Origin of the sequence: Pseudomonas sp. MPDS, from assembly GCF_013283895.1 — a bacterium.
Classification (GTDB): Bacteria; Pseudomonadota; Gammaproteobacteria; order Pseudomonadales; family Pseudomonadaceae; genus Aquipseudomonas; species Aquipseudomonas rhizophila.
In genome coordinates, this window is sequence record NZ_CP054128.1 from 4,904,828 (window position 1) to 5,020,170 (window position 115,343).

A 115,343-nucleotide genomic window follows, 5' to 3' on the forward strand; every position below is an offset into this window, starting at 1 on the left:
AGTGAAGGAGCTGAAGAACTTCCGCAAGGTGATGCTCAAGGCTGGCGAGAAGAAAGTCATTCACTTCACCATCACCGAAGACGACTTGAAGTTCTACAACGCCCAGCTCAAATACGCCGCTGAACCGGGCAAGTTCAACGTCCAGATCGGCCTGGATTCCCAGGATGTGAAACAACAGAGTTTCGAGTTGCTCTGATTCATCAACAGCGCAAATAACCGTGGGAGCGAGCCTGCTCGCGATGAGGGCCTACCAGTCACCGCATCATTGACTGTCAGGCCGCCATCGCGAGCAGGCTCGCTCCCACATTGTTTTTGCTGAACCTTAACCCCGCCGCCCCAGCACATTCACCACCAACCGATCCACCAACCCCCACACCCGTTGCTTGACCCGTTTCCACAGTGGCCGGCGCTTCCAGGCGTCGAGACTGACCTCCAGGCTCTGGGCGAAGTCACGCTCGAAACTCGCCGCCACTGCCGTGCTGAGTGCGGAGTCGAGGGCTTCGAGGTTGGCTTCCAGATTGAAGCGCAGGTTCCAGTGATCGAAATTACAGGAGCCGATGCTGACCCAGTCGTCCACCAGCACCATCTTCAGGTGCAGGAAACACGGCTGGTATTCGAAGATTTTCACCCCAGCCTTGAGCAGACGCGGGTAATACCGGTGCCCGGCGTAGCGCACGGACGGGTGATCGGTGCGCGGGCCGGTGAGCAGCAGGCGCACATCGATGCCCCGGGCGGCAGCCTTGCGCAAGGAGCGACGCACGTTCCAGGTCGGCAAAAAATACGGGGTCGCCATCCAGATCCGCTTCTGGCCGCTGTTGAGGGCCCGGGACAACGATTGCAGGATGTCGCGATTCTGGCGGGCATCGGCATAAGCCACCCGCCCCATGCCCTCACCCATCGGCGGAACCCGGGGCAAGCGCGGCAAGCCGAAGTTGGAAGCCGGTTTCCAGGCACGGCGATGGCGGTTGGCGAGCCATTGGCGGTCAAACAGCAACTGCCAGTCGAGCACCAAGGGGCCGACGATTTCCACCATGACCTCGTGCCACTCGCAGCGGTCATCCAGCGGGCTCCAGAACTCATCAGTGACCCCGGTGCCGCCAACCACCGCCAGGCGCTGGTCCACCAACAGCAGCTTGCGGTGGTCCCGATATAAATTCCGTACCCAGCGGCGCCAACTCAGCCGATTGTAAAAACGCAGCTCCACGCCCGCCTCGATCAGGCGGTGGCGCAGGTCCTGGGTAAACGCCAGGCTGCCGTAGTCATCGAACAGGCAACGCACGCGAACACCGCGCTCGGCAGCCTGGACGAGTGCCTGGACCATCGCCTCGGCGCAAGTTCCCGCCTCCACCAGGTACAGCTCCAGCTCGACCTGTTCCTGGGCGCGGGCAATTTCCACCAGCATGCGCGGGAAAAACTGCGGGCCATCGATCAACAGCTCGAAGCGATTGCCCTCGCGCCACGGAAATACCGGGCCTCCCATGTCAGCGCGCCGTGAAAATCAGCACCGCATTCACCGGCACTGCGAGGCTGATGGCCGACAGCCCGGCCTGTTTGCGCAACTTCTCCAATCCCGGCGCCAAGTCGAAATCCGCGGCATTGAGCACCACCGGCTCCAGGGTCACGACCTGGAACCGCCGTTCATCCAGGCGCGTTGCCAGCAGTTCGGCCTGATACACATGTTGCTTGCCGTGCAGGTCCACGGTCAGCGGCAAGCGCAGTTCCAGTTGAGCACCGTTGGCCAGGTCCTGGATCGGTAACAGGTCGAGCTGCGCGGTAATGGCGGCGTCGGCAAATTGCTTGATCTCGAACAACTCGGCGCGCATGCGCTCGTCACGCAGGGGAATGCCACTGTTGACCGACTCCAGCTCCACTTCCAGCCGGACCATCCCCTTGGGCTGGACCTGACCATGAAGCACCAGGAAACGCTGGACCTCGGAAACGTTGCCATTTTTGCTGCTGATAAACGACAGCCGCGACGATTCGCCGTCCAGATACCAATTGGCTTGGACCGGCAGCGCGGCGCAGGCCAGCAGCAAGGTCGCGACAGCGTGAGAAAAAGACCGCTTGAACATACACACTCGGAGGGCAGATAAACCTGTGGCGAACCTTAACCGGGCCGAGGGCACTTGCAAACCTTCTGTTTCAATCCTCTGCGGGAATACACAGGTCCGGTCACGGCTCCAACCGACAGCCCTGCCGCTCCCCCAGCCATCGTGCGCTATTGCTTCGCCCCAGCCCGGCGACGGTGATGCGTTTCGCTTCAGGCGTTTCGAGAAAATCGCTGATGGGCACCGACTGCTTTACATAGCCACGGCAATAGTCAGCCGGTTGCTCCATCACGTAGCGACACGAGCAATATTCCTTGGCGGTGTAGGCGCTGATGATGTCGGGGAAGGCCCGCAGCGCCACCCGCTCGAGCCAGATCCAGCCGAGCAGGGCCACAACAAGTAACGACATCAGCGTGAGCAGCGGTCTGCGTCTCATGGCTGCACCGTCCCGGCGAACGCCGCCATGGCTCGCTTGAGCAGTTCGTTGTGGCGGTAGCTGCCGTCGCGGTCATCAGCGTAGCGCACGATCACCAACCGGGCGCTGGGGATCACGTACAGCGCCTGCCCCCAATGGCCCAGCGCGGCAAACGTATCCGGCGGTGCATCGGGCCACGGGTGGATGGCCGGGTCGGCCGCGCGGTTGAGCCACCAATGCCCACCGGGCACCGCTTCATCCTGGCCGGCCCGGAAGCGGGCGAAGGGTTCGCGATTGAACGCCACCCAGGCTTGCGGGATCAGTTGCCGCTCGCCCCAGCGTCCCTCGCGTTGCATCAACAGCCCCACACGCGCCAGGTCCCGCGCCGTAAGGTAGGCGTAGGAGGACCCGACAAACGTGCCGGCGGCGTCGGTTTCCCAGGTGGCGTGGCGGATACCCAGCGGCTCGAACAGGGCCGTCCAGGGATAATCGGCATACCGCGCCGGGCCAACGATATTTTTCAATGCCGCGGCCAGCAGGTTGCTGTCACCGCTGGAGTAACGAAACACCTGCCCCGGCGGACTGTCGCGTTCATGCTGCGCAGTGAACGCCGCCATGTCATGACGCCCACGGGTATAAAGCATCGCCACCACCGAGGACTTGAGCGGTGCGTATTCGTAATCTTCCTGCCAATCCAACCCCGAGGCCCAATGGAACAGATCGGCCAAGGTCATGTCCGGATGCTTGCTCAACGCTGGGTAATACCTGGCGCCAGGATCCTGCAGACTGAACAGCTTTTGCCCATAGGCCACGCCAAACACCGTCGCCATCAGGCTTTTGCTGATCGACCAGGTCAGGTGCGCAGTGTCGGCACGGGTGGACCCGGCATAACGCTCGTAAACCAGCCGCCCGTCCAGGATCACCAGCAGCGCATCGGTACGGATGCCCTGGCGAGAGGCATCGTCGCGGGGTGGGAAGGCGTATTGCTCCAGGGCTTCGATGGCCAGCCCGGTGGGGGTCGGGCCACTTGGCCATTGCTCACCGGGCCAGTCTTCAGCCTGGGCGTACAGGTTGAGCAATAGCAACGGGATCAGGAACCAGCCTTTGGACATGCTCGGGGCTCGCAGGATTGAACCTTCGGAGCCTATTCAGACTTGATGACAATTTGGGTATGAGTGGCATTTCCCTGTGGGAGCGAGCCTGCTCGCGATAGCGCTGGCTCAGCAGCATTGATGTCAACTGACACTCCGCTATCGCGAGCAGGCTCGCTCCCACAAAGGGTTATCCCAACGCCTTGGCCAACCGCTTGGCCCGCGCACCCGCCGCCATATCCATCACGGCTTTATCTCGCGTCCACATCTCGCGCCACACCGCCGGGCCGGCGGCCAGGGCGTCGTTCAGTTCTTCATCGAGCCCGTTGAACTGGGCGAACAACCCACCCAGCAGCACATGCCCGCCCGCGCTGGACGGGTTGTGACGACTCACTTCAGCGCAACCGGCCAGCAATCCCAGCAGACGCAGCTGCAGGGCTTGGGGCCAAGCGCACTCCTGCCCCACGCCATACAGCCAAGCGGCCATGGCACTGAGCACATAAAGGTCTTCCAAGGTGCGGAACGGTTTGACGTAGGCGTCCCAACCGTCCCCGGCCAACAACTCGCACAGCGCGCCATCCAACAGCACACGGCCATGGCTGATGTCTGGCATCAGGGCGATGGCCGGGAGTTTTTCCAGGGTCACCCCCGGCTCTCCGGGATAAACCACCGCAAGATTCAACCGCGGCGGCTCGCCGGCTGCTTCGCTGCGGGCGGCAATCAGCAGCCACTCGGCCGCATCGCCCGCAGTAACGAAATCCTTGCGCCCGTTCAATCGCAGGTCGGTGATGCGAGTCTGCATGTCCGCCGGGCGCAGGCTGCGCTGCTCCGTGGCGCACAAGGCGCCCAGGCTCTGGGGCGCGCTCGGCCAAAGCACCCGCAGCGCCGCCTGATACCCCACCAGAAAAGCCAACCCCGGCGTTGCCATCAATCGCGCCCCCATGACGGCCAGTTCGAACGGCGTAACCGGCCCCAGGCGTTGCAGCAAGGCCGCATAACCCTCAGCCAGGTCCGGATGGGCGGGCAACCGTTCGCCGCGTTCGATCAGGTTTTTCCAGGGCATGGGAGGCTCCTCAATGGGCTGTCATATAAGCATCACCAAAGCTTCATGGCGATGACACCGGGGCTACATAGCCTGACTTTGCACAACATGGCTGCATAAAGAAAGTCGATCGGCTGCAACTGAACAGCCCGCACGGAGATTCGCTATGACTCAGATCGCCCGCATCAGCGACACTGGCAATGAACGCCGCCTGCAAGCCGAACGCCTGATTGGCGCCAAGGCTTTGCAAGAAGCCCAGGCCCTGCGCTTCAACGTCTTCAGCGGCGAATTCAACGCCAAGCTCAAAGGCGCGGAAATGGGTCTGGACATGGATGACTATGATGTTCACTGCGCCCACATCGGCGTACGCGACCTGAATACCGGCCGACTCGTGGCGACGACACGCCTGCTCGATCACCACGCTGCCAGCAGCCTGGGCCGGTTCTACAGTGAAGAAGAGTTCAACCTTCACGGCCTGGTCCATCTCAAGGGCCCGATCCTGGAAATCGGCCGCACCTGCGTCGACCCGGCCTACCGCAACGGTGGCACCATCGCTGTATTGTGGGGCGAACTGGCCGAGGTGCTGAACGAGGGCGGCTACAGCTACCTGATGGGATGCGCGAGCATTCCAATGCAGGACGGCGGCGTCCAGGCCCAAGCGATCATGCAGCGTCTGCGCGAACGTTATCTGTGCACCGAACACCTGCGGGCGGTGCCGAAAAAACCGTTGCCGGCCCTGGACGTACCGTCCAACGTCATCGCCGAAATGCCGCCTCTGCTCAAGGCTTACATGCGCCTGGGCGCGAAGATTTGCGGTGAGCCGTGCTGGGATGAGGATTTCCAGGTGGCCGACGTGTTCATCCTGCTCAAGCGTGACGAACTCTGCCCACGCTACGCCCGCCACTTCAAGGCAGCGGTGTGATGAGTCGGTTGCGGGTGTACGCGCGAATCGCGCGAGTGTTGCTGGTGGTGACGCTGGGCCTGAGCATGGCCAGCGTATTCGGGCTGTTCGAACGGTTGGGTGTGGCCAACTCCATGGTGCGCCGCCAGCGCTGGTCGCGTTTTTTCATGGCGCGCCTGAGCAATGCCCTACCCTTCTGCGTGACGGTGCACGGGCAAATGCCGCAACAGCCCATGCTGTGGGTCAGCAACCATGTGTCCTGGACCGATATCCCGCTGCTGGGCATGCTCACGCCAATGTCGTTCCTGTCCAAGGCCGAAGTACGCACCTGGCCAGTGGCCGGATGGTTGGCGGCCAAGGCTGGCAGCCTGTTTATCCGGCGCGGCTCGGGCGACAGCCAGTTGATCCGCAAGCAAATGAGCCGACACCTGGAACAGGCCCATCCGCTGCTGATGTTTCCCGAAGGCACCACCACCGATGGCCGCTCCCTGCGCACTTTCCACGGTCGTTTATTGTCGGCGGCCATCGATGCGGACGTGGCGCTGCAACCGGTGGCGATCCGTTACCTGCGCAACGGTGAACCGGACTCGCTGGCGCCGTTCGTTGGCGATGATGATTTGCTGTCGCACCTGATGCGCCTGTTCGCCAATGACCGGGGCGAGGTGCACATCCATCTGCTGGAACCGATTGCCTGCCACGGCCAGGAGCGAGCTGCCCTGGCCTTTCAGGCGCAACAGGCGGTGCACAAGGCATTGTTTGGCGAAATCCCACAGAAGCAGCAAGTGCCGATGCGGCCTGCGATCGCGGCCTGATCCGGCGGCCCTATGCAGAGCCCTTGTGGGAGCGAGCCTGCTCGCGATAGCGGTCAGTCAGTTGGTTCTTGACTGCCAGGCCTTCATCGCGAGCAGGCTCGCTCACACATTTGAACTTCAGTGACGGCAAGAACCGGCTCCAACATCACCCCTGCCGTGTTGTCTGGCTCAACGCAAAATCCTGCAACTGCGGGTAGAACAGCTGAAAGTCTTCGCTCAACGGTTCATAGAGCCTGATCAATTCTTCCATGGCCCCGGCCAGTTCCTCCGGCCGGGACAGGCGTCGGGAAATCCCCCGCAATACTTGCCCAAGCACATCGAATTCTCGATAAGACCCCAGCCAGTCATCCGCCGCCATGTAAGGCGCGATTTGCGCCAGACGCCCAGGCAACTGCGGCTCGGCGGCGAGCACTCGGTAGACCTGGGAGGTGAAATCCATCAACGGCCCTTCGCCATACAGCGCCCAGTCCCGGGCCAGGCAATGATCAAAAAACACGTCGAGCACAATTCCGGCATAGCGCCGCCGTACGGTGGAAAAGCGCGACAAAGCGATATCCACCACGGGGTGGCGATCGGTGTACATGTCGATGCGTCGATGCAGGGCAATCGCCGCTTCGATCTGCGGATCGTACAGCCCTTGCAACGGCCCTTTGACGAAGTCGCCGTAGAGGCTGCCGAGCAGTCGTTCCCGGCCGGGGCCGCCGAGGTGCAGGTGTGCGAGATAGTTCATGGCGCGAAGCTTAGCACCGCCGCGCCAATATCGTTATAACCCGATATAGCGATTTATTCGGTTTTCAGATCAAATCCATATTGGTGTATCGCGAAATAACGATTTAAAGTTCGCCCCATCGCGATATAGCGTTTTACTCATTCCGAGCAGCCAACCATGCCCCTCGACCTCGACGAAATAATAAAAGCCCTGGCACACCCAGTACGGCGAGACATCCTCAACTGGCTCAAAGACCCCAAGGTCCAGTTCCCCGAACAGTTGCACAACCACGAATTCGGCATTTGCGCCGGGCAGATCGACCAGCGTTGCGGCCTGTCGCAGTCCACGGTGTCCGCCCATCTGGCGGTGTTGCAACGGGCGGGGCTGATCACCAGCCAGAAGGTCGGTCAATGGCATTTCTTCAAACGCAACGAGGACGTGATCCAGCAGTTCCTCAAGCAAATGAGCCAAGAGCTCTGACCCGACAAGGATCCACCATGCCCCTCTCACTTCTCATCCTGGCCCTGAGCGCCTTCGCCATCGGCACCACCGAGTTCGTCATCATGGGCCTGTTGCCTGAGGTGGCGGCCGACCTGGGTGTATCGATTCCCGGCGCCGGCTGGCTGGTGACCGGCTACGCCCTGGGCGTGGCCATCGGGGCACCGTTCATGGCCCTGGCCACCGCACGGTTGCCGCGCAAGGCCGCCCTGGTCGCGCTGATGGGGATCTTCATCGTCGGCAACCTGCTCTGCGCCATCGCCAGTGATTACAACGTGCTGATGTTCGCCAGGGTCGTCACCGCCCTGTGCCATGGCGCGTTCTTCGGCATCGGTTCGGTGGTGGCCGCCGGCCTGGTGGCACCCAACAAGCGCGCCTCGGCCGTAGCCCTGATGTTCACCGGCCTGACCCTGGCCAACGTACTCGGCGTACCGCTGGGCACCGCGCTGGGTCAGGAAGCCGGCTGGCGCTCGACCTTCTGGGCCGTGACCGTCATCGGCGTGATTGCACTGATCGGCCTGATCCGCTTTCTGCCGGCCAAGCGCGATGAAGAAAAACTCGACATGCGCTCGGAACTCGTCGCCCTCAAGGGCGCAGGCCTGTGGCTGTCCCTGAGCATGACCGCGCTGTTCTCCGCCTCGGTGTTCACCCTGTTCACTTACGTCGCCCCGCTGCTGGGAGAAGTCACTGGCGTATCGCCCCGCGGCGTGACCTGGACCCTGGTGCTGATCGGCCTGGGCCTGACTCTGGGCAATATCATCGGCGGCAAGCTGGCGGACAAGAGCCTGGCGAACACGTTGATGGGGGTTTTCACCACCATGGCTGTGGTGTCCACCGTATTGAGCTGGACCAGCGTCGCGCTGATCCCCACTGAAATCACCCTGTTCCTCTGGGCCACCGCCTGCTTCGCCGCCGTGCCGGCCCTGCAAGTCAACGTGGTGACCTTCGGCAAAGACGCGCCAAACCTGGTTTCCACCCTGAACATCGGCGCCTTCAACATCGGCAACGCCTTGGGCGCCTGGGTCGGCGGCAGTGTCATCGACCACGGCCTGGGCCTGACCAGCGTGCCCCTGGCCGCCGGTGCGCTGGCCGTGCTGGCGCTGCTGGTCACCCTGATCACTTTCCGCCAGGGCGGCAATGCCGACCTGGCCCCTGCCACTCACTGACTTTTAACCCTTAACTTTCGAGGCTGTAATTGATGACGACTATTTTCGATCCAATCAAACTCGGCGACATCGAGCTGAAGAACCGCATCATCATGGCGCCGCTCACCCGCTGCCGTGCCGACGCCGGCCGTGTGCCCAACGCGCTGATGGCCGAGTACTACGTGCAGCGTGCCTCCGCTGGCCTGATCCTCAGCGAAGCCACCTCTGTCACGCCCATGGGCGTGGGCTACCCCGATACCCCCGGCATCTGGTCCAACGACCAGGTGCGCGGCTGGAGCAACGTGACCAAGGCTATCCACGGCGCCGGCGGCAAGATTTTCCTGCAACTGTGGCACGTGGGCCGGATCTCCCATCCGTCTTACCTGAACGGCGAATTGCCGGTGGCGCCCAGCGCCATCCAGCCCAAGGGCCATGTAAGTCTGGTGCGTCCGCTGGCCGACTACCCGACGCCACGCGCGCTGGAAACCGAGGAAATCGCCGATATCATTGAGGCTTACCGCGTAGGCGCCGAGAACGCCAAGGCCGCCGGTTTCGACGGCGTGGAAATCCATGGCGCCAACGGCTACCTGCTCGACCAGTTCCTGCAAAGCAGCACCAACCAGCGCACCGACAACTATGGCGGCTCCCTGGAAAACCGTGCCCGCCTGCTGCTGGAAGTGACCGACGCTGCCATTGAAGTCTGGGGCGCCGGCCGGGTTGGCGTGCACCTGGCACCACGCGCCGACTCCCATGACATGGGCGACGAGAACCGCCTGGAAACCTTCAGCTATGTGGCCCGCGAGTTGGGCAAGCGTGGCATCGCCTTTATCTGCTCCCGTGAAAAGGAAGGCGAAGACAGCATCGGCCCGCAGCTCAAGCAAGCTTTCGGTGGCCCGTACATTGCCAACGAACGTTTCACCAAGGACAGCGCCAACGCCTGGCTGGCCGAGGGCAAAGCGGATGCCGTTGCCTTTGGTGTGCCGTTCATTGCCAACCCGGACCTACCGGCGCGCTTGAAAGCTGACGCACCGCTGAACGAGCCGCATCCGGAAACGTTCTATGGGAAAGGCCCGGTGGGTTACATCGATTACCCCGTGATGTAAATAAAAAACCGGCCTTACCAAAAGCCCCGACTCGCAAGAGCCGGGGCTTTTTTACATCTGTTGACGGCTGACGCAATCAAACTCCGCAGAAATCGAAACATCAAATAACAACACCACACTTACTCACTATGGATTAACACACCGGACAGCGTTAATAATAAGCCCGAACAACAACCCACTCAACCAATGGATTTAACCGACATCTATCAAACTTAATAAGCAACTTAAATTCTTGTAAAAAATAACACTAAACCGAGTAACTTCAATTACGCGCCATTATCTTACGCAGGCTTTAGCGCGCCTCGTAATACATGAGAGACACATTACAATGAACATGATGAAAAACTTAATCCTCGCTCTGCTACTGGGACCGGCAGCCGTCGCCACCAGCCTGGCCAACACCGGCATCACCGTGGAGCTGGTAAACAAAACTTCTCACGCCTTGGAAATGACCAACATTTTAAGTGAGCAACCCACGCCCCCGGACATGTCCTTGAGCGCTTATGATGTCCCCGCCAAAACAACCCGCGAATTCTATTTCGCCCATAACAGGAAATTCACTTATCCCGCTGCTGGCTGGCAACCGACGCTGAGAAAAATCAAACCGATTGAATTAGTTCTCTCCTATCAAATGAGCACCTTCAACTTCGGCTGCCAAATGCAAACCCGCTTTGAAGCCCCCATCGGTTTTGGCGTCCTGGAATCCAGTTACAGGCCAAACAGGAAAAGCAAAACTGCGTATACCGGCAATGGTGAATACACCTGCCGCTCGGAAATCTTCCAGAAGATGCTCGAACCCCCTTTCAACTATTCCGTGCGCCTCATTGTTGAATAAACCAGAGGGTCGGTAACAGGCCGGCACGACAAGTACAGGCGCCTCAATGGCGCCGGTACATCAACACGCCATAATCCTCCTGCACAATAGCGACTCGCGAGCGATCAACGTGTCTGCAGTTCGTCTATAAATGACTCTGCCGGGATCAAGGCCCGGCGGGGTCCTCGCCGTTCAGCTATTGACACAAACCGATGAAATTGAGCATTTTGTTTTATTTGCGCAGGTTGGGGCTCAGGTGCAGCATATCCAGCCCGATTTCCACCCAGCGCTCGGCCTCACCCGCCAGTGCGAAGCTGTCGGGAGCCAGTAGCCACTGGTACAAAATGCCGTCGATGTAGGCATGAATGGCGACTGCTGCCCTTTCGGGATCCAGATCGTCCGGCAACTGGCCACGCTTCATCGCATTGCGCAACGACAACGCGATACGCACGTTGCAATCGAGACTGACCTGGCGCCGCTGCTGGCGCAAATCGCACATTTCATCGGTGAATTCGCACTTATGAAACAAAATCTCATTAATGCGTCGGGTTTTCGGGTCCAGGGCCACCTGTTGGAACAACCGCACCAGCAGCTTGCGAACACAACCCAGGGGGTCAAGCTCCTCTTCACTTTCACTGGCGCGGGCCAGATCGTCGAGCGGCTCGTGCAACGTATCGAGCATGGCCTGGAGCAGGTCCGCCTTATTGCTGAAATGCCAGTAGATGGCACCGCGCGTTACACCGGCCAGCGTCGCGATGTCAGCCAGTGTCGTGCGGGCCACACCGCGCTCGAAAAAGGCTTTTTCGGCCGCTTCGAGTATCTGGCTGCGAGTCTCCAGAGCTTCCTCTTTGGTACGACGGACCATGGCAGTAAACACCTCAATCAGGATGCGTAAGCAATGCGTAAGGATCAACTGAACAAAATGTGAGGCGGCGTTCTTCACAACGCTTCTGCGACCTGCGCAGGCCTTTTGTCAGGCTTTTGTAAATACCGATGGTACGCAATTTGGGTGTTTACAAACAACCGTGTACGTAAGTATATTTCTTAGCATCCTACTAATTGTTTATCTCGCTCTTTTTCACCTTCCACTTTCTTGTGCGCCTCTTACGCGCCTGGACCCGAGGATTTCCATGCAATTCAAGCCAGCTGTTACCGCTCTGGTTACCGCCATCGCCCTGGCATCGCTGCTCAGCGGATGTAAAAAGGAAGAGGCGGCACCTGCCGCACCGGCTCCTCAGGTCGGCGTCGTAACCCTCAAGACCCAGCCGTTCACCCTGACGTCGGAGCTTCCCGGTCGCACCAGCGCGTTCCGCATCGCGGAAGTTCGTCCGCAAGTCAACGGCATCATCCTCAAGCGTCTGTTCAAGGAAGGTGCCGACGTCAAGGCTGGCCAGCAGCTGTATCAGATTGACCCGGCCATGTACGAAGCGACCCTCAAAAGCGCCGAAGCAAACCTGCGCTCAACCAAGTCCATTTCCGATCGCTATAAACAATTGGTGGACGAACAGGCCGTCAGCCGCCAGGAATACGACACCGCCTTGGCCAACCGCCTGGAGTCGGAAGCCAATCTGCAGACCGCCCAGATCAATGTGCGCTACACCAAGGTCTACGCACCGATTTCCGGTCGCATCGGTCGCTCCTCGGTGACAGAGGGTGCGCTGGTCAGCAACGGCCAGGCCGATGCCCTGGCAACCATTCAGCAACTGGACCCGATTTACGTCGACGTGACGCAGAGTTCCGTGGAACTGCTGCAACTGCGCCGTGAACTGGAAAGCGGCCGCCTGCAGAAGGCTGGCGACAACGCCGCCATGGTCAAACTGACCCTGGAAGACGGCAGCCAATATGCCCATGAGGGCAAGCTGGAGTTCTCCGAAGTGTCGGTCGACCAGACCACCGGTTCGGTAACCCTGCGCGCGGTGTTCCCTAACCCTGACCACACCCTGCTGCCGGGCATGTTCGTCCACGCGCAATTGCAGGCCGGGGTCAACAGCGCGGCGATTCTCGCGCCGCAGCAAGGCGTGACCCGCGACCTCAAAGGCATGCCGACCGCCCTGGTGGTGGGCCCGGACAACAAGGTCGAGCTGCGCCAGCTCAAGGCCAGCCGTACCGTCGGTAGCCAATGGCTGATCGAAGACGGGCTCAAGACTGGCGATCGTTTGATCACCGAAGGGTTGCAGTACGTACGGCCAGGGGTGGAAGTCAAAGCCACTGAGGCCACCAACGTTGGCGCAAAGAACCCGGCCCCCGCACAGGCAGCTGACAAAGCCGCCGGCGGCAAAGGGGAGTAAACCATGTCGAAATTTTTTATCGACCGTCCGATTTTCGCCTGGGTTATCGCCCTGGTGATCATGTTGGTCGGGGCCCTGTCGATCCTCAAATTGCCGATCAACCAATACCCCAGCATCGCGCCGCCGGCCATTGCGATCCAGGTCACCTACCCGGGCGCATCCGCGCAGACCGTGCAGGACACCGTGGTGCAGGTCATCGAGCAACAGCTCAACGGCATCGATAACCTGCGTTATGTCTCCTCGGAAAGTAACTCCGACGGCAGCATGACCATCACGGCGACCTTCGAACAAGGCACCAACTCCGATACCGCCCAGGTCCAGGTCCAGAACAAGTTGAACCTGGCCACTCCGCTGCTGCCGCAAGAAGTGCAGCAACAGGGCATCCGCGTGACCAAGTCAGTGAGAAACTTCCTGATGGTGATCGGCGTGGTGTCGCGCGACGGCAGCATGACCCGGGAAGACCTGTCCAACTACATCGTGTCCAACATGCAGGACCCGATCTCGCGCACAGCCGGTGTCGGTGACTTCCAGGTCTTCGGTGCCCAGTACGCAATGCGAATCTGGCTCGACCCGGCCAAGCTGAATAACTACAGCCTGACCCCGGTAGATGTGACCAACGCCATTTCCGCGCAGAACGTCCAGATCGCGTCCGGCCAACTCGGCGGCCTGCCTGCCCTGCCCGGTCAGCAACTGAACGCCACCATTATTGGCAAGACCCGCCTGCAGACCGCCGAACAGTTCAAGGCCATCTTGCTCAAGGTCAATCCGGATGGCTCGCAAGTGCGCGTCGGCGACGTGGCAGATGTCGCCCTGGGCGGCGAGAGCTACAGCATCAATGCCCAGTTCAACGGTGCCCCGGCCTCCGGTCTGGCAGTGAGACTGGCCACCGGTGCCAACGCCCTCGACACGGCCAAGGCCCTGCGCCAGACCGTCGAAGATCTCAAGCCGTTCTTCCCGCAAGGCCTGGAAGTGGTGTTCCCCTACGACACCACACCGGTGGTGAGCGAGTCGATCAAGGGTGTGGTTGAAACCCTGATCGAAGCGGTTGCCCTGGTGTTCCTGGTGATGTTCCTGTTCCTGCAGAACTTCCGCGCCACCATCATCACCACAATGACGGTGCCGGTGGTATTGCTCGGCACTTTCGGGATCCTCGCGGCATTCGGCTTCAGCATCAACACCCTGACCATGTTCGGCATGGTGCTGGCCATCGGTTTGCTGGTGGACGATGCCATCGTCGTGGTGGAGAACGTCGAACGGGTCATGAGTGAAGAGGGCCTGTCACCCAAGGAAGCCACCAAGAAATCCATGGGCCAGATCCAGGGCGCCCTGGTGGGTATCGCTCTGGTGCTCTCGGCGGTGCTGCTGCCGATGGCGTTTTTTGGCGGCTCCACCGGCGTGATCTACAAGCAGTTTTCCATCACCATCGTCTCGGCCATGGCCCTGTCGGTACTGGTGGCCCTGATCTTTACCCCGGCCCTGTGCGCCACCATGCTCAAGCCGATTCCCAAGGGTGAGCACGGCACGCCGAAACGCGGCTTCTTCGGCTGGTTCAACCGCACCTTCGACCGCGGCGTCCGAAGCTACGAGCGCGGCGTGGGCAACATGCTCAAGCACAAGGCGCCGTACCTGCTGGCCTATGTAATCATCGTGGTTGGCATGGTCTGGCTGTTCACCCGCATCCCGACGGCGTTCCTGCCGGAAGAAGACCAGGGCGTGCTGTTTGCCCAGGTGCAGACCCCGGCCGGTTCCAGCGCCGAACGGACCCAGGTGGTGGTGGACAACATGCGCGAGTTCCTGCTGCGTCCAAGCAAGGATGGCGGTGAAGGCGATGGCGTGGCCTCGGTGTTCACCGTGACCGGCTTCAACTTCGCTGGTCGTGGCCAGAGCTCCGGCCTGGCGTTCATCATGCTCAAGCCGTGGGAAGAGCGTGACGCTGAGAACACCGTGTTCAAAATCGCTGGCCGCGCCCAGCAACACTTCTTCACCTTCCGCGACGCAATGGTGTTTGCCTTCGCTCCGCCGGCGGTGATGGAACTGGGTAACGCCACCGGTTTCGACGTGTTCCTGCAGGACCGCGCCGGCATCGGCCATGAGAAGCTGATGGAAGCCCGTAACCAGTTCCTGGGCATGGCTTCCCAGAGCAAGATTCTCTCCCAGGTGCGTCCGAACGGCCTGAATGACGAGCCGCAGTACCAGTTGGAAATCGATGACGAGAAGGCCAGCGCCTTGGGCATCACCCTCTCGGACATCAACAACACCCTGTCGGTTGCCCTGGGCAGTAGCTACGTGAACGACTTCATCGACCGTGGTCGGGTGAAGCGGGTGTACGTCCAAGGTCAGCCGAATGCACGCATGAGCCCCGAAGACCTGCAGAAGTGGTATGTGCGCAACAGCGCCGGGACTATGGTGCCGTTCAGCGCATTCGCCAAGGGCGAGTGGGTCTACGGCTCGCCGAAACTGGCCCGTTACAACGGCGTGGAAGCGATGGAAATTCTGGGGTCGCCGGCCCCGGGTTACTCCACCGGTGAAGCCATGGCCGAAGTCGAGGCCATCGCCCAGAAACTGCCGGCCGGCGTCGGTATTTCCTGGACGGGTCTGTCCTACGAGGAACGTCTTTCCGGCTCCCAGGCGCCTGCGTTGTACGCCTTGTCGCTGCTGATGGTATTCCTCTGCCTGGCTGCGCTGTATGAAAGCTGGTCGATTCCGATCGCGGTCATGCTCGTGGTACCACTGGGGATCATCGGTGCCTTGATGGCGACCAGCCTGCGCGGCCTGTCCAACGACGTGTACTTCCAGGTGGGCTTGTTGACGACCATCGGTCTGGCGGCGAAAAACGCTATTCTGATCGTGGAATTCGCCAAGGAACTCCACGAACAGGGCCGCACGCTGGTGGAAGCCGCCATTGAAGCCTGTAGGATGCGTCTAAGGCCGATCATCATGACGTCCCTGGCGTTCGTTCTCGGCGTGGTGCCGTTGGCGATTTCCACCGGCGCAGGTTCAGGCAGCCAGCACGCCATCGGCACCGGTGTGATCGGCGGTATGTTGACCGCCACCATCCTGGCGATTTTCTGGGTGCCATTGTTCTTCGTGACTGTGTCGTCGATAGGCCGTCGCAAAAATATCGACCAGGACGACACTCCTGAAACTTCTAAAGAGGCTGGCCAATGAGCAAGTCGCTCCTCTCTCTGACCATCGCCGCCGTCGTGCTCAGCGGCTGCTCGCTGATCCCCGATTATCAGCGGCCCGAAGCACCGGTCGCCACGCAGTACCCGCAAGGTCCGGCCTACGAGCCGGCCAAGGCGGCCAGCCAGGCCGCCGCCGAACAGGGCTGGAAACAGTTTTTCCATGACCCGGCCTTGCAACAGCTGATCCAGGTTGCCCTGGAAAACAACCGCGACCTGCGCGTCGCGGCGCTGAATATCGATGCTTACGCCGCGCAATACCGCATCCAGCGGGCGGACCTGTTCCCGGCGGTCTCGGCCACCGGTTCCGGCAGCCGTCAGCGAGTACCGGCACGGGCGTCGCAAACCGGTGAGGCAGCCATCAGCAGCTCCTACTCCGCGACCCTGGGCATCAGTGCTTATGAACTGGACTTGTTCGGCCGGGTGCGCAGCCTGAGCGAGCAAGCGCTGCAAAGCTACTTCGCCACCGAAGAGGCCCGTCGCAGTACCCAGATCAGCCTGGTGGCCAGCGTTGCCAACGCCTACCTGACCTGGCAGGCCGACAAGGAACTGCTCAAGCTGACCCAGGAAACCCTGGGCACCTACGAGCAAAGCCTCAAGCTGACCTCCCGCAGCGCCGAAGTCGGCGTGGCCTCGGCCCTGGACCTGAGTCAGGCACGCACGGCGGTGGAAAACGCCCGCGTACAACTGGCGCGCTATACCCGCCAGGTGGCTCAGGATGAAAACAGCCTGACCCTGCTGCTGGGCACCGGACTGCCGTCCAACCTGAGCACCCAACCGCTGAGCGATGACCTGCTCAGCGAAGTGCCGGCGGGGTTGCCGTCAGACCTGTTGCAACGTCGCCCGGACATCCTCCAGGCCGAACGCAACCTGCTGGCCGCCAACGCCAACATCGGCGCCGCACGGGCCGCGTTCTTCCCCAGCATCAGTCTGACGGCCAACGCCGGCACCCTGAGCCCGGACCTGTCCGGCCTGTTCAAGGGCGGTTCGGGCACCTGGACCTTCGCCCCGCAAATCAACCTGCCGATCTTCAACGCCGGCAGCCTGCGGGCAAGCCTGGATTACGCCAAAATCCAGAAAGACATCAACGTCGCCAATTACGAGAAGTCGATTCAGACCGCGTTTCAGGAAGTCTCCGACGGCCTGGCCGCACGCCGGACCTACAATGAACAGTTGCAGGCCCAGACCGCCTTCGTCGCCGCCAACCAGGACTACTACAGCCTGGCCGAGCGTCGCTATCGCATCGGTGTCGACAGCAACCTGACCTTCCTCGACGCCCAACGTCAGTTGTTCAGCGCCCAACAATCGCTGATCACCGACCGCCTGGCGCAACTGACCAGCGAGGTCAATCTGTACAAGGCGTTGGGCGGTGGTTGGAATGCCGAACCCGGCAAGAACGAACCGGTGGCGGAGAAAGCGCCGCCGTTGAAACTGTTCTGACTTGATGCCTGAACGCTGAAACACGAAGCCCACCGGAAGGTGGGCTTTTTGTTTGTGCACGCTGTGTGGGAGCAAGGCTTGCCCGCGATGGCGGCCTGACAGTCGGCCAGGGTTTTGTTGATTGCGTACATATCCGTTTCTGCGGTAACGGCCACTTAGGGTTCCGCCCTTACGGCGGCTCACTTTTGAGGAGCCCGGAAGCCGGCCCAGTCAAAAGTAAGCAAAACGCTTCTGCCCCACCACTCGGTGCCTCGCCTAGGCTCGGCATGCCCGCACTCCGGCATTGCTCCGTGGGCCCGCCGCGAAGGGCCATCCATGGCCCAGCGCGGCTACCTCGGCATCCATGCCGAGGTGCCCACTGCGCAATGCCTGCGTGCGGCCAGCGTGGTTAACGGGGCGCCCGAGATCAACGTCCACCGCGAGGCGGCCTGATAGCCGACCTGATTTTTGGTGATCGCGTTCCTCCTGTGGGAGCGAGCTTGCTCGCGAAGAGGCCAGCACATCCAACATCGCCGCAAACTGACCCTACGCTATCGCGAGCAGGCTCGCTCCCACATAGGTTTGCGGGTGTTCACAACATTCGCACACGATACAAAAACCTGTGGGAGCGAGCTTGTTCGCGATGACGCCAGCACATCCAACACCACCGCAAACTGTCCCTCCGCCATCGCGAGCAAGCTCGCTCCCACAGTTGGATCGGGGTATGGCCGGAGAGACAGGTCGGCTGTCAGACCGCCTTCGCGAGCGGGCTCGCTCTCACAATGGGATCGGCGTACGACCGGGAGAGCCAGGTCGGCTACTAGGCCGCCTCGCGGTGGACGTTGATCTCGGGCGCCCCGTTAACCACGCTGGCCGAACGCAGGCATTGCGCAGTGGGCATCCCGGCATGGATGCCGGGATAGCCGCGCTGGGCCATGGATGGCCCTTCGCGGCGGGCCCACGGAGCAATGCCGGAGTGAGGGCACACCGAGCCTAAGCGAGGTGCCGAGTGGTGGGGCAAGAGCGCTTTGGTTACTTTCGCCTGGGCCGGCTTCCGGATTTTCGAAAGTGACCCGCCGTAAGGGCGGAACCCTAAGTCGCCGTTACCGCGAAATGGATATGTACTCAGTCAAAAACATCCTGGCCGACTGTAGGCCGCCATCGCGATCAGGCTCACTCCCACAAAGATCCAATCAATTTTTGCCGTTCGATAATCGCCCAAAACCCGCAAACGACAATTGAACCGATCCCAGCCGGCCCTTCACCATCCCTAGCACAAAACCAATAACAACAGGTTCGATGCCATGCCCATAGACCCCGCCTCATCCGGCTGATCCTTCGATCGCCTTACCGTCCAGCTCCACAGTGCCGACTGCAACCCAAGGTTGCGGCAGCGACCCGCTTTGCCCACAAAAACTAGAGACATGCCCATGAAACCTACACAGCATTTATTCCCCAGTCTTATCGCTATCGCCCTGTCTGGCGCCACCCTGCCCGTCCTGGCCGCAGAGTCGGGTTTTGTCGAGGACGCCAAGGTCAATCTCAACCTGCGCAACTTCTACATCAACCGCAACTTCACCAACCCGGCTAACGCCCAAGGCAAAGCCGAGGAATGGACCCAGAGTTTCATTCTCGACGCCAAGTCCGGCTTCACCCAGGGCACAGTCGGTTTCGGTGTAGACGTGCTGGGCATGTACTCGCTCAAGCTCGACGGTGGTCGCGGCACTGCCAATACCGCCTTGTTGCCGGTGCATGACGATGGCCGTCCGGCCGATGACTTTGGTCGCCTGGGTGTCGCACTCAAGGCCAAGGTGTCGAAAACTGAGCTGAAAGTGGGCGAATGGATGCCGGTGCTGCCGATCCTGCGCTCTGACGATGGCCGGTCCCTGCCGCAGACTTTCCGCGGCGGTCAGGTCACCTCCACCGAGATCAACGGCCTGAGCCTGTACGGCGGCCAGTTCCGCGCCAACAGCCCGCGTAACGACGCGAGCATGGAAGACATGTCGATGAACGGCCGCAGCGCGTTCACGTCCGACCGCTTCAATTTCGGCGGCGGCGAATACGCCTTCAACGACAAGCGCACTCAGGTCGGCGTCTGGTACGCGGAACTGTCGGACATCTACCAGCAAAAATATTTCAACCTGACCCACAGCCAGCCCATCGGTGACTGGACCCTGGGCGCCAACCTGGGCTACTTCATCGGCAAGGAAGAAGGCAGTGCCCTGGCGGGCGACCTGGACAACAAGACCGCGTTCGCCATGCTCTCGGCCAAATACGGTGGCAACACCTTCTACGTCGGCCTGCAAAAACTCAGCGGCGACGATGGCTGGATGCGCGTCAACGGCACCAGCGGCGGCACCCTGGCCAACGACAGCTACAACTCCAGCTACGACAACGCCCAGGAAAAATCCTGGCAAGTGCGCCACGACTTCAACTTCGCCGCCGTCGGCGTACCGGGCCTGACCCTGATGAACCGCTACATCAGCGGTGACAACGTACACACAGGCACCATCACCGACGGTAAGGAATGGGGTCGCGAAAGCGAACTGGCCTACACCGTACAGAGCGGTGCGTTGAAGAGCCTCAATGTGAAATGGCGTAATTCGACGATGCGTCGGGATTACAGCACCAATGAGTTCGATGAGAACCGGCTGATCGTCAGCTATCCGATCAGCTTGTTGTAAAAGCCAAACATAAGTGGAGGCTGTACCGGCGTCATCGCGAGCAGGCTCGCTCCCACAGGGGGATCAGCGTTGAGCATAAAATTTGTGCTCACTGAAGATCCAGTGTGGGAGCGAGCCTGCTCGCGATGGCGTCATCACATTCAACATCGATGCAAGCTGACCCACCGCTTTCGCGAGCAAGCCCGCTCCCACAGGGGATCAGTGCCGAGCATAAAATTTGTGCTCACTGAAGATCCAGTATGGGAGCGAGCCTGCTCGCGATGGCGTCATCACATTCAACATCGATGCAAGCTGACCCACCGCTTTCGCGAGCAAGCCCGCTCCCACAGGGGGATCAGTGTCGAGCATAAAATTTGTGCTCACTGAAGATCCAGTGTGGGAGCGAGCCTGCTCGCGATGGCGTCATCACATTCAACATCGATGCAAGCTGACCCACCACTTTCGCGAGCAAGCCCGCTCCCACAGGGGATCAGCGTCGAGCATAAAATTTGTACTCACTGAAGATCCAGTGTGGGAGCGAGCCTGCTCGCGATGGCGTCATCACATTCAAAATCGTCACAAGCTGACACACCGCTTTCGCGAGCAAGCCCGCTCCCACAGGGGATCAGCGTCGAGCATAAAATTTGTACTCACTGAAGATCCAGTGTGGGAGCGAGCCTGCTCGCGATGGCGTCATCACATTCAACATCATCGCCAACTGACCCACCGCTTTCGCGAGCAAGCTTTGCTCCCCCAGTCTTGACTTCCACAGGGATTGGCGGTGGATCTCAAGCCCGTGATTCGACGCCCAGTTCATCCCACACCGACTCGGCCAGGTGGAAGGTGGCGTTGGCCGCAGGGATGCCGCAATAGATAGCACTCTGCATGATCACTTCCTTGATCTCGCTGCGGCTCACACCATTATTGGCAGCAGCGCGCAAGTGCAGTTTGAGTTCTTCGCTGCGGTTCATGCCGATCAGCATGGCGATGGTGATCAGGCTGCGGGTGTGGCGCGGCAGGCCCGGGCGGGTCCAGATGTCGCCCCAGGCATGACGGGTGATCATCTCCTGGAATTCGCTGTTGAACTCAGTCAAGGCATTCAGGCTGCGGTCGACGTGGGCATCGCCCAGCACCGCGCGGCGTACTTGCATGCCTTCGTCGTAACGTTGCTTCTCGTCCACAAAATACTCCCTCAAGAACGACTGGAATCCAGCAGGAAAGCCAGCACCCGTTCGCTGAACGCAGCGCCGGCCTGGACGTTGGACAGATGCGCGGCATGGAATTCGGCGTATTCGGCGCCGTTGACCCGCTCCTGGATAAAGTGCCCGCCCGACGGTGGGGTCACGGCATCTTCGGTGCCGGCGACCACCAAGAGCGGCACGCGAATCGACGACAACTGCTCGCGGAAATCGGCATCGCGCACCGCCGCGCAGTTAGCCGCGTAGCCCTGGGGCGAAGTGGCAGCAAGCATGTCGGTGATTTTCCTGACCCTCTCTGGATGAGCCTGGGCAAAGTCCGATGTGAACCAACGGGCAATCGAGGCATCCCGTAGCGCGACCATCGCCGCCTTGCCATCACGCAGTACGGTTTCGATCCGCGGGTCCCATACGGATGGGTCGCCGATCTTGGCGGCGGTGTTGCACACCACCAGTTTGTGCAGCCGCTCACCGGCATTGATCCCCAGCCATTGGCCGATCAATCCGCCCATGGACAACCCACAGAAATGCACCTTGTCGATGTTCAGCTGATCGAGCATCGCCAGCACGTCGCGGCCCAGTTGGTCGATGCTGTACGGCCCTTCAGTCACCAAGGATTGACCGTGCCCGCGCGTGTCAAAACGCAACACGCGAAAGTGTTCACTGAAGGCGGCGATCTGCTCGTCCCACATGTGCAGGTCGGTGCCCAGGGAGTTGGAGAGCACCAGCACCGGGCCATCCTGCGGTCCATCGAAACAATAGTTCAGTTCGCCTTCGGCGAGTTTGACGAATCCCACAACAGTCTCCTTTCAGGCGTTCAAGGCAAGGTGTTCAGCCACCGCGCGCGCGACCCAGGTCTGGGCCTGGCCGAGGTAGTGGGCGGGGTCGAGCAAATGATCCAGCTCAGCGGCGGACAACTGCGCAGTGACTTGGGGCTCGTCCCCCAACACGTCCCGCAAATGACGTTGTTCAGCCACGGCGCGTTTGCAACATTGCTCCAACAGATGATGCGCGGTGTCGCGCCCGACCCGCTGGGCCAGGACGATGCTCACCGCCTCGGCCAGCACCAGCCCTTGGGTCAGTTCCAGATTGCGAGCCATGCGCGCCGCGTCCACTTCCAGACCTTCGGCCAGCAGCCGCGCCTGTTGCAGGGCGCCGGACACCAGGCAGCAGATCTCCGGCAAGGTTTCCCATTCGGCGTGCCACAGGCCCAGGCTGCGTTCGTGCTCCTGGGGCATGGCGCTGAACAGCGTCGACAACAGGCCAGGGACTCGGGTCGCCGCACCGATCAGCACCGCCGCGCCCACCGGGTTACGTTTGTGCGGCATGGTGGACGAACCGCCCTTGCCCGGCGCCGAGGGTTCGAACGCTTCACCGGCCTCGGTCTGCATCAACAAGCTGATGTCGCGGCCCAGTTTGCCCAGGCTGCCGGCGATCAACCCCAGTACCGAACCGAACTCAACCAGGCGATCGCGTTGGGTGTGCCACGGCTGCTCCGGCAAGCTAAGTTGCAGCTCGGCGGCCAGGGCTTCGGCGATGGGCAAGGCCTGCTCACCCAGTGCGGCAAGCGTTCCGGAGGCACCACCGAACTGCAACACCAGCAAGCGCGGCTTGAGCTCATTCAGGCGCTGGCGGCTACGGGTAATGGCTCCCAGCCAACCGGCGATTTTCATGCCCAGGGTCACCGGTGTTGCCTGTTGCAACCAAGTGCGCCCGGCCAATGGCGTGGCGGCGTAGCGTTCGGCTTGGCGGGCGAGAATCGTGGCCAGTTGCGCCAGTTCGCCTTCAATCAAACCCAATGCCTGACGCAGTTGCAGCACCAACCCACTGTCCATCACGTCCTGACTGGTAGCCCCCAGGTGCACGTAGCGCTCAGCCTCGGCGTCTTGCGCGGCAATGCGCTTGCCGAGGGCCTTGACCAGTGGAATCGCCGAATTACCCGCCGTGGCAATCGCCTCGCTCAACGCCGAAAAATCGTACAACTGCGCGTCACAGGCCTTCTCGATCGGAGCCACTGCGCTGACAGGGATCAAGCCCACCTTCGCTTCCGCCCGGGCCAGCGCCGCCTCGACATTGAGCATGGCCTGCACCCGGCCCGCATCACAAAACACCTCGCGCATGTGGCGGGTGGTGAAGTAGGCATCAAAGAGCTGATTACCCGGTCGTTCGCTCATAAAAAGTCCTTGGGAGTGCAGGTCTGCCGGCCTGACGCGGTTGGGTCAAAAGCTGCAACGTAAATACGTGGGTTGTCGCACATCCTATTCATCACCCGCGCAGGCCAACCCTACGCCTTCGGGTGGAACAGGGTCATCAGTATTTTGTACAACCCACGCCCCACCGTTGTTGCGGGGCTGGGCCAAGAGCCTTCGCCACACGGGTTTCAATCAGTAGTCGAAGAACACCGTCTCGGCATCCGTCCCCTGCAAAACCACGTTCCACTGATACACGCCCGAAGCATCGGGCTTGCTCACGATAGTGGCGCGACGTTCCTCGGGCACGCAGGCCAGCAGCGGGTCGGTTTCGTTGGCCTGCTCACCATCGAAGTAGATTCGCGTCAGCAAATGCTTGACCAGACCGCGGGCGAACACCAGCACGACAAGATGCGGCGCCTGGGTCGTGCCGCCAAGGCCCGGCACGGAGCCCGGCTTGATGGTGGTGAAACGAAAACGCCCTTCGGCATCCACCGGCACCCGGCCAAAGCCTTCGAAATTCGGGTCCAGGGGCTTGTCCTGGTCGTCTTCCGGGTGTGCGTATTTGCCGGCGGCGTTGGCCTGCCAGACTTCCAGCATCGCGTCATTGACGAATTCGCCGTTGCCGTCGATCACCTGCCCGGTGATCGCCACGCGCTGGCCGAGGGTTTGGGCGACGGTCAGGTCTTCGCGGTTCAGCCAGGTCAGGCCGATGTGGTAGTAAGGACCAACGGTGTGGGAGGTGGTGGCAGTGAGCGTCATCTTATTTCTCCATCGGCGTGGCATCGCGGCCGCGCAATACGATGTCCCAGCGATAACCGAGGGCGTAGTGAGGAATGGTTTTTTCCAGGTCGAAACGGGCGATCAGACGTTCCTTGGCGCTGGTGTCCGGCACGCAGTTGTAGATCGGATCGTAGGCCAGGAGTGGGTCGCCGGGGAAATACATCTGCGTCACCAGGCGCGTCAGGATGCTCGGGCCGAACAGTGAGAAATGGATGTGCGCCGGGCGCCAGGCATTGTGATGGTTGCCCCACGGGTAGGCGCCGGGCTTGATGGTCTGGAACTGGTACCAGCCATCGGCGTCGGTGACGGTGCGACCGGTGCCGGTGAAGTTCGGGTCCAGCGGTGCGTCGTGCAGGTCACGGTCATGGTTGTAACGACCGGCGGCGTTGGCCTGCCAGATCTCCACCAGGATGCCAGGCACGGGTTGGCCATGCTCATCCAGCACGCGCCCGTGAATGATGATTCGCTCCCCCAGTGGCTCGCCGGCATGCTGGGCAGTCAGGTCGTTGTCCTTCTCCTGCAGGCGATCGGCACCTACGGTCGGACCGGTAATTTCCGACAGCGAATGAGGCAGGTACACCAACGGCTTTGAAGGCGAGCGCAGGTTGGTGGACTGGTACGGCGGGTGCAGGTACTCCGGTTGGGTGCCCGCTTGGGGGCGACGATAACCAGGCTTGTCAGTCATGAAGCATTCCTCGGTTTCTTATTAGTGGAACGACGTGTCAGACGCGTTCGATTGCCAACGCCAGACCCTGGCCGACGCCGACACACATGGTCGCCAGGCCTTTCTTGCCGCCGGTCTTTTCCAGATGATGCAGCGCCGTCAGCACCAGCCGTGCTCCGCTCATACCCAGCGGGTGGCCGAGGGCGATGGCGCCGCCATTGGGGTTCACCTGCGGCGCGTCGTCCGCCAGACCCAGATCGCGCAGCACCGCCAGGCCCTGGCTGGCGAAGGCTTCGTTGAGTTCGATCACATCAAAGTCTGCGACCGCCAGGCCCAGGCGCTCAGTGAGTTTGCGCACCGCGGGCACCGGGCCGATGCCCATCACCCGTGGAGCCACGCCGGCACTGGCCATGCCCAACACTTTACCCCGAGGCGTCAGCCCGTGTTTCTTCACCGCTTCGGCCGAAGCCAGGATCATAGCCGCCGCGCCATCATTCACGCCCGAGGCGTTGCCGGCCGTGACGGTTTTGTCTGGACCGTTGACCGGCTTGAGTTTGCTCAAGGTCTCCAGCGTGGTGTCGGCGCGAGGATGCTCGTCCTGCTCGACCACGGTTTCGCCTTTCTTGTGGGCTACGCGCACCGGGACGATTTCCTCGGCGAAATACCCTGCGGCCTGGGCTGCCGCCGTGCGCTGCTGACTGCGCAAGGCGAAAGCATCCTGGTCAGCGCGGGACACTGCGTAATCATCGGCCACGTTATCGGCGGTCTGGGGCATCGCGTCCACACCGTACTGGTTTTTCATCAACGGGTTGATGAAGCGCCAGCCGATGGTGGTGTCTTCCAGTTTCATGTTGCGGGAGAACGCGGCATCGGCCTTGCCCATCACGAACGGTGCGCGGGACATCGACTCCACGCCGCCGGCGATGGCCAATTCCATTTCGCCGCTGGCGATGGCGCGGAACGCCGTGCCAACGGCGTCCATGCCCGAGGCGCAGAGGCGGTTGAGGGTTACGCCGGGAATGCTCTGCGGCAGGCCAGCCAGCAGCAGCGCCATGCGCGCCACGTTGCGGTTGTCTTCCCCGGCCTGGTTGGCGCAACCGAGAAACACTTCGTCCACGGCATTCCAGTCCACCGATGGGTTGCGCTCCATCAGCGCCTTGATCGGCACAGCGGCCAGGTCATCGGCGCGCACCGCGGCCAAACCGCCACCGAAGCGACCGATGGGGGTTCGAATCGCATCACAGATATAAACGTCGCGCATCACGCTTCTCCCGGTGCCTGGCCGTGGGCCGCGGCAGTGCGAGCTTCCAGGTCGCGCAGTGCGCGCAGCTCTGTTTCGGTCGGCTCGGCGGTGGTTTGCACCTGGTCGGCAAAACGAATCGCCCAACCGGTGGCGGCAACGACTTGCTCGCGGGTCACGCCGGGGTGCAGCGCAGTGACCACGAACTCATGGCTGCCGGCTTCCGGCTCCATGATGCACAAGTCGGTGATGATACCGACCGGACCTGCGCCCGGCAGGCCCAGGCGTTTACGCGAATCCCCGCCCTCACCGTGACCGACCGAGGTGATGAAATCCAGCTTGTCGACGAACGAGCGCGCCGACTGCTTGAGGATGATCAGCACGCTCTTGGCCGAACCGGCGATTTCCGGTGCACCACCGGCGCCCGGCAAGCGGACTTTCGGTTGATGGTAGTCGCCCACCACCGTGGTGTTGATGTTGCCGAACCGGTCGACCTGAGCTGCACCGAGAAAGCCGACGTCGATGCGTCCACCCTGCAACCAGTAGCGAAAAATCTCACCGGTGGGTACGACAGTGTCCGCGGTTTCAGCCAGCTCACCATCACCGATGGACAGTGGCAATACGCTGGGTTTGGCCCCGATCGGACCGGACTCGTAGATCAGAACGACATCCGGCGACGAGGTCAGCCGCGCCAGGTTGGCTGCCTTCGATGGCAGGCCGATGCCCACGAAGCACACAGCGTTGTTCTGCAATCGACGGGCTGCGGCGACGGTCATCATTTCATTGGTGGAGTACGTCATTATTTCACCTGCGAAGTGGCAGCCAGTCGGGCCTGGAATTCACTGAAATCTTTCGTTGCGTGGATGTATTCATTGATCCATGCGGTAAAGGTCTCACGGTCCCGGGCGATCGGATCCCAAGCCTGGTAGAAGCGGTTGTCACGTTCGGTGTAGCCATGCGCGTAGGACGGATGAGCGCCGCCCGGTACGTGGCACACCGCGCTCAGCGCCCAGGTCGGCAGCACGCAGGCGTTCATCGGTGCGTTGAGGTCATCGACGATTTCTTCCACGGTGACGATGCAGCGCTTGGCGGCCAGGGCGGCTTCTTTCTGCACGCCGAGAATGCCCCACAACAGGACGTTGCCCTTGCGGTCGGCTTTTTGAGCGTGGATCACTGTAATGTCCGGACGCACGGATGGCACGGCGGCCAGCACTTCCCCGGTGAAGGGGCAGGTCACGGTTTTGATCAACGGATTGACCTTTGGCAGGTCGGAGCCGGCGTAGGCCCGCAGCACCGCGAATGGCAGGCCCGAGGCCCCGGCGACGTAGGCATTGGCCAGGTCGGCGTGGCTGTGCTCTTCGATTTCCAGCGGCTGCGGCCATTGTTTTTCCACGGCATCGCGCAGCCGGTGCAGGGAGCCCACCCCAGGATTGCCGCCCCAGGAGAAAATCAGCTTGCGAGCACAACCGGCGCCGATCAACTGGTCGTAGATCAGGTCGGGCGTCATCCGCACCAGGGTCAGGTCTTTCTTGCCCTGGCGAATGATTTCATGACCCGCCGCCGTCGGAATCAGGTGAGTGAAGCCTTCGAGCGCGACGGTATCGCCGTCATTGACGAATTGCTTCACTGCGTCGTGCAGCGAAAGGATTTCAGCCATGGGGCAGGCTCCCGTTTTTCAGTAGACCAAGATGAAGAAAAAGGCGCGAGGTTAAGCGCCGGAGTGACTGAAGATTAAGCTCGGGGTGACAGCCAAACAATCCGATAATCGACTGAGTGTTCGTTTATCGAACAGATTGTTGTTTGGCTATCGATTTCCCAGACACCCTGATCCTGTGGGAGCGAGCTCTGCTCGCGATTGAGGTGGGTCAGTCAACACTTATGCAAGTTGACCCACCGCTATCGCGAGCAGGCTCGCTCCCACCGGTCTGCCGCAAGGTTCAGATCATTGCCTCACGTCGCATCCGCATGACTGACCATGCCCTTGATCACCACCGCCGCAGTCGCCAGGGCCGCTGGAATGACCAGGGCGGTCAGGACCTGTTCGAAGTTCCAGCCCAGGCCCAACAATGTCGCGCCCATCCAGGCGCCGAGGATCGCGCCGAACCGGCCGATACCCAGCATCCACGAGACACCGGTGGCCCGGCCTTGGGTCGGATAGAACCGCGCCGCCAGCGACGGCATCGCCGATTGCGCGCCGTTGACGCACATGCCGGCCACCAGCACCAACGTGGCAAGCAAGGTAATGTTGCCCAGACTCTGCCCTACCGCGTAGGCGAATATCCCGGCCATCAAGTAGAAAATGCCGATGACTTTGTGCGGATTGAACCGATCCATCGCCCAACCCACCCCAACCGCGCTCAATACGCCGCCGAACTGGAACAACGCCCCGATAAACGCCGCCTGCTCCATGCTCGCGCCGCTGTCGCGCATCAGCGTCGGCAACCAACTGGTCAGCAGGTAAACAATTACCAGCCCCATGAAATAGGTCAGCCACAACAAGAGCGTCCCGGCGCTGTAGGTGCCGGAGAAAATCACCGCCAGCACGTTGCGGGCTTTAACGATTTTTTGTTCCGGCACACTGAAACTCGCCGCCTGGGCGACGGTGTGCGGATCGATCGGGGCCAGGGTCTTGCGCACCTTGTCCGTGCCGCGATTGCGCACCACCAGATAACGTGCCGACTCCGGCAACCAGAACACCAGCACCACCGCCAGGATCAACGGCAGGATCCCGCCGATCAGCAGCAGACTGTGCCAACCGAACGCCGGTATCAACTTGGCCGAGATAAACCCGCCACCGGCCATTCCCAGGTTGAAGCCGCAGAACATGCTGGTCACCAGCAACGACTTTTTACGCTCCGGGGTGTATTCCGACAGCAAGGTAGTGGCGTTCGGCATACCGGCGCCCAACCCCAGGCCGGTCAGAAAGCGCAGCACCAGCAATTGATCGATGTTGGTGCTGTAAGCCGATGCCAGGCTGAACGCGCCGAACAGCACGACCGCGCCTACCAGCACAACTTTTCGGCCGAAACGGTCTGCCAACGGACCGGAGCCGAGAGCACCGAAGACCATGCCGATCAGCGCCGCACTCATGACCGGACCGAGGCTGGCCCGATCAATGCCCCAGTCCTGGGAGAGCGCCGGAGCGATGAAGCCCATGGCCGCAGTGTCGAGCCCGTCGAGAAAAACAATCAGAAAGCACAGAATCACTACCCGCCATTGATAGCGCGAGATGGGTTGAGCGTTGATGAAGGACTGCACGTCGAGGCAATTGCCTACGGAGGTCTGGGGTTGGTTCATCTTGTTTTTATTCCACGCAAGAAAACGCAGGCGAACAGAGGCCCGGCAAATAAACCGCAAGGCTGCAAAAAAGGTGTTGGTTAGCGGGCGATCCGGGACAGACAGGTCGGTCGATCGTCAAGGTGAAGGCCGAGGAAGGTATACATGGCAGGTGTGCCTCTCATTATTATTGGGCCGCCATCCATCGGTCGAGCCAGGCTCGATCACGTCGGATGACGCTGCCGCGACATTAATGATCCGAGGCAAATACCGTCAATTCGTCAGAGGCGACTCTGTGCGTTTATCGAACAGCTTAAGTGAACAGTTGCGCGCTCAAGTCACGGCTGGCTCCCAACAGCCCCGGCAGGAAGCGCTGTTCCAGTTCATTGCGGCTGACCCGCCCGGCATGGGTACTGACATTCAGCGCCGCCACCACCTGGCCGGAGGCGTCGTAGACTGGCACGGCAATCGAGCGCAGCCCCTGCTCCAGTTCCTGATCGACGATGCACCATCCCTGCCGCCGCACCTCTTGCAAACACTCCAGCAAAGCCTGGGGAGTGTGCAGGGTCCGGCTGGTCTTGGCCTGCAGGTCGGCATGGTCGAGGTAATCACGCAGGGAAGCGTCGTCCAGTGCCGCCAGAAGAATCCTGCCCATCGAGGTGCAATAGGCCGGCAGACGTCCACCGACGGACAGGTCCACGGATATCAGCCGCTGGGTGGTGGCCGAACGGGCGATATAAAGAATGTCGTCGCCTTCAAGCGTCGCCATATTACAGGCCTCATGCAGCTGTTCGCTCATGCGATCCAGATACGGCTGCGCGGACACGGCCAGAGGCGTCGATGACAGATAGGCATGGCCCAGGGTCAATACTTTGGGCAGCAGCGAATAGGTTCGTCCGTCGGTGGTGGCGTAGCCGAGTTTGATCAAGGTATGCAGGCAACGTCTGACGGCGGCGCGGGGAATTTCCGTGCGGTGGCTGATCTGAGCGATGGTCAGGTGCCGTTTGCGCTCCTGAAACGCCTGGACCACGGCCAACCCTCGGGCCAGGGACGTCATGAAGTCCGGGTCACCGGTCAGGGCCTGGATGCGCTTGGCCGGCGAAGCAACGATGGGTGGCGCTACAGAAGCAAAGGCGTTGCGCAATTGGTCGTTCATATCTGGTCCTTCCCGGGGAATGGCGGCTATTACAAGCGGCTGCCCGCTGAGCAGACAAGGGCTGGCTGTCAGCACCGTTCGATTATCGAACCATCAACCGATAATCGCAATCAAGGCACCCTACCCCCCTCTTGCTTCTGTGTGAAGGGTTGATAAATAAGTAAGACGACACGAGTATTGAACGTAGTTCGCGCCAGCAGAGTGGATAGCGACATTGTCTGGCATTGCCTGAAACCTAATTGCCACAAGTTGCACATACAAATATTGATTCACACAACAACAGATTCTTTTAACTTTTCCCGATAGTGTTCTTCGGGCAGCCCGCTATAATGCACCACAGTGACGGTGCGGCAATCGACCGCTCCCGTCCGCAGGCATTGCAGGTTTCTATCCTGCGTGGTGCCGGCAGCCGGTGCCCGAAGCACCCGGATGGCGCTTCCCCGTATCGGCGGTATACGAAACTCCTGATGCTACGTCAGCTGTCAGCTCTGGTGCCGTGGCCGTCTGCATGTCTACATGCAGTGCGTATCACCAGATCCAATTCAATCCATTAGGTAATACTGTGACGAAAGACGAACTGCGCGCGGAACTTGAGCGCCAGGAACAACGTTACAAGGAAGTTTACGGCGGGGAAATCACCACCTACGCCGCGCAACCTGAACCGGAACGCAAACCCTGGCGTAAACGCGCCACCGTTCAGGACCAGGCCTTTACCCAGGAACTTCAGAAAATGGAACAGGAACTCAAAGCGGAAGAGCGGTAATGCTCAGCGCTTGATGTTCTTGTGAAGCGGTATCCGGCCGACACCCTGGCCGGCCCCGTACCGGACGCCCGCCATGAGCGGGCCGCCATTTCCCCGACAACGGTCGAGGAATGGCCTTGGCTTACCTTCTTTTCGGATTTTTCGCACAACCGCTTGAGGCTCTTGCAACGACGAGCGGCCCCCTGCCTGGCGCGCTTTCCGCTCCCGAATCAATGGGTTGCGCAACCCGCTAAACGCCAGGGTTCGAAGGGGTGCCTGCAAATTATTTCGTTGAAGAATGTTACCGATGAGCAGGCAATGCATCGATTACCGAGGTTTTCTGGCATAATCGCGCCCCCTTACGACCGGGTCAGAAAACCTTCATGATCGATTTATTTAGCGGACTGGATGCTTGGGTGCTTGTGAGCCTCTTGCTCGCCCTGGCCTTTGTCCTCGCCTTCGAGTTCATCAACGGCTTTCATGACACCGCAAACGCGGTGGCCACTGTTATCTACACCAAAGCCATGCCGCCTCATCTGGCGGTGTTCTTTTCCGGTGTGTTCAACTTCCTCGGCGTGCTGCTGGGCGGTGTGGGCGTGGCGTATGCCATCGTTCACCTGCTGCCGGTAGAGCTGCTGATCAATGTGAACACCGGACACGGGCTGGCCATGGTGTTTTCGCTGCTCGCAGCGGCCATCACCTGGAACCTGGGCACCTGGTATTTCGGTATCCCAGCCTCCAGCTCCCACACGCTGATTGGTTCGATCCTCGGCGTGGGCCTGGCCAACGCGCTGATCAACGATATCCCGTTGGCCGACGGAGTGAACTGGCAAAAGGCAATCGATATCGGTGCCTCCCTGGTGTTCTCGCCCATGGCGGGCTTCCTGATTGCCGCACTGGTATTGATCAGTCTGAAGTGGTGGCGTCCGCTGTCGAAGATGCACAAGACGCCGGAACAGCGCCGCAAGATCGATGACAAGAAACACCCCCCGTTCTGGAATCGCCTGGTGCTGGTCATTTCAGCCATGGCCGTCAGCTTCGTCCACGGCTCCAACGATGGCCAGAAAGGCATCGGCCTGATCATGCTGGTGCTGATCGGTATCGTACCGGCGCAGTTCGTGCTTGACCTGAACAGCACCACCTACCAGATCGAGCGCACCCGCGACGCGACGTTGCACCTGAGCCAGTTCTACCAGCGCAACAGCGAATCGCTGGGTGAATACCTGGCGCTGGGCAAAAGCGTGAAGGGCGATCTGCCAGAGAAATTCCGCTGCAACCCACAGCAGACCGAGCCCACCATTGCGGCGCTGCTCGACACCCTCAAAGGCGTGGCGGATTACCAATCGCTGCCGTCGGAAAGCCGCATCGAGGTTCGCCGCTACCTGCTCTGCCTGGATGACACGGCGAAGAAGGTTGGCAAGCTGCCAGGCCTGGCAGCTCGGGAAAAAGACGACCTGAACAAGCTGCGCAAAGACCTGACCGCCACCACCGAATACGCCCCGTTCTGGGTGATTCTGGCAGTCGCCCTGGCCCTGGGCCTGGGCACCATGGTCGGCTGGAAGCGTGTGGTGCTGACCATTGGTGAGAAGATCGGCAAGCAAGGCATGACCTACGCTCAAGGTATGTCGGCGCAAATCACCACGGCGTGCATGATCGGTGCGGCGAACATCTTCAGCCTGCCGGTTTCCACCACCCACGTACTGTCGTCCGGCGTGGCGGGCACCATGGTCGCCAACAAGAGCGGTCTGCAAGGTGGCACGGTACGGACCATCCTGCTGGCCTGGGTACTGACCCTGCCGGCGACAGTGGCCCTCTCGGCCGCGCTGTTCTGGCTGGCGTCCAAGGCCATCGGCAGCTGATATCAGCGGCTAATAAAAAAGGTGCGGTCCTGGCGGATCGCACCTTTTTTTATGCCCGGACACCTGACTACTGTGGGAGCGAGCTTGCTCGCGATGGCGCCGGGTCAGTCAACACATGTATCTACAGACATACCGCTATCGCGAGCAAGCTCGCTCCCACAATGGGCTTGTGTGGAACAGGGGAAATCCGCTCAAAAAAAAGGGCGACCGAAGTCGCCCAAAATGCCTTGCGTGCTCGTTGTAGCTGGAAAGACCTACGGCTTTTTGCGCTTGTGTGCATCTTTCCAGATGAATAATCCGAAGCCGGCGAAAAACACGAACATGAGGCCGACGGTCAACACTCCGGCAAACACCACATTATCGAAAAACATGACTGGCCTCCTGGTCTTGCCCCTGTTGCGATGGGTGCAAGTTAACCAATCAGGCCTGGATGAAAATTGACCGGGGTCAATAACGCTCGCGACGCGGCGAAAAGGAAGGGAAATAACTGATCTGTATCAATGGATAGAGGGGGGAGTCAGCGCTTTTTGGGTTTTTTCTTCGGTTTTTTCTGGGCTTTGCCCAATGGCATGGCTTGCTCAAAAGCCTGGCGGACTTCGTTAAGGCGTTTTTCGTTGAGGTCGTGAACGCGCTTGGCGCGCTCAGCACTGAGGTCGATCAGTTTGTCGTCTTGGCTCATGGCGTGTCGGCATCGTACGGTGAACTGCGGATGCTCTCATGATGAAGGCTGTCGAGCGGGTTGACCAGCCTGCATGCGTCGACAAAAGCCTGGATCAGACCTGGATATCGACCCACAAGCCCTGACGCTCTTCCCCTTCCACCAACGGCACCACAGGCACGGTGTTATCGGCGTTCAGTTCAGTGCCCGGTACGGCCAGGTGCGCTTCGGGATCTTCGTCGGCTTCGCGGCGGCGCTTGTTGCGTTCCTGCTGGCGCTGTTGCTCCTCGCGCAGCAACACAGCAGCCTCCTCAGGGTCGCGATTTTTCAGGTCGATGGTGCTTTCGTTGGAGCTTTGCTGCACCGGGACCACGGGCGGTATGTCCGGCCGCTGGCGGACCGGATCCTGTTGAGCGGTGATGGGTACGGCGCTCAAAGGGAGCATGGGTGGCAACATAAAGGTCTCCTGTCTTCAGGTTGTCGGCTGAGCGAGGGGCAGCTTGAACCGCTGGTCTGAAACTTGTGACCCGGTTGGCATTATCACAATAGGCCGGGCCGAGCTTGTTTGATCACTCAGCACACTTAAGTTCCGCACCGCCGGTAAGTAATCAATGCCCATGGCGACCCGATGTCTACGTAAATCCTTTGGTCTGAGGGATCATTCCGTTAAGATAACCGGCTTTTTCAAGGCGGGAGTCAGGCAGCATGGCGCAGCAGTATCAACCGGGGCAACGCTGGATCAGTGACAGCGAAGCCGAGCTGGGTTTAGGCACCGTTCTGGCACAGGACGGCCGCTTGTTGACCGTGCTCTATCCGGCCACTGGCGACACTCGCCAGTACGCGCTACGGAATGCGCCCCTCACCCGCGTGCGGTTTTCGCCGGGCGATGTGATCACTCACTTCGAAGGCTGGAAAATGACCGTGCGCGAAGTCGACGATGTCGATGGGCTGCTGGTCTACCACGGCCTCAATGGGCAGAACGAGGTTGTCACTCTGCCGGAAACCCAGCTGTCGAACTTTATCCAGTTCCGCCTGGCCAGTGACCGTCTGTTCGCCGGCCAGATCGACCCGCTGGCGTGGTTTTCCCTGCGCTACCACACCCTGGAACACACCAGCCGCCAGTTGCAGTCGCCGCTCTGGGGCCTGGGTGGCGTCCGTGCCCAGCCCATCGCCCACCAATTGCACATCGCCCGTGAAGTGGCCGACCGCATCGCGCCACGGGTATTGCTGGCAGACGAAGTGGGCCTGGGCAAGACCATCGAAGCCGGCCTGATCATCCACCGCCAACTGCTCTCCGGCCGCGCCAGCCGCGTGCTGATCCTGGTACCGGAAAACCTTCAGCACCAGTGGCTGGTGGAAATGCGCCGGCGTTTCAACCTGCAGGTCGCCTTGTTCGACGAAGAACGCTTCATCGAAAGCGATGCCAGCAACCCGTTCGAAGACACCCAACTGGCCCTGGTGGCGCTGGAGTGGCTGGTGGACGATGAGAAGGCCCAGGACGCGCTGTTTGCCGCCGGCTGGGACCTGATGGTGGTCGACGAAGCCCATCACCTGGTCTGGCACGAAGATCAGGTCAGCCCGCATTACGCTCTGGTCGAACAGCTTGCCGAAACGATTCCCGGCGTACTGCTGCTGACCGCGACCCCGGAACAGCTGGGCCAGGACAGCCACTTCGCCCGCCTGCGCCTGCTGGACCCGAACCGCTTCCATGACCTCAAGGCCTTCCGCGCCGAGAGCGAGAATTATCGCCCGGTGGCCGAGGCCGTGCAGGAGCTGCTGGACAAGGGCCGTCTCTCACCCGAGGCGCACAAAACCATTCACGGCTTCCTGGGTAACGAGGGCGAAGCGCTGCTGACCGCCGTCAATGATGGCGATGTCGAAGCCAGCGCCCGCCTGGTCCGCGAACTGCTGGACCGCCACGGCACCGGCCGCGTGCTGTTTCGCAATACACGCGCCGCCGTACAGGGTTTCCCGGAGCGCAAGCTGCACGCCTACCCGCTGCCGTGCCCGGACGAATACCTCGAGCTGCCTTTGGGTGATCACGCCGAGCTGTACCCGGAAGTCAGCTTCCAGGCTCAGCCGGACGCCAACGAAGAACAGCGCTGGTGGCGTTTCGACCCACGGGTCGAGTGGCTGATCGACACCCTGAAGATGCTCAAGCGCACCAAAGTGCTGGTGATCTGCGCCCACGCCGAGACCGCCATGGACCTGGAAGATGCCCTGCGCGTGCGTTCCGGCATCCCGGCCACGGTGTTCCATGAAGGCATGAACATCCTGGAGCGCGACCGTGCGGCGGCTTACTTCGCCGACGAAGAGTTCGGTGCCCAGGTGCTGATCTGCTCGGAAATCGGCAGCGAAGGCCGCAACTTCCAGTTCGCCCACCATTTGGTGCTGTTCGACCTGCCCTCGCACCCGGACCTGCTGGAACAGCGTATTGGCCGTCTGGACCGGATCGGCCAGAAACACACCATCGAGCTGCATGCGCCGTACCTGGAAACCAGCCCGCAAGCGCGGCTGTTCCAGTGGTATCACGAGGCCCTGAACGCGTTCCTCAATACCTGCCCGACCGGCAACGCCTTGCAGCATCAGTTCGGCCCGCGCCTGCTGCCATTGCTGGAAGAAGCCGATGACGGCCAGTGGCAAGCCTTGATCGACGAAGCCCGCACCGAACGCGAACGCTTGGAGGCCGAGCTGCACACCGGTCGCGACCGTCTGCTGGAGCTCAACTCCGGCGGCGCGGGTGAAGGCGATGCCTTGGTAGAGGCCATTCTCGAACAAGACGACCAGTTCGCCCTGCCGATCTACATGGAAACCCTGTTCGATGCGTTCGGCATCGACAGCGAGGACCATTCGGACAACGCGCTGATCCTCAAGCCGAGCGAAAAAATGCTCGACGCCAGCTTCCCGCTGGGCGACGACGAAGGCGTGACCATCACCTACGACCGCAACCAGGCGCTGTCTCGCGAAGACATGCAGTTCATTACCTGGGAGCACCCGATGGTGCAAGGCGGCATGGACCTGGTGCTGTCCGGCTCCATGGGCAATACCGCCGTAGCGCTGATCAAGAACAAGGCCCTCAAGCCCGGCACCGTGTTGCTGGAACTGCTCTATGTCAGTGAAGTGGTTGCCCCGCGCTCCCTCCAACTGGGCCGTTACCTGCCGCCGGCCGCCCTGCGCTGCCTGCTGGACGCCAACGGCAACGACCTCGCCGCCCGAGTCTCGTTCGAGACTTTGAACGATCAGTTGGAAAGCGTGCCTCGGGCCAGCGCCAACAAGTTCATCCAGGCCCAGCGTGACCAGCTCTCGCCACGGATCAACGCCGGTGAAGAGAAGATCGCCCCGCGTCACGCCGAACGCGTGGCCGAAGCCCAGCGTCGCATGGCAGCCGATACCGACGAAGAACTGGCGCGCCTGACTGCCCTGCAAGCGGTCAACCCGACGGTACGCGACAGCGAACTGGTGGCTCTGCGCCAACAGCGTGAGCAAGGTTTGGCGATGCTTGAGAAAGCGGCGCTGCGCCTGGAAGCCATTCGGGTGTTGGTGGCGGGCTGATTGCCGCCGCTACTCAACAAAAGGCCCGCAGCGATGCGGGCCTTTTTTTGTGCATTTGTCTGGTCCTACTTGCCGATCAGCGCAAGGATCGGCAAGCCCACCGGTTTGCAGCGGCTGAACACTTTGCAGGCGCACGACTCACAATGTGGGAGCGAGCCTGCTCGCGATGGCGGTGGCACATCAGCCATTGATGCAAACTGACTGACCCACCGCTCGCGACTACAGCCTCGTCACTGAGCCCGGCTGCCAAGTTGCTGCTGCAGGTTGCGGATCTGCGATTGCAGCGTGTTGATATTGCGGGTGACCTGGCCGCGGAAGGCGTCGAACTCGGCGGTGTTGCTGCCCCCGTTGTCCTGTTGGCTCTTGAGCACGATCACGTCCTGCTCCAGACGCTCGATGGCAGAGTTGGAAGTGGCGCGTTTCAGGGCGGTGATGTCGGCACCGATGCTCTTGAGCCGGGCATCGAGAGCACCATCCTCGCCCTGGTTTTTCAGGGCGGAAACTTCAGCCGCCAGCGCCTTGACCTGGTCCTGGAGTTCCTTGTTGGAAGCTTGCAACTGAGTGCTGGCGTTCTGCTGCTCAGTGGTCTGGGCAATGATCTGGGCCAGCTCCTTGTCCAGGTCGGCGGACGGACCGAACGCGACCATCTGTTGTTTGTACTGCTCCTGCAGCTTGCTTTCGAATTGCTTGCCCTGCTCCTGAAGCTTGCCTTCCAGCTGTTTGATCTGCAACTTCAAGGCTTCACTGTCGCTCATGACATTGGACTGACCGGCTACCACCTTGCCGGAAATGTCCTGCAAGCGTCCCGCCGCATCTTCACTGATACGGGCGAAACTTTCCTGGGTGGCCACCAGTTGCTGTTCCATCAAGGAAATCTGCTGGAAGCTCCACCACGCCAGGAAGGCAAGCGCACACAACAGCGCACCGACCAGTGCCCACAGTGGCCCGGTACTGGCCCCCTTGACCTTGGCCGCCGCAACGGGTGCCGGGCGCGCTTGCACGTGGGGCGGGCGTTCGCGCTCAGGCAGAAAGTCATCGTCATCGGGAATGTCGGCCCGCATCCGCAAGCTCGGTATATCATCGAAGTCGTCGTTGGAATCGTTACGCATGGGCATTGGGTTCAACCTTTGAGAAACCGGTGTTGGCTTGATGCAGCGAGTATAACCCCCTCGCCCGCCGCACCGATTGACCCCGAACCTGGCACTCGGTTCATGACGGGGCGATCAGCGGGCATCCTGGGCTTTCCACCAGGCGCAGAACTCATCAAGAGCGGTCCACAGGCTGACCTGTGGATCGTAATCCAGATAATGCCGGGCACGGCTGATGTCCAGGGTGAAATTCTTGTTCATGACCTGCATGCCCAGGCGCGACAACGTCGGTTCGGGACGGCCCGGCCATAACGTGCAAAAACCTTCATTCAGGGCGGCAACGCTGTAGGCCAGCCCGTAGGAACGATAACGCCGGACCTGTGGGACTTCCATCTGTCGCATCACATAATTGACCACATCCCACAACGGCACCGGTGTGCCGTTACTGATGTTGTAAGCCTTGCCAAGGGCCGATTCGCCGGCCAAAAGACTGCTGAGCAGCGCTTCGTTGAGATTCTGCACGCTGGTGAAATCCACCTTGTTCAACCCGTTGCCGACAATGGCCAAGCGGCCCTTGCGTTGCATGTTCAACAGCCGGGGGAAAATGCTCATGTCGCCGGCGCCGGTGACAAAGCGCGGGCGCAGAGCCAGTACTTCGAGACCGAACTCCTGGGCCCCGAAGACTTTCTGTTCAGCCAGGTATTTGGTGGCAGCGTAGGGATGTTTGAAGCGTTTGGGCACTTGTTCTTCGGTCAGGTCCAGATGGTCCCGGCCGTCGAAGTAAATAGACGGCGATGACAGATGAACCAGACGCCGGACCTTCTGCTTGAGGCAGGCCTCGACAATGTTTTCCGTGACCTGGACGTTGCCCTGGTGAAAATCCTGATAGCGACCCCAAAGCCCCACGGAACCGGCGCAATGCACGACGCTGTCAACATCAAGGCACAGGTCGCGAGCCAGCAACGGGTCACTCAGATCCCCCTGGATGAACTGCGCCCCGCGACGCACCAGGTGCTCAACGCTCTCGGCCCGGCGACCGTTGACCCGTACATCCAGGCCCTGCTCCAGAGCGAAACGCGCAAAGCGCCCGCCAATGAAGCCACTTGCGCCGGTAACCAGAATTTTCATGAAGACTCCTAAAATCAGATTCGAGCTTCAAGCTACAAGCTTCAAGCCAATCGCTTTTCAACTTACCGCTTGGAGCTTGCTGCTTGCCGCCTTGATCAATCGTTCAGTCAACAAACCCAGTAACTGCCCACCATTGCGCCAATGATGCCAGTACAACGGCACATCAATCGGTTTATCTGCCAGCAATTCCACCAACTCGCCCCGCTCCAGTTGCTCACGCATTTGCAACTCCGGCACCAGTCCCCAGCCAAGCCCCGCTTCGGCGAGCCGAATGAAACCTTCGGACGACGGACAGAGATGATGTTCGAAACCGCCTTCGACCCCCAGGGAAGCAAGGTAGCGATGCTGCAGGAAATCATCCGGGCCGAACACCAGCGCCGGCGTGCGCGCCAGTTGATCGGCGCGCACCCCATCGGGGAAATGCCTGGCGATGAACGCCGGGCTGGCCAACGCCCGGTAGCGCATGGCCCCCAACAACACACTACGGGCACCAGCCACCGGACGTTCACTGGCGCAGACGCACGCCGCCACCTCACCGGCACGCATGCGTTTGAGGCCGACGGTCTGGTCTTCCACCACCAAGTCGAGCAACAGATGATGTTCGGCGCAGAAATCCCCAACGGCTACCGCCCACCAAGTGGCCAGGCTGTCGGCATTCAAGGCGATCCGCAGGCGCTCAGGCAGCCCCTCCTCATCCAGCGCTGGCACCAGGCTTTGCAGGTCGCGCTCCAACAGCCGCACCTGCTGCACATGGTTGAGCAAGCGGCGACCGATTTCGGTCGGTGCCGGCGGCGTGACGCGCACCAGCACCGGCTGGCCGACCCGCGCCTCCAGCAGTTTGATCCGCTGGGAAATCGCCGACTGCGACAAACCCAGCACTTGGGCGGCACGCTCGAATCCGGCCTGTTCGACAACCGCCGCCAGAGCGGAAAGCAATTTGTAATCGAACATCAGTTTTCCTAATGAGCAATCAGCAATATTGGTTTTTCTTATACCGCTTTGCACCAGAGAATGACACCCGCATTCATACCTACTCGGGGAGTAATTTATGTGGCAAAGCTACATGAACGGACTATTGGTGGCCCTCGGGCTGATCATGGCCATCGGCGCTCAGAACGCCTTCGTGCTGGCGCAAAGCCTGCGCCGCGAACATCACTTGCCGGTCGCCGCCCTGTGTGTAACTTGCGATGCGTTGCTGGTGGCCGCCGGGGTATTCGGGCTGGCGACACTGCTGGCCCAAAGCCCGTTGCTGCTTTCAATAGCCCGCTGGGGCGGCGCCGGGTTCCTGCTCTGGTATGGCAGCCTGGCGTTGCGTCGGGCCTGTTCGAAACAAAGCCTGCAACAAGATGAGAAACAGGTAGTGCGCTCGTTACGGGCGGTGCTGCTCAGTGCGTTGGCAGTGACCCTGCTCAACCCCCACGTCTATCTCGACACCGTGTTGCTGATCGGTTCCCTCGGGGCCCAGCAAAGCGTGCCTGGCGCCTATGTCGTGGGAGCGGCCAGTGCCTCGTTGCTGTGGTTCTTCACACTGGCAATCGGTGCGGCATGGCTGGCACCGTGGCTGGCCCGGCCGAGTACCTGGCGGATACTGGACGTGCTGGTGGCAACGATGATGTTCAGCGTGGCCATACAGTTGATCGTCTCTGGCTGATTATTCCAAACCGCTCTGGAACCTCTATCCCACACAGTTGTTGCGTGGTTATGCCGTTCCCCCGGTGCTATGATCCGACTCCTGCGCCGCAATGAGTACAAACTCCCCGGCGCTAGTCTGGCCGCCCGTGATCGGCCTTGCGCTCACCGCAACTGACCTGATTAGGAGAATCACCATGGCTTTCGAATTGCCGCCGCTGCCTTATCCACACGATGCACTGCAGCCGCACATCTCCAAAGAGACTCTGGAATTCCACCACGACAAGCACCACAACACCTACGTCGTGAACCTGAACAACCTGGTACCTGGCACCGAGTTCGAAGGCAAGACCCTGGAAGAAATCGTCAAGACTTCCTCGGGCGGTATCTTCAACAACGCCGCTCAGGTCTGGAACCACACCTTCTACTGGAACTGCCTGGCGCCAAACGCCGGTGGTCAACCTACCGGCGCGCTGGCCGACGCCATCAACAGTGCGTTCGGCTCGTTCGACAAGTTCAAGGAAGAATTCACCAAGACTTCCGTCGGCACCTTCGGTTCCGGTTGGGGCTGGCTGGTGAAAAAGGCTGACGGTTCCCTGGCCCTGGCCAGCACCATCGGCGCCGGCAACCCGCTGACCAGCGGCGACACCCCGCTGCTGACCTGCGACGTTTGGGAACACGCCTACTACATCGACTACCGCAACCTTCGTCCGAAATACGTCGAAGCGTTCTGGAACCTGGTCAACTGGAAGTTCGTGGCCGAGCAGTTCGAAGGCAAGACCTTCACCGCTTGATCCGTAATGCCAGACAAAAGAACCCGGCGCTTTGCCGGGTTTTTTTTAGCTGGCACAAAGCCCCGGGATCTTGTCCGGCCCCCTACCTCGTGTCTGAAATCCAACAAAAATCAAACCCAGGCCTCAAGTTGGGGGCCCTTCCATCCGACACAATGGTCGTAGAGCAATAACTCTGGAAACACCGTATAACGGCCAGGTTTCAGGCGAAGACCCTTGTGTTTGATTGTCCCTTTGACTGACATCACAGGATTGCCAATACTCATGGCAACTTGACGCTACTCGCACGGAACAAGGAACCCCCTCTTTGAAGCTGGAACTCAAGAACAGCTTGTCTGTGAAGTTGCTCCGGGTCGTGCTCCTTTCGGCATTGATCGTCGGCGTGGTATTGAGCTGCGCCCAGATCGTTTTCGATGCCTACAAAACCGACCATGCCGTCGCCAGCGATGCCCAACGAATTCTTGATATGTTCCGCGACCCTTCGACCCAGGCCGTCTATAGCCTTGACCGGGAGATGGGCATGCAAGTGATCGAGGGGCTGTTTCAGGACCAAGCTGTGCGCATGGCTTCTATCGGTCACCCTCACGAGACCATGCTCGCCGAAAAAACCCGGCCTTTGCAGCACTCTGGAAGTCGCTGGCTGACCGACCTGATCCTTGGCAAGGAACGCACATTCACCACGCAACTGGTGGGTCGCGGGCCTTATAGTGAATATTACGGTGACCTGAGCATTACTCTCGACACCGCCACCTACGGCCAGAGTTTCATCGTCAACTCTGTGATCATTTTCATATCGGGCATGTTGCGAGCCCTGGCGATGGGCCTGGTGTTGTACCTGGTCTATCACTGGCTGCTGACCAAACCGCTGTCGCGGATCATCGAACACCTGACCGAAATCAACCCCGACCGGCCGAGTGAACACAAGATCCCGCAGCTACGCGGCCACGAACAAAACGAGCTGGGGCTCTGGATCAACACCGCCAACCAATTGCTCGCCTCCATCGAGCGCAATACACACCTGCGCCACGAGGCGGAAAACAGCCTGCTGCGCATGGCCCAGTATGACTTCCTCACCGGCCTGCCCAATCGTCAGCAGCTTCAACAGCAACTGGACAAGATCCTGGTGGATGCCGGGCGCTTGCAACGTCGGGTGGCCGTACTGTGTGTGGGGCTGGATGACTTCAAGGGCATCAACGAACAGTTCAGCTATCAAACCGGCGACCAGTTGCTGCTGGCCCTGGCAGATAGGCTGCGAGCCCACAGCGGCCGCCTTGGCGCGCTGGCGCGACTGGGGGGCGACCAGTTCGCCCTGGTCCAGGCCGATATCGAACAACCTTACGAAGCCGCCGAGTTGGCCCAAAGCATCCTCGATGACCTGGAAGCGCCGTTCGTCCTCGACGATCGGCAAATCCGCCTGCGGGCGACCATCGGCATCACCCTCTTTCCCGAGGACGGGGACAGCACCGAGAAGTTGTTGCAGAAAGCCGAGCAGACCATGACCCTGGCCAAGGCCCGCTCGCGCAATCGCTACCAGTTCTACATCGCCAGCGTCGACAGTGAAATGCGCCGCCGTCGCGAGCTGGAAAAAGACCTGCGCGAGGCTCTGCTCCTCGAGCAGTTCAGCCTGGTGTACCAGCCGCAGGTCAGCTATCGCGACCTGCGAGTGGTCGGTACCGAGGCGCTGATTCGCTGGCATCACCCCGAACACGGCCTCGTGCCGCCGGACCTGTTCATTCCCTTGGCCGAACAGAACGGCACCATTATCGCCATCGGTGAATGGGTCCTGGATCAGGCTTGCAAACAGTTGCGCGAATGGCATGACCAGGGCTTCGTTGACCTGCGCATGGCGGTCAACCTGTCCACCGTACAATTGCACCATGCCGAACTGCCGCGGGTGGTGAACAACTTGCTGCAGATGTACCGCCTGCCGCCGCGCAGCCTGGAGCTGGAGGTCACGGAAACCGGCCTGATGGAAGACATCACGACAGCCGCCCAGCACTTGCTCAGCCTGCGCCGCTCCGGCGCGCTGATTGCCATTGATGACTTCGGGACCGGTTATTCGTCCCTGAGTTATCTCAAGAGCCTGCCGCTGGACAAGATCAAGATCGACAAGAGCTTCGTCCAGGACCTGCTCGATGACGAGGATGACGCGACCATCGTCCGGGCCATCATCCAGTTGGGCAAGAGCCTGGGGATGCAGGTAATCGCCGAGGGGGTTGAGACGGTCGAGCAGGAAGCCTACATCATCTCCGAGGGCTGCCATGAAGGTCAGGGGTATTACTACAGCAAACCGCTACCGGCACGGGAGTTGGGCATCTATCTCAAGCAGGCGCAGCGCAGCAAAGTCTCCATCATCTGATTCTTTCTCCTCGGATAGTCATGCCTCTGCCGGAGTTGGCGAAGCCTGCACTCTTTGGTTTGTTCGCTTGAGACTCAAGCGTCTGGGCAGAGATCGCCGCCTCGCTTAGCTCGGCGGCGCCTACGGAAGGCTGCCCGCGCCGCATCACAAATAAGAAATATTTACAGCTACAACCCTTTACACATAATGCAAATCTTTCGCATTATGTCGCAGCTTTGCGCACCTCGCGCCTGTCCCATCCATCACCGAAGCAGGATGTTCGCCATGATTCGTATGCCTCTGGCTACCGCCAGTTTGCTGGCCATCGCTATTTCCCTCGCCGGTTGCGGCGAAGGCAAAGACAAGGCCGCCGCGCCGCAAGCGCCCACGCCTGCAGCCAGCACCGCCGCCCCAGCCGCAGCCGGCAAAATCGACGAGGCCGCTGCCAAGGCCGTTGTCGCGCACTACGCCGACATCGTCCATGCGGTCTACAGCGATGCCGAATCCACCGCGAAAACCCTGCAAACCGCGATCGATGCGTTCCTGGCCAAACCGAACGACGAGACCCTCAACGCCGCCAAGGCCGCCTGGGTCGCTGCGCGCGTCCCTTACCTGCAAAGCGAAGTGTTCCGCTTCGGCAACACCATCATCGACGACTGGGAAGGCCAATTGAACGCCTGGCCGCTGGATGAAGGCCTGATCGACTACGTCGACACCTCCTACGCGCACGCATTGGGTAACCCGGGCGCCACCGCCAATATCATCGCCAATACCGAAGTCCAGGTAGGCGAAGACAAGGTCGACGTGAAAGACATCACCCCGGAGAAACTCGCCAGCCTGAACGAGCTGGGCGGTTCCGAGGCCAACGTCGCCACCGGCTACCACGCCATCGAATTTTTGCTGTGGGGCCAGGACCTCAACGGCACCGGCCCTGGTGCCGGCAAGCGTCCGGCTTCCGATTACCTGGAAGGTGCCGGGGCTACTGGCGGTCACAACGACCGTCGTCGCGCCTACCTCAAGGCCGTGACCCAACTGCTGGTCAGCGATCTGGAAGAAATGGTCGGCAACTGGAAGCCAAACGTGGCTGACAACTACCGCGCCACCCTGGAAGCCGAGCCTGCCGAAACCGGCCTGCGCAAGATGCTGTTCGGCATGGGCAGCCTGTCACTGGGCGAACTGGCGGGCGAACGCATGAAGGTGTCCCTGGAAGCCAACTCGCCAGAAGACGAGCAGGACTGCTTCAGCGACAACACCCACAACTCGCACTTCTACGATGCCAAAGGCGTACGCAACGTTTACCTGGGCGAATACACCCGCGTCGACGGCACCAAGATGACCGGCGCCAGCCTGTCGTCCCTGGTGGCCAAGGCTGACCCGGCCGCTGACAGCGCCCTCAAGGCCGACCTGGCCGACACCGAAGCCAAGATCCAGGTCATGGTCGATCACGCCAACAAGGGTGAGCACTACGACCAACTGATCGCTGCGGGCAACACCGCTGGCAACCAGGTCGTGCGCGACGCCATTGCCGCACTGGTCAAGCAGACCGGCGCGATCGAACAGGCCGCGGGCAAACTGGGCATCAGCGACCTGAACCCGGACAGCGCTGATCACGAGTTCTGATCAAGGCTGGTTGACTGACGGGTTATGCCCGTCAGCCAAGCCGTAAAACCCTGTGGGAGCGAGCCTGCTCGCGATAGCGATGTATCAGCCAACAGCAATGTGACTGACATAACGCTATCGCGAGCAGGCTCGCTCCCACAGTGGTTTCAGCTGTTCATAAATACGATGCACACCACAACGCCCGCTCCCACAGGAAATTTCATCGCTTGTGGTCATCACTGCAACCCCGCAAGCCGCCCCTCGATAAACCGCCTTTCCGGCAATTGCTGAGTCAATTCAAGCGCGCGTCGATATGCCGCTCTCGCCTCCTCCACGCGTCCCAACTGCCGACAGAGTTCTGCCCGCGCCGAGTGGGCCAGGTGATAATCGAGCAACTCGCCCCGGTCCAGAATCGCGTCGATCCGCTGCAAGCCCGCTTGCGGTCCATCGCGTTTGGCCAGGGCCGCGGCGCGGTTGAGTTCGATCACCGGCGAAGGCACCGCACGCAGCAACACATCATAGAGGCCGACGATCTGCGGCCAGTCGGTCTCCTGCGCCGTGGGGGCTTCGGCATGCACTGCCGCAATCGCAGCTTGCAGGCAATAAGGCCCGAACCTTCGGGTATTGAGCGCGGCTTCCACCAGGGCGCAGCCTTCGGCGATCATGTCGGCGTCCCACAAGGACCGGTCCTGCTCATCCAGCAGGATCAGTTCACCGCCGGGAGAGGTTCGTGCTCGCCGCCGCGACTCGTGCAGCAGCATCAATGCCAGCAAACCCATGACTTCGGCTTCAGGCAACAGCTCCATCAACAGGCGGGCCAGGCGGATGGCTTCGCGGGTCAAATCTTCACGCGTCACCTCAGCCCCCATCGAGGCCGAATAGCCTTCGTTGAATACCAGGTAGATCACTCGCAACACACTGTCCAGCCGCTCGGGCAGTTCCGAGCGGGACGGCACCTGATAGGGGATCTTCGCATCGCGAATTTTTGCCTTGGCCCGCACGATGCGCTGGGCGATGGCCGCCGGGGCGGCGAGAAAAGCCCGGGCGATCTCTTCGGTGGTCAGGTCGCACACTTCCCGCAACGTCAGCGGCACCTGGGCATCAGCGGCCAGGGCCGGGTGGCAACAGGTGAAGATCAGCCGCAGGCGATCGTCTTCCACGTCCTCATCACTCCAGTCGCTCTGCTCCAGTTCTTCGAGCTGGGCAATCAGCATCGGCCGGCTCGCCGCGAAGCGAGCGCGCCTGCGCAAACTGTCGATGGCCTTGAAGCGCCCGGCCGACACCAGCCAGGCCCGAGGATTGTCCGGCACACCGTCGCGCTGCCAGCGCTCGACCGCGATGAAGAAGGCCTCGTGCAAGGCCTCTTCAGCAAGGTCGAAATCCCCCAGCAGGCGAATCAGCGTCGCCAGGATGCGCCGCGAGTCTTGCCGATAAACCTGCTCGACCCGTGCACTGACTTCTTCGGCCGACATCAGTCGGGCATGCCCTGGGTCACCAGCGCTTCGAGCCGGTCAAGGCTCTGGCCCCAGTCGTCATGAAAGCCCATGGCTTCGTGGGCCTGGCGGTCTTCTTCGTTCCAGTGCAGGGCGCGGGCGGTGTAACGGGTTTTATCGCCCACTTCCTCAAGCAACACTTCGCCGGTCATGAAGGCTTTGCCGGAGGGGATCCAGCCGGGCACAAACGCATCGGTGAAGACCAGCCGCTGCGGGGCAACGATTTCCAGGAACACGCCCATGGTCGGATATTCACTGCCGTCCGGGGCACGCATCAGGGTGCGAAACTGACCACCGACCCACAGCTCCATTTCGCACTCCGGCGTAGTCATGCCGTGGGGTCCCCACCATTGGACAAGCAGCGCCGGCTCGGTCCAGGCGCGGAAAATCTTCTGGCGCGAGGCGTCGATCACTCGGCTGATGGATAACTCGAACGCGGCAGGTTTGAGGTTCATGAATAAAATCCTGTTTGTGATTGTTGTTCAGGGACTCAGTTGGCGTACCGGTCGGACCTCGACGCAGCCGACCCGGGCCGCCGGAATGTTGCCGGCGACCTGGAGGGCTTCGTTCAGGTCTTTGGCGTCGATCAGGTAGAAGCCCGCCAGTTGCTCCTTGGTTTCGGCAAACGGACCGTCCGTGATCGACAACTTGCCGCCGCGCATGCGCACCGTGGTAGCGGTCTGCACCGACTCCAGGGCCTCGGCGGCAATCATACGACCGCTCCCCTGGACCGACTCGGCGTAGGCCATGCATTCAGCGTCCTGCGGGCTGTCGGGTGAGTTGTGCAGCGCATGCTCGTTGCTATAGACCAGGCATAAGTACTTCATGGAAAGCTCCGTGATCGAACTGATCAACTATGAACCGCAGAAAAGCGCTCAGCGAAAAAACCGACGATCAGGGCTGCAGGTCGAACATCACCGTACCGGCCATCGGATCAAACGGCGCGGACCAGTGTTCGTGGACAATCTTCCATTGCCCGGCCACCCGTTGATAGCAGGCGGTCGTGCGCATCCAGCAAGCCTGCTCTTCACCTTTGTCGTTGGTGCCGCCGCAATAGGCCAGCCAGTGAGCGAAGGCGATCGTGTCAGCTGCGGTAATCTCGATCTGATGGAAGTCGAACTTGTGCGGTCCAGGGCACATCTCCATGCACGCCTGCCAATGGGCCCGGTAAGCGACTTTGCCCTTGAATTGCAGGGCCTGGATGGCATCGAACGAAACGATATTGTCGTCATAGAGCGCCATGACTTTTTCAACATTTTTTTCCATGACAGCCTGGCGATAAGTCTCGATCAAGGCCTTGATTTCGGTTTCGGTGGCTTGGGTATTCATGGTGATTCTCCGCAGGTTTTTGTTGAAGACACCCTTTGTCGTTTAGAGAAACTGCGAATCGACAACCCAAACAAAAATAATTCAAAGAAAAAAATTCGCTAGAATCCCAGGCCCATTCTGTCGGCAAACAACGGATGCTTTTGTGACCGCTCAGCTCGTACCCTACGAAGACCTCACCGAGCTGCAGCGCACGCAGGTCGAAGCCATCGAAATCCACCCCGAACAGATCAAGTTCGCCGGCGATATCCACGGCGCACTGCACACGCTGTTGTCCAGGCCCGGCCCTGGCGTCAAAGGGTTTGCGTTGCTGGCAGGCGAAGTGCCAGTGGCGTTCCTGTTACTCAAGCGCCCGCCAGTACTGCCCGCCTGGGCCAACGAACACAGCGCCACCCTGCACGCCCTGCAAGTCGATTATCGGGCCCAGGGCAAGGGTTACGGCAAGGCCTGCCTACTAGCGCTTCCTGCCGTGGCTCGGGCGGCATGGCCGCAAATCAGAGGACTGGAGCTTTCGGTCGACGCCGATAATGTCTCGGCCATCGGCCTGTATACCCGGCTGGGCTGGGTCGACAGTGGCGAAGCGTACAAGGGCCGCATCGGTTATGAGCGGCGGATGGGGCTGGTGTTTGACCAGGAGATAACCTGTCTGTGAGCGCGAGCCTGCTCGCGATTGTGGTGGGCCAGCTTGCATGAATGTTGGATGTGGCACCGCTATCGCGAGCAGGCTCGCTCCCACCGGTTTGCATTGCCGAGAGGATGGCAATCAGCTCGGTTTGAGAGGAATCCAGATTTCCAGAGAGCCTTCGCCGGTCCTGGGGTTGAAGTCTTCGCTGTAGCGTTCGAACTCCGGGGCCTCGGCAGCTGTGTGGCCGGATCGCGGCAGCCACTCTTTCCAGATGTAGTGGAACGTCTGCGGCAGGGCTTTCAACGGACCTTTGTGTTCGAACACTGCGTAGTGCGCAGGCTGTATTTCGATCCAGCGCAACTGTTCAGGCAAGTCATCGAGCCGGCTGACTTCCACGCCGGCAATGTATTCAAACCCACCCTTCCCGTCCGGGTTGCAACACACGCCATAGGTGACCTCATCTTTCTGCCCTGGCACTTTACCGAGCCAGGGCAAAAACTTTTCCCAGAGCAGCGGGATATCCTCGGCGGTGTCCGGGGTAAAACAGCCACCAAAACCGGCGATTATCTGAAAACGTCCGTGTTCGAAGCGTGGTTCGGCTGCGTTATCGGGTTCGTGCTTTTCCATGCGTCAACACTCCAGAAACGTGAGGTCGGGTGTTGCAGTATAGAAGCCTGATGAAGATTGCCAGGCCCGTTTCGCTTATCCGAGTCCAGGCACAACGGCCGGCGCCACTTTCCCGATAAACTCGTTGTAGCCAGAAACAATCACGTACACCGCGAAATAGCAGAAGATGGCGGCCGATGCCCAATAGCAATAGCGCAACAGTTTATCCCCCAGCAGCCTGCCGCCCTGGGTTGCTGCCAGGCACAGGCCTGCACACCAGAGAAGTCCGGCACAGAGAAATCCACTCAGGAACAGCGCCGAGCTGAGGATCCTTCCGCCGCCCGAGCGAGCGATCAATGTGCCGCCCACCGCCGCGAACCAGAGAATGGCACTGGGCGACGACATCGCCAGGAAAATCCCGCGAAAAAACTCCTGCCCGGATGAATGACTCCGCACCTCGCCAGCCTCGGCCAACGCCGCATGGTGATAGATCGCCGAATGAATCATCTTCGCTGCGAAATACAGCAGCACCACCGAGCCGCCGATCCACAGCACCCAGCGCACCGTTTCGTATTGCAGCAGCACCGTCATGCCGGCCAAGGCCAGGACCGCGTAGACCAGGTCCCCCACACATGTGCCCAGGCCCAGGGCGAAACCTTGGAAATAGCCACGTTGCATGGCCAGGGTAATCATCGCGATATTGGCCACGCCAATGTCCAGGCACAAAGAAAGGCTCAGCAGGAAACCGCTGGAAAATTCCATCATTCAGTCCATTCGTTTTTTGAACAGGGCGAGTCGTGCAGTGCGCAGGTGTTACTGAAAGTCCCCTGAGCGGATCGACAGTGTCGTCGAAAATAGTTGCGCGCCGCTACTGGACAATTGGCCATCAGCCCCTTTATCTTGCGCCGCAGGCCACCGCAGTGGCCAACGTCGCTCGGACGGTTCCGGGCGCTCACGTATCTCGAGGCAATAATGGCCAACCAAGGTTCGCCGCGCCGCTTTGCGCGCATCGATCGACTCCCCCCGTATGTATTCAATATCACTGCCGAGCTGAAGATGGCTGCGCGTCGGCGCGGCGAAGACATCATTGACTTGAGCATGGGTAACCCCGACGGCGCCACACCTCCACACATCGTGGAAAAGCTGGTCACCGTCGCCCAGCGTGAAGACACCCACGGTTACTCCACCTCCAAAGGCATACCGCGCCTACGCCGCGCCATTTCGCGCTGGTACAAGGACCGTTACGAGGTGGACATCGACCCGGAAACCGAAGCCATCGTCACCATCGGATCCAAAGAAGGCCTGGCGCATCTGATGCTGGCGACCCTGGACCAGGGCGACACCGTGCTGGTGCCCAATCCCAGCTATCCGATCCACATCTACGGCGCAGTGATCGCCGGCGCCCAGGTGCGTTCGGTGCCACTGGTGCCGGGGGTGGATTTCTTCGACGAGCTGGAGCGCGCCATTCGCGGCTCGATTCCCAAGCCGAAAATGATGATCCTGGGCTTTCCGTCCAACCCTACCGCGCAATGCGTGGAGCTGGATTTCTTCGAACGGGTCATCGCCTTGGCCAAACAGTACGACGTGCTGGTGATCCACGACCTGGCCTACGCCGATATCGTCTACGACGGCTGGAAAGCCCCGTCGATCATGCAGGTGCCGGGTGCAAAAGACATCGCCGTGGAATTCTTCACCCTGTCCAAAAGCTACAACATGGCTGGCTGGCGTATCGGCTTCATGGTGGGCAACCCGGAACTGGTCAACGCCCTGGCGCGGATCAAGAGCTACCACGACTACGGCACCTTCACACCGCTGCAAGTGGCGGCCATCGCCGCGCTTGAAGGCGACCAGCAGTGCGTGCGTGATATCGCCGAACAGTACCGCCAGCGCCGCAATGTGCTGGTCAAGGGTCTGCATGAACTGGGCTGGATGGTGGAAAACCCCAAGGCGTCGATGTACGTCTGGGCCAAGATCCCCGAGGCTTATGCACACCTGGGTTCGCTAGAGTTTGCCAAGAAGCTGTTGGCCGAAGCCAAGGTCTGCGTCTCGCCGGGGGTGGGGTTCGGTGAATATGGCGATGATCACGTGCGCTTTGCACTGATCGAAAACCAGGACCGGATTCGCCAGGCCGTTCGCGGCATTCGCGGGATGTTCCGGGCGGATGGGTTGGTAAGCAAACCGAACGCCTGATACCAAAATCAATGTGGGAGTTTGCTCCCACTCTGGATCTTCAGATCACCAGAAGCCAATGTGGGAGCGAGCCTGCTCGCGATAGCGGCATGACAGTCGACTTCGTTGCTGACGGTCAGTGCGCTATCGCGAGCAGGCTCGCTCCCACAATGGGTGATGCGTCGTCGCTTAGATCACCAGCGACAGCAACAGGATGAAGATCAGCGCTACCACGGACAGGATGGTTTCCATCGCGGTCCAGGTCTTGAAGGTTTCGGCCACGGTCATGTTGAAGTACTGCTTGACCAGCCAGAAGCCGGCATCGTTGACGTGAGACAGGATCAGCGAACCGGCACCGGTCGCCAGGACCAGCAGCTCACGGTTCACACCCGGAATCATCCCGACCACCGGTACCACGATCCCGGCACCCGTAATGGTTGCCACGGTCGCCGAGCCTGTGGCGATGCGAATCACCGCCGCCACCAGCCAGGCCAACAGGATCGGTGAAATCTGCGCACTCACCGCCATGTGACCGATCACATCACCCACACCGCTGGTGACCAGCATCTGCTTGAAGCCACCGCCTGCACCGATGATCAGAATGATCGCCGCAGTCGGTGCCAGACTCGCGTCCAGCCACTTGAGTATCTGGCTCGAACCGATGCCCTGCTTGTAGCCGAAGGTGTACAGCGACAGCAGTAATGCCAACAGAAGTGCAGAAATCGGATGCCCGATCAGGTCCATGAACGTGCGGAAGAAATTGCCCTCAGGCAACACCACATCGGCAAAGGTCTTGAGCAGCATCAGGAACACCGGCGAGAGCACGGTGATCAGCGTGATGTTGAAGCTCGGCAGATCGGCAGAATCGGTCTCACGTGCCAGTTGGTCCACCAGCTCCTGATTCGGATGGCCGGGGATATGCTTGGCAATGAATGTACCGAAAATCGGCCCGGCAATAATGGCCGTCGGCAGCGCCACGATCAGGCCATAGAGAATGGTTTTACCGATGTCGGCACCGAATACGCCAATCGCCAGTAGCGGGCCCGGGTGCGGTGGCACCAGGCCGTGGACCGCGGAAAGACCGGCCAGCAGCGGGATACCGATCTTGATGATCGAGACACCGGTGCGACGCGCCACGATGAACACCAGCGGGATCAGCAGCACGAAACCGATTTCGAAGAACAGCGGAATGCCCACCAGGAAGGCGGCGAACATCATGGCCCACTGCACTTTATCCTTGCCGAAGGCGCGGATCAGGGTTTGGGCGATCTGATCGGCCCCGCCCGATTCGGCCATCATTTTACCGAGCATCGTACCCAACGCCAGAATGATGCCGACAAAGCCCAGCACGCCACCGAAGCCGTCCTGGAACGCCTTGATGATGGTGCCGATCGGCATGCCCGAGGTCAGGCCCAGAAAAGCGGCCGCGATGGTCAGTGCAATGAACGGGTGGAGTTTGAACTTGGTGATGAGGACGATAAGTCCGATCACCGTAACCACTGCATCAAGCAGCAGAAACGTCTCGTGGGACATGCCGAACATGGGAGGTGTCTCCTGATTTGTTGTTGTTATTGAAGCGGTTATTTGTAAGCCGTCGGGACAGCGCTATCTTTCTGACGCAAAATTTTTGCAACTCAACTGGCCAGCTTCAAACCGTGATCCACCCACCAGACATAAGCCTGATGAGCCAGTTCATCGACGCTGTGGCTGGATGCATCCAGAGCCAGGGTCAGGGGCTCGCCAACAGGGGATTGAAGGGTGGCAAACTGGCTGTCGATCAGGGTCGACGGCATGAAATGCCCCGGACGATGGGACACGCGGTCGGCGGCCACTTCAGGGGTCAACTCAAGAAATACGAAGCCCAGGCCCGGCAAGGCACTGCGCAGACGCTCGCGATAACTGTGCTTGAGGGCCGAACAGGTCAGCACCGGACGCTCGCCCATCGCATCGACACGGCGCAACTCATCACACAGGCTGTCAAGCCAGCCGGCACGGTCGTCGTCGTTCAAGGGGATACCGGCGCTCATCTTCTGGATGTTGGCCGCAGGGTGGAAAGTGTCGCCTTCAATGGCGGTGGCGCCGCTCAACTGGCACAGGGCCTGGCTGACGCAAGTCTTGCCGCAACCGGCAACGCCCATGATGACCAGGGCGGTGATGGGATTATTCATGTAACACCTCAGCGCGCAGACAGCGCTACCTTTGCAAGTTGTGACACCAGAGCAAAAGCAGAAGTTGCCGACGCCTTCTTGTCATTTTTGTGGTTGCAGCATGTTCGTTCACAACGCTAACGGTCAGGGCTCAGGCAAACCCCGCTCACGCATTTGCAGCCGCGTCGAGACAGCGCTACCTTAGTGCCTTGATTTTTGTTTGGCAAGCCGCCCTGATGACCGTCACTAAACACGATAAGAATACCCGCACCACCGGTCGCCCCACGCTCAACGAAGTCGCACGCCTGGCCGGTGTCAGTCCTATCACCGCCTCCCGTGCCCTGCGCGGCGTCAGCACCGTTGCCGAAAGCCTGGTGGAAAAAGTCCGCCAGGCCGCCCGCGACCTGAACTACGTGGTCAACCCCGCCGCCCGCGCCCTGGCTTCGGCCCAGAGCCATTCGGTGGTGGTGCTGGTGCCGTCGTTGTCCAACCTGTTGTTCATCGACACCCTGGAAGCCATTCATCGTGTGCTCAGGCCCAAGGGCTTCGAAGTGGTCATCGGCAACTATCACTATTCCCGGGACGAAGAAGAAGACCTGCTGCGCAACTACATGGCCTATCAGCCACGCGGTCTGTTGCTGACCGGCTTCGACCGTACCGAGAGCGCCCGGCGCATGATCGAGGCCAGCAACATTCCCTGCGTGTACATGATGGAACTGGACCCCGGTGCGGGCCTTAACTGCGTCGGCTTTTCGCAACTCAAGGCCGGCGAGACGGCGGCCGAGCACTTGATCTCCCGGGGTCGCAAGCGCCTGGCCTATGTCGGCGCGCAACTGGACCAGCGCACGTTGCTGCGTGGCGAAGGTTTTCGCCGTGCTCTGCAGAAAGCCGGCCTGTACGACCCGGATCTGGAACTGTTGACCCCACGGCCATCCTCGGTGGGTCTGGGCGGCGAACTGTTCCTGCAGTTACTCGCCAGCCATCCGGACGTCGATGCAATCTTCTTCGGCAACGACGACCTGGCCCACGGCGCGCTGTTCGAAGCCCTGCGCTGTGGCATCAAGATTCCCGAACAGGTTGCGGTCCTGGGCTTCAACGATTTGCCCGCCTCGGCCCACATGGTGCCGCGCCTGAGCAGCATCAGCACGCCACGGGAAGCCATCGGCCAACGCGCCGCCGAACAGATGCTCACGTTGATGGCCGGCAACCGCATCGCTCAGCCGGTGGTGGACATGGGATTTGAACTCAAGGTTCGCGAAAGCACCTGAGTCCGACGGTCACGTGCGGTCGATCCATGCCGTCCGACGGCAAGGATTGGCCGCCATGATCGCCGGCAGATGCTACACAGGCCTTTGGATCCAGGGCTCGCGACGGCGGCATGGGATTTGCTCCTGCACATGGCTCAGCCATAACCGCAGGTATCCATCATGTTGGTCAGTGCACAACAGCAAGCGATGATTTTGCTGCCCAAGCGTCCGGGCGAGGATCCCACCGCAGAAGCCGCCAGCGGCCTGCAAAGCGCCGCGCTGCAGGCATTGCGCGATAACGTCCAGGCTCAGGCCAGCCAGGGCAGCACGCAGGTGCAGGCTTCGATCGCCCGACAAGCCACACAGCAGGTCAATGCCGCCACCGCCATCAGCGACAAGGTTGATGAAGCGTTTGCCAAGACCCGGGTTCAGTTGCAGACCGTTGCTTCATCAGCCTCCGATGAGGCCAAGGCACAGGGCAGCTCTGCTCTGGACGCATTCAAGGACTACATGAGCAAGACGCCTGAAGAGCGTCTGCGCGACAGCATTCTTGAAGAGATGGGCATCACCCAGGAAGAGTTCGAGGCGATGCCGCCCGAGAAGCAATTGGCGGTCAGTCAGGAGATTGCCCAGCGCATGCAGGACAAGACGGCGATGGCGCAGGTCGAGAAGGACCAGGAAAGTCGCAACTCCGGCAAAGACCCGGCTACGGACATGTTCCTCGCCTCGCTTTGATAGGCTGCTGGGGTCAGCGGGCCGATGGCCGGGATGCATCCCTGGCCCATCGCCCGCTGGCGTCGATTCAATGACCGAACAGATTCACCTTCTTGGCCTTTTTGTCGGCGCGCTTTTCATCGGCGGTCTTCGCCGGTTTTTTCTTTGCCGCTTTTTTTGAATCCATGCCTTTGGCCATGATACGTACTCCACTCATACGGGATGTGAAGTCAGGTATACACCTATCGCCGCCGACATGTTCTTTTATAATCACCCTCCCCTTCACCGCCCCTGACTTTGCCATGTCCCAGATCCACTACACGCGGCTCGATGAACCCTTGTGGCCGCTGATGAACAAGTTTTATCGCGCCCACCAATCTTCAATGAAAGCGGTGCGTGAAGCGCAGTTGTGGGTGGCGCGGCAGGATGAAATCATCGCGGCCCTGTGCTTGCGAGCGGTGTCGGGTGGGCATTGGCTGACGGGGTTGTTTGTCGACCCGGCGTATCGCATGCAGGGGATCGCAGCGCGCTTGATCGACGAAGCGGTGAAAGGCGTGGAAGGACCGGTCTGGTTGTTCTGCCATCCTGATTTGCGCGGCTTTTATGAGCGGCAGGGGTTCAGCTTCGACCCCGTGCTGCCTTATGCGATGGCCGAGCGCCTGAGTCGTTATGCACGCAGCAAGCCGATGATTGCGATGGGGATGGAACCTAAAACACTCTCCTGAAGCGCATCACAATCCAATGTGGGAGCGAGCCTGCTCGCAATAGCGGCGTGTCAGTCAACAGCTTCATAGCTGACTCACCGCTATCGCGAGCAGGCTCGCTCCCACAGAGGGTTTGCGTAGGCTAGTCGTCCACCGCAGGGTCCAGGTCCGGAAACATGACCTCGGTAAAGCCGAACTTACTGAAGTCAGTGATGCGCGAGGGGTACAGCCGCCCGATCAGGTGGTCGCACTCATGCTGCACCACCCGCGCATGAAAGCCCGAGGCCGTGCGCACAATGGCTTCGCCTTTGGGGTCAAAGCCTTCGTAGCGAATGTGCTGATAGCGATCGACCGCACCGCGCAGGCCCGGCACCGACAAGCAGCCCTCGAACCCCTCCTCCATCAGTGGGCCCAACGGCGTAATCAGCGGGTTGATCAGGATCGTCTGGGGCACCGCCTCGGCGTCCGGGTAACGCTCGCTGTGCTCGAAGCCAAAGATCACCAGTTGCAGGTCGACACCGATCTGCGGCGCGGCCAGGCCGACGCCGCCCACACTTTCCATGGTCTGGAACATGTCGTCGATCAACTGCCACAACTCTGGGCTGTCGAACATTTCCGGCGGCACCGGCGGGGCAATACGCAGTAGGCGTTCGTCGCCCATTTTCAGGATTTCACGAATCATGGTCAGGTTTCGTCAGTGTGGGGGTGAGGAATGGAATGGTCACGGCCCAGGCCCGACACATGCTGTTTTTCGTGCTCGCCCGGGCTCTTTTCACCACGGTCCTTGCCCTCGGCGGACATGTGCTCGATCACCGCGTTCATCTCGGCACCGAGCAACAGCACCGCCGAAGAAATGTAGAAGTACAGCAACAGCACAATAATCGCGCCGATACTGCCATACATGGCGTTGTAGTTGGCGAAGGTCTTGACGTAAAACGCAAAGCCCAGGGACGCGATGATCCACACCACCACCGCCAGCACCGACCCCGGCGTAATAAAGCGAAACTCCTGTTTGACGTCGGGCATCACGTAATAGATCAACGCCACGGCCACCATCAGCAAAAACACGATCACCGGCCAGCGCACGATGGTCCAGAGTGTGACGATGAACTCCTCCAGCCCGACCTGGGCCGCGATCCAGCCCATCACCTGCGGCCCGAGCACCATCAGCGCCGCGGCGGCCAACAACATGCCGGCGATGCCGATGGTGTAGAAAATCGACAGCGGAAAGCGCTTCCAGATCGGACGGCCCTCTACCACATCGTAGGCGGCGTTCATCGCGCTCATCATCAATCGGACACCGGCCGAGGCAGTCCACAACGCAATGACGATACCCACTGACAACAACCCCCCCTTGGATTGCTGAAGCTGGTCGATCACCGGGTTGACCTGCTCCAGGGCCTGGGGCGGCAACACCAGTTCCGATTGCAGGCGCAGCCAGGAGAAGAAGTCCGGCAAATGCAGGAAACCGATCAGTGCGATCAGGAACAGAATGAAGGGGAACAGCGAAAACAGCATCTGGTAGGCCAATGCCGAGGCGTAGGTCGACATCTCGTCGTCGAGAAACTCGGTCACGGTACGCATCATCACACGATGCAAGGGTAAGCCTTTCAAGGCCGGGAACATCATGTGCGTCTCCTTTCGCCGCAAAAAAGGAAGGTCGCCTGGCGACTCTCGGGGTTGCTATCCAAGACAAAAGTAACCTGTTTGGCGACTTTGGAACAATTTCCCCGGTGCAAGTTCGAGCAGACATGACAACGGCCACCCGCGGATGGCCGTTCCAATCGGTTATTCAACAGGCCGGTTATGCCTCGTCAACGCCTTTCTTGACTGCGTCCTTGGCCTTGCCCACGTTTTGCTGAACCTCACCTTTTTTCTCCTGGACCACGCCCTCAGCGCGCATGCGGTCATTGTCGGTGGCCTTGCCGACGCCTTGCTTGATGTTGCCGACGGCTTCGTTGGCAACGCCCTTCACTTTATCGCTCGTGCTACCCATGATGTCTCTCCTGTGAACAACTGTACGAAAAGTCATTACATAAGGGTTGACCGAGGCCGTTTGCGGGGAGTTTCATTTTTTCAGCAGCGCATTTCATCGTCAGATGCAGGTTGCGCTTTATGTTTGCCGATCCACCCCCGAGAATGCCCCACGTATTCAGGCTGCGACCTGAAGCTCCAATCTCGTAGGAACGTTATGAAACTCGATAAAAAGCAGGCCATCGCCCGCAGAAACCAGGAACTGGGCGGCGCCGTACTGGGCGTCAATAACTGCCACTTCAGCGAATTGAACCGCAACCGCAACATCTTCTGGTTCGATATCCCGGTGGCACGCCTGGCCATCGGTCAGTACGAATGGATCCACCTGCTGCTGCACACGCCGGCCACCGATGAGCTGCTGCACCTGAAGGTACCGACCGTGTTCCTGCGCGAAAAAATGGAAGGCCTGGAAGTACGCAACCAGGGCAAGCGCAAGGCGGCCCTGAGCCTGGAGCTGAGCGCCGACAAGGATTCGTACCTGCAGGACATGCGCCCGGGTGGCACCAACCTGGATTTTGCGCAGTTTCGGTTGTAACGCTCTACACAGGTGGGTGGCGCAGAGGCGCTATTGTGGCGAGGGAGCTTGCTCCCGCTGGACGCGTAGCGGCCCCTTGCAGTGGATCAGTTGGATCGGAGGGGCTGCTGCGCAGCCCAGCGGGAGCAAGCTCCCTCGCCACAACAGCTGCCACGCCCCAGAATTGCCGCGTAATAAAAAGCCCCGCACTGGCGGGGCTTTTTATTGGCAGCGGTTTTACTTCTTCAGACCCAACTTCTTCAGTTCTTCATCACGCAACTCGCGTCGCAGGATCTTGCCCACGTTGGTGGTCGGCAGCGCGTCGCGGAATTCCACCGCCTTGGGCACTTTGTAGCCCGTGACGTTGGCGCGCATGTGTTCCATCACCTGCTCTTTGGTCAGCGTGACACCCGGGCGGGGCACAATGAAAATCTTGATTGCCTCGCCGGATTTTTCGTCCGGTACACCGATGGCCGCGCACTGCAGGACGCCCGGCAGGGTCGCCAGCACGTCTTCCAGCTCGTTGGGGTATACGTTGAAACCGGAGATCAGGATCATGTCTTTCTTGCGATCGACGATGCGCATGTAGCCGTCCGGCTGGATCAGCGCGATATCGCCGGTCTTGAGCCAGCCTTCGCTGTCGAGGATCTCGTCGGTGGCGTCCTGGCGCTGCCAGTAGCCCTTCATGACCTGTGGACCTTTCACACACAGTTCACCGATTTCGCCCAATGGCAGTTCTTCGCCGGCGTCATTGATAATCTTGCACAGCGTCGACGGCACCGGAATGCCGATGGTGCCAATCTGGATTTTCTGGATCGGATTGACCGTGGCGACCGGGCTGGTTTCGGTCATGCCATAACCTTCGCAGATCGGGCAGCCGGTAACCGCTTTCCAGCGCTCGGCCGCCGCCAGTTGCAGGGCCATGCCACCGGACAACGTCACCTTCATTGCCGAGAAATCCAAGTTGCGGAAGGCTTCGTTGTTGCACAGGGCCACGAACAACGTGTTGAGGCCGACAAAACCGCTGAACTTCCACTTCGACAGTTCCTTGACCATCGCCGGGAGGTCGCGCGGGTTGCTGATCAGGATATTGTGGTTGCCGATCAGCATCATCGCCATGCAATGGAAGGTGAAAGCGTAGATGTGATACAGCGGCAGCGGCGTGATCAGGACCTCGCAACCTTCGTTGAGGTTGGACCCCATCAGTGCCTTGCACTGCAACATGTTCGCCACCAGGTTGCGATGGGTCAGCATCGCGCCCTTGGCCACGCCAGTGGTGCCGCCGGTGTACTGCAACACGGCCACGTCGTCACTGGTGGGGTTGGCTTCGGTCACTGGCTGGCCGTGGCCCTTGCTCAGCACATCGTTGAACTTGATGGCCTTGGGCAAGTGATAAGCGGGGACCATCTTCTTGACGTACTTGATCACGCTGTTGATCAGCAGACGCTTGAGTGGCGGCAGCAAATCGGCAACTTCGGTGACGATCACATGCTTGACGCCCGTCTTGGGCACCACAGCCTCGGCCAGGTGCGCCATGTTCGCCAGGCACACCAGCGCCTTGGCACCGGAGTCATTGAACTGGTGTTCCATTTCCCGCGCGGTGTACAGCGGGTTGGTGTTGACCACGATCAGGCCGGCGCGAATCGCACCGAACACGGCAACCGGGTACTGGAGAACGTTGGGCAGTTGCACGGCGATTCGATCGCCAGGCTGCAAGTCGGTATGCTGTTGCAGATACGCAGCAAAGGCACCGGACAATTCATACAGTTCCCCGTAGGTAATTGTCTTGCCCAGGTTGCTGAATGCCGGCTTGTCGGCGAAGCGTTGGCAGGACTGCTTCAACACCGCCTGAATATTCGGATACTCGTCTGGATTGATGTCGGCAGCAATCCCAGCTGGGTACTTATCCTTCCAAAAGTCTTCGATCATGGAAGCCCACTCCTCAGCAACGCGAATTCTCACCGCATTTGATGCGATTATTATTGGTGTGTGTTTATTGGTGAATCTGGCCTAATTCAACGCCGAGAAGTCACAAAAGCGCGCCGAGAGTAGCAGCTTTGCCAAGGGTCGCCTAGAGCCAAAAGTGGCCCCTACAGTCATAAATATGACTCAAGAATATGCAGTGGTCATTTTTAGAGTAAAAATACTAAGCACTGGTTAATCACTGCGAATACATAAAAACCGTGGGAGCGAGCCTGCTCGCGATGGCGGCGCCTCAGTCGACATCTCTGTCACTGATACACCGCCATCGCGAGCAGGCTCGCTCCCACAGGGTTTATTCCAAAGGATGGCCGGCCTCAGGCGATATCCCGCAACTCCCGCCGCAATATCTTGCCCACTGGCGTCATCGGCAACGACTCTCGCAGCACGATGTGCTTGGGTATCTTGTAGCCGGTGAAGTTCTCCTTGCAGTAAGCCTTGAGCTCTTCAAGGCTGACGCCCGTCTCGCGTGGCACCACGAACAGTTTCACCGCCTCCCCCGAACGTTCGTCTGGCACACCGATCACCGCGCAGTTGGCAACTTTCGGATGGGCCATCACCACGTCTTCGATTTCGTTTGGGTATACGTTGAAACCCGAGACGATGATCATGTCTTTCTTGCGATCGACGATGCGCACGAAACCGTCCGGGTCGATCACCGCGATGTCACCGGATTTGAACCAGCCTTCGCTGTCCAGCACCTCGGCGGTGGCTTCGGGTTTGTTCCAGTAGCCTTTCATGATTTGCGGGCCCTTGATGCACAACTCACCGCGCTCGCCCAATGGCTGTTCGGCGCCGTCGTCGCTGACCACTTTCATGAGCGTGCCCGGCACCGGCAGCCCCACCGTGCCCAGCCGGGACTTGGTGCCGTAGGGGTTGGTGCAGGCCACCGGCGAGGTTTCGGTCAGGCCATAGCCTTCGGTGATCCGGCAGCCGGTGAGCTGTTCCCAACGCTCGGCGGTGGCCTTGACCAGCGCAGTGCCACCGGAGTTGGTGAGCTTGAGGCTGGAGAAATCCAGGGTCTTGAAATCCGGATGGTCCATCAGCGCCACGAACAGCGTGTTGAGCCCCAGCAGCGCCGAAAAACGCCAGTTCTTCAGCTCCTTGATAAAGCCACCGATGTCCCGCGGGTTGGTGATCAGCACGTTGTGGTTGCCGGTGACCATCATGCACATGCAATTCGCCGTGAAGGCATAGATGTGGTACAGCGGCAGCGGCGCGATCATCACCTCCTGGCCTTCGCGCAGCAACGGTTGGCCGTCGTCGCCGAACTGGCCGAGGCATGCCCGGGCCTGCTGCATGTTCGCTACCAGGTTGCCATGGGTCAGCATCGCCCCCTTGGCAAGGCCGGTGGTGCCGCCGGTGTATTGCAGCACCGCGATGTCCTCGAGGCTGACTTTCAGCGGTTTGATGCCATGGCCCCGCCCCAGGCGCAACGTGCTCTTGAAGGAAACGGCCTGGGGCAGCGAATAGTCAGGGACCATCTTCTTGACCTTGCTCACCAGCGTATTGACCAGCCAGCCCTTGGCAGTTGGCATCAGGTCGCCCATCTTCGCCTCAATGAGATACTGCAGATCGGTGTCGGGCAGCACCTCCTGGACTTTCTGTCCGAACAGGTTCATGTACACCAGTGCCCGGGCGCCGGAGTCCTTGAACTGGTGGCGCATTTCCCGCGGGGTATACAACGGGTTGGTGTTGACCACGATCAGCCCGGCGCGCAAGGCACCGAACACAGCGATGGGGTATTGCAGGACATTGGGCATCTGCACCGCGATACGATCGCCAGGCGCCAGGTCGGTATGGGCTTGCAGGTAGCCGGCGAAGGCAGCGCTGTAGCGCTCGAGTTCGGCATAGGTCAGGGTAACCCCCATGTTGCTGAACGCCGGACGGTCGGCGAATTTCTTGCAGGAACGCTCGAACACCTCGATCACCGATTTGTAGGCCCCCACGTCAATGTCCAGGGGCACGCCGGCCGGGCGTTTGTCATTCCAGAAATCAGGCTGCATTGTTTTTATCCTCTTTACCTGAACGTGTCCGGGCCGCTTCTGTGGCTCTTGCACAGGCGGTGCTCTTGGGACACTAGCAGCTATGGCCAATCAGGCAAATATGGCAACCTGCTTCATAGATTGTGTGAATCTACCTGCCACGACGTAACGTAACGTGACTTGATCAGGCGAGACGCAACGGATGCGCTATACAATGCAGCGACGCTGTGTTTGTCCTTGTGTATGCCCGTGAGTAAAGGAATGACCATGATCCACCAAACGTTCATGCTCACCGCCACCGACCACACCCGCCTGTTCGTCAATCAGTGGCTGCCTGAAACCGCCCCTGAAGCGGTGATCATGCTGGCCCACGGCATGGCCGAACACAGCGGCCGCTACGCGCGTCTGGCCCGGGCGCTGTGCGATGCAGGCTACGGTGTCTACGCGCCGGACCTGCGCGGCCATGGCAAAACCGGCGAAGCAGCGACGCTCGGCCATTTTGCCGACGAGGATGGCTGGGCCAAGGTGGTCGGCGACCTGGCCAGCCTCAATCAACACATCGGCCAGCAGCACCCCGATGTTCCCATCGTGTTGCTGGGTCACAGCATGGGCAGCTACATCGCCCAGGGTTACCTGTTGCATCACAGTGCCAGTCTGCACGGGGCGATTCTCAGCGGTTCGAATTTCCAGCCCGTGGCGCTCTATCGTGCCGCGCGCCTGATCGCCTGTTTCGAGCGCAAGCGCCAGGGTCCCAAGGGCCGCAGCGCCCTGATCGAGTGGCTGTCCTTCGGCAGTTTCAATAAGAAATTCAAACCCACGCGTACCCCCTTCGACTGGCTCAGCCGCGACCCGGCCGAGGTCGACAAGTACCGCCTCGACCCGCTGTGCGGCTTTCGTTGCACCAATCAGTTGTGGGTCGACCTGCTCGGCGGGTTGCAGCAGATCAGCAAAGCGTCCAATCTCGCCCAGATCGATCCGGGCCTGCCCCTGCTGGTGATCGGCGGTGAATGTGATCCGGTGAGTGAAGGCAAACGTCTCAAGGATCTGGCCGACGCCCTGCGCGGCGCCGGCAGCCAGCACTTGCAATTGACGATTTACCCGCAAGCCCGGCACGAACTGTTCAATGAAACCAACCGCGATGAAGTGACGGCCGACGTGCTGGCCTGGATTGCCCAGGCCCTGAGTCACAAGCGACCGCCACGCAGCGAATAGGTTTGCAGCGTTTTCCTTTACTCGTCACAGGATTTGATAGATGACCCAGGTTACCAACATCCCCTACGAAGCCCTCGAAGTCGGTCAGACCGCCAGCTACAGCAAGACCGTCGAAGAGCGCGACATTCAGCTGTTCGCCGCCATGTCGGGCGATCACAACCCGGTGCACCTGGATGCCGAATTCGCTGCGGCGAGCATGTTCAAGGAGCGCATCGCCCATGGCATGTTCAGCGGTGCGCTGATCAGCGCGGCGGTGGCCTGCGAGCTGCCTGGGCCGGGCACCATCTATATCGGCCAGCAGATGAGCTTCCAGAAGCCGGTGAAGATTGGTGACACCCTGACCGTGCGCTTGGAGATCCTTGAGAAACTGCCGAAATTTCGCGTACGCATTGCCACTCGCGTGTTCAATCAGCGCGACGAGCTGGTGGTGGACGGCGAAGCGGAAATCCTCGCGCCACGCAAGCAGCAGACCGTGACCTTGCCGACGCTGCCGGCGATTACTGTCGGCTGATTACCACTATCTAAAGTGAATGACCTGTGGCGAGGGGATTTATCCCCGCTGGGCTGCGAAGCAGCCCCCTGCGCTCGGGCAGACACACCTCAGAGGTCTTGAGATATTGGGGCCGCTTCGCGCCCCAGCGGGGCGGTGCGACGTTTCGATAAATCCCCTCGCCACAAAGGGTTATTGCGGGTCTTCACGCACCTGCACGCTCGCCGTCATTCCCGCGCTCAGGTTTACCCCTTCTGGCACCTTGTCCAGCTTGATCCGCACCGGAATCCGCTGGGCCAGGCGCACCCAATTGAAGGTCGGCTCGACCTCCGCCAGCAACTGCGCATCGGGATTGGTATTGCGGTCGGTGATGCCGCGGCTGATGCTTTCGACGTGGCCTTGCAGGGCATGACCGGCGCTCATCAACCAGACCTTGACCGGATCGCCAACGCGGATCCTGGGCAGTTTGGTTTCTTCGAAATAGGCCTGCACATAAAACGTTGAATCGTCGATCAGCGCCATGACCGGTTGTCCGGCATTCACGTAGTTGCCCTCGGCCAGGCGCAGGTTGGTGATATGGCCACCCCGTGGGGCCAGGACCTGGCTGCGGGCCAGGTTGAGTTCGGCGACCTTGGCCTCGGCCTGGGCCTCGCGCAGTTCGCCTCGGGCGATGCCGGCGTTGATCTGGGCGTTTTCCCGCAACTCGGCACTGATAGCCTGGGGCCCCAGAGCGGCGCGTCGACTGGCTTCGTGTTCACGCAAACTCAGTTGCTGCTGCCGGGTCTGGACCACCGCCCGGGCTTTCTCCAGCGCGGCCTCGAAACGTTCGCGGTCGATGCTCAGCAATACATCGCCGGCCTTGACCTGCTGGTTATCCACCGCCTTGAGCTCGCGCACCCAACCCGACACGTCGGGGGCGATCACCACCACGTCGGCGCGAATCCGCGCATCCCGAGTCCAGGGCGTGAGCATGTAGTACTGCCACAGATGAAACCCGGCAAAGATCGCCACGGCCACCACGCTCAGCGTGACGGCAACACGTACGGAAGTACGCATGTTCAACTCCTTATAGCGGTCCGAGGACCACGGTAATAACAGTCAGGACACAGACATACAGGGCGCAGTCGAACAAGGCTTCATGCCAGATCCAGCGCCCGGCCGGCACGAGGCTGAGCAACAGGCGAAGCCCACCGGTCACCAGCAAGGCCAGCACCACATAAATCAAGAACGGGCTGAGCAATACCCCGCCTATCGACCACTCACGCAAGCCCATGGCTGTGCTCCCGTTGTTCAGGTTCGTGCTGACGGCACCAGGCGCGCCAGCTGTTCTGCAATTGCACCACCGCACCCTGGGCCAGTTTCAGCGCATCGCCGGGCGGTTGCGTCGACAACACCTTCAGGAACTCGTTGCTCGCCGGGCCGAGTGCTTCGGCCTGATCAACTGCCGGACCGCGCTCAAGCACCTGCTCCAGCGCATCGAAGTAACGGCGCTGGGCCCGGTTGTCGGGCATTTGGGCGACGGCCAGACTCAAACGCAGGTGCAGCAACTCGTCACCCATGTCCAGGCCAAGCAATCCGTCATCCCAACGGCTACGCGCCGGCACCGGCAGTTCGGGATAGTGCCGCGCCAGTTGCAACAGCCGATCAGCCATGCGTCCGCCGAACCAGCTCTCGGCGCCCCGCAGGCTACGGCGCGTCAACCGCACCAGATCATCCAGCGTGGCGGCCAGCAGGCGCCGGCTATGCCAGGCCGGATCGCGCAGAATCAGCAGGTTGAATGCCAACACCGCCGCACCCACACCGATCATCATCGCTTGAGCATTGTTGAAGAACGCCGCCACGTCATATTTCATGGCATTGAGCGGCGATATCAGCACCACGAAATGCAGACAGAACGAGGTGGCCGTGGCGAAAATCTGCGGCTTGGCCATGCCCAGCGCCCCCAGGAACAGCGGCACGCCCATGGCCATGCACAACATCGCAAAACTGCTCCACTGCGGCAGCAAAATCTCACCGATGACAAACGCCGTCGGCACCGCCAACAGAATTCCCCGAAGAAAACTCATGCCGATCTGCGCGCCGTTTTCACGACTGGCGAACAGACTGCACACCACGCAGGTGAGCACCAGCGCGCCTGAGGCGGCAGGCCAGGCAGTCGCCAGCCAAAAACAGGCGACCGCCAGAAACGCCAGGGCGCTACGCGCACCAAAGACCATGGCTAGGGGCAGGTCACGATGGGGCGCCAGGGTGCGCGGCGGATCCACCGCCTCCCTGCCCTCTTGCACCGCCTTCAAGGCTGCGCAGGCAGCCAGGGCGGTATCGAGCAACAAGGCGAAGCGGGCCAGGCAATAACTTTGCGCCGGGCTGATCAGTGGATCGTGGGATGCATCCAGCACCCGTGGTCGCAAGGCTTGCAGGGTCGCGCTGTCGGCGTCGAGGGCTTGTTGCACCTCGCTCATCCACGGCTTGAGGGCCTCGGCTTCCTCAGGATCGAGTTGTTTCCATTGCCGCCGTACCGAGCGGGAGATGCGCAGCAGCATCAACAGTTTCTGGCTCAGAGCGCTGATGGCCCGAGCCCGTTGCCGACCCAGGCTGCCTTCGAACCAGGCGTGTTCACGCTGGGCGTCCACGGCGACGATCTTGCCGAGGATTTCCAGCAGTCCTTTACGGGCCTGGGCATCGCCCGTCAGGGTGGCACGGGCCGCCTGCATGCCGCTCTGCCAGGCGACACGGGCCTGATCGGCCAATTGCCGCTCGACCCGCAACGGCCAGAGCAACGCGCTGGCCGCCGTGGCGCAGACAATGCCCAGGCTGATCTCCGTACAGCGCGCCACGGCCTGATCGAACACCCCCAGCGGATGGGAAATGGCCGGCAAGGCAATGATTGCCACTGTGTAACCGGCCAGCACGAACGAATAGGACCAGGCGCTGCGCAGCAGTGTGGAGCAAGCCGTGCACAAGCCCAGCCACACGGCCAGCGCCAGTAGGAACAACCAGGGTGCCTGAGCAAACAGCCCCATGAACACCACCGACATGACGGTGCCCACCAGGGTGCCGACCAATCGCGCCAAACCTTTCTGCACCACCATCCCGGACAGCGGTTGCGCCACGATGATCGCGGTCATCAACGCCCATGAAGGCTGCTCCAGGCCCCAGCGCAAGGCCAGCCAAAGCGCCAAGCCGCCACCAAGCACGGTCTTGATGGCGAATTGCACAGCGAGGCGGTCGGGAGCGAACAGGGCCTGGAAAGTAATGGGCACGCGAAAAACTCTTATGGGGACGCAGTAACGATAGATGCAATAAAGGGTGATGGAGGGTGCAATTATTAGCTGGCTATCTATTTGAGTCCAGAGCCACCGTTACATGATCGGCATAAAAAAACGCCAGACAGGCTGGCGTTTTTTTGTACAGCGCGCTTGTTTAGCTGGCGCGCGCCTGGTTACGCAGGGCTTTTACCTGGTCATGGTTGCGCTGCACACCATGATACTGACGCTCAACCAGATCGCGAATACCAACCAGGTTGTGCTTGCTGATTTTCTCCATGGCTTCTTTGTAAGCCTTAAGGGCATGGTCTTCACCGCGCTCGGCTTCGTTGAGCACCGCTTCTTCGTCCTTGCCAGTGAACATGGATTTCACGTCCACCCAACGGCGATGCATATCACCGGCAACGCTGGTGGAGGTTTCCGGATCGCCACCCAGGGCCCGTACGGCAGCTTGCAGCTCAGCCGCGGCGGCAGCGCAGTCTGCGGCGCGCTGGACGAACAAATCCTTGAGTTGTGGATGCTTGATGTCTTCAGCGCAAGTCTTGAAACCTTCCTGACCATCTTTGCTGGTCTCGATCAGGTCGTTCAGGACGGAGATGGATTCTTTGTTGATGTCGGTCATTTTTCAATTCCTTTGCTTGGTGAATAAAAAACCTACAAGGAATATTGCATCGGTCGTGCCAGCCGCAATCACAAATAAAAACATTAAAAATCAATAACTTAATCAATCGCTCGATAACTGTATCCGTGTTCTTTGCATGATCTGTCATTTGGCCTGCATGCAGAATGCCTGTATTTTCCAGGCTGACTGAATCAAGACCCCTACCATGAACCCGGAAAAGCTCGAACTGCTGGTGACACGCCAGATGCCCTTCGGCAAATACAAAGGCCGAATCCTGGCCGACCTGCCCGGGCAATACCTGAACTGGTTCGCTCGCGAGGGTTTTCCTCACGGGGAACTGGGCGGTTTGCTGGCGCTGATGCAGGAGATCGACCACAACGGTCTGTCGGATCTGCTTGACCCCCTGCGTGCCAAACACGGCAAACCCAAGCCCCAACATTGATTGAGCCTCGCCATGCCCGAGAACACCCTGCGCGCCCACGATGAAGCTTTCTGGGAAACTTTTGTGGGTCGCTACGATGTCGACCCCAATGGGCCGCTCAATCTGGAAAACGGCTACTTCGGCCGCATGTCCCGGACCGTGGTCGAGGAGTACCAACGCAATATTGAGTTCGTCAACCGCGGTAACTCTGTGTACGCGCGCCAGCATTTCGACCGGGACCATGGCGAAGCGATTCGTCAGCAAGTGGCGCAACTGATTCACGCGTCCCCCGCTAGCGTAGCGTTGGCCAACAGTGCCGGAGACGCCCTGCAAACGCTGATTCGCAACTACAACGGTCTCAAGCCTGGCGATCAGGTGCTGATCTGTGATCTGGAATACGCGTCGGTCAAAAGCGCAATGCGCTGGCTGGCCCGGCAGCGTGGCGTAGAGGTGATTGAACTCGTCCACCCGCACCCCGCCAGTTTCGAAAGCCTGGTGGGCACTTATCGCCAAGCGTTCATTCGTTACCCGCGCCTCAAGCTGATGGCGCTGACCTACGTCAACCACCTCACTGGGCTGGTGATGCCGGTCCAGGCCATTGCCGAAACCGCCCGTGAGTTTGGCGTCGATATCATTCTCGACGGTGCCCACGCCCTGGGCCAGATCGATTTCGATCTGAAGAAGCTCGGTATCGAATTCGCCGGGTTCAACCTGCAGAAGTGGATCGGCGGGCCGCTGGCCCTGGGCTTTTTATACATCGCACCGCAACGGCTGGCCGACATCGACCCGGACATGGACGAAGATCATTACCCTGCCACTGACGTGCGCTCGCGAACGCCCCACAGCACGCCCAATATCCCGGCTTTGCTCACCCTGCCCTTGGTCCTGGAGGAGCACCGCTCATTGGGTGGCGCATCGGCCAAGGGCGTGCGGCTCAGTTATCTGCGCGACCTGTGGGTGAACGCCGTGCGTGATGTACCGGGGATCGAAATCATGACGCCGGACGATCCGCGCCTGTACTGTGGCATTACGTCGATGCGCTTCACCGCCCAGCCCGATCAACAGGCGATGGCCGATCGACTGCTCAATGACTACGGGATCTTCACCGTGGTGCGCAACACCAGTGTCGGGCCGTGTATTCGCATTACCCCAGGGTTGATCACCTTGGCGAAGGATATCGAGCGGTTGACTGCGGCGCTGATTAACCTGAGCCGAATGTAGTTGTGGCGAGGGGATTTATCCCCGCAGGGCGGCGCAGCAGCCCAGTAAGGAGGACTTAACCTATCTGACGCACCGAGATGTCAGGTTTCGGGGCCGCTGCGCGCCCCAGCGGGGATAATTCCCTCGCCACAAATCCAGCGTTCATCCAGCGCGGTACGATAAAACCCAGGCAAAAAAAAACGGCGCGCCGACCAAGCGCACCGTAAAACCGTAGAACACCCAACGAAGGTTCGGTAAGACAATCAGTCCAGCAGCGCCAGCGCCTCGGCGGTGCACTCCTGGATGCGGGCCCAGTCGCCGTTCTTGATCCACTCGGGATCAAGCATCCAGCTGCCGCCCACGCACATCACGTTTTTCAACGCCATGTAGCTCTTGATATTGGCCGGGCTTACGCCGCCGGTCGGGCAGAATTTCACTTCGCCGAACGGGCCGCCCAGGGCCTTGATGGCCGCGACACCGCCGCTGACTTCCGCCGGGAACAGTTTGAAGCGGCGATAACCCAGGCCGTAGCCTTCCATGATGCCGGAGGCGTTGCTGATGCCCGGCAGCAACGGGATCGGGCTGTCGACGCTGGCTTCCAGCAGATCACGGGTGATGCCTGGGGTGACGATGAACTGCGAACCGGCAGCCTCGGCAGCGGCCAGCATATGGCGGTCCAGCACCGTACCGGCCCCGGTCACCAGTTCCGGACGTTGCTCGCGCAGCACCTGGATGGCCTTGAGGCCGTATTGGGAACGCAAGGTCACTTCCAGCGCCGTCAGGCCGCCGGCGGCCAGGGCATCGGCCAGCGGCAGGATGTCCTGCTCACGGGCGATGGTGATCACCGGCAGGATCCGCGCCTTGGCGCAGAGGCTGTCGATCAGGGTAACTTTGTCCGCCATGGAAACGGTCGGGGATGGGTTTGTCATAGCGGCTGATCCTTGGTTCATGGGCACCAGTAAATCTCTAACGTAGGTTGCAAAAACGCGCGGATCGGCATTTCGGCGACATTGTCACCGGCCACCGCAGCGTTCAGGGTGGTCAATTTCGACTGACCGGAAATCGACAGCACTTTGTGTTTCGCCGAGGCCAGCAAAGCGCGACTCATGGTCAGGCGCTGGTGCGGCACGGTGGGCGCCAGCATCGGCCAGCAGCGGCGAGCGCCATTGGCATCCAAGGCTTGAGCCAGGTTTGGACTGTCGGGGAACAGCGAGGCGGTGTGCCCGTCATCGCCCATGCCCAATATCAGTACGTCGATGGGCGGCAGCTCGGCCAGCAAACGATCGGCCTGCTCGGCTGCGGCTTCCAGGTCGGCGCTGGCGCTGTAGAGGCTCAGGAACTGGGCCTTGGCTGCCGCACCTTGGAGCAGGTAACGCTTGAGCAGACCGGCGTTGCTGTCAGCGTGCTCAACCGGCACCCAACGCTCGTCGGCCAGGCTCACCACCACGTTCGACCAGTCCAGCGCCTGTTTGGCCAGGCTCTGGAAAAACGCCACGGGGCTGCGACCACCGGAGACCACCAGGGTCGCCGTGCCGCGCGCCTCGATGGCCGCGCGTAATTGCTCGGCCACCTTCAACGCCAAGCCCTCGGCCAGCAGCACCGGGGTTTTGAATTCGTGGGCGCTGACACCCTGCGGCAGTTTCACTTCAGATATCGCCATACCATGACCTCCCATCCCGCGTGATCAGTGCAATGGAGCTCATTGGCCCCCAGGACCCGGCCGCATACGGCTTGGGCGCATCGCCGGATTTCTTCCATCCAGCAATCAACTGGTCACACCACGTCCACGCGGCTTCAATTTCATCTTTACGGACAAACAGGTTCTGGTTGCCGTTCATGACTTCCAGCAACAACCGTTCGTAGGCATCGGGAATCCGCGCACTGCGATAGGTGTCGGAAAAGTTGAGTTGCAACGGACCGCTGCGCAATTGCATGCCCTTGTCCAGGCCTTGCTCCTTGGTCATCACTCGCAAGGAAATCCCTTCGTCCGGCTGCAGGCGGATGATCAGTTTGTTGCTGATCTGCAAGCGCTGCTCGGGGGCGAAGATGTAGTGGGACGGTTCCTTGAAGTGAATGACAATCTGCGACAGTTTCTGCGGCATGCGCTTGCCGGTGCGCAGGTAAAACGGAACCCCGGCCCAGCGCCAGTTGCGAATGTCGGCGCGCAGGGCCACGAAGGTTTCGGTATCGCTCTGGGTGTTGGAGTTGGGCTCTTCCAGGTAACCCGGCACCGACTTGCCCTCGCTGTGGCCGGCGATGTACTGGCCGCGCACCACCTGAGTGGTCAGGCCTTCCGGGCTGATGGGGGCCAGGGCCTTGAGCACTTTGACCTTCTCGTCACGGATGCTGTCGGCGGACAGGTCGGCCGGCGGGTCCATGGCAATCAGGCAGAGCAACTGCAACAGGTGATTCTGGATCATGTCGCGCAGTTGGCCGGCTTTGTCGAAATAGCCCCAGCGGCCTTCGATGCCGACCTTCTCGGCGACGGTGATTTCCACATGGGAAATGTAATTCTGGTTCCACTGGGTTTCGAACAGGCTGTTGGCGAACCGCAGCGCGATCAGGTTCTGTACCGTCTCTTTACCCAGGTAGTGGTCGATGCGATAGGTGCGGTTTTCCGGGAAGAACTGCGCCACGGCGTCGTTGACCTTGCGCGACGATTCCAGGTCCGAGCCGATGGGTTTTTCCAGCACGACGCGGGTGTTTTCGCACAAACCGACCTTCGCCAGGTTCTCGCAGATCGCTCCATACACCGCCGCTGGGGTGGCAAAATAGGCAATGACTTGCTGGGCTGAACCGGCCTGCTCGGCCAGGGCGACATAGTCCTCGGCCTTGAGGAAATCCACGTGCAGATAAGTCAATCGCCCCAGGAAGCGTTCAACCACGGTCTCGTTCAGATCCTTGTCGCCCACGTAGCGGCGCAACTCCGCGGCGATGAACGCCAGGTGTTGCTGTTCGCTACCCGGCTCCCGGGCCAGGGCAATGATCCGCGTGTCCTCGTGCAACAGGTCCGCGCCATCGAGCTGATAAAGGGCAGGAAACAGCTTGCGCAAGGCCAGGTCGCCCAACGCGCCGAACAAGGCGAAGGTGCACGGTTCAACCGTAATCGAATGCATGATGTTTGTTCTTTTATCAAGTTAAGCTACAAATACCTTTTTTCAAGGCATCACTCAAGGAAAAATGTAGTAATAACCACAACATTTTTCGAAAATACCGATTCCGAGTGGTGGTACACCGGAGCCATCAGTAGGATAGGCCACCGCAAAGGGTCGTATCAAAGACCCGTCTTTCTAGGAATCTTGTATGGACCGCGTGCGAAATTTACTGGAACAGATCCAGAGTCGCCTTGAAGACCTGAACAAGGCAGAACGCAAAGTGGCCGAAGTGATCCTGCTCAACCCACAGCAGGCCACCCGCTTCAGCATCGCCGCCCTCGCCCAGGCCGCTTCGGTCAGCGAACCGACCGTCAACCGCTTCTGCCGCTCATTCGGCGTCAGCGGCTACCCGGAACTCAAGCTGCAACTGGCCCAAAGCCTGGCCAGCGGCGCCGCTTACGTCAGTCGCGCAGTGGAGGCCGATGACAACCCGGAAGCCTACACCCGGAAAATCTTTGGCAGTGCCATTGCCTCATTGGACAGCGCCTGCCAGGCCCTTGATCCCAATTTGATCAGTCGTGCCGTGGATCTGCTGATCCAGGCCCGGCAGATTCACTTCTTCGGCCTCGGTGCCTCGGCACCGGTGGCGCTGGATGCCCAGCACAAATTCTTCCGCTTCAACCTGGCGGTGACCGCCCACGCCGATGTGCTGATGCAGCGGATGATCGCGTCAGTGGCCCACACGGGCGAGCTGTTCGTGATCATTTCCTACACCGGCCGTACCCGCGAGCTGGTGGAAGTCGCACGCATCGCCCGGGAGAACGGCGCGTCGGTACTGGGGCTGACCGCCGAAGGCTCGCCCCTGGCCAAGGCCAGCACCCTGAGCCTGAACATCCCGCTGCCCGAAGACACCGACATCTACATGCCGATGACCTCGCGGATCATCCAGCTCACTGTGCTGGACGTGCTCGCCACCGGCATGACCTTGCGCCGCGGTGTGGACTTCCAGCCGCATCTGCGCAAGATCAAGGAAAGCCTCAATGCCAGCCGGTATCCGGTGGGGGATGAGTTCAACTGATTCGACCTTGGGTATCTTGTCGCCTGATAAACCGCTATCGCGAGCAAGCTCGCTCCCACACTGGATCTTTGGCGTTCACAAGCCCCCTGTGGGAGCGAGCTTGCTCGCGATGGGGCCAGCAGCAACACTCCAGATCCCGAACTAAGCCCCCACCCGCGCCTGCAAACTCAAATGCGCCCGCTCCCCCGGCGCCAGGCAGAGGCTGTCAGTGCCACCGCTGGCCGCTTCGACGCAGACGAACTCCGACACCTCATCCCAGCTCACCCCCAGCAAAGGCCGGGCACCGGGATGCCACACCACGGTATCGGCACTGGCGCCGGTGTCGATGCACAGCTCACGCTGCCAGGCGTGGTCTTTAAGCTGCAGTTCACCCTCATGCTGGAACACCCGCTGACAACCGCCCTCGACCCGCAAATCGCCTTCCTGCTGGCAGGCTGCACGGTTCAACTGGTCGTAGCCCAGCGCGCCTTCAAGCCCAGACAGCGCTATCTCACCAACGTCACCAATACGCCAATAGGCGTGCAGAGCCTGGCTCAATTGACACGGCAGGCTGTCTTGATGCTCGGTGCTCAAGCGTAATTCCATGCGTTCGCCCAGATCGGCGTACAGATCGACCTGCCAGTCGCACAACTGGAGCTGCCAGTGCAGGTGCACACCGTCTTCATGGCTGCGGCTGTCGAGCAGTTTCCAGTCGATCAACCGTGCCCAGCCATGGGACGGCCAGGCGTTTTCGCTGGGATGACGGCCATACCACGGCCAGCACACCGGCACCCCGCCGCGGATCGCACCGACTTGTGGCCACTTGGCCGCACACCACAACCAGGGTTTCTGACCCCGCGGCTGAAAGTGCAACAGCTGCGCGCCCTGGCGACTGAACACCGCCTGGCACAGAGGATGATCGATCACCAACACATCACGTTGCTGATAGCGCTCCCACGCAAACACCGGGCGCTCGCGCAAGGATCTGAAAAAGCGTTGTAGCGGATGCTCATGCATGAGCTGCGGTCCTGGAAATCATTGAGTTACTCATCTGTTTGCAACGCATTTTTTGTGGCGAGGGAGCTTGCTCCCGCTCGGCTGCGAAGCAGTCGTAAACAAGGCAAATGCGGCCTGGCTGAGGCACCGCAGTGAATGGCTTTGGGGTCGCTTCGCAACCCAGCGGGAGCAAGCTCCCTCGCCACAAGCCCAGCGTCAACCAAGCACACTCCGCAAAAAAAAGCGGACAGCCTTGGCCATCCGCAAATATGCGCACATAGAGAGGAGCTTATCGCAACAGCGTTAGAACACCGACTGAATTTTCAGACCGGCGACCAGCGCGTCGTCGACTTCATTCACACCACCCGGATGAGTGATGTATTGCAGGTTAGGGCGTACGGTCAGCCAGTTGGTCACGTGGAAACCGTAGTTGATTTCGTAGTTGTATTCGGTGCCACGCAACGGCGAGAACAACGGATCGTCGTAGTCGCTGACACCATTGGCCGCGTTGACCAGCTCGGCGTTTTTCTTCACATCTTCGTTGACATGGATGCGGGAAAAACCAATCCCGACGTCATCTTTAGGACGCGCATTGAACGGCCCCTTGTACACGAACATCAGCGACTGGTAGTTGTCGACGACGTTGGTTTCCTTGTCATGGAAGGTGGCGTTGGCCGCAATGTTCAGACCGCGCGATGCATCACCGTTGTGGGTGGTGAGCTGTTGCTGCACCACGAACCAGTAGCCATCCTTGCTGCTGTGGCTGCGGTAGGCGTTACCGGTTGTCGCGGCATCCTGGCCATTGTCGTCTTCGCGCACGTCGTCAGCCTTGGCCGTACTTTTGTAGTAACCGATACGGTATTCGCCTGGCAGGCCATTGAGCTTGGGCGACCAGACCAACTCGACAGGAATGAGCGTGCCCTTGGTGCCACTGCCGCTGAGCTTGTAGCGGTTTCCGTTTTCCAGCTGCGAAGGGTTCTGGTTGTAAGCACCGATCTGCGCATAGAGTTCGGGCGTGAGGTTGTACTTGACGCGAATCGCCGCCTGCATGATCGGCCAGTTGTACCAGATGCCGGTTGCCCAGTTACCCGCTTGCGAACCGCAGAACGCCAGATTCTGGAACTCGCACGGGAAACTGTTGAAATCTTCACCGACCCCGTAATAACCGGCTTTGACATCCAGCTTACTGTCGAAATACTGCTGCTTGATCCACAACTGCGTCAGACGGGTGGTTTGCCCACGGCCCCAGACTTCCTGGGAAGAGCTGAGGGTGCCGGCACGTGGATCACCGATACGGTCGTTGGAGATGTTGCGACCGTCACGGCGAGTGAATTGAATCTTGGCCGTGGTATCACCCCAACCTGCCAGTTTCTCCAGGTCGAGGGCTACACCCAAGCCAAACTGCTGGGACCAACGCGCAGTCTTGTCATCGTTGTAACCGCCGTCGAGATTGGCCCCCATCTCACCGACGAAATCAGCCTTGATATCGATACCTTGCTCGATCAGCCTGGTCCGCTCGCCACCCCAGTCGCCCGTCATCCACTGCGAATCGGCGCTGAAAGCCTCGGCCGCGTGCGCACTACCGGCCAGCATCATCGCCGCAACAGCGGACAATTGGCAGACACGCCGGGCGTTGTTGTTCTTCTTCATCCCTACATCCTCGTCTTTATTGTTATTAACTGTTTTTATCTAACGCGGTTTACAACGATTGCGGCGAATGGTCCCCCACTCACCGCATACTCCCTTGTGGGAGAGAGCTTGTTTGGGAGCAAAGCCCCCTCCCCCATTTGTTCTTCATCGGCCTTTGAACTGCGCTACGTTTGCGGTCCGGGCATCTGTCTGCACCTGGCCGGCCACGCCCAGGCGTTCGCCGGACTTGGCGTCGAACAGCAGCACTTTCGAAGGATCGAATTGCAGCGTCAGGGTCTCCCCCACCTGCGGCGCCACGTCCGGCGCCAGGCGGCAGCAGACCTTGGTGTCGTTCAGGTTGACGAACACCAGCGTGTCCGGTCCGGTGGGTTCGGTGACCTGGACTTCGGCGCGAATGGTCGGCAAACCATTGGGCTCGTTGCCCGCCAGCATGATCTGTTCCGGGCGCAGGCCGAGGATCACTTCACGGTCTTCCAGACCCGCATCCTGCATGCCCATCGGCAGCTCGCAACGAGCCTGGCCGCTGTCGAGCAAGGCCAGCAGACGGCCGTCCTTGCGTTGCAGGCGCAGGGGGATGAAGTTCATCGGTGGCGAACCGATGAAGCTCGCCACGAACAGGTTGGCCGGGTTGGTGTAGATGTCTTTCGGCGTGCCGAACTGCTGGATGATGCCGTCCTTCATCACCGCCACTTTGTCGCCCAGGGTCATGGCTTCGATCTGGTCGTGGGTGACGTAGACCGTGGTGGTCTTCAGGCGCTGGTGCATCAGTTTCATTTCAGTGCGCATCTCGACCCGCAGCTTGGCGTCGAGGTTGGACAGCGGTTCGTCGAACAGGTAGATCTTCGGCCGCCGCGCCAGCGCCCGGCCCATGGCCACGCGCTGTTGCTGGCCACCGGACAACTGGCCGGGCTTGCGGTTGAGCAGGTGTTCGATCTGCAACAGCTTGGCCACGCGGGTGACTTCTTCGTCGATGGCCGGCTGGCTCATCTTGCGAATCTTCAGACCGAACTCGATGTTCTCCCGCACGCTCATGGTCGGGTACAGCGCGTAGGACTGGAACACCATGGCGATGTCGCGATCCTTCGGACTCATGCCGCTGACATCCTGGTCACCGATCATGATCGCGCCGCCGGTAATGGTTTCAAGGCCGGCGATGCAGTTCATCAGCGTCGACTTGCCGCAGCCCGAAGGGCCGACGAGGATCAGGAACTCACCGTCCTTGATCGACAACTCGATGTTCTTCAGGGTGTCCGGCAGGCCGGCACCATAGGTCTTGTTTACATTGCGAAGTTCGAGCGTTGCCATGATTACCCCTTGACTGCGCCGGCCGTCAGACCGCGCACGAAATACTTGCCTGCCACTACATAGACCAGCAGGGTCGGCAGCCCGGCGATCATCGCCGCCGCCATATCAACGTTGTATTCCTTGGCCCCGGTACTGGTGTTGACCAAGTTGTTCAGCGCCACCGTGATGGGCTGCGAATCGCCGCTGGAGAACACCACGCCGAACAGGAAGTCGTTCCAGATCTGGGTGAACTGCCAGATCAGGCAGACCATGATGATCGGGGTGGACATCGGCAGGATGATCCGCCGGAAGATGGTGAAGAAACCCGCACCGTCCAGTCGCGCCGCTTTCACCAGCGCATCGGGAATGCTCACGTAGTAGTTACGGAAAAACAGCGTGGTGAACGCCAGGCCGTAGACCACATGTATGAACACCAGCCCCGTGGTGGTACTGGCCAGGCCCATCTTGCCGAGCGTGAACGAAGCCGGCAGCAGGACGGTCTGGAACGGCAGGAAGCAGCCGAACAGCAGCAGGCCGAAGAACAACTGCGAACCGCGAAAGCGCCACATCGACAACACGTAGCCGTTCAATGCACCGATCGCGGTGGAGATCAGCACCGCCGGGACGGTAATCTTGATCGAGTTCCAGAAATATCCGTCAACCGTGGCCCAGGCCTTGACCCAGCCGATGCCGGTGACCACGGTCGGCCAGCTCAGCAGGTTGCCGGTGCTGATGTCTTCCGGGGTCTTGAAGCTGGTCAACAGCATGACTACCAGCGGCACCAGGTAAAGCAATACGGCAAGGATCAGTACCGCGTAGATCGCGATGCGACTCAGGCTGATGGAAGGTTTGGCAGCGAGACTAGTCATGACGCTTGGTCCTCAGCTCGGAGTACAGGTAAGGCACGATGATTGCGAGAATCGCACCGAGCATCAGAATCGCACTGGCCGAGCCCATGCCCATCTGGCCGCGACTGAATGTGAAGGAGTACATGAACATGGCAGGCAGGTCAGAGGAGTAACCCGGGCCGCCGGCTGTCATCGCCGCCACCAGGTCAAAGCTCTTGATCGCGATGTGCGCCAGGATCATTACGGCGCTGAAGAACACCGGACGCAGGCTCGGCAGCACCACTTTCCAGTAGATGCGCGGCATGCTCGCGCCATCGATCTGCGCAGCCCGGATGATCGATTGATCCACCCCACGCAGGCCGGCCAGGAACATCGCCATGATGAAACCCGAGGCCTGCCACACTGCGGCGATCACCAGGCAATACACCACACGGTCCGGGTCGATCAGCCAGTCCAGGCGAAAACCTTCCCAGCCCCAGTCACGCAACAATTTGTCCAGGCCCATGCCCGGGTTGAGCAACCACTTCCAGGCCGTACCGGTGACGATCATCGAGAGCGCCATCGGATACAGGTAAATGGTGCGGATGAAACCTTCACGACGAATGCGCTGGTCAAGAAACACCGCCAGCAGCACGCCGATCACCAGGGTGATGCCGATGAACATGCCGCCAAAGAGCGCCAGGTTCTTGCTCGCCACCCACCAGCGGTCGTTGTCCCACAGCCGCGCGTATTGCGCCAGGCCCGCCCACTTGTAGTTCGGCAGAAAGGTCGAGGTGGTGAACGACAGAACAAACGTCCACAAGATATAACCGTAGAAGCCCACCAGAACGATGAACATGCTCGGCGCCAGCACCAGTTTTGGGAGCCAGCGCTGCAATGCATCGAACGGCGAGGCCTTGCTGAACACAGCAACAGAACTCATGGGAAGATCCAGTACTTGAGAAAAAGACTACTCGCATCCCTTGTGGGAGCGGGCTTGTGTGGGAGCTGAGCTTGCTCGCGATGAAGGCGCTACGGTCTTTCGAATGACCGCGTTATCGTTCATCGCGAGCAAGCTTTGCTCCCACAGGCTCGCTCCCACAGGGGGTCGCGGTGCTAACGGTTACTTGGCAGACTGAACCGCTGCGCCAAGTTTCTTGGCGGCGTCGGCTGGGTCGGCTTTCGGGTCGTTGATGAAGTTGGTCACCACGTCAAAGAACGCGCCCTGTACTGCCAACGTGGTCGCCATGTTGTGCGCCATGCTCGGCTGCAGGCCGCCGGACTTGGCGTCCGCCAGGAAGTCCTTGGCAGCGGTCTGGGCGCAGGAATCGAAACCGTACTTGGCCATGTCGGCCAGCATGTCGTTGCGCACCGGGATCGAACCCTTGTTGATGCTGAAGACTTTCTGGAAGTTCTCACCCAGCACGACCTTGGCGATGTCCTTCTGACCGGCCGCGGTGCCTTCGTCTTTCTGCTTGAACACCGCCAGGGAGTCGATGTTGTAGGTGAAGGCCTTGTCGGTCCCCGGGAAAGCTACGCACTCGTAGTCCTTGCCGGCGACTTTCTTCGCGGCGGTCCATTCGCTCTTGGCCCAGTCACCCATGATCTGCATGCCGGCCTTGCCGTTGATGACCTTGGCCGCTTCCAGGTTCCAGTCCTGCCCCTTGCCGTCCACGTCCATGTAGGTCGCGACTTTCTTGAGCTCGGTCAACGCCTTGACCATGTCTGGACCGGTCAGGGCTTTGTTGTCCAGATCGACCAGGGCTTTCTTGTAGCCATCGACGCCCATGACCGAGAGCACCACGGCTTCGAACACCGTGCTGTCCTGCCAAGGCTGGCCGCCGTGGGCCAGCGCAATGAAGCCTGCTGCCTTGAGCTTGTCGCCGGCGGCGTAGAATTCTTCGAGGGTGGTGGGGTTTTTGGTGATGCCGGCTTTCTTGAAGACTTCCGGGTTGATCCACAGCCAGTTGACGCGGTGGATGTTCACCGGCACGGCAACGTAGTCACCTTCGTACTTCACGGTATCGGAGACTTTCTTGTCGAGCAGGCTGTCCCACTTCTCTTCTTTGGCAACGTCTTTCAGGACGTCGGTGTCGAGCAGTCCGGTAGACGCCCACTCCTGGATGTCCGGGCCTTTGATCTGGGCCACACCCGGTGGGTTACCGGCCACGGCACGACTCTTGAGCACGGTCATGGCAGTTGAGCCGCCACCACCGGCAACAGCGCCATCCTTCCAGGTAAAGCCGTCTTTCTCTACCTGGGCCTTGAGCACATCGACCGCGGCTTTTTCGCCACCGGACGTCCACCAGTGAACGACTTCCACGCTGCCTTTGGATTCGGCGGCAAGGGCGCTGACAGGGAATGCTGCGACGGGAAGCAGGGAAGCAAGAGAAATGACAGTAGCGAGGCGAGAAATCGCATTCATCTAGAAGTACCTTTCTTGTTGTTATGCATGCAAGTCTGGTGCTTGCGCTGCATGGATTCTAAACAGGGGAAATCCCTTCGCAGGTAACGAAGGGACGCGTAAATGTCACGGCATGGTTACACAGGCGCAGGACTGGAGAGTTTCGCCAACGCCGTCGCCATGCTGGGGGCGAGGGGCAAACGCGGGATCAGCACGGCCTGCCAGGCGTGATACAGGTCCGGCTTGCCCCGCCAGATGTCGGCGCTGGGGCGGTTTTGCGGATCGAGCTCGTGGTGCCAGCTGCCGTTGCAACGGTCGATGAAATGTTTGTCACAAAACTCCCAGAACCGCCGGTACCAGGCTTCGTATTGCGCCTCGTCGGTACGTTTGAGCAAGGCACTGGCGGCGGCTGCTGCTTCGGCATGCACCCAATGCAGGCGATGACGAACTACCGCGCGATTGTCCCAGTCCAGGGTGTAGACAAGGCCTGGGGCGCCGTCGACCTCCCAACCGTGGCGGCAATTCTGGTCAAAAAGTTTCTGCGCATCCTGGGCCAGCCAGCCCGGGGTCAACATGCCAATCTGCACCCGTGCAGCCTCAAGGTGCAACAGCAGCCGCGCCCATTCGAAACCATGGCCGGGCGTGGTGCCGTAAGGGCGAAAACCGTCGGCGGGGTTGTCGTGGTTGTACTCGCGAAGCGGCTGCCAGTGACGATCGAAGTGTTCCACCACCAGGTAGTCATTGGAGGCGGCGTGGCCGTGGATTACCCGCTCAACGATACGCAGCGCGCGAACCAGCCAGCGGGGCTCGTCCGTGGCATCGGCCAGGGCCAGGAAGGCTTCGGTGGCGTGCATGTTGCTGTTGGCGCCGCGATAGGCTTCTTCGTCGCTCCAGTCGCGGTTGAAGGACTCGCGCAAGGCGCCCTCCTCTTCGCTCCAGAAGTGCGCATCGATCACCCGCACGGCTTCATCCAGCAACGCCTGGGCGCCAGGACGTTGGGCCACCACCGCGGAACTGGCCGCCAAGGCGACAAATGCGTGCAGGTAGGCGGCCTTGCCGGTGTCGTTCTCATGGGGTTGCGCCGTGGCGAACCAGCCGCCGTGCTCGGCGTCCCGCAGAGGGCCGCTGAGGGCCTGGACACCGTGGTCCACCAGCTCGGAGAACCCCGGCAGCCCCTGGATATGGGCCATGGCGAAGCTATGGGTCATGCGTGCGGTGTTCATGGTTTCAGCCCGGGCATCGTCCGGCAGGCGACCCTGCTCGTCCAGGTTGCCAAAGCCGTCCGGCAGCTTCGAAGCCTTGGCGAACGCCAGCAGACGCAAGCCTTCGGCGGCAAGCCATTGCTGGTGGGCAGGCGCATTCAGCCAACTGCTGAAGGCCGGTTGGAAGGTGTCCATGGGAGTACCTTTTTTTGTTGTTTTGACGCAGGGAGTCTAAACAAGGGATGGCGGGCGGCAGGTAACGAAAGGGGCGAGTTATGTCACCGACTTGTGACATTCACTTGAGCGATGTGCTGAAGCTGACGGCGTCATCGCGAGCAGGCTCGCTCCCACATTGGCGCCAGGGAATAAACAATTTTTGTGGTCACCACCGAGCCCTGTGGGAGCGAGCCTGCTCGCGATCAACGAGAACGCGGTCCGGCTAATCCACACTGCGAGGCAACTGCAACGTCACCCGCAACCCACCCTCGCGCAGGTTCTGCAGGCTGACTTCGCCGCCATGGCTATGGGCGATGTTGCGGGCGATGCCCAGGCCCAGGCCATAGCCCTGCTGCTGCCCGGCCAGGCGAAAGTGCGGTTCGAAGACTTGCTCCAGACGTTGCTCCGGCACACCTGGCCCCTCGTCGTCGACGTGCAGGATGAACGCGGTGTCATCGTCATCGATGTGCAAATGGGCGTTTTGCCCGTACTTCAGCGCATTGTCGATCAGGTTACCGATGCAGCGCTTGAGGGCCAGCGGCTTGCCAGGATACGGCGCCAACGCGCGGCCATCCTGGGTCACCCGACCATTGCCATTGGGCGCCAGGTACGGCTCGACCAGGCAATCGAGCACATGGTTGAGGTCCACCGGCTCGATGTTTTCGTGAATGTCGGTGTCCTTGACGCATTGCAACGCACCTTTGACCAATAACTCCAGCTCGTCCAGGTCGCGGCCGAACTTGGCCTGCAGGTTTTCGTCCTCCAACAGTTCGACCCGCAAGCGCAGCCGCGTGATCGGCGTGCGCAAGTCATGGGAAATCGCGCTGAACAATTGGCTGCGTTCGGTCAGGTAACGGCTGATGCGTTCACGCATGGCATTGAATGCCCTGCCCACTTCCACCACTTCGCTGCCGCCGCCTTCAGCTACCGGTTCCACTTCGGCGCCCAGGGACATGTCGCGTGCCGCGCGGGCCAGGCGTTTGAGGGGCCGGCTCTGCCAATGCACCAGCAAACCGATGAACAGCAACAACAGGCTGCTGGTCAGCACGATGAAACCGACCTGCTGCGTCGGCAGGCTCTGCTCTTCAAGACTGGTGTAGGGCTCTGGGAGCAGCGAAGCGATGTACAGCCATTCGCCCGGCGCCATCTGGATTTGCGTGACCAGCACCGGCGGGTTCACCGGTTCCAGGGTCAAGGCGTAGTGGGCCCAGGAGCGCGGCAATTCATCAAGCTTCAGGCCGCCGTTGAAAATCCGCAGGTCTTCGGGGCTGACAAACTTCACCGAGATATCGGCGCTGTTGCCCAGGGACTTTCGCAGTACGTCGTCCACCGCCTTGAGCACCGCCAGCTTGCGCGGCGTAACCGGCAGCACGTCCATGCCCAGGGGTTTGTCGTTGAGCGTGACGACAAACCGCGTGCCGCCCATGCTGCGCAATTGATCCAGCACCAATGGCCGGTAAGCCACCGGCAACGAGCGCAGATAGCTGACACTGGCGGTCATCGAATGGGCCAGGCTACGGGCGCTGGTGACCAGGCCTTCGAGCTGGGTGGCGCGCAGTTGCGAGACCCAGATCAGGCTGGACAAGGTCTGGGCGAACAGCACCACCAGCAGGGTCAGCAGCAGCATTCTTCCAAGCAACGAACGCGGCACCGGCACCCGGCGGGCTATTTTCTTGATCCAATCAATGACCATTGCTGGCAATCACACTGGCCGCCAGTTGATAACCACTGCCGCGCACCGTGCGGATCAACCGTGGTGGCTTGTCGGTGTCACGCAGGCGCTGGCGCAGACGACTGACCGCCATGTCGACGATTCGGTCCAGGGGCATCAACTCCCGACCGCGAGTGGCGTTGCCAATGGTGTCGCGGTCGAGGATTTCCTGGGGATGGTCAAGAAACAGCTTGAGCAAGGCGAAATCGGCGCCGGAGAGGATCACTTCTTCGCCGTCGGTGTGGAACAGTCGATGGCTGACCATGTCCAGCCGCCACTCGTCGAAGGCCAACACTTCGCCGCCGGAGCGTTCCTGGCCAAACTGCGCACGACGCAACAGCGCCTTGATGCGCGCCTGGAGTTCACGCGGACTGAAAGGTTTGCCCAGATAATCATCGGCCCCCAGCTCAAGGCCGATAACCCGGTCGGCCTCGTCGGAACTGGCCGTGAGCATGATGATCGGTACGTGGGCCTGGCGCGGGTGCTGACGAACCCAGCGGCAAAGGCTGAAGCCGTCCTCGTCAGGCAACATCACGTCGAGGATCACCAGATCGCTGGCTGCTTCGTTAAGTGCCTGGCGAAACCCGGCGCCATCAGGGGTAGTACGTACCTGAAAACCCGCGCGACTGAGGTAAGTGTCCAGCAGTTCGCGAATCTCCTGGTCGTCGTCGACCAACAAAATCGATTTGTTCACTGAACTCACAGGGCCTCGTCCTTGTTGTTTGGGTTGGGCGGATTATGCCTGAAGGACGGAATCTACAAACACTGCAAAACCTTGTGGGAGCGAGCCTGCTCGCGATAGCAGTGTTTCAGTCGCCACGAATGTTGGCTGATACACCGCTATCGCGAGCAGGCTCGCTCCCACAGGGGGAGGCCACACTTCAACTTTAAACCGGGTTCGACTGCTCCAACGCCACACCCGCGCCCATCAGCCCGGAATACGGCGCCGTCACCAGCCAGACTGGAATACCCTTGAAATAATCGCTCATGCAGCCCTTGTCGGCGAAGCAACGGGCGAAACCGCTTTCAAGGAAAAAATCGGCGAATCGCGGGACCACCCCGCCGACGATGTATACACCGCCACGCCCACCCACCGTCAGCACATTGTTACCGGCCACTCGCCCCAGCCAGCGGCAGAATTGCTCAAGTACTTCCAGGGCAATGGGGTCTCCGGCCAGACCGGCGGCGGTGATGGATTCGGGCGTGTCGAGCACCGGCGTATGGCCATCCACCGCGCAGATGGCGCGGTACACCCGAGGTAACCCACTGCCGCTCAGGGCGGTTTCGGCACTGACATGACCGATCTCGTTGTAGATGTGCTGCCACAGTTGGGTTTCCCGCGGGCTGCTCATGGGCAGGTCGACATGGCCCCCCTCCCCCGGCAATGCCGCGAAACGACCGCCGCCCAAATCCAGCAACGTGCCCACACCCAGCCCGGTGCCAGGACCGATCACCACCGCCGGACGCAACGGCTCCGGCGTGCCCTCGCAGACAACCCGGTATTCATCGGGACGCAAGCACGTCATGCCCAGGGCCATGGCCGAAAAGTCATTGACCAGCAGCAGCTTCTCGACCTCAAGGGTCTTGCAAAAGGCCAGATTGCTCAGGCGCCAGTGATTGTTGGTGAAGCGAAACTCATCGCCGCTGACCGGCCCCGCCACGGACAGGCACACCGAACCGATCGAACCCGGCTTCAGGCCCACGCCGCTCAGGTAAACCTTGATGGCATCTTCGGGGCAGGCGTAATCCGCGGTCGCCAGCACCTGGATATTTTCCAGGTTGTGGTTCTTCCACAAGGCGAACCGGGCGTTGGTCCCACCGATGTCACCGACCAAAGCCAGTTTCAATTAAGCGTCTCCAGGGCAGAAGTGAAGGCGCTGGCGCCCTGCTCTGCCGAGCTGAAGGCCATGCGCATGAAACCAAACAGCTCGCGACCGGTGCCAATGTTGTTGCCTAACAAGCCCTTGGCCGGTGTGCGTGCGGCGAATTCCTCGGCGTCCACCTTCAACTCCAAGGTGCCTTTGACGCCATCGACGCGGATGATATCGCCCTCCTGCACGCGGGCCAATGCGCCGCCGACGTAGGCTTCGGGGCTGACGTGGATAGCCGCCGGAATTTTCCCCGACGCGCCGGACATGCGTCCGTCCGTCACCAACGCCACTTTGAAACCGCGATCCTGCAATACACCGAGGAACGGTGTCATCTTGTGCAGCTCCGGCATGCCATTGGAGCGCGGGCCCTGGAAGCGCATCACCGCGACAAAATCTTTCTCCAGCAGGCCGGCCTTGAACGCATCGGCCAGGTCCTGTTGATCCTGAAAGACCATGGCCGGGGCTTCGACGACCTGGTTTTCCAGGGCCACCGCCGAGACTTTCATCACGCCGCGCCCCAGGTTGCCTTCCATCACCCGCAACCCGCCCTCGGCCGAGAACGCGCGGGCCACCGGGCGCAGGATGTTTTCATCGAGGCTTTCGATCGGGCCTTCGCGCCATACCAGTTCGCCGTCTTCGAGAAACGGTTCCTGGGTGTAGCGGCTCAGGCCGTGACCCAGCACGGTGTTGACGTTTTCGTGGAGCAAGCCGGCTTCCAGCAATTCGCGGATCAGGAACGACATGCCGCCCGCCGCCTGGAAGTGGTTGATGTCGGCCTTGCCGTTCGGATAGACGTGACTCAGGGTCGGCACCACCTCGGAGAGGTCGGCCATGTCCTGCCAGGTCAGCTGGATGCCTGCGGCCATGGCAATGGCTGGCATGTGCAAGGTGTGATTGGTGGAACCGCCGGTGGCGTGCAGCGCGACAACGGAATTGACCAGCGACCGCTCGTCGACGATTTCGCCGATGGGCATGAAGTTGCCGCTCTGCTTGGTCAGGCGCGTGACCTGGAACGCCGCTTCGCGAGTCAGCGCATCACGCAACGGCGTGTTCGGGTTGACGAACGAGGCACCCGGCAAGTGCAGGCCCATCACTTCCATCAACAACTGGTTGGTGTTGGCCGTGCCGTAGAAGGTGCAGGTGCCGGGGCTGTGGTAGGACTTCATCTCCGACTCCAGCAGTTCCTCGCGGGTGGCCTTGCCCTCGGCATAGCGCTGACGCACATCGGCTTTCTGCTTATTGGAAATGCCCGAGACCATGGGCCCACCTGGCACGAAAATCGTCGGCAAATGACCGAAACGCAGCGCGCCCATCATCAGGCCTGGCACGATCTTGTCGCAGATGCCGAGCATCAGTGCGCCGTCGAACATGTTGTGGGACAACGCCACCGCCGTCGACAGCGCGATCACTTCGCGGCTCGGCAGGCTCAGTTCCATCCCCGCCTCACCTTGGGTCACGCCATCGCACATGGCCGGCGTGCCACCGGCAAACTGGCCGACCGAGCCGATCTCGCGCAAGGCTTTCTTGATCTGTTCCGGGAAGGTTTCGTAGGGCTGGTGGGCCGAGAGCATGTCGTTGTAGGAAGACACGATGGCGATGTTGGCGGCGTTCATCATCCGCAGGTGATGCTTGTCTTCGGTGCCGCAACCGGCCACGCCGTGGGCGAAGTTGGCGCATTGCAACTTACCGCGCATCGGACCGTCGCTGGCTGCACCGCGGATCAATGCAAGGTAAGCCTGACGCGTGGCGCGGCTGCGGGCGATAAGCCGTTCGGTGACCTCAAGTACGCGGGGATGCATGTGTAGAACTCCAGGCTAACGGGTGTGGCGACCTGATTGTCTATGCTGGTCAAAACCCCGCCACGCATTGGGCGACAGCGGATTTCTTGACCATTCGGACCAGTTGATTCAGGTCACTCGTTGTAGATAAAACAAAATATTGCCACTAAAAAGGCTTGTTTTCTATTTTTATGCGAATAATCTTGTAATTCCAACAACAAATCGACGGCGGCGCAGTTAATGACTCTTCGAATCGCAATCAATGGTTTTGGCCGCATCGGCCGCAACGTCCTCCGTGCACTGTATACCCAAGGTTATCGTCGCGACTTGCAGATCGTCGCCATCAACGACCTGGGCGACAGCGCAATCAATGCTCATCTGCTCAAGTTCGACACGGTTCACGGCACCTTCGATGCCGACGTGCAGCACGATCACGAAAGCCTGACGGTCAATGGTGACCGTATCTCGGTCAGCGCCATCCGCAACCCGGCCGAACTGCCCTGGGCCGCCGAAAAAATCGACGTCGTGTTCGAATGCACCGGCTTGTTCACCGACCGAGCCAAGGCCGCCGCCCATATCAGCGCCGGCGCCCGCAAGGTGATCATTTCGGCCCCGGCCAAGGGTGCCGACGCCACCGTAGTGTATGGCGTGAACCACGACATCCTGCGCCAGTCCCACCAGATCATCTCCAACGCTTCGTGCACCACCAACTGCCTGGCCCCGGTGGCCCAGGTGCTGCACCGCGAGCTGGGCATCGAAAGCGGCCTGATGACCACGATCCATGCCTACACCAATGACCAGAACCTGACCGACGTCTACCACAGCGACCCATACCGCGCCCGTTCGGCCACGCAGAACATGATCCCGAGCAAGACCGGTGCCGCCGAGGCGGTGGGCCTGGTGCTGCCGGAACTGGCGGGCAAGCTGACCGGCATGGCCGTGCGCGTGCCGGTGATCAACGTGTCGCTGGTGGATTTGACCGTGCAGCTCAAGCGTGAAGCGTCGGCCGAAGAAGTCAACGAACTGCTGCGCCAGGCTAGCCAGCATTCGAAGATTCTCGGCTACAACACCCTGCCGCTGGTCTCCAGCGATTTCAACCACAACCCGCTGTCGTCGATTTTCGACGCCAACCACACCAAGGCCAGCGGCAAGCTGCTCAAGGTACTGGCCTGGTATGACAACGAATGGGGCTTCTCCAACCGCATGCTGGATAACTGCCTGGCGTTGTGTAACGCCGAGTAACTCACCGCGCAGCCGGTAATGTGGGAGCAAGCTTTGCTCCCACAGGTTTGCTTCCACAGGCCTGCTTCCCAGGCTTGCTCCCCACATGGACTCGGGGTGGTGAAATGAGGGCTTGACCCATTGACTAGATGATAAGCATTATCATCTAGTCAAATCGAATCGGGCCCTACCGTGAGTCAATCGCGCTTTCATCACGTCTTCCTTGCCCAGCGCACGCCACTGCTGCGCACCCTCCAGCGCATGGTCAACAACCCCAGCACCGCCGAAGACCTGCTTCAGGAAACCTACCTGCGTGTCACTCGCGCCTTGGGCGAGCGCACGGTCGAGCACCTCGAACCCTTCGTTTTCCAGACCGCCCGCAACCTGGCGCTGGACCACTTGCGTGCGCGGCGTATTCAGTCCCGGACCCTGCTGGACGACGTGCCGCAGGAAGTTGTCCACAACGTGGTCGCCCCCCAAAGCAGCGCCGAAGACGCGGCCCATGCCGAGCAGATGCTCGAACGCCTCAATCTCCGCCTGCAAGCGCTGAGCCCGCGACAGCAGCAGATTTTTATCCTCAGCCGGCTGCACGGTCACAGTTACCAGGACATCGCTAAACGGCTGGACGTGTCGCTGAGCACCGTGCAGAAGGAACTGAAGCTGATCATGGCGATCTGTGTGGGCGTGGCCGAACGCCTTGGTGGCGACTGAACCTGTAAGGACTTTCTCTAAGAGGCCGTCGCCGATTGCGCTGGCCTGCGACCCTGCTAGGCTTGGTCGCTGACGCTAAATAGCCGTGCAAAAGACACTGCGAGGAACCACCGTGACAGACAAACAACGTGCCCCTGAGCACGCTGCGGCGCAGGACACCGCCCATGCCATGGAACAGGCGCTGGACTGGCTCATTCTGCTGGATAACCCCAGCGAGGAGCAGACCCGGCAGTTCCAGGCCTGGCTGGCGGCCGATCCGCGCCATGGTCAGGCATTCAAGCGGGCCCAGGCGATCTGGAACGGCCCGCAAGTGATGCAAAGCGCCCGGCAACTCAAAGGCCGCCCCCAAGCCAGTGCACTGTCACGCTTGCGCGCCCATTGGAAACCCTTGGCCACCGCTGCCGTGCTGTTTCTGGGCCTGTTCAACTTCAGCGACCTGCCCCTGCGTCTGCAGGCCGATCACCTGACCGTGGTCGGTGAACGCCAGCGCCTGCAACTGGAGGATGGCTCCAAGGTCCTGCTCAACACCGACTCGGCCTTTTCCAGCACGTTCAACGACCAACGGCACATAGCTCGGTTGTACAAAGGCGAGGCGTTTTTCGAAGTCCCGGACACACGCACCCTGCCTCTGCAAATCGACGCCGGGCCGGTCATCGCCAGCGTCAGCAACACCACCTTCGCGGTGCGCTACCTCGATGGCGTGACGCAAGTGCAGGTGCAGCGCGGTGATGTGGATTTGCGGGCCACGCGTTATGACGCCCATGTCAGGCTGTCGGCCGGGGAAAGCATCCGCATCGGCCCCAACGGCTTCGACCGCCCTGCCCGGATGGATGCCAGCACCGATCTGGCGTGGGTCCAGGGACGACTGGTGTTCGAGAATCGACCGCTGAACCAGGTACTGGCCGAGCTGCGACGCTACTACCCTGGCTGGATCATCAACAACAACGAACAGTTGGCCCAGGTCGCAGTGACCGGCAATTATCGCCTCGACCAGCCGCTGGACGTGGTCCGTTCTCTGGCCCACATCACCTCTGCGCGCCTCCAGGAATTCCCGGCGCTGGTGATCCTGAACTAAATGAGAATTATTTTTACTCGATAGGCTTCGCTGGTTCGTCTCGTTATAGCCAATGCAATTGATTCGCATCCAGCGACATCATCTGCACCTATAACAGATGCGACACGGAGCGCTATCGATGTCCTCTCGCCTTACCCGCCGGTCCCTTGCCCCTGCGTGCACGCTGTCATTGCTGACCGCCGCCATCCTGATCGCCGGCACCGCGCCGACCGCCCTCGCCGCCACCACCGTGCAGCCGCCTGCGCGCAATCTTGGTGATTACACTTTTGCCATTGCCCAGCAACCGCTGGTCTCGGCACTGAATGCGTTCACCGCCGTCACGGGCTGGCAGGTCGGCTTGCCCGCAGAACTGGCCGAAGGCGTCGCGTCGCCTGGCGTCAACGGCTCGCTGCCAGCGGAAAAAGCCCTGGAGCGCCTGTTGGTGGGGACCAACCTGAGCTACCGCAAACTGGGCAACACCAGCATTGTTCTGCAAAAGCACAGCACCAGCAGCGTACTGAACCTGCAGCAGGTGACGATCAGCGCCACCCGCCAGGAACAGGACATCGTCAGCGTACCCAGCAGCGTCAGCGTCCACGACCGGCAGGAACTGGACCGCAACAACGTCAACACCCTCAAGGATCTGGTGCGCTATGAACCCGGCGTTTCAGTGGGTGGGGCAGGCCAGCGCGGCGGCATCAGCGGCTACAACATTCGCGGAATCGACGGCAACCGGGTGCTGACGCAGGTCGACGGTGTGGAAATTCCCGGGGGTTTCTTCAACGGCCCGTACGCCAAGACCCAGCGCAATTACGTGGACCCGGAAATCGTCAAGCGCGTGGAGATCCTCCGCGGCCCGGCCTCGGTGCTGTACGGCAGCAATGCCATCGGCGGCGCTGTCAGCTATTTCACCCTTGATCCGGACGACATCATCAAACCGGGTAACGACGTCGGCGCCCGCCTGAAGACCGGCTACAGCTCCGCCGACGAAAGCTGGCTCAAATCCGCCACCCTCGCAGGTCGCAGTGGGCCGTTCGACGGCCTGTTGCATTACAGCCAGCGCGACGGTCATGAAACCCAATCCTACGGCAATAACAACGGCACCGGCCTGGACCGCACCGCGGCCAACCCTGAGGACGTGCGCACCCACAATGTGCTGGCCAAGCTCGGCTGGAACTACAACGATGATTCGCGCCTGGGCCTGGTCTACGAGAAGTACAAGGATGACCGGGACACCGATCTGAAAAGTGCCTATGGCGGCCCCTACTCCGACGGCCAGCCGGCAATTCCTGACTTTGTATTGCCCGGCGGCATGTATCAGTGGCGCACCGGTAACGACACCATCAGCCGCGAACGCTTCGGCCTGGAGCACAGCTTCGCCCTCGACAGCCTGCTGGCCGACCACGTGAAGTGGAGCCTGAACCACCAGATCGCCAAGACCGACCAGAGCACCGCCGAGTTTTACTTCCCCATCACCCGCCAGGTGCTACGCACACGAGAGACCCTCTACGAAGAAAAACAGTGGGTTCTCGACGCCCAGTTGGACAAGGCCTTCAGCCTCGCCGACACCGATCACGCGCTGACCTACGGCACCACGATCAAGCAGCAGAAAGTCACCGGTTCGCGCAGTGGCAATGGCGTCTGTCTGGCCGTCGGCGTGGGTTGCTCAGCCGTCGGTGCCATCAGCACCCGGGACGTGCTGGAAAAAGCCAGCGACTTCCCGGACCCGACCATCAACACCTACAGCCTGTTCGCCCAGGATCAGATCCGTTGGAACCGATGGACTTTCACGCCGGCCCTGCGTTACGACTACACGCGGCTCAAGCCGCACCTGACCGAGGCATTCCTCAACACCGTGGACCCCACCAGCGGCGGTCAAGTCAGCGACAAGAACAAGACCTGGCATCGCGTCTCGCCCAAATTCGGCCTGACCTACGCCCTGAGCGACCAGTACACCTGGTACGGCCAGTACGCCGAAGGCTTCCGCACGCCAACCGCCAAGGCGCTGTATGGTCGCTTTGACAATCCCGGCGCCGGCTACAGCGTGGAACCCAACCCCGATCTGGAACCGGAAAAAAGCAAAAGCTATGAGACTGGCCTGCGGGGCCGTTTCGACTCCGGTTCGTTCGATGTGGCGGTGTTCTACAACAAGTATCGCGACTTCATCAACGAAGATGCGATCACGCCCGGGGCCGATGCGCTGACCTTCCAGAGCAACAACATCAAGCACGCCACCATCAAGGGCGCCGAGGTCAAGGGACGCCTGAACCTGGATCTGTTCGGCGCACCGCAAGGCCTGTACACCCAAGGCTCGGTGGCCTATGCCTACGGTCGCAATAACGACACAGGCGAGCCGATCAACAGCGTCAACCCGCTCACCGGCGTGTTCGGCCTGGGTTACGAGCAGGACCGGTTCGGCACGTTGCTCAGCTGGACCCTGGTCAAGAAAAAAGACCGCGTCGACGACAGCAACTTCAACTCGCCCGATGGCGTCAGCAGCCAGTTCAAGACCCCGGGCTTCGGCATCCTCGACCTGACCGGTTTCTACAAGGTGACCCACGACGTCACCGTCAGCGGTGGTCTCTACAACCTCACCGACAAGAAGTACTGGCTGTGGGATGACGTGCGTGGCTACGACAGCGTTGGCGAAGCAGCGGTGCTGAGCCCCGCCAACCTCGACCGTCTGACCCAGCCCGGGCGTAATTTCGCGGTCAATCTGATCTGGGATATCTGACTCGCTTGCCAGGCAAAACAAATACCTGTGGCGAGGAGCGTCATGTGGGAGCAAGGCTTGCCCGCGATGAAGGTGATGCGGTCTTCCAGGAATCGAGGCGCCTGTTCGCGAGCAAGCTTTGCTCCCACAGCCTCTCGCCACAATGTGCTCATTCGAAGGAGTTTTTCATGACTACCCAACACCCCGTTTTACGCTCCCAACGCTTGAACCAGATCACCCACGAGCCCCACAGCAGGCTCGATGCACTGGTCAAGGCCCACGCCCCGTTCGAAACCAAGGCCAACTTCGCCCGCTTCGTCGTGGCCCAGTACCTGTTCCAATCGGAACTGGTGGCGCTGTACAACGACGCCGAACTGTCCAGCCTGATCCCCGACCTGCCGGCCCGTTGCCGGGCAGAAGCGGCCAAGGCAGATCTTGCGGACCTGGACACCGACGTCCCCGCGCCAGTAGCCGGCGCGGTAAAAAATCCGACCCAGGCCGAGGCCCTGGGTTGGCTGTTTGTCTCCGAAGGCTCCAAGCTCGGTGCTGCATTTTTGATCAAGCGCGCCGTCGGCCTGGGCCTGAGCGAAACCTTCGGCGCTCGGCACCTGGCAGAACCTGCCGGCGGTCGTGCTGAAGGCTGGAAAACCTTCATCCGCACCCTCGACGGCCTGGCCTTCACTGAACAGCAGGAAGCCGAAGCGGACAAAGGCGCGCTGGATGCCTTCAATCGGTTTACGGTGTTGCTCGAGCACGCCTATGAAGCTGAACTGGCCTGAAATTCACCACCACTGCCTGTGGGAGCGAGCCTGCTCGCGATTGCGGTGTGTCAGCCTCCAATGATGGCGCCTGGCACACAGCTATCGCGAGCAGGCTCGCTCCCACAAGGAAATGCGTAGGCCTGAAAGAAGTTCATGAACTGTCCAGCCTCGAAAACCGCCCAACTACTCTTCGCCCTGCTCGCCTACACCAGCCTGGCCATCGGCCTGGTCGCCATCGTCGTGCCCGGCCTGCCGACCACCGAGTTCATCCTGTTGGCAGCCTGGGCCGCCACCCGCAGTTCACCGCGACTGAGCGCCTGGCTGGAAAGTCACCGGCTGTTCGGGCCGATGCTGCACAACTGGCGCAACGGCAAGGTCATCCCGCGCCGGACCAAGGTCGGTGCCACCGCCAGCATGCTGTTCTGCGCCGGGCTGATGCTGGTGATGCTCGACCACGGCTGGCCGGTGTATCTGGCCTTGGCCGGCATGGTCCTGGGTAACCTGTGGATCTGGTTCCGCCCGGAACAAGTGCGGGAGCTTGCTCCCGCTGGGCCGCAAAGCGGCCCCCAACGCGATTTTGAACTATGATCGCCCTCTCGTTCCGGAGGGCTTTCGATGTCAGATCTGCTCACGTCCATGCAAGCCGCGCTTGGTTTGCCCACGACCCCGATCCCCTTCACCGGCGTCGGTGCCCTGCCGTCGGCGTTCGCCGTCACGGAGCTGGCCTGCGCCAGTATTGCCGCAGCCGGCCAAGCCGCCGCCGAGCTCATCCACCAACAAACCGGCCGTCTGCCGGCCCTGGAGGTCGACCGACGGCTGGCGTCGTTCTGGTTCTCCACCTCCCTGCGCCCCATCGGCTGGAGCGTACCGCCGATGTGGGATCCGGTAGCCGGCGACTACCCAACCACCGACGGCTGGATTCGCCTGCACACCAATGCGCCGCATCATCGCCTTGCCGCGGAAAAAGTCCTCGGCACCTGCACCGACCGCGCCGACATGGCGGCCAGGGTGGCTCGCTGGAACAAGGCCGAGCTGGAGCAGGCGGTGGTCGAGGCGGGCGGTTGCGCCGCCGAGATGCGTTCATGGCAAGCGTGGCAAACCCACCCTCAAGGCTTGGCAGTCAATGCCGAGCCGCTGGTGCACCTGAGTGAAACGACTGGAGAGCAGCGCAAGCCCTGGCTCGGCTCCGTGACCCAGCCACTGGCGGGCCTCAAGGTACTGGACCTGACCCGCGTCCTGGCAGGCCCCATCGCCAGCCGGTTCCTCGCAGGCCTGGGAGCCGACGTGCTGCGCATCGACCCACCGAGCTGGAACGAGCCCGGCGTGGTGCCGGAAGTCACCCTCGGCAAACGCTGCGCCCGCCTGGATTTGCACCGAGCTGAAGATCGCGTGGCTTTCGAGGCTCTGCTCAAGGACACCGACATCCTCCTGCATGGCTACCGCGCCGACGCCCTGGAACGTTTGGGCTACGGTGCCGAACAACGCCAGCGAATCGCCCCTGGTCTGATCGATGTCAGCCTCAACGCCTACGGCTGGAGCGGCCCCTGGCAGAACCGGCGCGGCTTCGACAGCCTGGTGCAAATGAGCAGCGGCATCGCCGAAGCCGGCATGGGCTGGAAACACACAGACAAGCCAACCCCGCTGCCGGTGCAGGCCCTGGACCACGGCACCGGATACCTGATGGCCGCCAGCGCGATTGTGTTGCTGTCCCGACGATTGATGAGCGGCCAGGGCGGCTCGGCACGCTTGTCACTGGCGCGCACGGCGAAGCTGTTGATCGAACGTGGCGCGGGGGATCGGACCTCATTGCGGGCCGAGGCCGAGGATGATCAGGGACTGGTGGTCGAACAGACGCCGTGGGGACCGGCCCATCGCCTGCAGGTGCCCTTGAAAATCACCGGAACACCACTGCAATGGACCTTGCCGGCGGCGGAGTTGGGCGCGCATCGGGCCCGGTGGTGACGACCGTCCGTTGTGGCGAGGGGATTTATGTGGGAGCAAGACTTGCTCCCACATAAATCCCTCAACGCCCCCAAAAAGCTGACCTTCGCCTCAAAGCGCCAAAAACCCACTGTACAACCCATAAGCCGCCATGCCCGCCCCGGCCATCACACAGGCAAAGACCCCCTTCTCAACGTGAGTGAACAAGGGCTGCCCCTGCTCTCGCTTGGCCTGAGCGAACAGGATCACCCCGGGCGCATACAACAGCGCCGACAACAGCAGGTATTTCACGCCACCGGCATACAACAACCACACCGCGTAGCACAGGGCAACGCCACCGATGCACAGGTCTTTCATGCGCCGAGCCGAGGCCTGTTCATAGGTTTCCCCACGGGCGCACAGCAGCACCGCATAGGCCGCCGACCACAGATACGGCACCAGAATCATCGACGAGGCGAGATAGATCAGGCTGGTGTAGGTACCGGCGGAAAACAGCGTGATCAACAAAAACAGCTGGATCATGCCATTGGTCAGCCACAGCGCATTGACCGGCGCATGGTTGGCGTTTTCCCTGGTCAGGAATGCCGGCATGGTCTTGTCCCGGGCGGTGGCGTAAAGAATTTCCGCGCACAACAACGCCCAGGACAGCAGCGCGCCGAGCAGTGACACCGCCAGTCCCACACTGATCAGCAACGCGCCCCACGGCCCGACGATATGCTCCAGGACGCCGGCCAAGGATGGGTTCTGCAACTGCGCCAGTTCAGGCTGGCTCATGACCCCCAGGGACAGCACATTCACCAGCACCAGCAACGCCAACACCCCGAGGAATCCGATCACTGTCGCACGCCCTACGTCCGCGCGTTTTTCTGCCCGCGCCGAATACACACTGGCGCCTTCGATACCGATGAACACGAACACCGTGACCAGCATCATGTGCCGCACCTGGTCCATCACACTGCCCAGGTCCGGGCTCAGTGTGCCCCAGATATCGCGGGTGAAAATCTCGGCCTCGAAGGCCACCCCGGCCATTACAACGAACATCAACAGCGGCACGATCTTGGCCACGGTGGTCACCAGGTTGATGAACGCCGCTTCTCTGATGCCCCGCAGCACCAGGAAATGCACCGCCCACAGCAGCAACGATGCACAGCCGATGGCCACCGGCGTATTGCCTTGGCCGAACACCGGGAAGAAATAGCCCAAGGTACTGAACAGCAGCACGAAGTAACCGACGTTGCCCATCCAGGCGCTGATCCAGTACCCCCAGGCGGACGAAAAACCCATGTAGTCACCGAACCCGGCCTTGGCATAGGCATACACGCCCGAGTCCAGTTCCGGCTTGCGATTGGCCAGGGTCTGGAACACAAAGGCCAGGGTCAGCATGCCGACGGCGGTAATGGCCCAGCCAATGAGCACCGCTCCGACATCCGCCCGAGCCGCCATGTTTTGCGGCAGGGAAAAGATCCCTCCACCGATCATCGACCCCACCACCAATGCGATCAGGGCGCCGAGGGGTAACTTTTCGATGGGCTGCGGCATGTTCTCTCACTATTTAAATAAGTAAATAAATCGACATAACGTTTTTGAATAACGCCATCCACGAAAATTCCAAATACTTATGGACCGACCATTGTCCAATGGCATCAATTAAAAAGTCCATGTGGCAAGATTATTTTTGTCATGTCAGCAGCCTACAAAATAGTTGCGACTCATTGAAAATCAACTAGCGTGAATAATCCCGAGGGAAGGAAACTTTATATTCCCCTGCCGAACGCCCCATAGAGTGGGCCTTTCGCACAACTACAGACGCCTACGGACGCCGTTAACGCCTTCATTAACAATGGAATGTTGTCATGCACTGATCCAGATCAGCTATTCAACTTTCAAATCGACTTAGTCTGTTGATTCTCTTCTCCTGCGCTGGAGTCTCGCAAATGTCTGATACCCCCGCAAAACTTCGATTGGGTGCACTGGTCGCCCTGGTCGTCGGTTCGATGATCGGCGGCGGAATCTTTTCCTTGCCGCAAAATATGGCGGCCAGTGCCGATGTCGGCGCCGTGCTCATCGGCTGGGCCATTACCGCCGTCGGCATGCTGACCCTGGCTTTCGTATTCCAGACCCTGGCCAACCGTAAACCCGATCTGGACGGGGGTGTATATGCCTATGCCAAGGCCGGGTTCGGTGACTACATGGGCTTCTCGTCGGCCTGGGGTTACTGGATCAGCGCCTGGCTGGGCAACGTCGGTTACTTCGTGCTGTTGTTCAGCACCCTGGGCTACTTCTTCCCGGTGTTTGGCGAGGGTAATACCGTCGCGGCGGTGATCGGTGCATCAGTGCTGCTCTGGGCGGTGCATTGGCTGGTCCTGCGGGGCATCAGAGAAGCGGCGTTCATCAACTTGGTGACCACCATCGCCAAGGTGGTGCCGCTGTTGCTGTTCGTGCTGATCGCGGTGTTCGCCTTCAGGCTCGATATCTTCACCGCCGATATCTGGGGCTTGAAGAACCCGGACCTGGGCAGCGTGATGAATCAGGTGCGCAACATGATGCTGGTCACCGTGTGGGTGTTCATCGGCATTGAAGGGGCAAGCATATTTTCCGCCCGTGCCGAGAAACGCACAGACGTAGGCAAGGCGACCGTGATCGGTTTCATCACCGTGCTGCTGTTCCTGGTACTGGTGAACGTGCTGTCCCTGGGCATCATGACCCAGCCTGAACTTGCAAAGTTGCAGAACCCGTCCATGGCCGCCGTGCTGGAGCACGTCGTCGGCCATTGGGGCGCGGTACTGATCAGCGTCGGCCTGATCATCTCGCTGCTCGGTGCCCTGCTGTCCTGGGTGCTGCTGTGCGCCGAGATCATGTTCGCTGCGGCCAAGGACCACACCATGCCCGAGTTCCTGCGCCGGGAGAACGCCAACCACGTACCGGCCAACGCCCTGTGGCTGACCAATGCGATGGTCCAGCTGTTCCTGATCATCACTTTGTTCTCGGCCAGCACTTACCTGTCACTGATCTACCTCGCCACCTCGATGATCCTGGTGCCCTACCTGTGGTCGGCGGCTTACGCCGTGCTGTTGGCGGTACGCGGCGAGACCTACGAAAACGCCCTGGCCGACCGCCGCAAGGATCTGACCGTGGCGGCTATCGCCCTGATCTACGCGGTGTGGCTGCTGTATGCCGGCGGGATCAAATACCTGCTGCTCTCCGCCCTGCTCTACGCCCCCGGCGCGATCCTGTTCGCCAAGGCCAAGCGCGAGCTGGGCAAACCGATTTTCACCTCTGTCGAGAAGCTGATTTTCGCCGCAGTGATCGCAGGCGCCCTGGTGGCCGCCTATGGGCTCTACGACGGCTTCCTGACCTTGTAGCTGGCTGATTGTCTTAACTGGAGGATTTGTAATGACCACGGAAAAAGTGAAATACGGCGTTCATTCCGAAGCCGGTAAATTACGTAAAGTCATGGTGTGTTCCCCAGGCCTGGCCCATCAGCGGCTGACCCCGAACAACTGCGACGAGCTGCTTTTCGACGACGTGATCTGGGTCAACCAGGCCAAGCGCGATCATTTCGATTTCGTCACCAAGATGCGCGAGCGTGACATCGACGTGCTGGAAATGCACAACCTGCTGACCGACATCGTCGCCATCCCCGAAGCCCTGGACTGGATCCTGCAGCGCAAGATCACCGCCAACTCGGTGGGCCTGGGCCTGGTGAATGAAGTCGGTTCCTGGCTGCGCAGCCTGGAGCCACGCCATATCGCCGAATTCCTGATCGGCGGCGTCTCGGCCGATGACCTGCCGGACAGCTTCGGCGGCAAAACCATCCAGATGTTCCGCGACTTTCTCGGGCACTCAAGTTTCATCCTGCCGCCGCTGCCCAACACCCAGTTCACCCGCGACACCACTTGCTGGATCTACGGCGGCGTGACCCTGAACCCGATGTACTGGCCGGCACGCCGCCAGGAAACCCTGCTGGCGAGCGCCATCTACAAGTTCCACCCGGAGTTCACCCAGGCTGACTTCCAGATCTGGTACGGCGACCCGGACCAGGATCACGGCAACGCGACCCTCGAAGGCGGCGACGTGATGCCCATTGGCAACGGCGTCGTGCTGATTGGCATGGGCGAACGCTCGTCGCGCCAGGCCATCGGTCAACTGGCGCTGAACCTGTTCAAGCACAAGGCCGTGGAACGGGTGATCGTCGCCGGCTTGCCGAAATCCCGCGCCGCCATGCACCTGGACACCGTGTTCAGCTTCTGCGATCGCGACCTGGTGACGGTTTTCCCGGAAGTGGTGAGCCAGATCGTCGCCTTCTCCCTGCGCCCAGACGAGAGCAAGCCCGGCGGCATCGATATACGTCGCGAAGAAGGCAGCTTCCTCGACACCGTCGCCACGGCCCTCAAGCTGCCGGCGCTGCGGGTGGTGGAAACCGGCGGCAACAGCTTTGCCGCCGAACGCGAACAATGGGATGACGGCAATAACGTGGTGGCCCTGGAACCGGGCGTGGTGATCGGCTACGACCGCAACACCTACACCAACACCCTGCTGCGCAAGGCCGGGGTGGAAGTCATTACCATCAGCGCCAGCGAACTGGGCCGCGGCCGGGGCGGTGGTCACTGCATGACCTGCCCGATCATTCGCGACCCGATCGACTACTGACCTTTGAGCCTGGGCCGGTATTTACCCAATACCGGCCCAGGGGATAACCGAAACCCAAGGAGATCCAAATCATGGCTTTCAACATGCGCAACCGCAGCCTGCTGAGCTTGATGCACCACACCAACCGCGAACTGCACTATCTGCTGGACCTGTCCCGCGACCTCAAGCGTGCCAAGTACACCGGCACCGAGCAGCCACACCTCAAGGGCAAGAACATCGCGCTGATCTTCGAGAAAACCTCGACCCGCACCCGCTGCGCCTTCGAAGTCGCGGCCCATGACCAGGGTGCCCACGTCACCTACATCGACCCGGTGTCGTCGCAGATCGGCCACAAGGAAAGCATGAAAGACACCGCCCGGGTGCTGGGACGGATGTTCGACGCCATCGAGTATCGCGGCTTCGAGCAGGAGATCGTCGAGGAGCTGGCCAAATTCGCCGGCGTGCCGGTGTTCAACGGCCTGACCGCTGAATTCCACCCCACTCAAATGATCGCCGACACCCTGACCATGCGCGAGCACAGCGACAAGCCGCTGCACGACATCAGCTACGCCTACTTGGGCGATGCCCGCTATAACATGGGCAATTCGCTGCTGATGATCGGCGCCAAACTGGGCATGGACGTACGCATCGGTGCGCCAAAGGCCCTGTGGCCGCACCAGGATTTCATCGACCAGTGCCAGGCCTTCGCCGCCGAAAGCGGCGCACGCATCACCATCACCGAGGACCCGAAGGAAGCCGTCAAGGGTGTGGACTTCATCCACACTGACATCTGGGTCTCCATGGGCGAGCCGGTGGAAGCCTGGGACGAGCGCATCGAGCAACTGCTGCCCTACCAGGTCAACGCGCAAATGATGAAGGCCTCGGGCAACCCGCGGGTGAAATTCATGCACTGCCTGCCGGCGTTCCATAACAGCGAAACCAAGGTCGGCAAGGACATCGCCGCGCGCTATCCGAACCTGGCCAACGGCGTGGAAGTGACCGAGGAGGTGTTCGAATCCCCGGCCAACATCGCCTTCGAGCAAGCGGAAAACCGCATGCATACCATCAAGGCGATCCTGGTGTCGGCGCTGGCGGATATCTAGAACCTCAGGCAACTCGCGCGTTCTGGAGCAGAACTGTGGGAGCAAGGCTTGCCCGCGATACAGACACCTGGGTGTAGCTGATGGACCAGGCGATGCCATCGCGGGCAAGCCATGCTCCCACAGGCCAGCTCCCACAAGGGGGCCGAGTCGTCCATTATTTCTCTGTCAGAGGACAGCATTATGCGCATCGTCGTAGCCCTGGGCGGCAACGCCCTTCTGCGTCGGGGTGAACCCATGACCGCCGACAACCAACGCAGCAACATCCGCACGGCGACCGAACAGATCGCCAAAATCCACCCCGGCAACGAGCTGGTCATCGCCCACGGCAATGGCCCCCAGGTCGGCCTGTTGTCGCTGCAGGCCGCGGCCTACACCTCGGTCTCGCCGTATCCGCTGGACGTGCTCGGCGCCGAGACCGAGGGCATGATCGGTTACATCATCGAACAGGAACTGGGCAACCTGCTGGACTTCGAAGTGCCGTTCGCCACGTTGTTGACCCAGGTCGAAGTGGACGCCAACGACCCAGGCTTCCAGAACCCCACCAAGCCCATTGGCCCGGTCTACACAAAGGCTGAGGCGGAAAAACTCGCGGCTGAAAAAGGCTGGTCCATCGCCCCGGATGGTGACAAGTTCCGCCGCGTGGTCGCCAGCCCTCGCCCCAAGCGCATCTTCGAAATCCGCCCGATCAAGTGGCTGCTGGAAAAAGGCAGCATCGTGATCTGCGCTGGCGGGGGTGGTATCCCGACGATGTACGACGCCGACGGCAAGCTACGGGGCGTGGAAGCGGTGATCGACAAAGACTTGTGCTCGGCGCTGCTGGCTGAACAACTGGAAAGCGATCTGTTGGTGATTGCCACCGATGTCAACGCCGCGTTCGTCGATTTCGGCAAGCCGACCCAGAAAGCCATTGCCCAGGCCCACCCCGATGAAATGGACAAGCTGGGGTTCGCCGCCGGTTCCATGGGGCCGAAAGTCCAGGCCGCCTGCGAATTTGCCCGCAACACTGGCAAGGTCGCGGTGATCGGCTCACTCTCGGACATCGAAGCGATCGTCCAAGGCACCGCCGGCACCCGCATCAGCACGGCCCAACTTGGCATCGCTTATCGATAACAGGAAACTTGCGGGGCAGATTCACGGTCTGCCCTACACCCACGCCTTCGAAGGAGAGTCGTTTATGGCCATGTTCGAACCCGGTCACCTGCACATGGAACGCCATGCACTGAACAAGGATGATTTCAGCTATAACCTGTGCATCGACTATAAGGTCGACCAGAACAAAAAAGAGGGCACGGGCATGTCGTTCCGGGTGCATGGCACCGTTGAAGACAAGCCTGTGGACGAAGAATTTTTCCTGGCCAAGGACCAAGCCTTCGACTTCGCCCGCCATGCCACGCGCATCGCCCAGAAATACGGCCTGCCCAAGACCGCCAGCATCGGCTCGATGCACAAGTACTACGACGAGATGTTCGAAGACGTACGCAAGCAACTGGACGTCAAGCCGGGCGACCCGATGAAGCCTGAACACCTGGAGTAACCTGGTTCAAAGCCCCCCAATTCCCGGTGGGAGCGAGCCTGCTCGCGATAGCGGTGCAACAGTCAACATCAATGGGGGCTGACCCACCGCATTCGCGAGCAAGCCCGCTCCCACAAAGGGTTATCAGCGTCCTGAATATCGGTTACATCAAACCACTGACTGGCTGGCAACCCGCTACGGCTGACCTATGCTGAAAGTAGTACCCACGGGTATTCGTTCAGAGGTCATCGCCATGAACATTAAAACAAGAAGACGCCTCGCCATTTTTATCACCTGCACCGCCACGCTTGCGCTGTATGGCACGGCGGCCTATCGGGTCGAACAGACCAGGCAGTTGCCGCGTGAATACGCCAGTTGCAACTTCGAACGCTGCATTCCTCACACCGCGACCCTGAACGCCTTGCGCTGAGGCGTGTTCAGTCGTCCGGTTGATCGGTCTTGAGCCGGTCCCGGAATGCCTTGGGAGAGATGCCAACCCGCCGGCGAAACAACCGGGTGAAATTGGTCGGGTCGGAAAAGCCGAGCATTTCAGAGATCTCGTAGATGGTCATGCCGGTGTAGGTCAGCAGTCGTTTGGCCTCCAGCAGTTGGCGCTCATGCATGATCTGCAGGGCCGGCTGCCCCGCCAGTTCCCGACAGGTGCCGTTGAGGTGCGACACGGAGATGCCCAGACGATGGGCCAGGTCTTCGACCTTGACATGCTGGCGATAGGTTTCTTCCACCAACTGAATGAACCCGTTGAGGTACTCCCGCGCGCGTTGTGGGCGCTGGGCCTGCGTACGCCGCTGCATCACCTGACGACTGACCCAGACCATGATCACGCTGACCAAGGCATGCATCAGCATTTCCCGGGCCGGCTGATGCCCACCGTATTCAGCCTGCAGGGCGCTGAACAGGCTATTGAGGTACTCGGCATCTTCCAGGGCCGGGTAGCTTTCGGCCTGGGCCAGCACGTTGACCGAATGACCCAGCTGCGCTTGCAGGTACGTCACCAGCGGTGCGGCCAGGGTCACCACGTAACCCTGCACATCCTCGGAAAAACGGAAGCCATGCACCGACAACGGCGGCAGGATCTGCACCGCCGGCTCGTCGAGCTGTGTGCGCTGGCCTTCGATTTCCAGCTCCGCCTGGCCCTTGAAGACAAACAACAACTGACAGAGATCGGCGTGCCGATGGGGTTTGATCTCCCATTGGTGCTCTCGGCTGCGCTTGGAAATGGTTTCACAGTGCAGCAGGTCCGGGGTCGGCCAATCCTGGCTCTCGCCGTAGAGCTTGAATACCGGGATTGAAGGCAGGTCTGTTTTTTTCATCACGAGGATCGGCCTGGGTTGCGGGCGATAATCGCACCGATTGGTAGAAAGTACAGGTATCGGCTCAGTTTTCCCCTTCAATTGACAGGTCCGCAAGCGAAAAATGCAAGCACCCCAATCAACACCGACCCTGGTCAGGTGCTTCGAGCGAGTCATAACAACAATGAAAACCCTCAAGACCCAAGTTGCCATTATCGGTGCCGGCCCTTCTGGGCTGCTGCTCGGCCAGTTGTTGCACAACGCTGGAATTGACACGGTGATCCTCGAACGCCAGACCCCGGACTATGTGCTGAGCCGCATCCGCGCCGGTGTGCTGGAGCAAGGCATGGCCCAATTGCTGCGCCAGGCCGGCGTCGGTCAGCGCATGGACGCCGAGGGACTGCCCCATGACGGCTTTGAGCTGGCGCTCAACGGTCGTCGGGTGCACATCGATCTGAAGGGGCTGACTGGCGGTAAAAACGTCATGATCTACGGCCAGACCGAAGTCACCCGCGACCTGATGGCCGCCCGAGAAGCCGCCGGCGCCCGCACGCTTTATCAGGTCGGCGATGCCCAGCCCCACGACATGCAGACCGACAACCCCTTCGTGACCTTCGAGCACCAAGGGCAAACCTGGCGCCTGGACTGCGACTACATTGCCGGTTGTGACGGTTTCCATGGTGTGGCGCGCCAGTCGATCCCCGCGGAAAAACTCAAGGTCTTCGAGCGGGTCTACCCGTTTGGCTGGCTCGGCATCCTGGCCGACACCCCACCGGTTCACGAGGAGTTGGTCTACGCCCGTCACGAACGTGGTTTTGCCCTGTGCAGCATGCGTTCCAAGACTCGCACCCGTTATTACCTGCAAGTGCCCGCCGAGGAGCAAGTGGCCGATTGGCCGGACGAGCGCTTCTGGTCTGAACTGAAAAACCGCCTGCCAGCCGACCTGGCCCAAGCACTGGTGACAGGTCCCTCCATCGAGAAAAGCATCGCGCCGCTGCGCAGCTTCGTGGTCGAGCCAATGCAGTATGGACGGATGTTCCTGGTGGGGGACGCGGCCCACATCGTTCCGCCCACCGGCGCCAAGGGGCTGAACCTGGCGGCCAGCGACGTCAGCACGCTGTTCAACATTCTGCTCAAGGTCTATCGCGACGGCCGTACGGACTTGCTGGAAAAATATTCCGCCATTTGCCTGCGGCGGGTGTGGAAAGCCGAGCGTTTCTCCTGGTGGATGACGTCCATGCTGCACCGCTTCGACGACGACGCCTTCAACCAGCGCATCAGCGAAGCGGAGCTGGAATATTTCGTCGACTCCGAGGCGGGTCGAAAAACCATCGCGGAAAACTACGTCGGACTTCCTTACGAGGCTATCGAATAGCCGGCTAACGACTTAAACTGCGGGCAGTCCTATTCGCCCCCCAGGCGTGATGCCCGCAGGTTCTGCCTTGACTCAACTCCATACCTCCCAAGCCCCACAGCCTGCCATCCGTAGTGTGCTGGTGGCCCTGATGCTGGCGATTTTTCTCTGCGCACTGGATCAAACCATCGTTGCCGTCTCGATGCCGGCCATTTCCGCCCAATTGGGTGATGTCGGCCTGCTGGCCTGGGTGATTTCCGGCTACATGGTCGCCATGACCGTGGCGGTGCCGATCTACGGCAAGCTCGGTGACCTCTACGGTCGGCGGCCGTTGATGCTGTTCGGCATGGGGCTGTTCACCCTGGCCTCACTGTTCTGTGGGCTGGCGCAAAACATGGAACAACTGGTGCTGGCGCGCATTTTCCAGGGCATCGGCGCCGGCGGGATGATCTCGGTGAGCCAGGCGATCATCGGCGACATCGTGCCGCCCCGCGAACGTGGCCGTTATCAGGGCTATTTCAGCAGCATGTATGCGCTGGCCAGTGTGGCGGGGCCGGTATTGGGCGGCTACATGACCGAGTACCTGTCGTGGCGCTGGGTGTTCCTGATCAACCTGCCCTTGGGCCTGGGAGCCTGGCTGATTGCCCGGCGCACCCTCGTCGGGTTGCCGGTGCCGCACCGTAAGCCGATCATCGATTACCTGGGCACCGTATTGTTGATCATCGGCCTGACCGCGCTGCTGCTGGGCATCACCGAGGTTGGCCAGGGCCACGCCTGGCACAGCAGAGAGGTACTGGGGCTGCTGGGTTGCGCCGTGTTAGCGCTGGGATTATTCATCTGGCAGGAGCGCCGGGCCCGGGAACCGTTGTTACCGATGCACCTGTTCGTCAACCGCAACGCCGTGTTGTGCTGGTGCACGGTGTTTTTCACCAGTTTCCAGGCGATTTCCCTGACCGTGCTGGTGCCGTTGCGCTATCAGAGCGTGACCGGGGCTGGCGCCGACAGCGCAGCGTTGCACTTGTTGCCGCTGGCGATGGGGTTGCCCATAGGTGCTTATTTCGCCGGACGCCGTACCTCGATCACTGGCCACTACCAACCGATGATCCTCAGCGGCGCCCTGCTCTTCCCGTTTGCCATCCTCGGCATGGCCTTCACCCCGCCCGACGCGTTCTGGCTCAGCAGCCTGTTCATGCTGCTCAGCGGCATCGCTTCCGGCATGCAGTTCCCGACTTCGCTGGTGGGGTCGCAAAACTCGGTGCAACAGCAGGACATCGGAGTCGCCACCAGCACCACCAACCTGTTCCGCTCCCTCGGCGGCGCCGTGGGCGTGGCGCTGATGTCGGCGTTGCTGCTGGCTTTGCTGCAGGACTCAAGCGTTGCCCAACTCGCCGGTTCGTCGCCGTTGGGTGAAGGGCATTCCGGCAATGTTTTGCTGGATGGCTTGAACGCTGCCCCCGGCGAAGCACAACACGCCTTGCGTCAGCAATTGCAGACGACGTTCCGGCATTTGTTGCTGATCAGCGCCGCGGTGTCGTTGTTGGGGCTGGCGGCGGCAGTGGCGATGCCCAATCGCGTGTTGCGTGGGCGGGATGACAAGGCGCGCTAGTCAGAATGCACAAATAACCTGTGGTGGGAGATCTGTGGGAGCAAAGCTTGCTCGCGAAACAGGCGCCTCGGTTTTCTGAACGACCGCATCGCCTTCATCGCGGGCAAGCCTTGCTCCCACACAAGCCTTGCTCCCGCAGATGCTATCAAGCCGGCGCCACTACTCCCTCCAGCGGCGCCACCGCGCTCATCCCATCCTTCATCCGCTTGGCATCGCGCACGAAACAGCGCGACGCCAGGAACAGGAACACCATGGTCAGGAACAGCGCCACCGGAATCAGGAACATCGCGTCATGCAAGCCAATGGCCTTGAACGCCTCGGTCATCTGCGAGGCGCCGGTCGCGGCCATGGCCGCATGGGCAAAGTAGTCAGACAAGCCACCCACCACCACCGGCCCCATGCCTCCGCCCAACAGATACAACCCGGCAAAGAACAACGCCATCGCCGTGGCCCGCAGACGCGGTTCGACTACGTCCTGGATCGCCGTGTATACGCACGTATAAAAGGTATAGGCAAACAGCCAGCCGACACTGAACACCGCAACGAACACACCAATTTCAATCCGTCCGGCATACAACGCCCAAGCGGTGGTGGCCGTGGAGATCACCAGGCTGAACGCGGCGAATAGCAGGCGTCCGTTGGGCACCCGTTGATGAATCTTGTCGGCAATCCAGCCGCCCAGAGTCAACCCGAACAGCCCGGTCACGCCCACCATGATCCCGGTGGCAACCGCCGCGTCGTGCAGCGGCATCAGGAAATAGCGCTGTAACATGGGTACCAGGAACGAGTTGCAGGCATAGGTGGCGAAGTTGAAACACAGCCCCGCCAACACCAGCCACAGAAAAGTAGGAATCGCCAGCACCCGACGGATCGGCTTGTCGATTTTTTCCTGGGAGATCTGCACCGCTTCCGCCGCGCCGCGCTTGGGCTCCTTGATGAAAAACATAAACACCGCCAGCACCAGCCCCGGCACCGCCGCGATAAAGAACGGCGCGCGCCAGCTGTCGAAGGCCTTGACCATCGCCCCGATGGTGAAGAACGCCAGCAGCAGACCGATCGGCAGGCCGAGCATGAAGATGCCCATGGCCCGCGCCCGACGGTGGGCCGGAAACAGGTCGCCGATCAGCGAGTTGGCCGCTGGCGCGTAACTGGCTTCGCCGATCCCTACGCCCATGCGTACCACCAGAAACGCCCAGAAACTGCCCACCAAGCCATTGACCGCCGTCAGCCCGCTCCAGGTCGCCAGGCCCCAACCCATCAATTTGCTGCGCGAACCGGTATCGGCCATGCGCCCCAGCGGCAGCCCGGCGATGGCGTAAACGATGGTGAAGGCGGTGCCGATGATGCCGATCTGGAAGTCGCTGAGGCTCCACTCCATACGGATCGGCTCGATGATGATCGCCGGGATGGTGCGGTCAAAGAAGTTGAACAGGTTGGCCAGGAACAGCAGGAACAGAATGCGCCAGGCATTCGCCGCTTGGGTCGAGTTCTGCATGGGTCCGTCTCTTTATTGTTATGGGGCACGGCGAGGCATCCGAACCCGGAGTCTGCAATCTAGACAGCGGCGCGCAGGCTGTCTCCAATCATTCGCATGACTGATACCCGGCCATGGCGGGCGGCGTGTTTAGTGACTATGGTCAATTCCCTGAAGCAATTGACATCATTTTGCCTTATTTCGACTAAAGATCGCCTTCCGATGGCCGATTCAACCTATCAGGAAAGATTTTCCCGAGCGCTGCTCAGGCTGCCCCCCCTGAACGCTTGGGCCGACCTTCGCGCCGTCAAGGACGCGAGCTCCCATCCGCGATGGTTTGATGACAGTGGTCATCGAACCGACCAGTTCAGGCATATGGCGCACAATGACCTCTAAAAAAACAGCCACTGCAGTATCCGATCTTACGTTGAGCCCGGCCGCCAACGGTCCTGAAACCCCGAAGCCGCCGAGGCGCTCACGTTCCCTGTCGACTCAGCAGTATCTGTATTTCACCGAAACCAACACCGACCGCATCCTCGACAACCTCGACGGCCTACGTGACAGCGTGTTCCCGCGCCCGCCGCACCTGGTGGACGACGAAAGCGAACGCGATCAGCAGGAGTTCCCGTCCGTATGCCTGATCGGCCTGGGTCGCTGTGGCTCCAACATCGCCCTGGACGTAGCCGAGCTGGTGTACAACGCCCGCAAGTTCTACCTCAACGAATTCAATGCCGAAGACAAGGGCTACAGCGACAAGGGTTACAGCCCGGCGCAGTGGATCCGCAACAATTTGCGCCTGGGCACCAGCAAGGTGAGCAAGCCGGTGTTTTTGGTCGAGCCGTTGGTGATGCTCGGCGACCTGGACAAGGACATCGCCGGACGCATCCGTTTTTCGCGCAAAGGCGAAAAAAGCGGCTTTTTGCGCGACTACAGCAAAATGAAAATCATGGACCTGTCGGAAGTCCATGCCGGGGGCGCCGGTAACGCGCCGATCCTGGGCCAGTACCTGGCCAAGATCATCCTGAACAAGGACACCCAGCGTTTCTCCAGCCCCGACTGGAAGATGATCCACTCGTACCTGATCGACAGCTGCGGCATCAAGGCCAACCAGTCGCGCCTGTACTTCTCGATCTTCAGTGCCGGTGGCGGTACCGGTTCGGGCATGGCCTCGGAGTTCGGCCTGGCTCAGCAGTACTCGTACATGAACAAGACGTTCGACACCAAGCCGATGGACGAACACGACAGCAAGAGCGGTCATTCCTTCGTCTTCGAGCCGATCTTCACCAGCGGCATTTGCGTACTGCCGAATATTTCCGATCACCGCAGCGAAATGTCCGAGGCGCTGCACATCAACGCCGGACGCCTGCTGTGCAAGTACCTGTCGGAAGAATGGGATTTCTCGTACAACTTCGCCAACGAAGACAGCAGCGAAGCCAGCGTGATGGGCCGCATCCGCCCCTGGAACGCGATGATGCTGATCTCCAACGACATCATGCGCTACGCCGAAGAGAGCGATGACGGCAACATCCAGAACATCGATGTCAATGCCATGGAGAAGCACGCCAACCAGTACATCTCCCAGCAGATCTTCAACATCCTGACCGCCCAGGCGGTGACCACCGACTACGACCAGAACTACTTCCGTCGTGCGGGCATCGACATTGGCGAAACCATTCGCCTGGACGCCAACGACCTGTTCATGAGCCTGGCCGGCCCGGTGGCGATTGCCTACGCCGAGTCCGTCGTTCCGGAAACCCCAGCGCCCAGCGGCGACAAGTTCAAGGTGTTCGAGAAGGAGCCGCCGCGCCTGAACATCGACGACCTGTTCTTCCGCTCCATCGACCTGCCGCACTTCAACAAAGTCACCCAGGCCATCGAAGGCATCAGCCTGTTGCCGATCGAATCCAAGCGCTACCGCGCCTCGCTGGAGCAGTACAAGAATTCCGGCTACGACGCCGCGGCCCTGCATGACCTGCACTTCTTCAAGAACTGCTCGTCGGTGGTGTCGATCGTCTCGTTGCCCAAGGACTACAAGCTGTCCTACATGGACCTGAACCGGCTCAAGACCCACCTCAACAGCCTGTTCCCCAACACCACCCTCAAGCGTTACGCGCTGGTGATCGGTGCCTCGGCCAACCTGTCGCTGACCACCCTGATCGCCAAGAGCCCCTGCCTGTCGGATGACTTCCTGACCCTGATCGTGGCGTTCATCAAGCGCTGTTTTGCCCGCACCCCGTATCGCTTCGATGACACCCTGGACAACTCGATCCTGGACTTCATCATCAACGAAGACTTCGACGAAGAGCGCATCGACGATCTGCTCAACGAGTTCGAAAACCCGGCGAAGATCCTCGACACCAACTGGTACGCGATCAAGCCGATGTACGAGAAGAAATACCGCGAGCTGATCAGCGACAAAGACAAGTTTGTCTCGATCAACGACATCCGCCTGTCCCGCGACTGCGTGAAAAAGGCGATCAAGTATTTGCGTGAGATCTACCGTCACCGCATCGGCAAGACCAAGGTTATTTCCCTGAATAACCATACGGGCAAGACTTATTGAGGCAGGCGCAGGACCGCGTCGCGCCAATCGCGAGCAGGCTCGCTCCCACATTAATCGCGTTCTTTCTGAGAACCGCGGCTCACTGTGGGAGCGAGCCTGCTCGCGATTGGCGGCCTTGACCAAAACACAAAATCAACATTCAGAAACAATTAAGCAGCCCAACGGCTGCCCAATAAACTGTTCCCGTTACGTATACGTCACCCTCCGCTGTGGCGTTTCACCACGGCAGGATGCCATCACGCTACTCACCTACACACTTTTACTCCGCAGAAAATACGAACCAACTTGGTGCAGACATCAAACCGATGCCCTTTCCTGGACCATAATCCACGGTGAAACCACCACCGCCCATAGCTGCGGATCGCGTTCGAAAAAGTCCAGCGCCCGCGTTTCAGACAGCTTGGCCACCTGGTCGGCAGCCAGCCAGGCGGCGACTTTGGTACCTTCGTCCTGGGCAACGGCCTCGGCCGCGGCGATCAGATCCAGGGCCGGGTCGACCCACAATAGGGCACCCTTGGCAAAGAACGGCTCCAGCTCCTTCCAGGTGATGGATGCGGTTTCACCAAGCAGTTTGGCATAGAGGGTGCTAGGTTCTTGATTCATGGGAGCTGTCCGGAAAAGAAATCGGCGCGAATGATAACGTCGGTGGTCTGGCAGAAAAACCCGGTAGCAATTGGAGTACCGATTGGAAAGCGCAGGAAAGCCAGGGATTGCCGATTTGTCCGGACGAACCCCGCCGCCATTCTGTCTTTTTCTTTCAATTAAGCGACACCCTCAGGTTTTGCCCCCAAGCGCCAGCTTCCCTTGCCAACAATCGGCGCTCTACACTGTACCGGTACAGTTGCCGGGGGCATTTTCCGCGAGGATATCCAAGATATCTGACCCGGTTCTGCTGCTTCGGCGCCAGGACTATAAAAACTACAACAGCATGAGTGGAGCACTATGACTAAGGCTACTAAGCAGATTTCCAAACTGTTTGCCGCTATGGTTCTGGCCGGGGTTGCCAGCCATTCGTTCGCCGCCGACACCATCAAGATCGGCATCGCCGGCCCAAAGACCGGCCCCGTAGCCCAGTACGGCGACATGCAATTCAGTGGCTCCAAAATGGCCATCGAGCAGATCAACGCCAAGGGCGGCGTCAACGGCAAGCAACTGGTTGCCGTTGAATACGATGACGCCTGTGATCCAAAACAAGCGGTCGCGGTGGCGAACAAAGTCGTCAACGACGGCGTCAAGTTCGTGGTCGGCCACCTGTGCTCCAGCTCCACCCAACCGGCTTCGGACATCTATGAAGACGAAGGCGTGATCATGATCACGCCAGCCGCCACCAGCCCGGACATCACCGCTCGCGGCTACAAGATGATCTTCCGCACCATCGGCCTGGACAGCGCCCAGGGCCCTGCCGCGGGCAACTACATTGCCGACCACGTCAAGCCGAAAGTCGTTGCCGTCCTGCACGACAAGCAGCAATACGGCGAAGGTATCGCCAGTGCCGTGAAAACGACCCTTGAGAAGAAAGGCGTGAAAGTCGCCGTGTTCGAAGGCGTGAACGCCGGCGACAAAGACTTCTCCTCGATGATCGCCAAGCTCAAGCAAGCCAACGTCGACTTCGTCTACTACGGCGGCTACCACCCGGAGCTGGGCCTGATCCTGCGTCAATCCCAGGAAAAAGGCCTGAACGCCAAGTTCATGGGTCCGGAAGGCGTGGGTAACGACTCGATCTCGCAGATCGCCAAGGAAGCTTCCGAAGGTTTGCTGGTGACCCTGCCGAAATCCTTCGACCAGGATCCGGCCAACATCGCCCTGGCTGACGCGTTCAAAGCCAAGAAGGAAGACCCGAGCGGTCCGTTCGTGTTCCCGTCCTACTCGGCCGTTCAAGTGATTGCCCAGGCCATCACCGAAACCAAGAGCGAAGACCCGGAAAAAGTGGCTGAAGCCATCCACGCCGGTACTTTCAAGACTCCGACCGGTGACCTGAGCTTCGACGACAAGGGCGACCTGAAGGACTTCAAGTTTGTGGTTTACCAGTGGCATTTCGGCAAACCTAAAACCGAAGCTTCGCCTCAGTAAGGCCTGGCCTGACTGACTGCCAATAAAGCCCACGGCGTGCCGTGGGCTTTGTTTTAAATGTATTGGGCCGCGCTGGCGTGATCCGCCAGTCTCCCCACCTGAAAATCTCAAAACCGTCATCAGCGGTTCGCTGGCAAACCTCGTGCTCGAAGTGGATGCAGATCCACGGGGCCGGGCGGGAAAATGACTCCACCAGTGAAATGCGTATCAGGTTTTTAGGAGCGCTGTAATGCCTGACATCTATCACTTCTTCCAACAGCTGGTTAACGGCCTGACCGTTGGCAGCACGTATGCCCTGATCGCCATCGGCTATACGATGGTTTACGGCATCATTGGAATGATCAACTTCGCCCACGGCGAGGTGTACATGATCGGCTCCTACGTGGCGTTCATCGCCATCGCCGGGCTGGCCATGATGGGACTCGACAGTGTCCCGCTGTTAATGACCGCGGCGTTCAT

105 protein-coding genes (2 of these 105 running past the window's edge) are annotated in these 115,343 nt (G+C 60.6%); 47 read left to right on the plus strand and 58 right to left on the minus strand.

What is annotated here, in order from left to right:
- Positions 1-196, plus strand: partial view of a beta-glucosidase BglX gene (bglX, locus tag HQ912_RS21680; RefSeq protein WP_173407286.1) — the 3' end only. 2,096 nt of this gene lie to the left of the window's left edge; only the last 196 of its 2,292 coding nucleotides appear in the window; its start codon lies off the left edge, out of view; it ends in the stop codon at positions 194-196.
- Positions 197-322: 126 nt separating this feature from the next.
- Here the strand turns inward: bglX and HQ912_RS21685 are convergent, their stop codons facing one another.
- From HQ912_RS21685 to HQ912_RS21705, 5 genes are all read right to left on the minus strand, one after another.
- On the minus strand, positions 323-1,480 hold the full coding sequence (locus HQ912_RS21685; protein WP_160891788.1) for a phospholipase D-like domain-containing protein: 1,158 nt from the start codon (positions 1,478-1,480) through the stop codon (positions 323-325).
- Position 1,481: 1 nt separating this feature from the next.
- Positions 1,482-2,072 (minus strand): YceI family protein, encoded by a 591-nt coding sequence (locus HQ912_RS21690; RefSeq protein WP_047228019.1) that lies wholly within the window; start codon positions 2,070-2,072, stop codon positions 1,482-1,484.
- Positions 2,073-2,172: 100 nt separating this feature from the next.
- The gene (locus tag HQ912_RS21695; protein ID WP_107322060.1) at positions 2,173-2,484 is read right to left on the minus strand and encodes an amidase; all 312 of its coding nucleotides are present in this window, start codon (positions 2,482-2,484) and stop codon (positions 2,173-2,175) included.
- Positions 2,481-3,575, minus strand: coding sequence for a serine hydrolase (locus HQ912_RS21700; RefSeq protein WP_160891786.1), 1,095 nt, complete (start codon positions 3,573-3,575; stop codon positions 2,481-2,483). The genes HQ912_RS21695 and HQ912_RS21700 overlap by 4 nt, the downstream gene beginning before the upstream one ends.
- A gap of 169 nt (positions 3,576-3,744) precedes the next feature.
- The gene (locus HQ912_RS21705; RefSeq protein ID WP_173407287.1) at positions 3,745-4,617 is read right to left on the minus strand and encodes an acyl-CoA dehydrogenase; all 873 of its coding nucleotides are present in this window, start codon (positions 4,615-4,617) and stop codon (positions 3,745-3,747) included.
- Between the two features lie 145 nt (positions 4,618-4,762).
- On the opposite strand from HQ912_RS21705, the gene olsB reads away from it, so the two are divergent.
- A complete protein-coding gene (olsB, locus tag HQ912_RS21710; protein WP_047228023.1) occupies positions 4,763-5,518 on the plus strand; it encodes an L-ornithine N(alpha)-acyltransferase in 756 nt (251 codons plus the stop codon).
- Positions 5,518-6,309 (plus strand): lysophospholipid acyltransferase family protein, encoded by a 792-nt coding sequence (locus HQ912_RS21715; RefSeq protein ID WP_047228024.1) that lies wholly within the window; start codon positions 5,518-5,520, stop codon positions 6,307-6,309. The genes olsB and HQ912_RS21715 overlap by 1 nt, the downstream gene beginning before the upstream one ends.
- Before the next feature lie 145 nt (positions 6,310-6,454).
- Here HQ912_RS21715 and HQ912_RS21720 read toward each other — a convergent pair whose 3' ends face one another.
- Positions 6,455-7,039 (minus strand): ACP phosphodiesterase, encoded by a 585-nt coding sequence (locus HQ912_RS21720; RefSeq protein WP_047228025.1) that lies wholly within the window; start codon positions 7,037-7,039, stop codon positions 6,455-6,457.
- Positions 7,040-7,195: 156 nt separating this feature from the next.
- On the opposite strand from HQ912_RS21720, the gene HQ912_RS21725 reads away from it, so the two are divergent.
- The 4 genes from HQ912_RS21725 (at position 7,196) to HQ912_RS21740 (ending at position 10,599) form a co-directional block, all read left to right on the plus strand.
- Positions 7,196-7,498, plus strand: a complete 303-nt coding sequence (locus HQ912_RS21725; protein WP_047228026.1) for an ArsR/SmtB family transcription factor — start codon at positions 7,196-7,198, stop codon at positions 7,496-7,498.
- A gap of 17 nt (positions 7,499-7,515) precedes the next feature.
- On the plus strand, positions 7,516-8,682 hold the full coding sequence (locus HQ912_RS21730; protein WP_047228027.1) for an MFS transporter: 1,167 nt from the start codon (positions 7,516-7,518) through the stop codon (positions 8,680-8,682).
- A 32-nt stretch (positions 8,683-8,714) separates the two neighbouring features.
- Complete coding sequence (locus tag HQ912_RS21735) at positions 8,715-9,764, plus strand: alkene reductase (RefSeq protein WP_076386007.1); 1,050 nt, start codon at positions 8,715-8,717, stop codon at positions 9,762-9,764.
- A 328-nt stretch (positions 9,765-10,092) separates the two neighbouring features.
- The gene (locus HQ912_RS21740) at positions 10,093-10,599 is read left to right on the plus strand and encodes a hypothetical protein (protein ID WP_047228029.1); all 507 of its coding nucleotides are present in this window, start codon (positions 10,093-10,095) and stop codon (positions 10,597-10,599) included.
- A 211-nt stretch (positions 10,600-10,810) separates the two neighbouring features.
- Here the strand turns inward: HQ912_RS21740 and HQ912_RS21745 are convergent, their stop codons facing one another.
- Positions 10,811-11,443 carry a TetR family transcriptional regulator gene (locus HQ912_RS21745; protein ID WP_047228030.1) on the minus strand — a complete coding sequence of 211 codons (633 nt, stop codon included), beginning with the start codon at positions 11,441-11,443 and terminating at the stop codon, positions 10,811-10,813.
- 265 nt (positions 11,444-11,708) lie between these two features.
- On the opposite strand from HQ912_RS21745, the gene HQ912_RS21750 reads away from it, so the two are divergent.
- The 4 genes from HQ912_RS21750 (at position 11,709) to HQ912_RS21765 (ending at position 20,151) form a co-directional block, all read left to right on the plus strand.
- Positions 11,709-12,866 (plus strand): efflux RND transporter periplasmic adaptor subunit, encoded by a 1,158-nt coding sequence (locus tag HQ912_RS21750; RefSeq protein WP_173407288.1) that lies wholly within the window; start codon positions 11,709-11,711, stop codon positions 12,864-12,866.
- Between the two features lie 3 nt (positions 12,867-12,869).
- Positions 12,870-16,034: an efflux RND transporter permease subunit EmhB gene (gene emhB / locus HQ912_RS21755; RefSeq protein ID WP_047228032.1), complete on the plus strand. Its 3,165-nt coding sequence runs from the start codon at positions 12,870-12,872 to the stop codon at positions 16,032-16,034.
- Entirely contained in the window at positions 16,031-17,488 is a 1,458-nt protein-coding gene (gene adeC / locus HQ912_RS21760) for an AdeC/AdeK/OprM family multidrug efflux complex outer membrane factor (protein ID WP_047228033.1), read from the plus strand. Before emhB ends, adeC begins: the two co-directional genes overlap by 4 nt.
- Positions 17,489-18,897: 1,409 nt before the next feature.
- A complete protein-coding gene (locus HQ912_RS21765; protein ID WP_173407289.1) occupies positions 18,898-20,151 on the plus strand; it encodes an OprD family porin in 1,254 nt (417 codons plus the stop codon).
- 767 nt (positions 20,152-20,918) lie between these two features.
- Here HQ912_RS21765 and pcaC read toward each other — a convergent pair.
- The 10 genes from pcaC to pcaR all read right to left on the minus strand — a co-directional run bounded on the left by pcaC (position 20,919) and on the right by pcaR (position 30,634).
- Positions 20,919-21,311, minus strand: a complete 393-nt coding sequence (gene pcaC / locus HQ912_RS21770; RefSeq protein WP_047228308.1) for a 4-carboxymuconolactone decarboxylase — start codon at positions 21,309-21,311, stop codon at positions 20,919-20,921.
- 11 nt (positions 21,312-21,322) lie between these two features.
- Positions 21,323-22,123, minus strand: a complete 801-nt coding sequence (gene pcaD, locus HQ912_RS21775; protein WP_173407290.1) for a 3-oxoadipate enol-lactonase — start codon at positions 22,121-22,123, stop codon at positions 21,323-21,325.
- A 12-nt stretch (positions 22,124-22,135) separates the two neighbouring features.
- Positions 22,136-23,500: a 3-carboxy-cis,cis-muconate cycloisomerase gene (locus tag HQ912_RS21780; RefSeq protein WP_173407291.1), complete on the minus strand. Its 1,365-nt coding sequence runs from the start codon at positions 23,498-23,500 to the stop codon at positions 22,136-22,138.
- A gap of 210 nt (positions 23,501-23,710) precedes the next feature.
- Complete coding sequence (gene pcaG, locus HQ912_RS21785) at positions 23,711-24,277, minus strand: protocatechuate 3,4-dioxygenase subunit alpha (RefSeq protein WP_047228311.1); 567 nt, start codon at positions 24,275-24,277, stop codon at positions 23,711-23,713.
- A 1-nt stretch (position 24,278) separates the two neighbouring features.
- Entirely contained in the window at positions 24,279-24,983 is a 705-nt protein-coding gene (gene pcaH, locus HQ912_RS21790; RefSeq protein ID WP_076386020.1) for a protocatechuate 3,4-dioxygenase subunit beta, read from the minus strand.
- Positions 24,984-25,020: 37 nt separating this feature from the next.
- Positions 25,021-26,226 (minus strand): 3-oxoadipyl-CoA thiolase, encoded by a 1,206-nt coding sequence (gene pcaF / locus HQ912_RS21795; protein ID WP_173407292.1) that lies wholly within the window; start codon positions 26,224-26,226, stop codon positions 25,021-25,023.
- On the minus strand, positions 26,223-27,005 hold the full coding sequence (locus HQ912_RS21800; protein WP_171061413.1) for a CoA-transferase subunit beta: 783 nt from the start codon (positions 27,003-27,005) through the stop codon (positions 26,223-26,225). Before HQ912_RS21800 ends, pcaF begins: the two co-directional genes overlap by 4 nt.
- Positions 27,002-27,859: a CoA transferase subunit A gene (locus tag HQ912_RS21805; RefSeq protein WP_047228315.1), complete on the minus strand. Its 858-nt coding sequence runs from the start codon at positions 27,857-27,859 to the stop codon at positions 27,002-27,004. Before HQ912_RS21805 ends, HQ912_RS21800 begins: the two co-directional genes overlap by 4 nt.
- Before the next feature lie 293 nt (positions 27,860-28,152).
- Entirely contained in the window at positions 28,153-29,499 is a 1,347-nt protein-coding gene (locus tag HQ912_RS21810; protein ID WP_047228316.1) for an MFS transporter, read from the minus strand.
- Positions 29,500-29,791: 292 nt separating this feature from the next.
- Positions 29,792-30,634: a pca regulon transcriptional regulator PcaR gene (gene pcaR, locus HQ912_RS21815; protein WP_047228317.1), complete on the minus strand. Its 843-nt coding sequence runs from the start codon at positions 30,632-30,634 to the stop codon at positions 29,792-29,794.
- 562 nt (positions 30,635-31,196) lie between these two features.
- Here pcaR and HQ912_RS21820 point away from each other — a divergent pair.
- On the plus strand, positions 31,197-31,397 hold the full coding sequence (locus HQ912_RS21820) for a hypothetical protein (RefSeq protein WP_047228318.1): 201 nt from the start codon (positions 31,197-31,199) through the stop codon (positions 31,395-31,397).
- Between the two features lie 362 nt (positions 31,398-31,759).
- On the plus strand, positions 31,760-33,235 hold the full coding sequence (locus HQ912_RS21825; protein WP_047228319.1) for an inorganic phosphate transporter: 1,476 nt from the start codon (positions 31,760-31,762) through the stop codon (positions 33,233-33,235).
- A 254-nt stretch (positions 33,236-33,489) separates the two neighbouring features.
- On the opposite strand, the gene ccoM is transcribed toward HQ912_RS21825, so the two are convergent.
- The 3 genes from ccoM to HQ912_RS21835 all read right to left on the minus strand — a co-directional run bounded on the left by ccoM (position 33,490) and on the right by HQ912_RS21835 (position 34,350).
- A complete protein-coding gene (gene ccoM / locus HQ912_RS28015; RefSeq protein WP_025212288.1) occupies positions 33,490-33,606 on the minus strand; it encodes a cytochrome c oxidase subunit CcoM in 117 nt (38 codons plus the stop codon).
- Between the two features lie 146 nt (positions 33,607-33,752).
- A complete protein-coding gene (locus HQ912_RS21830) occupies positions 33,753-33,914 on the minus strand; it encodes a hypothetical protein (protein WP_171061412.1) in 162 nt (53 codons plus the stop codon).
- A 94-nt stretch (positions 33,915-34,008) separates the two neighbouring features.
- Positions 34,009-34,350 (minus strand): aspartate-semialdehyde dehydrogenase, encoded by a 342-nt coding sequence (locus tag HQ912_RS21835; RefSeq protein ID WP_173407293.1) that lies wholly within the window; start codon positions 34,348-34,350, stop codon positions 34,009-34,011.
- Between the two features lie 248 nt (positions 34,351-34,598).
- Between HQ912_RS21835 and rapA the strand changes: the two genes are divergently transcribed.
- Entirely contained in the window at positions 34,599-37,445 is a 2,847-nt protein-coding gene (rapA, locus tag HQ912_RS21840; RefSeq protein ID WP_173407294.1) for an RNA polymerase-associated protein RapA, read from the plus strand.
- Between the two features lie 230 nt (positions 37,446-37,675).
- Here the strand turns inward: rapA and HQ912_RS21845 are convergent, their stop codons facing one another.
- The 3 genes from HQ912_RS21845 to HQ912_RS21855 all read right to left on the minus strand — a co-directional run bounded on the left by HQ912_RS21845 (position 37,676) and on the right by HQ912_RS21855 (position 40,612).
- On the minus strand, positions 37,676-38,560 hold the full coding sequence (locus HQ912_RS21845; RefSeq protein ID WP_173407295.1) for an ATPase: 885 nt from the start codon (positions 38,558-38,560) through the stop codon (positions 37,676-37,678).
- Between the two features lie 108 nt (positions 38,561-38,668).
- Positions 38,669-39,661, minus strand: a complete 993-nt coding sequence (locus tag HQ912_RS21850; RefSeq protein WP_173407296.1) for an NAD(P)-dependent oxidoreductase — start codon at positions 39,659-39,661, stop codon at positions 38,669-38,671.
- Positions 39,662-39,718: 57 nt separating this feature from the next.
- Positions 39,719-40,612, minus strand: a complete 894-nt coding sequence (locus HQ912_RS21855) for a LysR family transcriptional regulator ArgP (RefSeq protein WP_047228324.1) — start codon at positions 40,610-40,612, stop codon at positions 39,719-39,721.
- Positions 40,613-40,709: 97 nt separating this feature from the next.
- Here HQ912_RS21855 and HQ912_RS21860 point away from each other — a divergent pair, with 97 nt between their 5' ends.
- From HQ912_RS21860 to HQ912_RS21875, 4 genes are all read left to right on the plus strand, one after another.
- The gene (locus HQ912_RS21860; protein ID WP_047228325.1) at positions 40,710-41,312 is read left to right on the plus strand and encodes a LysE/ArgO family amino acid transporter; all 603 of its coding nucleotides are present in this window, start codon (positions 40,710-40,712) and stop codon (positions 41,310-41,312) included.
- Between the two features lie 175 nt (positions 41,313-41,487).
- Complete coding sequence (locus HQ912_RS21865) at positions 41,488-42,084, plus strand: superoxide dismutase (RefSeq protein WP_047228326.1); 597 nt, start codon at positions 41,488-41,490, stop codon at positions 42,082-42,084.
- A gap of 304 nt (positions 42,085-42,388) precedes the next feature.
- Positions 42,389-44,440 (plus strand): putative bifunctional diguanylate cyclase/phosphodiesterase, encoded by a 2,052-nt coding sequence (locus tag HQ912_RS21870; protein WP_076386027.1) that lies wholly within the window; start codon positions 42,389-42,391, stop codon positions 44,438-44,440.
- Between the two features lie 264 nt (positions 44,441-44,704).
- Complete coding sequence (locus HQ912_RS21875; RefSeq protein ID WP_092454369.1) at positions 44,705-46,039, plus strand: imelysin family protein; 1,335 nt, start codon at positions 44,705-44,707, stop codon at positions 46,037-46,039.
- A gap of 215 nt (positions 46,040-46,254) precedes the next feature.
- Here HQ912_RS21875 and HQ912_RS21880 read toward each other — a convergent pair whose 3' ends face one another.
- From HQ912_RS21880 to HQ912_RS21895, 4 genes are all read right to left on the minus strand, one after another.
- Positions 46,255-47,490, minus strand: coding sequence for an RNA polymerase sigma factor (locus HQ912_RS21880; RefSeq protein ID WP_107321633.1), 1,236 nt, complete (start codon positions 47,488-47,490; stop codon positions 46,255-46,257).
- Positions 47,490-47,966, minus strand: coding sequence for an SRPBCC family protein (locus HQ912_RS21885; protein WP_173407297.1), 477 nt, complete (start codon positions 47,964-47,966; stop codon positions 47,490-47,492). The genes HQ912_RS21880 and HQ912_RS21885 overlap by 1 nt, the downstream gene beginning before the upstream one ends.
- Before the next feature lie 27 nt (positions 47,967-47,993).
- Positions 47,994-48,338, minus strand: a complete 345-nt coding sequence (locus HQ912_RS21890; protein ID WP_173407298.1) for a YciI family protein — start codon at positions 48,336-48,338, stop codon at positions 47,994-47,996.
- 67 nt (positions 48,339-48,405) lie between these two features.
- Positions 48,406-48,840, minus strand: coding sequence for a YybH family protein (locus HQ912_RS21895; protein ID WP_047228332.1), 435 nt, complete (start codon positions 48,838-48,840; stop codon positions 48,406-48,408).
- 142 nt (positions 48,841-48,982) lie between these two features.
- Between HQ912_RS21895 and HQ912_RS21900 the strand changes: the two genes are divergently transcribed.
- Positions 48,983-49,489: a GNAT family N-acetyltransferase gene (locus HQ912_RS21900; protein ID WP_076386032.1), complete on the plus strand. Its 507-nt coding sequence runs from the start codon at positions 48,983-48,985 to the stop codon at positions 49,487-49,489.
- Between the two features lie 111 nt (positions 49,490-49,600).
- Here HQ912_RS21900 and HQ912_RS21905 read toward each other — a convergent pair whose 3' ends face one another.
- Positions 49,601-50,089 carry a GyrI-like domain-containing protein gene (locus tag HQ912_RS21905; protein WP_047228334.1) on the minus strand — a complete coding sequence of 163 codons (489 nt, stop codon included), beginning with the start codon at positions 50,087-50,089 and terminating at the stop codon, positions 49,601-49,603.
- Positions 50,090-50,164: 75 nt separating this feature from the next.
- The gene (locus tag HQ912_RS21910; protein WP_173407561.1) at positions 50,165-50,830 is read right to left on the minus strand and encodes a LysE family translocator; all 666 of its coding nucleotides are present in this window, start codon (positions 50,828-50,830) and stop codon (positions 50,165-50,167) included.
- A gap of 210 nt (positions 50,831-51,040) precedes the next feature.
- On the opposite strand from HQ912_RS21910, the gene alaC reads away from it, so the two are divergent.
- Entirely contained in the window at positions 51,041-52,258 is a 1,218-nt protein-coding gene (gene alaC / locus HQ912_RS21915) for an alanine transaminase (RefSeq protein ID WP_076386034.1), read from the plus strand.
- A 168-nt stretch (positions 52,259-52,426) separates the two neighbouring features.
- On the opposite strand, the gene HQ912_RS21920 is transcribed toward alaC, so the two are convergent.
- Both HQ912_RS21920 and HQ912_RS21925 read right to left on the minus strand, forming a co-directional pair.
- The gene (locus tag HQ912_RS21920; protein WP_047228337.1) at positions 52,427-53,779 is read right to left on the minus strand and encodes a GntP family permease; all 1,353 of its coding nucleotides are present in this window, start codon (positions 53,777-53,779) and stop codon (positions 52,427-52,429) included.
- 92 nt (positions 53,780-53,871) lie between these two features.
- Positions 53,872-54,405 (minus strand): gluconokinase, encoded by a 534-nt coding sequence (locus HQ912_RS21925; protein WP_076386036.1) that lies wholly within the window; start codon positions 54,403-54,405, stop codon positions 53,872-53,874.
- 215 nt (positions 54,406-54,620) lie between these two features.
- On the opposite strand from HQ912_RS21925, the gene HQ912_RS21930 reads away from it, so the two are divergent.
- The 3 genes from HQ912_RS21930 to HQ912_RS21940 all read left to right on the plus strand — a co-directional run bounded on the left by HQ912_RS21930 (position 54,621) and on the right by HQ912_RS21940 (position 57,070).
- The gene (locus HQ912_RS21930) at positions 54,621-55,652 is read left to right on the plus strand and encodes a LacI family DNA-binding transcriptional regulator (protein ID WP_173407299.1); all 1,032 of its coding nucleotides are present in this window, start codon (positions 54,621-54,623) and stop codon (positions 55,650-55,652) included.
- A gap of 159 nt (positions 55,653-55,811) precedes the next feature.
- Positions 55,812-56,366, plus strand: a complete 555-nt coding sequence (locus HQ912_RS21935; RefSeq protein WP_173407300.1) for a hypothetical protein — start codon at positions 55,812-55,814, stop codon at positions 56,364-56,366.
- A 281-nt stretch (positions 56,367-56,647) separates the two neighbouring features.
- Complete coding sequence (locus tag HQ912_RS21940; RefSeq protein WP_160891758.1) at positions 56,648-57,070, plus strand: GNAT family N-acetyltransferase; 423 nt, start codon at positions 56,648-56,650, stop codon at positions 57,068-57,070.
- A 121-nt stretch (positions 57,071-57,191) separates the two neighbouring features.
- On the opposite strand, the gene def is transcribed toward HQ912_RS21940, so the two are convergent.
- From def to HQ912_RS21955, 3 genes are all read right to left on the minus strand, one after another.
- The gene (gene def / locus HQ912_RS21945) at positions 57,192-57,731 is read right to left on the minus strand and encodes a peptide deformylase (protein ID WP_139050970.1); all 540 of its coding nucleotides are present in this window, start codon (positions 57,729-57,731) and stop codon (positions 57,192-57,194) included.
- 2 nt (positions 57,732-57,733) lie between these two features.
- Positions 57,734-58,678, minus strand: coding sequence for a YihY/virulence factor BrkB family protein (locus HQ912_RS21950; RefSeq protein ID WP_047228343.1), 945 nt, complete (start codon positions 58,676-58,678; stop codon positions 57,734-57,736).
- 175 nt (positions 58,679-58,853) lie between these two features.
- Positions 58,854-59,045 (minus strand): CsbD family protein, encoded by a 192-nt coding sequence (locus tag HQ912_RS21955; protein WP_047228344.1) that lies wholly within the window; start codon positions 59,043-59,045, stop codon positions 58,854-58,856.
- A 195-nt stretch (positions 59,046-59,240) separates the two neighbouring features.
- On the opposite strand from HQ912_RS21955, the gene HQ912_RS21960 reads away from it, so the two are divergent.
- Positions 59,241-59,618: a hypothetical protein gene (locus HQ912_RS21960; RefSeq protein WP_030139341.1), complete on the plus strand. Its 378-nt coding sequence runs from the start codon at positions 59,241-59,243 to the stop codon at positions 59,616-59,618.
- 216 nt (positions 59,619-59,834) lie between these two features.
- Here the strand turns inward: HQ912_RS21960 and fadD1 are convergent, their stop codons facing one another.
- Complete coding sequence (gene fadD1, locus HQ912_RS21965) at positions 59,835-61,526, minus strand: long-chain-fatty-acid--CoA ligase FadD1 (RefSeq protein ID WP_173407301.1); 1,692 nt, start codon at positions 61,524-61,526, stop codon at positions 59,835-59,837.
- Between the two features lie 368 nt (positions 61,527-61,894).
- Positions 61,895-63,583 (minus strand): long-chain-fatty-acid--CoA ligase FadD2, encoded by a 1,689-nt coding sequence (gene fadD2 / locus HQ912_RS21970; RefSeq protein ID WP_047228346.1) that lies wholly within the window; start codon positions 63,581-63,583, stop codon positions 61,895-61,897.
- Positions 63,584-63,829: 246 nt separating this feature from the next.
- Here fadD2 and HQ912_RS21975 point away from each other — a divergent pair, with 246 nt between their 5' ends.
- Together HQ912_RS21975 and HQ912_RS21980 are read left to right on the plus strand one after the other, a co-directional pair.
- On the plus strand, positions 63,830-64,774 hold the full coding sequence (locus tag HQ912_RS21975; RefSeq protein WP_076386042.1) for an alpha/beta hydrolase: 945 nt from the start codon (positions 63,830-63,832) through the stop codon (positions 64,772-64,774).
- 40 nt (positions 64,775-64,814) lie between these two features.
- A complete protein-coding gene (locus tag HQ912_RS21980; protein WP_003184579.1) occupies positions 64,815-65,285 on the plus strand; it encodes a MaoC family dehydratase in 471 nt (156 codons plus the stop codon).
- 171 nt (positions 65,286-65,456) lie between these two features.
- On the opposite strand, the gene HQ912_RS21985 is transcribed toward HQ912_RS21980, so the two are convergent.
- The 4 genes from HQ912_RS21985 to HQ912_RS22000 all read right to left on the minus strand — a co-directional run bounded on the left by HQ912_RS21985 (position 65,457) and on the right by HQ912_RS22000 (position 69,149).
- Complete coding sequence (locus tag HQ912_RS21985; protein WP_173407302.1) at positions 65,457-66,320, minus strand: HlyD family secretion protein; 864 nt, start codon at positions 66,318-66,320, stop codon at positions 65,457-65,459.
- 10 nt (positions 66,321-66,330) lie between these two features.
- The gene (locus tag HQ912_RS21990; protein WP_047228349.1) at positions 66,331-66,537 is read right to left on the minus strand and encodes a DUF1656 domain-containing protein; all 207 of its coding nucleotides are present in this window, start codon (positions 66,535-66,537) and stop codon (positions 66,331-66,333) included.
- Entirely contained in the window at positions 66,524-68,524 is a 2,001-nt protein-coding gene (locus HQ912_RS21995) for an FUSC family protein (RefSeq protein ID WP_139050973.1), read from the minus strand. Before HQ912_RS21995 ends, HQ912_RS21990 begins: the two co-directional genes overlap by 14 nt.
- Before the next feature lie 160 nt (positions 68,525-68,684).
- Entirely contained in the window at positions 68,685-69,149 is a 465-nt protein-coding gene (locus HQ912_RS22000; RefSeq protein WP_047228351.1) for a ferritin-like domain-containing protein, read from the minus strand.
- A 205-nt stretch (positions 69,150-69,354) separates the two neighbouring features.
- Between HQ912_RS22000 and HQ912_RS22005 the strand changes: the two genes are divergently transcribed.
- Together HQ912_RS22005 and HQ912_RS22010 are read left to right on the plus strand one after the other, a co-directional pair.
- Positions 69,355-69,591 carry a DUF3820 family protein gene (locus tag HQ912_RS22005; protein ID WP_047228352.1) on the plus strand — a complete coding sequence of 79 codons (237 nt, stop codon included), beginning with the start codon at positions 69,355-69,357 and terminating at the stop codon, positions 69,589-69,591.
- 12 nt (positions 69,592-69,603) lie between these two features.
- On the plus strand, positions 69,604-70,791 hold the full coding sequence (locus HQ912_RS22010) for an aminotransferase class V-fold PLP-dependent enzyme (RefSeq protein ID WP_173407303.1): 1,188 nt from the start codon (positions 69,604-69,606) through the stop codon (positions 70,789-70,791).
- Positions 70,792-71,033: 242 nt separating this feature from the next.
- On the opposite strand, the gene HQ912_RS22015 is transcribed toward HQ912_RS22010, so the two are convergent.
- Genes HQ912_RS22015 through zwf form a run of 3 tightly spaced genes read right to left on the minus strand, consistent with a single transcriptional unit; the run spans position 71,034 to position 73,886 of the window.
- Positions 71,034-71,699 (minus strand): bifunctional 4-hydroxy-2-oxoglutarate aldolase/2-dehydro-3-deoxy-phosphogluconate aldolase, encoded by a 666-nt coding sequence (locus HQ912_RS22015; RefSeq protein ID WP_047228354.1) that lies wholly within the window; start codon positions 71,697-71,699, stop codon positions 71,034-71,036.
- A gap of 17 nt (positions 71,700-71,716) precedes the next feature.
- Entirely contained in the window at positions 71,717-72,430 is a 714-nt protein-coding gene (gene pgl / locus HQ912_RS22020) for a 6-phosphogluconolactonase (RefSeq protein ID WP_173407304.1), read from the minus strand.
- The gene (gene zwf / locus HQ912_RS22025; RefSeq protein ID WP_047228356.1) at positions 72,417-73,886 is read right to left on the minus strand and encodes a glucose-6-phosphate dehydrogenase; all 1,470 of its coding nucleotides are present in this window, start codon (positions 73,884-73,886) and stop codon (positions 72,417-72,419) included. The genes pgl and zwf overlap by 14 nt, the downstream gene beginning before the upstream one ends.
- A 196-nt stretch (positions 73,887-74,082) precedes the next feature.
- On the opposite strand from zwf, the gene HQ912_RS22030 reads away from it, so the two are divergent.
- A complete protein-coding gene (locus tag HQ912_RS22030; RefSeq protein ID WP_171061416.1) occupies positions 74,083-74,943 on the plus strand; it encodes a MurR/RpiR family transcriptional regulator in 861 nt (286 codons plus the stop codon).
- A gap of 141 nt (positions 74,944-75,084) precedes the next feature.
- Here HQ912_RS22030 and HQ912_RS22035 read toward each other — a convergent pair whose 3' ends face one another.
- The 11 genes from HQ912_RS22035 to edd all read right to left on the minus strand — a co-directional run bounded on the left by HQ912_RS22035 (position 75,085) and on the right by edd (position 88,882).
- Positions 75,085-75,939 (minus strand): D-hexose-6-phosphate mutarotase, encoded by an 855-nt coding sequence (locus HQ912_RS22035; protein WP_173407305.1) that lies wholly within the window; start codon positions 75,937-75,939, stop codon positions 75,085-75,087.
- Between the two features lie 282 nt (positions 75,940-76,221).
- Positions 76,222-77,568, minus strand: a complete 1,347-nt coding sequence (locus HQ912_RS22040; protein WP_173407306.1) for a carbohydrate porin — start codon at positions 77,566-77,568, stop codon at positions 76,222-76,224.
- Between the two features lie 144 nt (positions 77,569-77,712).
- Positions 77,713-78,873 (minus strand): ABC transporter ATP-binding protein, encoded by a 1,161-nt coding sequence (locus HQ912_RS22045; protein WP_047228359.1) that lies wholly within the window; start codon positions 78,871-78,873, stop codon positions 77,713-77,715.
- 2 nt (positions 78,874-78,875) lie between these two features.
- Positions 78,876-79,721: a carbohydrate ABC transporter permease gene (locus tag HQ912_RS22050; RefSeq protein ID WP_047228360.1), complete on the minus strand. Its 846-nt coding sequence runs from the start codon at positions 79,719-79,721 to the stop codon at positions 78,876-78,878.
- Positions 79,714-80,622, minus strand: coding sequence for a carbohydrate ABC transporter permease (locus tag HQ912_RS22055; RefSeq protein WP_047228361.1), 909 nt, complete (start codon positions 80,620-80,622; stop codon positions 79,714-79,716). Before HQ912_RS22055 ends, HQ912_RS22050 begins: the two co-directional genes overlap by 8 nt.
- Before the next feature lie 180 nt (positions 80,623-80,802).
- Positions 80,803-82,104 (minus strand): ABC transporter substrate-binding protein, encoded by a 1,302-nt coding sequence (locus tag HQ912_RS22060; protein ID WP_047228362.1) that lies wholly within the window; start codon positions 82,102-82,104, stop codon positions 80,803-80,805.
- A gap of 116 nt (positions 82,105-82,220) precedes the next feature.
- On the minus strand, positions 82,221-83,480 hold the full coding sequence (locus HQ912_RS22065; protein WP_173407307.1) for an AGE family epimerase/isomerase: 1,260 nt from the start codon (positions 83,478-83,480) through the stop codon (positions 82,221-82,223).
- 244 nt (positions 83,481-83,724) lie between these two features.
- Positions 83,725-85,194, minus strand: coding sequence for an ATP-binding protein (locus HQ912_RS22070; protein ID WP_047228364.1), 1,470 nt, complete (start codon positions 85,192-85,194; stop codon positions 83,725-83,727).
- Positions 85,184-85,915, minus strand: a complete 732-nt coding sequence (locus HQ912_RS22075) for a response regulator (RefSeq protein WP_047228365.1) — start codon at positions 85,913-85,915, stop codon at positions 85,184-85,186. Before HQ912_RS22075 ends, HQ912_RS22070 begins: the two co-directional genes overlap by 11 nt.
- A gap of 184 nt (positions 85,916-86,099) precedes the next feature.
- The gene (locus tag HQ912_RS22080; RefSeq protein WP_047228366.1) at positions 86,100-87,059 is read right to left on the minus strand and encodes a glucokinase; all 960 of its coding nucleotides are present in this window, start codon (positions 87,057-87,059) and stop codon (positions 86,100-86,102) included.
- Positions 87,056-88,882, minus strand: a complete 1,827-nt coding sequence (edd, locus tag HQ912_RS22085) for a phosphogluconate dehydratase (RefSeq protein ID WP_047228367.1) — start codon at positions 88,880-88,882, stop codon at positions 87,056-87,058. The genes HQ912_RS22080 and edd overlap by 4 nt, the downstream gene beginning before the upstream one ends.
- Positions 88,883-89,101: 219 nt before the next feature.
- Here edd and gap point away from each other — a divergent pair, with 219 nt between their 5' ends.
- The 7 genes from gap to HQ912_RS22120 all read left to right on the plus strand — a co-directional run bounded on the left by gap (position 89,102) and on the right by HQ912_RS22120 (position 97,283).
- Positions 89,102-90,103: a type I glyceraldehyde-3-phosphate dehydrogenase gene (gap, locus tag HQ912_RS22090; RefSeq protein WP_047228368.1), complete on the plus strand. Its 1,002-nt coding sequence runs from the start codon at positions 89,102-89,104 to the stop codon at positions 90,101-90,103.
- Positions 90,104-90,274: 171 nt separating this feature from the next.
- Positions 90,275-90,793: an RNA polymerase sigma factor gene (locus HQ912_RS22095; RefSeq protein ID WP_047228369.1), complete on the plus strand. Its 519-nt coding sequence runs from the start codon at positions 90,275-90,277 to the stop codon at positions 90,791-90,793.
- Between the two features lie 169 nt (positions 90,794-90,962).
- A complete protein-coding gene (locus HQ912_RS22100; RefSeq protein WP_218575611.1) occupies positions 90,963-91,868 on the plus strand; it encodes a FecR family protein in 906 nt (301 codons plus the stop codon).
- A 118-nt stretch (positions 91,869-91,986) separates the two neighbouring features.
- Positions 91,987-94,581 carry a TonB-dependent receptor gene (locus tag HQ912_RS22105; RefSeq protein ID WP_173407308.1) on the plus strand — a complete coding sequence of 865 codons (2,595 nt, stop codon included), beginning with the start codon at positions 91,987-91,989 and terminating at the stop codon, positions 94,579-94,581.
- Between the two features lie 167 nt (positions 94,582-94,748).
- Positions 94,749-95,339 (plus strand): biliverdin-producing heme oxygenase, encoded by a 591-nt coding sequence (locus HQ912_RS22110; RefSeq protein WP_139050982.1) that lies wholly within the window; start codon positions 94,749-94,751, stop codon positions 95,337-95,339.
- Positions 95,340-95,474: 135 nt separating this feature from the next.
- A complete protein-coding gene (locus HQ912_RS22115) occupies positions 95,475-95,909 on the plus strand; it encodes a YbaN family protein (RefSeq protein WP_047228373.1) in 435 nt (144 codons plus the stop codon).
- Positions 95,910-95,936: 27 nt separating this feature from the next.
- On the plus strand, positions 95,937-97,283 hold the full coding sequence (locus HQ912_RS22120; RefSeq protein WP_173407309.1) for a CoA transferase: 1,347 nt from the start codon (positions 95,937-95,939) through the stop codon (positions 97,281-97,283).
- Positions 97,284-97,373: 90 nt separating this feature from the next.
- On the opposite strand, the gene arcD (HQ912_RS22125) is transcribed toward HQ912_RS22120, so the two are convergent.
- Positions 97,374-98,801 carry an arginine-ornithine antiporter gene (arcD, locus tag HQ912_RS22125; RefSeq protein ID WP_047228375.1) on the minus strand — a complete coding sequence of 476 codons (1,428 nt, stop codon included), beginning with the start codon at positions 98,799-98,801 and terminating at the stop codon, positions 97,374-97,376.
- Positions 98,802-99,196: 395 nt separating this feature from the next.
- Between arcD (HQ912_RS22125) and arcD (HQ912_RS22130) the strand changes: the two genes are divergently transcribed.
- From arcD (HQ912_RS22130) to HQ912_RS22155, 6 genes are all read left to right on the plus strand, one after another.
- Positions 99,197-100,624, plus strand: coding sequence for an arginine-ornithine antiporter (gene arcD / locus HQ912_RS22130; RefSeq protein WP_047228376.1), 1,428 nt, complete (start codon positions 99,197-99,199; stop codon positions 100,622-100,624).
- Between the two features lie 31 nt (positions 100,625-100,655).
- Complete coding sequence (gene arcA, locus HQ912_RS22135; protein WP_107321619.1) at positions 100,656-101,912, plus strand: arginine deiminase; 1,257 nt, start codon at positions 100,656-100,658, stop codon at positions 101,910-101,912.
- A 71-nt stretch (positions 101,913-101,983) separates the two neighbouring features.
- The gene (locus HQ912_RS22140) at positions 101,984-102,994 is read left to right on the plus strand and encodes an ornithine carbamoyltransferase (RefSeq protein ID WP_047228378.1); all 1,011 of its coding nucleotides are present in this window, start codon (positions 101,984-101,986) and stop codon (positions 102,992-102,994) included.
- A gap of 180 nt (positions 102,995-103,174) precedes the next feature.
- Positions 103,175-104,104, plus strand: coding sequence for a carbamate kinase (gene arcC, locus HQ912_RS22145; RefSeq protein WP_047228379.1), 930 nt, complete (start codon positions 103,175-103,177; stop codon positions 104,102-104,104).
- Between the two features lie 64 nt (positions 104,105-104,168).
- Positions 104,169-104,528, plus strand: coding sequence for a DUF5064 family protein (locus HQ912_RS22150; protein ID WP_047228380.1), 360 nt, complete (start codon positions 104,169-104,171; stop codon positions 104,526-104,528).
- A gap of 232 nt (positions 104,529-104,760) precedes the next feature.
- Positions 104,761-104,937: a hypothetical protein gene (locus HQ912_RS22155; protein WP_172833804.1), complete on the plus strand. Its 177-nt coding sequence runs from the start codon at positions 104,761-104,763 to the stop codon at positions 104,935-104,937.
- Between the two features lie 7 nt (positions 104,938-104,944).
- Here HQ912_RS22155 and HQ912_RS22160 read toward each other — a convergent pair whose 3' ends face one another.
- A complete protein-coding gene (locus tag HQ912_RS22160) occupies positions 104,945-105,838 on the minus strand; it encodes a helix-turn-helix domain-containing protein (protein WP_173407310.1) in 894 nt (297 codons plus the stop codon).
- Positions 105,839-106,001: 163 nt separating this feature from the next.
- On the opposite strand from HQ912_RS22160, the gene pobA reads away from it, so the two are divergent.
- The gene (gene pobA / locus HQ912_RS22165; protein WP_139050987.1) at positions 106,002-107,192 is read left to right on the plus strand and encodes a 4-hydroxybenzoate 3-monooxygenase; all 1,191 of its coding nucleotides are present in this window, start codon (positions 106,002-106,004) and stop codon (positions 107,190-107,192) included.
- Positions 107,193-107,241: 49 nt separating this feature from the next.
- Positions 107,242-108,777 (plus strand): MDR family MFS transporter, encoded by a 1,536-nt coding sequence (locus HQ912_RS22170; RefSeq protein ID WP_173407311.1) that lies wholly within the window; start codon positions 107,242-107,244, stop codon positions 108,775-108,777.
- Between the two features lie 145 nt (positions 108,778-108,922).
- On the opposite strand, the gene HQ912_RS22175 is transcribed toward HQ912_RS22170, so the two are convergent.
- Positions 108,923-110,272: a spinster family MFS transporter gene (locus HQ912_RS22175; RefSeq protein ID WP_047228383.1), complete on the minus strand. Its 1,350-nt coding sequence runs from the start codon at positions 110,270-110,272 to the stop codon at positions 108,923-108,925.
- Positions 110,273-110,636: 364 nt separating this feature from the next.
- Here HQ912_RS22175 and HQ912_RS22180 point away from each other — a divergent pair, with 364 nt between their 5' ends.
- Positions 110,637-112,814, plus strand: coding sequence for a hypothetical protein (locus HQ912_RS22180; protein WP_047228435.1), 2,178 nt, complete (start codon positions 110,637-110,639; stop codon positions 112,812-112,814).
- 297 nt (positions 112,815-113,111) lie between these two features.
- On the opposite strand, the gene HQ912_RS22185 is transcribed toward HQ912_RS22180, so the two are convergent.
- A complete protein-coding gene (locus tag HQ912_RS22185) occupies positions 113,112-113,417 on the minus strand; it encodes a DUF2288 domain-containing protein (protein ID WP_173407312.1) in 306 nt (101 codons plus the stop codon).
- A gap of 339 nt (positions 113,418-113,756) precedes the next feature.
- On the opposite strand from HQ912_RS22185, the gene HQ912_RS22190 reads away from it, so the two are divergent.
- A complete protein-coding gene (locus tag HQ912_RS22190) occupies positions 113,757-114,884 on the plus strand; it encodes a branched-chain amino acid ABC transporter substrate-binding protein (RefSeq protein ID WP_047228385.1) in 1,128 nt (375 codons plus the stop codon).
- 229 nt (positions 114,885-115,113) lie between these two features.
- Positions 115,114-115,343 carry the start of a high-affinity branched-chain amino acid ABC transporter permease LivH gene (gene livH, locus HQ912_RS22195; protein ID WP_047228386.1) on the plus strand. Its footprint extends 694 nt past the window's final position, so 230 of the gene's 924 nt are visible here — the first part of the coding sequence; it begins with the start codon at positions 115,114-115,116; its stop codon lies off the right edge, out of view.

Bases quoted from the DNA above. Each gene is read 5' to 3' on its own strand.
- HQ912_RS21685 (WP_160891788.1), bottom strand. From the start codon at position 1,480: ATGGGAGGCCCGGTATTTCCGTGGCGCGAGGGCAATCGCTTCGAGCTG.
- HQ912_RS21690 (WP_047228019.1), bottom strand. From the start codon at position 2,072: ATGTTCAAGCGGTCTTTTTCTCACGCTGTCGCGACCTTGCTGCTGGCC.
- HQ912_RS21695 (WP_107322060.1), bottom strand. From the start codon at position 2,484: ATGAGACGCAGACCGCTGCTCACGCTGATGTCGTTACTTGTTGTGGCC.
- HQ912_RS21700 (WP_160891786.1), bottom strand. From the start codon at position 3,575: ATGTCCAAAGGCTGGTTCCTGATCCCGTTGCTATTGCTCAACCTGTAC.
- HQ912_RS21705 (WP_173407287.1), bottom strand. From the start codon at position 4,617: ATGCCCTGGAAAAACCTGATCGAACGCGGCGAACGGTTGCCCGCCCAT.
- olsB (WP_047228023.1), top strand. From the start codon at position 4,763: ATGACTCAGATCGCCCGCATCAGCGACACTGGCAATGAACGCCGCCTG.
- HQ912_RS21715 (WP_047228024.1), top strand. From the start codon at position 5,518: ATGAGTCGGTTGCGGGTGTACGCGCGAATCGCGCGAGTGTTGCTGGTG.
- HQ912_RS21720 (WP_047228025.1), bottom strand. From the start codon at position 7,039: ATGAACTATCTCGCACACCTGCACCTCGGCGGCCCCGGCCGGGAACGA.
- HQ912_RS21725 (WP_047228026.1), top strand. From the start codon at position 7,196: ATGCCCCTCGACCTCGACGAAATAATAAAAGCCCTGGCACACCCAGTA.
- HQ912_RS21730 (WP_047228027.1), top strand. From the start codon at position 7,516: ATGCCCCTCTCACTTCTCATCCTGGCCCTGAGCGCCTTCGCCATCGGC.
- HQ912_RS21735 (WP_076386007.1), top strand. From the start codon at position 8,715: ATGACGACTATTTTCGATCCAATCAAACTCGGCGACATCGAGCTGAAG.
- HQ912_RS21740 (WP_047228029.1), top strand. From the start codon at position 10,093: ATGAACATGATGAAAAACTTAATCCTCGCTCTGCTACTGGGACCGGCA.
- HQ912_RS21745 (WP_047228030.1), bottom strand. From the start codon at position 11,443: ATGGTCCGTCGTACCAAAGAGGAAGCTCTGGAGACTCGCAGCCAGATA.
- HQ912_RS21750 (WP_173407288.1), top strand. From the start codon at position 11,709: ATGCAATTCAAGCCAGCTGTTACCGCTCTGGTTACCGCCATCGCCCTG.
- emhB (WP_047228032.1), top strand. From the start codon at position 12,870: ATGTCGAAATTTTTTATCGACCGTCCGATTTTCGCCTGGGTTATCGCC.
- adeC (WP_047228033.1), top strand. From the start codon at position 16,031: ATGAGCAAGTCGCTCCTCTCTCTGACCATCGCCGCCGTCGTGCTCAGC.
- HQ912_RS21765 (WP_173407289.1), top strand. From the start codon at position 18,898: ATGAAACCTACACAGCATTTATTCCCCAGTCTTATCGCTATCGCCCTG.
- HQ912_RS21780 (WP_173407291.1), bottom strand. From the start codon at position 23,500: ATGAGCGAACGACCGGGTAATCAGCTCTTTGATGCCTACTTCACCACC.
- pcaG (WP_047228311.1), bottom strand. From the start codon at position 24,277: ATGACGCTCACTGCCACCACCTCCCACACCGTTGGTCCTTACTACCAC.
- pcaH (WP_076386020.1), bottom strand. From the start codon at position 24,983: ATGACTGACAAGCCTGGTTATCGTCGCCCCCAAGCGGGCACCCAACCG.
- HQ912_RS21805 (WP_047228315.1), bottom strand. From the start codon at position 27,859: ATGGCTGAAATCCTTTCGCTGCACGACGCAGTGAAGCAATTCGTCAAT.
- HQ912_RS21810 (WP_047228316.1), bottom strand. From the start codon at position 29,499: ATGAACCAACCCCAGACCTCCGTAGGCAATTGCCTCGACGTGCAGTCC.
- pcaR (WP_047228317.1), bottom strand. From the start codon at position 30,634: ATGAACGACCAATTGCGCAACGCCTTTGCTTCTGTAGCGCCACCCATC.
- HQ912_RS21825 (WP_047228319.1), top strand. From the start codon at position 31,760: ATGATCGATTTATTTAGCGGACTGGATGCTTGGGTGCTTGTGAGCCTC.
- ccoM (WP_025212288.1), bottom strand. From the start codon at position 33,606: ATGTTTTTCGATAATGTGGTGTTTGCCGGAGTGTTGACCGTCGGCCTC.
- HQ912_RS21830 (WP_171061412.1), bottom strand. From the start codon at position 33,914: ATGAGCCAAGACGACAAACTGATCGACCTCAGTGCTGAGCGCGCCAAG.
- HQ912_RS21835 (WP_173407293.1), bottom strand. From the start codon at position 34,350: ATGTTGCCACCCATGCTCCCTTTGAGCGCCGTACCCATCACCGCTCAA.
- rapA (WP_173407294.1), top strand. From the start codon at position 34,599: ATGGCGCAGCAGTATCAACCGGGGCAACGCTGGATCAGTGACAGCGAA.
- HQ912_RS21845 (WP_173407295.1), bottom strand. From the start codon at position 38,560: ATGCCCATGCGTAACGATTCCAACGACGACTTCGATGATATACCGAGC.
- HQ912_RS21850 (WP_173407296.1), bottom strand. From the start codon at position 39,661: ATGAAAATTCTGGTTACCGGCGCAAGTGGCTTCATTGGCGGGCGCTTT.
- HQ912_RS21855 (WP_047228324.1), bottom strand. From the start codon at position 40,612: ATGTTCGATTACAAATTGCTTTCCGCTCTGGCGGCGGTTGTCGAACAG.
- HQ912_RS21860 (WP_047228325.1), top strand. From the start codon at position 40,710: ATGTGGCAAAGCTACATGAACGGACTATTGGTGGCCCTCGGGCTGATC.
- HQ912_RS21865 (WP_047228326.1), top strand. From the start codon at position 41,488: ATGGCTTTCGAATTGCCGCCGCTGCCTTATCCACACGATGCACTGCAG.
- HQ912_RS21875 (WP_092454369.1), top strand. From the start codon at position 44,705: ATGATTCGTATGCCTCTGGCTACCGCCAGTTTGCTGGCCATCGCTATT.
- HQ912_RS21880 (WP_107321633.1), bottom strand. From the start codon at position 47,490: ATGTCGGCCGAAGAAGTCAGTGCACGGGTCGAGCAGGTTTATCGGCAA.
- HQ912_RS21885 (WP_173407297.1), bottom strand. From the start codon at position 47,966: ATGAACCTCAAACCTGCCGCGTTCGAGTTATCCATCAGCCGAGTGATC.
- HQ912_RS21890 (WP_173407298.1), bottom strand. From the start codon at position 48,338: ATGAAGTACTTATGCCTGGTCTATAGCAACGAGCATGCGCTGCACAAC.
- HQ912_RS21895 (WP_047228332.1), bottom strand. From the start codon at position 48,840: ATGAATACCCAAGCCACCGAAACCGAAATCAAGGCCTTGATCGAGACT.
- HQ912_RS21905 (WP_047228334.1), bottom strand. From the start codon at position 50,089: ATGGAAAAGCACGAACCCGATAACGCAGCCGAACCACGCTTCGAACAC.
- HQ912_RS21910 (WP_173407561.1), bottom strand. From the start codon at position 50,830: ATGGAATTTTCCAGCGGTTTCCTGCTGAGCCTTTCTTTGTGCCTGGAC.
- alaC (WP_076386034.1), top strand. From the start codon at position 51,041: ATGGCCAACCAAGGTTCGCCGCGCCGCTTTGCGCGCATCGATCGACTC.
- HQ912_RS21920 (WP_047228337.1), bottom strand. From the start codon at position 53,779: ATGTTCGGCATGTCCCACGAGACGTTTCTGCTGCTTGATGCAGTGGTT.
- HQ912_RS21925 (WP_076386036.1), bottom strand. From the start codon at position 54,405: ATGAATAATCCCATCACCGCCCTGGTCATCATGGGCGTTGCCGGTTGC.
- HQ912_RS21930 (WP_173407299.1), top strand. From the start codon at position 54,621: ATGACCGTCACTAAACACGATAAGAATACCCGCACCACCGGTCGCCCC.
- HQ912_RS21935 (WP_173407300.1), top strand. From the start codon at position 55,812: ATGTTGGTCAGTGCACAACAGCAAGCGATGATTTTGCTGCCCAAGCGT.
- HQ912_RS21940 (WP_160891758.1), top strand. From the start codon at position 56,648: ATGTCCCAGATCCACTACACGCGGCTCGATGAACCCTTGTGGCCGCTG.
- def (WP_139050970.1), bottom strand. From the start codon at position 57,731: ATGATTCGTGAAATCCTGAAAATGGGCGACGAACGCCTACTGCGTATT.
- HQ912_RS21950 (WP_047228343.1), bottom strand. From the start codon at position 58,678: ATGATGTTCCCGGCCTTGAAAGGCTTACCCTTGCATCGTGTGATGATG.
- HQ912_RS21955 (WP_047228344.1), bottom strand. From the start codon at position 59,045: ATGGGTAGCACGAGCGATAAAGTGAAGGGCGTTGCCAACGAAGCCGTC.
- HQ912_RS21960 (WP_030139341.1), top strand. From the start codon at position 59,241: ATGAAACTCGATAAAAAGCAGGCCATCGCCCGCAGAAACCAGGAACTG.
- fadD1 (WP_173407301.1), bottom strand. From the start codon at position 61,526: ATGATCGAAGACTTTTGGAAGGATAAGTACCCAGCTGGGATTGCTGCC.
- fadD2 (WP_047228346.1), bottom strand. From the start codon at position 63,583: ATGCAGCCTGATTTCTGGAATGACAAACGCCCGGCCGGCGTGCCCCTG.
- HQ912_RS21975 (WP_076386042.1), top strand. From the start codon at position 63,830: ATGATCCACCAAACGTTCATGCTCACCGCCACCGACCACACCCGCCTG.
- HQ912_RS21980 (WP_003184579.1), top strand. From the start codon at position 64,815: ATGACCCAGGTTACCAACATCCCCTACGAAGCCCTCGAAGTCGGTCAG.
- HQ912_RS21985 (WP_173407302.1), bottom strand. From the start codon at position 66,320: ATGCGTACTTCCGTACGTGTTGCCGTCACGCTGAGCGTGGTGGCCGTG.
- HQ912_RS21990 (WP_047228349.1), bottom strand. From the start codon at position 66,537: ATGGGCTTGCGTGAGTGGTCGATAGGCGGGGTATTGCTCAGCCCGTTC.
- HQ912_RS22000 (WP_047228351.1), bottom strand. From the start codon at position 69,149: ATGACCGACATCAACAAAGAATCCATCTCCGTCCTGAACGACCTGATC.
- HQ912_RS22005 (WP_047228352.1), top strand. From the start codon at position 69,355: ATGAACCCGGAAAAGCTCGAACTGCTGGTGACACGCCAGATGCCCTTC.
- HQ912_RS22010 (WP_173407303.1), top strand. From the start codon at position 69,604: ATGCCCGAGAACACCCTGCGCGCCCACGATGAAGCTTTCTGGGAAACT.
- HQ912_RS22015 (WP_047228354.1), bottom strand. From the start codon at position 71,699: ATGACAAACCCATCCCCGACCGTTTCCATGGCGGACAAAGTTACCCTG.
- pgl (WP_173407304.1), bottom strand. From the start codon at position 72,430: ATGGCGATATCTGAAGTGAAACTGCCGCAGGGTGTCAGCGCCCACGAA.
- zwf (WP_047228356.1), bottom strand. From the start codon at position 73,886: ATGCATTCGATTACGGTTGAACCGTGCACCTTCGCCTTGTTCGGCGCG.
- HQ912_RS22035 (WP_173407305.1), bottom strand. From the start codon at position 75,939: ATGCATGAGCATCCGCTACAACGCTTTTTCAGATCCTTGCGCGAGCGC.
- HQ912_RS22040 (WP_173407306.1), bottom strand. From the start codon at position 77,568: ATGAAGAAGAACAACAACGCCCGGCGTGTCTGCCAATTGTCCGCTGTT.
- HQ912_RS22045 (WP_047228359.1), bottom strand. From the start codon at position 78,873: ATGGCAACGCTCGAACTTCGCAATGTAAACAAGACCTATGGTGCCGGC.
- HQ912_RS22050 (WP_047228360.1), bottom strand. From the start codon at position 79,721: ATGACTAGTCTCGCTGCCAAACCTTCCATCAGCCTGAGTCGCATCGCG.
- HQ912_RS22055 (WP_047228361.1), bottom strand. From the start codon at position 80,622: ATGAGTTCTGTTGCTGTGTTCAGCAAGGCCTCGCCGTTCGATGCATTG.
- HQ912_RS22060 (WP_047228362.1), bottom strand. From the start codon at position 82,104: ATGAATGCGATTTCTCGCCTCGCTACTGTCATTTCTCTTGCTTCCCTG.
- HQ912_RS22065 (WP_173407307.1), bottom strand. From the start codon at position 83,480: ATGGACACCTTCCAACCGGCCTTCAGCAGTTGGCTGAATGCGCCTGCC.
- HQ912_RS22070 (WP_047228364.1), bottom strand. From the start codon at position 85,194: ATGGTCATTGATTGGATCAAGAAAATAGCCCGCCGGGTGCCGGTGCCG.
- edd (WP_047228367.1), bottom strand. From the start codon at position 88,882: ATGCATCCCCGCGTACTTGAGGTCACCGAACGGCTTATCGCCCGCAGC.
- gap (WP_047228368.1), top strand. From the start codon at position 89,102: ATGACTCTTCGAATCGCAATCAATGGTTTTGGCCGCATCGGCCGCAAC.
- HQ912_RS22100 (WP_218575611.1), top strand. From the start codon at position 90,963: ATGGAACAGGCGCTGGACTGGCTCATTCTGCTGGATAACCCCAGCGAG.
- HQ912_RS22105 (WP_173407308.1), top strand. From the start codon at position 91,987: ATGTCCTCTCGCCTTACCCGCCGGTCCCTTGCCCCTGCGTGCACGCTG.
- HQ912_RS22110 (WP_139050982.1), top strand. From the start codon at position 94,749: ATGACTACCCAACACCCCGTTTTACGCTCCCAACGCTTGAACCAGATC.
- HQ912_RS22115 (WP_047228373.1), top strand. From the start codon at position 95,475: ATGAACTGTCCAGCCTCGAAAACCGCCCAACTACTCTTCGCCCTGCTC.
- HQ912_RS22120 (WP_173407309.1), top strand. From the start codon at position 95,937: ATGTCAGATCTGCTCACGTCCATGCAAGCCGCGCTTGGTTTGCCCACG.
- arcD (WP_047228375.1), bottom strand. From the start codon at position 98,801: ATGCCGCAGCCCATCGAAAAGTTACCCCTCGGCGCCCTGATCGCATTG.
- arcD (WP_047228376.1), top strand. From the start codon at position 99,197: ATGTCTGATACCCCCGCAAAACTTCGATTGGGTGCACTGGTCGCCCTG.
- arcA (WP_107321619.1), top strand. From the start codon at position 100,656: ATGACCACGGAAAAAGTGAAATACGGCGTTCATTCCGAAGCCGGTAAA.
- HQ912_RS22140 (WP_047228378.1), top strand. From the start codon at position 101,984: ATGGCTTTCAACATGCGCAACCGCAGCCTGCTGAGCTTGATGCACCAC.
- arcC (WP_047228379.1), top strand. From the start codon at position 103,175: ATGCGCATCGTCGTAGCCCTGGGCGGCAACGCCCTTCTGCGTCGGGGT.
- HQ912_RS22150 (WP_047228380.1), top strand. From the start codon at position 104,169: ATGGCCATGTTCGAACCCGGTCACCTGCACATGGAACGCCATGCACTG.
- HQ912_RS22155 (WP_172833804.1), top strand. From the start codon at position 104,761: ATGAACATTAAAACAAGAAGACGCCTCGCCATTTTTATCACCTGCACC.
- HQ912_RS22160 (WP_173407310.1), bottom strand. From the start codon at position 105,838: ATGAAAAAAACAGACCTGCCTTCAATCCCGGTATTCAAGCTCTACGGC.
- pobA (WP_139050987.1), top strand. From the start codon at position 106,002: ATGAAAACCCTCAAGACCCAAGTTGCCATTATCGGTGCCGGCCCTTCT.
- HQ912_RS22170 (WP_173407311.1), top strand. From the start codon at position 107,242: ATGCCCGCAGGTTCTGCCTTGACTCAACTCCATACCTCCCAAGCCCCA.
- HQ912_RS22175 (WP_047228383.1), bottom strand. From the start codon at position 110,272: ATGCAGAACTCGACCCAAGCGGCGAATGCCTGGCGCATTCTGTTCCTG.
- HQ912_RS22180 (WP_047228435.1), top strand. From the start codon at position 110,637: ATGACCTCTAAAAAAACAGCCACTGCAGTATCCGATCTTACGTTGAGC.
- HQ912_RS22185 (WP_173407312.1), bottom strand. From the start codon at position 113,417: ATGAATCAAGAACCTAGCACCCTCTATGCCAAACTGCTTGGTGAAACC.
- HQ912_RS22190 (WP_047228385.1), top strand. From the start codon at position 113,757: ATGACTAAGGCTACTAAGCAGATTTCCAAACTGTTTGCCGCTATGGTT.